Below are 115,343 nucleotides of genomic sequence, written 5' to 3' on the forward strand. Positions count from 1 at the left end.
AGTGATCATTTTTGACTTCCAAACCCACACGCAAAATTAATTTTTTCAATGCTTCTTTAGAGCCTTTCCTCTCTTTCCCCGACTCCGTATGCGCCATTTGGGAGTGCAAATATCTCCCTTTTTATTTTAAGGGCAATAGATTTCTGAGACTTTAACACTCATTTATCATAACCGGCTGATAGAGACAGAGAAAAGTTGCAACAAAATAAAAATGCCCTGACAACTCAATCATCAGGGCAATTCATCTATAGCTTTTGGCTTATTACAGCTTCTTCAAAACAATGTTTCGCCAGTAGACCTTAATTCCTCCACCGTCATGGATTTGCAGGCAAATACCGCCTTTTCCTTCTCCTATCTTGGCATCTGAGAAGTTTACCATTTCTTCTCCATTCAAATAAGAAGTGACATTATCTCCTTTGACAACGATCTTCATTTTGTTCCAATCACCAAATTTCAAATACTTATCTTTTTCCGGATCCGGCTTCACCAACCAGCCTCTACCATACGATTCATAGATCCCGCCGGTATCATGACCGGGAGGTGCTACTTCTACCTGCCAACCTGAAACTTTTGTCCCATCCACGGTAGATCGAATGAATACCCCACTATTTCCATTCGCTTCTTGCTTGAATTCAAGTGTGACTTCAAAATCATCATACTCTTCATCCGTGCCCAAATAACCATATTCTTTATCAGGACCACTTTCTGAAACTAACAAACCATCCTCTACATACCACTTTTCCGTTCCATAAACAGTCCAGCCTGAAAGGTCCTTGCCATTAAAGAGTTTGACTTTCTTCTGCGCATATGCAAAATTCACGGATGCCACCAACAGCATCATCACTATTAACTTTTTCATCTGTTTATATTTTGATTTTTAATGGTCATATAGCCTGTCCCGATTTTTCATCGGGAGAATCTCGCATGCATTGTACTCATACCTCTGTATGAAGCTTAACGTCATGCTCGATTTCATAATTTTCTAATTTTAATGTTTTTGAACCAAGTCTCTGCACCATGATCCTGTAGGGATATCAATCCTGTCTTTGAAATAGCATAATCAGGGAAGTCATTCCATTTGCCGGAATTACGTGCAGCGGTCCACTCTTCAGAGTAAGGGATGAACTCGACAGTCTTCTTACCATTCAGGTAATAGCTTGATCCTTTCTCAGAGAAGATGATCTTTGATGTATTCCATTCGCCCGCAGGCTTTACTGCTCCTTCATAATCCGGTTCTGTCATTGCATAATCCGCACCGATTGATTGCCACTTCTCCAAAGGCTCAGCAAAACCAAGCTGATCAATCATCTGATATTCCGGGCCTGTCTCATAAGGGGCCTTGTACTTTGGATCTTCTACCACATGATAGAGCACGCCACTATTTCCTCCAGGGGCTATTTTCCAAGTCCATTCCATTTCAAACTGCTCAAATTCTACCGGGGCAAACACAATATCTCCACCGATGTCCCCTCCTTTTCCAAGGGCTTTCAAAGCACCGTCTTCTACTGTCCAGCCTTCGGACGGAAAACTATCTCCGTTAAATGCTCTCCAACCATCAGTATTGACACCATCGAAAAGAAGCATCCAGCCCTCAGACTTCTCTTCCTCTGTCAATGAATTTTCCGGCACCACTACCTCCTCCACAACAGTTTCGGTCACTGAATCTTCTGCCGGTTTGGGGCCACATGACCAAGTCAAGGCGAACAAGGCCACCCAAGCATATCTTGTATTTTTCATAATGTGATAGGTTTCAAATTATTTCGATTCAAAAGTTAATTGATTTTTTTAATAAAGTCTGCCGAATAAATAAATTTTTTCATGAGCGGTATCTTCCTATACAGTTGTAGTGGATTTGTGATGCTCATAAGCTTTCAAAATACGCTTTCGCTTTAAGTAGTCTATTTCCATACCAGGAGAAAATCTCTCCATCCACCAGAATAACTTTCGCATTAGGCAAAAAAGATTGAAAATACTGTCTATGTGTTTCCTTGAAGGGAAAAGGCTCTGAGCTTAGCAAAAGATATTCAGGGTTCAGGTCTACTAACACCTCTTCCGAAATCTGAGGATAGCGTGGAGTCCGGATCAAGTTCTCGAATCCTGCAAAATCCAGCATCTTATTAATGAAGGTTTCAGCTCCAGCCACCATAATTGGGTCCTTCCAAATCAAATAGACAGATGTTCCCTTCCTGCAAAGCGGCAAAGCAAAATCTGTTTTCAACTGATTGATGATTGCTTCGGCTTTGGCTTGTACGCTTAGCATTTCTCCAAAATACCCAATCATCTCCAAACTGTCCTTCAGCGTATAGATATCACTCATCCAAACGGGATATTTCTCCATGAGCTCTTCTATGCCGGTTTGCTCATTTTCCTCCTTGTTGCCTATGATAAGGTCCGGCTTCAATGATTCAATTACATCAAATCTATAATTCTTTGTTCCTCCCACTATAGCTTTTCGCTTTTTCAAGCCTTGGGGATGAACACAAAATTTGGTTACTCCCACAATCCTTTCCTCCAAACCCAAATCTATCAATAACTCGGTCTGCGAAGGAACAAGAGAAATAATCCGCTGAGGCTGAGCAGTAACGAAGATTGTGCGATTAAGCTGATCCGTGTAGTTCATCTGAATCATAGGGTAAAGCCCATAGACCGTGGAAGCCATGGCCTATGGAATTTTGAGCTATGGACTTATTTTATATATCTAAAATCAAATGTGGGATCAAACTCCAACAGGAACTCGTACATCAAGTTAATTACCTGCTCAATATCATCTTTGCTCGCAGTCTCCACCGTAGTATGCATGTACTTCAGAGGAAGGGAAATCAAAGCCGATGGCACACCTTCATTGGAATATGCAAAAGCATCCGTATCAGTCCCCGTCACACGTGATGCGGCTGATCGCTGAAAAGGGATCTCTTTCTTCCTTGCCGTGGCGATAATCAGATCCAGCAACTTCTTGTGCACCGAAGCGCCGTAAGTCAAGACCGGCCCGTTGCCTGCTGTGAAATCTCCGCTTACCACCTTATTATATAAAGGAGCTGTAGTATCGTGGCAGACATCCGTAATTATTGCAGCATTGGGTTTGATTTTGGCAGCAATCATTTGAGCTCCGCGAAGACCAATCTCTTCTTGGACCGCATTTACTATATAGAGTCCAAACGGCAATTTCTTTTTATTCTCTTTGATTCTCCTGGCAACTTGGGCAATCATATATCCTCCGATTCTATTATCAAGCGCTCTTCCAGAGTAGAACTTCCCATTCAGTTCAGTCAATTCGTCTTTGAAAGTGATCACACATCCCACATGAATCCCCATTTCCTCTACTTCGTCCTTGGATCTGGCTCCCACATCAATGAATATATTATCCAAAGTAGGGGTATCTTCTTTACCGTCTTTTCTTACATGAATGGCCGGCCAACCAAAGACTCCCGGAATCATTCCCTTGTCCGTATGAATATTCACACGCATAGATGGCGCGATCATATGATCCGAGCCTCCATTGCGACGCACATAGATGTAACCGTCGTCTTTGATGTAGTTCACAAACCAGCTGATCTCATCGGCATGCGCTTCGATTACGACTTTATACTCGGCCTTCGGGTTGATCACTGCTACAGCAGTCCCATAATTGTCCGTGAAATAATCGTCCACAAATGGTCTAACATAATCCAGCCAAATTTGCTGACCGGAAGCCTCAAAGCCTGTTGGGGAAGCATTGTTTAGATAGTTATATAAAAAGGTATTCGAATCCATATTGAAAATTGTATTTGAAATTTAATGATTGTATTTATTTACATATGAATATCCTCTTTTTCTACTTGTAAGAAGATAAAAGCGCTATAGAATTAGCTAAGACCCTAGTTTTCATGTCGCTTCGGTCATCCGTCGTTGGTCTTCTAGCCATTAAACCAAAGAAGACAAGGCTATTAGCATCATTGCGGATAACCATATTATTTATAGCGGAATATTCCCGTGCTTTTTCCTCGGGATTTTATCCACCTTATTTTCCAGCATCTTGAAAGCTCTGATTAATTTGATACGTGTCTCGGAGGGCATGATTACTTCGTCAATAAAGCCCCGATGCGCTGCCCGATAGGGATTTGCAAATTTAGTTGTGTACTCATCCACTTTTTCTTGAAGTTTGGCGACAGGATCTTCAGCTTCAGCAATTTCCTTCTTGAAAATAATCTCTGATGCTCCCTTCGCTCCCATGACAGCAATTTCGGCTGTGGGCCAAGCAAAATTCAGATCGGCTCCTATATGTTTGGAATTCATCACATCATAGGCCCCTCCGTACGCTTTTCTGGTAATAACAGTAATCCTCGGCACGGTAGCTTCTGAAAATGCATACAGTAATTTTGCCCCATTTGTGATGATCCCATTCCATTCTTGATCCGTTCCCGGCAAAAACCCAGGGACATCAACCAATACCAACAGCGGGACATTAAAGCTATCACAAGTCCGAACAAATCTTGCTGCCTTGACAGAGGCATCATTATCCAAAACTCCTGCCATGGATTGGGGCTGGTTTCCCACTACGCCTATACTTCTACCGGCTATTCTGGCAAATCCAACTACAATATTATCGGCGAAATTTTCATGCACCTCCAAGAATGAATTCTCGTCCACAATGCCTTTCACCACATCACGGATATCATATGGATAGTTGGGATTCTCCGGTATTAAAGTGTCTAATTCTTTTCTGTTTTCATCCTCCAAAAGCTCATATGAATAAACAGGAGCAATTTCCTCACAGTTTTGAGGCAAATAGCTCAATATATTTTTTACATACTGAATACATTCCAACTCATTTGCGCAGGCAAAATGCGTAACTCCACTTTTGGTACTGTGTGCCGATGCTCCCCCCAATTCCTCCGCAGTGACATTTTCCTGAGTAACAGTTTTTACCACATTTGGCCCAGTCACAAACATATAAGAGGTATTTTCCACCATCAGTATAAAGTCTGTGATCGCAGGAGAGTAAACCGCCCCACCGGCACAAGGTCCCATAATTGCAGAAATCTGCGGAACAACTCCCGAGGCAAGTGTATTTCTATAAAATATATCGGCATAGCCTCCCAGAGAATTTACTCCTTCTTGGATTCTCGCTCCACCGGAATCGTTCAACCCAATCACAGGAGCCCCATTCTTCATGGCCATATCCATGATCTTGCATATTTTCTCAGCATGAGTTTCGGATAGCGATCCCCCGAATACTGTGAAGTCCTGAGAAAAGACATACACCAATCTCCCATTTATTTCGCCATATCCTGTGATTACGCCATCGCCAAGGTAATGTTCCTTATCCAGCCCAAAATCTTTGGCCCGATGCATCACAAACTTGTCTATCTCTTGAAATGTCCCTTCATCCATCAGCAGATCCACACGCTCACGGGCTGTGAGTTTGCCTTTCTTATGCTGTGATGCAATCCGCATTTCTCCTCCACCAAGAAGTGCTTCTGCATTTTTCTTTTTCAGCAATTCGATTTTACCCTCTTTTCCGGGCGACGTATAATTGGGTTTATCCTGATTGTCCATATGATAGTTTTTAGACTTGCCCAAATATAACAGGCTTTGTCAGCTATGGAAAAAAACCTTGATGAATGAATTTGGTATAAAAAGTGATTACACCGATCCCTTATTTATACCATTGACAAAAGCTTATCCCCTTCTTCCTCAAAAAACCGATAATAAAATAAAAGTTGAAAGACCTCATTTCAAATAACTTTCTATATTCGCCCATCCAAAAAATTGGCAGCGTATGAGTACCCGAAAGGCGGCGGTAATAGACATGGGCACCAATACATTTCATTTGTTATTGGTAGAACTAGAAGGTGTAAGTTTTAAAACAATTTACAAGGAGAAAATCCCTGTCAAATTGGGTAAAGGCGGCATCAATCAAAATACGCTTGCCCAAGATGCCAAAAAAAGAGCTTTTCATACGCTCAAACATTTCAAAAACCTGATCGATGGGGAACACATAGATCAGGTTTTTGCTTTTGCTACCAGCGCGGTACGAAATGCCGAAAATGGCTCCGATTTTGTCAAAACCGTCAAAGAAACCCTTGGAATTAATATACAAGTACTTTCCGGCGCAGAAGAAGCCCAAATGATCTATGAAGGAATCCGACTTTCAGGCTCACTGAATGGTCAAACCGAACTCATGATGGATATCGGAGGCGGTTCCGTGGAATTCATCATCGGCAATAGTCAGAAGTCAGTATGGAAGCAAAGTTTTGAAATAGGAGGCCAGCGCCTATTGGAGCTTTTTCACTATCATGATCCTATTTTGCCGGAAGAAGTTGAAAAACTTGAAGGCTATTTGGAAGAAAAACTTCAACCTTTGATTGAGGCTATTAAAACCTACCAACCGGTTGGTCTAGTGGGAGCTTCGGGAACTTTCGATACGCTGACAGATATTTATTTCGAATCCATGCTTCAGTGTAAACTCACCGGGCGACATGTATTCGAGTTACCCGTGGAAGAGTATGAGGCTATTCATCGTATGATTCTGAGCAAAAACAAGGAAGAACGTCTGCTGATTCCAGGAATGATCCCTATGCGTGTGGACATGATCGTAGTCGCCTCAAGTCTGATTGAATTTATTCTACGCTACATTGAGGTGGATTTCATCACCTGCTCACATTATGCCTTGAAGGAAGGCGCTATCGCATCCTTGCTGATTCCCGAGCAAACGGCCCTTTAAGCCTTTCAAAAAAAATCCCTTTCTTACTATTTATTTGCCTGCTTAATCCCCTATAGATATGACCTATTCCTATGAACAACTTCACTCATTTACGTTGGGTATGCTTGCTAAAATCGGCTGTCCGGATGATCAAGCCAAAACGGCGGCTGATGTGTTGGTCTCCGCTGACCTTAGAGGAGTGGATAGTCATGGTGTTGCGCGACTTTCGGGGTATGTTCGTTTATGGGAAAAAGGGAGGATCAATGCGACTCCAACTATACGGGTAGTACACGAGACGCCTTCCACTGCTGTAGTGGACGGAGATTCGGGATTAGGTTTGGTAGTAGCTCCCTTTGCAATGAAAGTTGCTATTGAGAAAGCCAAAATTGCAGGTACAGGGTGGGTTTCGGTGAAAAACTCAAATCATTACGGCATTGCCGGCTATCATGCTATGCAGGCATTGGATCATGATATGATCGGGATTTCCCTGACAAACGCAAGTCCGCTGGTAGCACCGACTTTTTCTCAGGAAAGACTTTTGGGCACCAATCCAATTGCAGTAGCAATACCGGCAAAAGATCAACCTCCTTTCGTAGCAGATTTGGCTACAACTACGGCCGCTAACGGAAAATTGGAAATTTTACAACGCAAAGGGCTGGATACGCCCACTGGCTGGGTGCAGGACAAAGATGGACTTCCAACTACATCTGCCAATGGCGTAAAAGATGGCGGAGCGTTGCTTCCGTTGGGTGGAGACAGAGAGCATGGTTCGCACAAAGGATATGCACTGGGCTCCATAGTGGATATTTTCTCTGCAGTGCTTTCAGGTGCCAATTATGGCCCATGGGTTCCTCCTTTCGTGGCATTCTTAGAACCGGATCCAAATCCTGTGGGAGAAGGAATCGGTCACTTTTTCGGAGCGATGCGTGTGGATGCATTCCGCCCTGCAGATGAATTTAAAGCCCATATGGACAATTGGATCACTCGATTCCGTGCGGCAAAACCAACTCCCGGAAATGAAAAAGTACTAATTCCGGGTGATCCGGAACGGGAATTGGAAGCTATTCGCATGAAAGAAGGCATTCCCTTACTTGATCCGGTGGTAAGGGATTTGACGGAATTGGGAGAGCGGTTTGGAGTGAAGTTTTAGGAATGTGGGATGTGGGATGTCGGGTGGCCGATGTAGCCTCGCTTCTTTATGAATAAAAGATCACGTAAAAAGAGACCTTTTGTTTGTATAAATTTTTAAATTGGCTTTATACCTTTTTACAAGATGTCTGACAGTCCTAGAAAATTCAAGCTCGACCGGTCCGCCTTCCAAGCAAGAAATGCTTCTGAGCAAGTCAATTATGGAAAAGAATACCAAAAACTCACTTGGCAAGAGCGGCTAAAAATCCATCACTACCTCAATAGCATAGCTTACGGGTATGATTTGGATAATTCGCCAAAAATGGACAGAACCATATTTAGTGCACGCTCTCAAGGAAAATGGTAATCGCTACCATGCAAAGATTTAACTCCAGCATGTTTGTGATTATTTTGATTTCAAATGTATTCCTATTCATCCCTTTTACATTTAAGCTTTTGCTGACTGGAGGTGGACCTTTTGCATTTGGGATTCTACTCCTCCCTTTTCAAATTATAGCACATCTATTTTTAATTCCTGCCTTTTTATCTCTAAATAATAAATATCAGGATAATCACACCTATATATGGATCAATGGAATAGGAGCCATTATGTCAATTCTTTGGTCAACAATTATCTTGATCAATATCGAATCCTACCGATCTCTTTTTTAGAAAATGTTTTTCTAACTTTACTTATGCCCTCTAATCCAACCAAATACCTGCTACTATTTACTATTCTCCTCTTATTTCTTCCTGCATGCCAAAGCAAAAACTCGGATTTATATGAAAGGTCAATAGATACGTTGGATGTGGAATTTTCAGATTTTAGAGCACGCCATTTATATAGAATTGAAAGGCAAAAATTGATAAAGTCTACTTTCGGAGACACGGCTACATTCATTTATTTTGACTCTTTGATGGGTGAAAAATATCGATCCTATTCACTCGTAAAATCACAAAACGGATCATATAAACTCCTAAAACATCGCCATCTTGGGTATGTCAATGAATTTATAGTATTAGATTCTATCCTGCTTTTAAAATATGAGTCCATCGATCCGCCTATGGATGGAGATGGAGCCCTGATTCTTAACCCAGAGTTTGGGGAAATTGCCAACTATAGCTACACTTGGGAAAATAGCCTTCTTTTAACAAAATATGATGGAATAAGAATACCAAATGAATTAATAGAAGAATTATTTTCTGATAGCATATCATCTCCTAGTTACTATTATCAAAATAATCAATGATTCTATGCCCCTCTCATCCCTCACTCCCCGCACATCCTTTGAAATAAACCCAAAACTGGCTAAAGCAGCTCATAATCTAAGCTCACTTTTGGATGCAGTCAGACTCAAAACGATCCCTGTAAGTACCGAGTCCCAAATCAATGAAATCATATCGGGAGTAAATAACTTTTCCGGTCCTGATCCACAACTGCTCAAACATATTTCCACTGTACAGGCTGCAATTCTCAAACTTCTGGAAAAAGAGCTTCAACTAGTCCCAAAAAACCACTACCAAAACCAATGGCTGGCTTTGGGAATGGCTGCTTTTGGGATTCCGTTAGGAGTTGTTTTTGGTGCCGCGTTAGGAAATATGGCCTATTTGGGAATTGGATTGCCTATCGGAATGGCCATAGGACTAGCTATCGGCAGCGGCAAAGACACAGAATCAGCAAAAAGCGGGAGACAACTGGATTGGACTTCTAAATAGGTTATTACATTCTATTTCCATTCAAAGCGGTCCTATTCCGCCTACTTATAACTTCTTGCCAAAGTCTGTACTTTTTGTAATTTGAAGAGCTAAAACCCTCAAACCCATAACCTATGAATCCTCTAAACAGAAGAGATTTTTTAAAAGGAAGTACTGCCCTGATGTCGCTGGCAAGTTTCGGCTTGCTTGGAATGAATTTCAAAGACCGGGAAGGTCCGCTCCAAGTTGCCCTGATCGGTACAGGCTGGTATGGTAAATCAGATCTTTTTCGACTGATTCAAGTGGCGGATGTGGAAGTAGTAGGGCTTTGTGATGTGGATAGCAAGCAGCTCGCTGAAGCGGGAGAATTAGTAGCCACTCGTCAAAAGTCGGGAAAAGTGCCTGCGCTTTATGAAGATTATAAAGAACTTTTATCGAAAGAAAAGCCTGAATATGTACTGATCGGATCACCGGATCACTGGCATGCATTGATGGTCATTGATGCAGTAAAAAGCGGTGCTCATGTATACCTTCAAAAGCCAATTTCCGTGGATGTGATCGAAGGAGAAGCGATTTTGGCGGCAACCAGAAAATACGACCGAAAAGTGCAGATCGGCACGCAGCGACGAAGTACTCCGCATCTCGTGCGGGCAAAAAAGGAAATCATAGATTCGGGAAAGCTTGGTAAAATCTCCCATTCGGAGGTTTGCTGCTATTACCATATGCGGAATAAAAGCAACCCCGAAGTAATTCCGGTTCCCGGAAATCTCAATTATGATCTCTGGGCAGGCCCTGCTCCCATGCTGCCCTATCGGGGGATACTACATCGAGGCTGGCGGGCTTTTATGGAATATGGCAATGGCATCGTAGGTGATATGTGTGTACACATGCTGGATTCTGTCAGATGGATGCTTGATTTGGGCTGGCCTGTACAAGTGACTTCTACCGGCGGAATTTATGTGGATAAAGACTCAATTTCCAATATTTCAGATACTCAAACAGCACTTTTTGAATTTGACGAACTGAATGTAATCTGGCAACACCGCACCTGGGGCAATCCTGTAGACAAGGATTATCCTTGGGCTTTTAAAATCTATGGAGAAAACGGTATGCTGGCGGGAAGTCCGATGCGCGCTGATTTCTATCCGGAAGGTAAAAATAATGGTGAGCCAATCCATTACCCGGTAGTACTGGAGAAAGAGCAGTATCCGGAAGATGTCACTGAAAAAGACATTGAGATCCATGCGGCTCCGGCGACTAGAGAACAACTGAAAGACTGGCTTCAGTCCATAGAAAAAGACACCTTGCCAGTTGCTGACGTTCTTCAGGGCCATATCTCCACGGCATCCTGCATTTTGGCAAATATGTCCATGGAGCTGGGAGGAAGACCATTAAAATATGATCCCAAAACCATGACCGTGATTGATGATGATGAAGCAACGGCCCTTTTGAGAAGACCTTATCGGGACGGTTATAAACATCCTGAGCCCGATCAAATTTGACATTTTAACTATCAACCTTCCTCTCCGTTCATCCAATTCTAATTGGTAAGGAAATAGCTTTTTGTAACTTAAGAGTAACAATAACCCTTAACCCCTTTATTTATGACTTCTTTAAATCGAAGAGATTTCCTCAAAGGCTCTTCTGCTATGGTTACCTTGGCAAGTTTTGGTCTTTTCGGAATGGATTTCAAAGATCGGGAAGGACCAATTCAAGTAGCTTTGATCGGGGCAGGCTGGTATGGTAAATCAGATCTTTTTCGCCTAATCCAAGTAGCCGATGTAGAAGTGGTGGGACTTTGTGATCCGGACCACAACATGCTAAAAGAAGCCGGAGACATGGTCGCCTCCCGCCAGAAGTCTGGAAAAGTCCCTGCATTGTATGAAGATTACAAAGAACTTTTGGCTAAAGAAAAACCTGAATTTGTACTGATAGGATCACCTGATCACTGGCATGCACTGATGTGTATCGCTGCTCTGAAAGCGGGCGCACATGTCTATGTGCAAAAGCCGATTTCTGTAGATGTAATCGAGGGAGAAGCGATGGTAGCAGCTGCCAGAAAATACAATAAAGTTGTTCAAGTAGGAACGCAGCGGAAAAGCACCCCACATCTGATCGACGCGAAAGAGCAAATAATTGACAGTGGCAAATTGGGTAAAATCTCACATGTGGAGATGTGCTGCTATTTTCATATGCGTGCCGATGGCAATCCGCCGGTGGAACCTGTACCGGAGTTTTTCAATTATGACCTCTGGACAGGTCCTGCACCACTGAGACCTTATGATGGTATTCCCCATAAACGCTGGTGGAGAACATTTATAGAATATGGAAATGGCATCACCGGAGATATGTGCGTACATATGCTGGACACTGTACGCTGGATGCTGAAGCTAGGTTGGCCCGCTCAGATCACTTCCACCGGCGGAATCTATGTGCAGAAAGATGGGAAATCCAATATTTCAGATACACAATCGGCAATTTTCGAGTATCCAGACCTGAATTTAGTTTGGCAGCACAGGACCTGGGGAAATCCGGACGATCCCGAGTATCCATGGGCCTTTAAGATTTTCGGTGATAAAGGAATGCTGGCAGGAAGTACGATGCGGGCCGATTACACACCATTAGATAAAGATGAAAAACCCATACATTTTGAATGCCTTTTCGAGCGGGAAAAATATCCGGAAGATGTAAATGAACCGGATATCGAGCTGAATGCAGCTCCGGCAACCCGTCTTCATATGCAGGATTGGTTAAAAGCGATCAAAAATAAATCATTGCCGGTCGCGGACATTGAAGAAGGACATATTTCTACAGCGTCTTGCATTCTGACTAATATTTCCATGGACTTGGGCGGTCGGGCGTTGAAATACGATCCCAAGACTATGACCGTAATTGGGGATAAAGAAGCGACTGAGAGATTGAGAAGACCTTATAGAAATGGATATGTACATCCGGAACCTGACAACGTGTAATCAACTTTCAAAAAAACTAAAGCCGAGTCCTCAAAAAATGGGACTCGGTTTCTTTTTTTAGAGACAATCGGAATAAATTGGCTTTTAAAATTCACCATTTATGATTCAGATAATTCCCGCAGCCAAAGAAGAGTTGAAAATCGTTCAAAATATTGCGTATCGAACTTGGCCCGACACTTTTGGTACAATACTTAGTCCGGAGCAAATCGATTACATGCTTAATTGGATGTATAGTTTGAGCACACTTGAGCAACAGGCAAGCGATGGATACCTATTTTATTTTGCAGAAGAAGATGGGGAAAAGCTTGGGTTTGCAGGTTTTGAATTCAATCAGGAACCGGGAAAGACTAAAATTCATAAGATTTATATTCTACCTACTGCCCAAGGAAAAGGGATTGGAAAGAAATTGATCAATGCCATCAAAGAGATTGCTCTGGAAAATGGACAAACCAGCCTCCTGCTGAATGTAAATAAATACAATCAAGGAGCGATTGAGTTCTACGAATACTTGGGCTTTATAAAGATTAAAGAGGAAATCATCGACATAGGAAATGGTTATGTGATGGATGATTATGTGTTTGAAATGAAGCTTTGAGGATATTTGCAACCTTTGAGGTGTCACCCTGAGCGAAGTCGAAGGGTCTCCTCGAAGGTTTTAAGGTTAACTCGCCTGATTTAGTCCCCCAGACCAGAGTCGAAGTGTGGCAGTCTACAGAGTCCAGCTTCTGGAGAAGCAGGACAACGATAGATTTTGAGGTGAGACCTTTGGGGTTTTGAAAACCCCAAAGGAATTCTAAGAGATCAAATCTTCAACTCAAACCTTCGAGGTCAAAAAAAAGACCTCAAAGGTTGTTCAACACCGTCTCCCAAAGCACCAAGCCATTTGCGGGAGCAGGAGGTAATTTTTCAAATTCATTCGGAGATTTAAATCGCTGAGTAATTTCTGAAAGCTCCATTTCTCCTTTGCCTATTTGCCAAAGAGCTGACATCATCATCCGAACTTGATGATGCAGAAAACCTTTTCCGGTGATTTCGAAGTAGTAGATTTCCTGCGGAAAAAACTGACCGAGAAATTCTCTTGATGTAAAAATTCCAGCCGAAAGCACCTCTCGTATGTAATCCGTCTTGTTCTCCGAAGGCTTGCAAAACGCTCGAAAGTCATGATTCCCGATAAACATTTGGCAAGCTTCCTTCATTGCTTCCCAATTCAACTCTTCGGATATATTGACTGCAAAAGCTGAAGCAAAAGGATGAAAATCTATGGAATTCGCGAAATAATAACGATACGTTTTCTGGCTGACAGACTGGATCAGATTGAAGCTGGCCAAAACTTCTTGTACAGAATTCAACTGAATATCCTGCGGAAGATGAAGGTTGAACTCGGGCAGAAGTGAGTTCATTTCTACTTTTTCCCGGAGGAAAACCTGTACATATCCGCCGATACAAGAAACTCCGGAATCTGTACGACTTGCCCCGATCAGGGAAAAATCCGCATGGCCGAGCACATGGCGAAGCACCCGTTCCAATCTCCGCTGCACAGTCTGCTGATTAGGCTGCGGTGCCCAGCCTTTATATCGGGCCCCGTAGTAGGAAATGGAAAAGAGGTAGGAGAATGGACGGGATTGCAAGGAAATGGAAATTCAGGTTGTAAACTCCAAAGTTAATATTCCGATGCAGAAAGCGAACAACTCTGTAAAGTCAATTAATTCCATAAATAAGGTACAGATTATAACAAAACAGAGCATTCACAAATAATATCCCAGCTCTATTTTGTAAATTCAAAAAGTAAAAACTCATTCTAATGAAAAATATATTGTTCTTACTATTCTCCCTTTTCATTTTTTCCTGCTCAGGTAACAATGATGAAAGAAGTAGGATTGAAAAAGAAAAAGAAAGATTAAAAATTGAATCACAGGCTAGAGAAGAACTTCAACATGAAAAAGAAATAGAGGTTCTGAATCAAGAATTACTTTATTTGACTACTAGGCTTGAAAATTTGTTTCGTGACCTTCATCAAACAGAAAACGAAACAGAAAAGCTTGAATTGAAAATTCAAATTGAGGTACTATCTGAAAGAATTTTTAAAACTGACAATTTATTTCTTTGGCTTGAAAAACCTCCTGAATTAGAGTATGAGATCATAAAATCTTTTAAAAATGAATCTAATCTAATGAATGAAACAGAAAATATTGCAAAATCAAAACTTTATCTTGAAGCCAAAAAACTCAAAGCAGATGGAATTATAAGTTTGGATTGGAAGGGCAAAAAAGTTTCTACGTTCAAGGAACATTTATTAAGAAGAAATAGGCTTGGAGTTTCCATAAATATCCATCTGGATTTCATCTATTGGAACTCTTTAGGCTTTATGGGTTTGTTCCACATTTTCAAATATCTTTTAGTTGGCTTCGCTGCATAGGTTTTTTAAATGCTTTTAATATAGTTGATCATAAAGATTTTCAGACCGGAAATAAGCCTAATGAGTCTTTTCTAAAACCTATGTTGCTTACTATGGGGGGCATACATACCCGTTTAAAGGCTTCACACTGGAGGAAATAGCCTCCAATTAAATACAGCTTCTAGTACCATTTTTGAGTGCTGGGACAAATGAAAATCTCCCCCTCAGGCTATAGAGTTCACTGGTCTCTGATAGATGAGGATATTTTAGTGAATGAATTGGTGAAGAATAATAGCTGATATGAATGATTTAAACCCTAGCAAAAGTTGGGCTTCTACACCACACCATGTAGAAGGTGTACCTCCTATTATTTACCTCATTTTTATACTTTTCTGTCTTATAGTTGGCCTCTATGTTTTCTATCAAATAAAAAAGGATAAAACGAAAAGTCACATAAATTCTCGATTGCTCAAAATCGAAGAAATTCTAAAATCATTAAAAAGACCACCCCATTCCTGAGGTGGTCTTTGGTGAAGTTCGAGATTACAAATCTCGAACAGCCAATTTTTACTGGCTTTATCTTAAGCCAAAATCTTCGCTGCCAGCCAGTCGCCAACTTCAGAAGTCTTGTAAGCTGTGCCACCGTCAGCGATATCTTCCGTTACATAACCTTCTTCAAGAGATAGATTCACTACGTCTGAAATCAACTGCGCTTCTTCTTTCAGATCAAATGCATAATCAAACATCATCGCTGCAGAAAGCACCGTAGCCAATGGATTGGCAATATCTTTTCCGGCCGCCTGAGGATATGAACCGTGAATAGGTTCGAATAACTTGATCGAAGTACCCAAAGATGCAGATGGCATCAAGCCCATAGAACCTGAAATCACAGAAGCTTCATCTGTCAAAATATCCCCAAACAAGTTCTCGGTGATCAATACATCGTAAGCTTTTGGCCACTGGATCAAGCGCATCGCTACTGCATCTACAAATTCATATTCTACTTTCACATCCGGATATTCAGGAGCAAGCTCCTGTACGGTTTCTCTCCAAAGTCTGGAAGTAGCCATTACATTCGCTTTATCCACACAGGTGAGTAATTTCCTTCTTTTCTGCGCAGCTTCGAATCCCATTCTTGCCAAGCGTACAATCTCATGCTTGCTGTACACATTGGTATCAAATGCTTTGGTTCCTTGCTCATTTCTTCCTCTAGGCTCTCCGAAGTAAATCCCTCCGGTCAATTCTCTGAAAAACACAAAGTCAACGCCATCTACACGATCCAACTTCAACGGAGACTTATGCACCAGCGAAGGGAAGGTAAAGGTGGGGCGAACATTGGCAAACAAGCCCAATTTCTGACGCATAAGCAATAATCCCTGCTCCGGACGAACTTTTGCCTTTGGATCATTATCATATTTAGGGTCACCTATGGCTCCGAAAAGAACCGCATCAGAAGCAGCTGCGATCTCGTGAGTAGAATCCGGATAAGGCTCACCGGTGGCATCAATAGCCGCAGCTCCCACTACTGCTTCTGTAAAAGTGATTTTGTGTCCGAATTTTTGGCCGATAGCTTTCACTACTTTTACAGCCTGGTCGATTACTTCAGGTCCGATGCCGTCACCCGGCAACAGCGCGATATTCATTTCCATAAAACTTGGATTCTTCTTTCGTTGGTGTTTGATTAAAAGATTCGACGATGTTCAGCATTTTCTCTGTGGCCATCATCGCAGCCACTGTTTGGTCGGGATCAAGCCCTTTTGTTTTGAATATTTTCCCATAATCCCACGTGATGACAGTCTCTACAAAAGCATCCGTTTTTCCTCCCGGGGGAATGGAAACGTGGTAATCAATCAACTTAGGGAGTTGTCTCTTACGTGACTTATAGATTTTTTTGACCGCTCGCATGAAAGAATCATACTGCCCATCTCCGGTGGCTGTAGCGTCGTAAGATTTTCCGTAGATATTCAACCTCAGTTGCACCGAAGGCTTCAAGCCTTTGGAATGCGTCATATGATAGCCTTCGATATGGATATTCTTAGAGATGGAATTGTTCTGCAATACATCTGATATGATGTAAGGCAAATCCTCCGTGGTCACACGCTCCTTTTTATCACCGAGCTCGATGATCCGCTGGGTTACTTTGGTGAGTTCATCCTTTTCCAAAGAAATCCCAAGTTCTTCGAGGTTCTTTAGAATATTGGCTTTACCGGAAGTCTTGCCAAGGGCATATTTCCGTTGGCGCCCAAAGCGCTCAGGAAGTAAATCGTTGAAGTAAAGATTCTTCTTATTATCCCCGTCAGCATGAATGCCTGCTGTTTGGGTAAAGACATTTTCACCTACCACCGGCTTATTGGCTGGAATATGCTGACCGGAAAATTGTTCTACCAATTTGCTGACACGATAGATTTTCTGCTCCTGCACATTGATTTGTAGATCAGTGAAATCCTTGATTACAGCGACAACAGACTCCAAGGGAGCATTTCCAGCCCGCTCGCCCAGTCCATTCACAGTGGTATGAATACCTGAAGCCCCGTACATAATCGCTTCCATCACATTCGCGACGGAAAGGTCATAATCATTATGCGCATGAAAATCAAAATGTGCATCCGGGAACTTTGTGGAGATCTGGATGAAAAAATCCTTAGTCTCCTCCGGAGAAAGTAACCCCAATGTATCCGGAAGCATAATTCTCTTTACCGGTAAAGTGGTTAAGAATTCAATCAGAGCAAGCGTATATTCCTGAGAATTACGCATGCCATTTGACCAATCCTCCAAATACACATTTACATCGATCCCGTTTTCCTGAGCATAGGATATACTCTTTTGAATATCTTGGAAATGTTCCTCCTGTGTTTTTTTCAGCTGATGAATCAGGTGATTGTGAGAGCCTTTAGTCAATAGATTCATTACTTTGGCACCGGCTTTCAGAAGCCAATCCACCGAAGCAGGAGTATCCACAAAACCCAAAACCTCCACCCGATCCAAGTAACCTTTTTCGGCTGCCCAATGGGTGATTTTCTTCACTCCTTCCAATTCACCGTCTGAAACTCTCGCTGAAGCCACCTCTATTCTATCCACCTTCAATTCATCCAGCAAAAGTTTGGCGATTTGCAGCTTTTCAGAAGGCAAAAAGGAAACGCTTGAGGTCTGTTCACCATCCCTCAGCGTTGTATCCATTATTTCAATGCGCTTCCCTGCGGTCATTTTCACTTATTTATTCGCTGCAAATGCATCTATTTCATCCGACATATTTAATAAATAGTCGATGTCGTCGAAGCCGTTCTGCATGTTGTCTTTCTTGTATTCGTTGATGTCAAAAGATTCAGATTCTCCGGTAGAATCCAAGGTAATCTTCTGAGAAGGAATATCCACTGTGATCGTAGTAGCAGGATTAGCTGTAATTGTCTCAAGCAATTTGTCCGCAAATTCAGGAGAAACTGTCACTGGCAACACTCCAATGTTTAAGCAGTTGTTCTTGAAGATATCTGCGAAAAAGCTAGAAACCACGCATCTAAAACCGTAATCATAAATTGCCCAAACTGCATGCTCACGGCTGGATCCTGAACCGAAATTTCTTCCTGAAACCAAGATTTTGCCACTGTAAGTAGGGTCGTTCAGGACAAAATCCTTTTTTGGATTTCCCTCCACATCGTATCTCCAGTCACGGAAAAGATTGTCTCCGAAACCTTCACGCTCGGTAGCCTTCAGGAATCGGGCGGGGATGATTTGATCTGTATCCACGTTATCCGTAGGTAAAGGAACCGCAGTGCTCGTGAGTACAGTAAATTTATCGTAAGCCATTTTTTTAATAATTGAAAGATTGGAAAATTGGAAGATTGGAAGATTACAGACTCTACTTTTTAATGTAGTTGTAAAATTCCCATGTCCATCTTTAGTTCTCGAAAACTTCTCTTGGGTCGCAGATCTCACCTCTTACGGCTACCGCTGCTACGGTCAGTGGAGAGGCGAGCATGGTGCGTGCACCTGGTCCCTGACGGCCTTCAAAGTTTCTGTTGGAAGTAGATACTGCGTATTTTCCTGATGGAATCTTATCATCGTTCATCGCCAGACATGCTGAGCATCCCGGCTGCCGAAGTTCAAATCCCGCATCCTCCAATATTTTCACCAACCCCTCTTCATGTGCCATTTTCTCTACTTCACGGGAGCCTGGTACTATCCAAGCAGTAATATTGTCTGCTTTCTTATGTCCTTTTACAAAAGCCGCCACAGAGCGAATATCCTCTATACGTCCATTGGTACAAGATCCTACGAATACATAGTCAACTTTTTTACCCTTGATTGCTTCGCCCGGCTCAAAGCCCATATAGGCCAACGATTTAAGATAAGAAGTTTTGTTACTTCCTTCCATTCCTTCGGTCGTTGGGATATTTCCCTTCACTTTGATACCCATACCAGGATTGGTACCATAAGTGATCATCGGCTCGATATCCGCAGCATCGAAGTGATATTCTTTATCAAAAACAGCACCCTCATCGGTTTTCAGTGTTTTCCAATACGCCACAGCCTTGTCCCATTCTTCGCCTTTAGGTGCATATTGTTTACCTTTTAGGTATTCGAAAGTAGTCTCATCAGGTGCTATCAAACCACCACGTGCCCCCATTTCAATAGACATGTTGCACACAGTCATTCTAGCTTCCATAGAAAGACTTTGGATGGCTGACCCTGCATATTCTACAAAGTATCCGGTAGCACCTGCTGCAGAAATCTGAGCGATAACATAAAGAATCAAATCTTTTGAAGTTACGCCCTTGCCTGCTACTCCATCGATGGTGATTCTCATTTTTTTGGCTTTGGACTGCATAATACACTGCGTTGCCAAAACCATTTCGACCTCTGAAGTACCAATACCAAAAGCAATCGCTCCAAAAGCACCATGTGTGGAAGTATGACTATCTCCACATACAATGGTCATTCCCGGCTGGGTGATGCCAAGCTCTGGGCCGATTACGTGAACGATGCCATGATGTGCAGAACCCAAATCGTGAAGCTCAATGCCATACTTGGCGCAGTTCTCACGAAGTCTTTCCACTTGCATTCTGGAAAGTTTGTCCTTGATCGTCTTGTCCTGGTCTACCGTCGGTACGTTATGATCAGGAGTAGCAACTGTACGGTAAGGATTTTTCACTCCTATTCCGCGCTTCTCCAGATTAAGGAATGCTACAGGCGAGGTCACTTCATGGATAAAATGCTTATCTATGAAGAAAACATCAGGACCGGAAGGAACTGATTTCACCACATGGGCATCCCAGATTTTATCGAATAATGTTGTCTTTTCCATAATTATGCGGTCGCATATTCTTTGACCGGGATTTTATTAAGTGCATCGACGAAAGCCTGAGCTGAAGCCAAGACGATGTCTGTATTAGAGGCAAAACCGTAGTAAGGCTTGTCTCCTTTGATTAATCTCATGTGGACTTTGGCCACATCATCGCTGCCATGGGTAATCGCTTGGATCAGAAACTCTTCCAAATCCACTGCCGGCTTGGCGATTTTATCAATTGCTTTTAATACTGCATCTACAGGGCCATTTCCATGTGCTGTAGAAGTGTGGGATTCATCACCGATTTTCAGTTCCACCTGAGCTTGGATAGTTCCATTAGAAGAATAGGTGACTTTTCCCAATTCAATGAAATTGGACTCCTCCATGTATTTCCCCACCAAACCAAGAAGATCTTTTCTTCCGATGTCTCTCTTACTATCTGCAAGAATCAAAAACGCTTCGTACACCTCGCGAAGTGCTTCTCCTTCCAATTCTACTCCCAAAGCATCCAAGTGGTGCTTCAATGCTGCACGACCGGACCGCGCTGTAAGGACAATGGTAGATTCTGCAACTCCGACATCTTTAGGGTCGATGATTTCATAATTCTCTCTATGTTTCAATACCCCATCTTGGTGGATTCCCGATGAATGTGCAAATGCATTTCTGCCTACAATAGCCTTATTGGGCTGTACAGGCATATTCATCAATTTGGAAACCAAGCGGCTCGTATTGTAAATTTTTGGAGTAACAATATCGGTATGGACTTCGATTGACTTATGGCATTTGATAGCCATCACCACTTCTTCCATGGATGTATTGCCTGCCCGTTCGCCAATGCCGTTGATGGTCACTTCCACTTGACGTGCTCCATGTTGCACACCTGCCACGGTATTGGCAGTAGCCATACCAAGGTCATTGTGACAATGGGTAGCAATGATAGCTTTGTCTATATTCGGAACGTTATTCTTCAAACTGGCGATAATGGCTCCGTATTGCTCAGGGAGACAATACCCGGTAGTATCCGGTATATTGACCACAGTAGCTCCGGCTTTGATCACTTCTTCAATGATCTTATTTAAGAAGTCAGGCTCAGCTCTACCGGCATCTTCAGCGTAAAACTCCACATCATCCACAAATCTTCTGGCAAATTTGACTGCCGCTACACCCCGGGCAATAATATCCTCGGGGGTAGAGCGCAGTTTGTATTGAATATGATAAGGAGAAACACCAATACCGGTATGGATACGGCCTTTCTTCGCGAATTTGAGGGACTGAGCCGCTACTTCGATATCTTTCTCAACAGCTCTGGAGAGGGCACAGATAATCGGGTTTGAAACTGCCTTTGAAATCTCGAGCACAGAATTGAAATCTCCCGGACTTGAAATTGGAAATCCAGCTTCGATAATATCTACACCTAGTTCTTCCAGTGCTTTTGCTACCACAATTTTCTCCTGGGTATTCAGCTGACACCCGGGTACTTGCTCCCCATCTCTCAGGGTAGTATCAAATATCCATAGCTTCTCACTCATAATTCTTGGGGGTTTTATATTAGTTATTTTCTGGTCTCAATTGACGGACGACAGCACCTGCCTGCCACATTTCAGAATCTCTCAATTCTTTCAATTCAGCTTCCAATTTCACTCTGTAATCTTCTTTAGAGTTAGAGTCAATTGACTTCTGAGCCTCTTGTCCGGTTTTTACACTGTTATACAACTCTTCGAACACCGGCTTAGTAGCATCTCTGAAAGGCTTCCACCAATCCAAAGCTCCTCTCTGAGCAGTAGTAGAGCAGTTTGCATACATCCAGTCCATTCCGTTTTCAGCTACCAATGGCATCAAAGACTGAGTCAATTCTTCCACTGTTTCGTTGAAAGCCTCAGAAGGCGTATGACCATTTGATCTCAACACTTCGTACTGGGCTGCAAATATACCTTGAATAGCACCCATCAAGGTACCTCTTTCTCCTGTCAAATCAGAAGTTACCTCACGATAGAAATCTGTCTCAAACAAATATCCTGAACCTACACCGATTCCAAGAGCTACAACACGATCCTTTGCCTTGCCGGTTCCGTCCTGATAGATTGCATAAGAAGAATTCAATCCTCTACCCTCTACAAACATTCTTCTCAAAGAAGTACCGGAACCTTTTGGAGCTACCAAAATCACGTCCACGTCAGCAGGAGGAACGATACCTGTTTTGTCTTTGTAAGTCACTCCGAAACCATGAGAGAAATACAATGCCTTGCCCGGAGTAAGGTGTTTTTTTACAGTTGGCCATAGCGCAATCTGCCCTGCATCAGAAAGAAGGAATTGAAGGATCGTGCCTTTTTCGCAAGCTTCTTCCAATTCGAAAAGTGTCTCGCCGGGAACCCAGCCATCAGCTACGGCTTTGTCCCAAGTCTTGGAGCCTTTACGCTGACCTACAATCACATTGAACCCGTTGTCTTTCAAGTTAAGTGCCTGACCAGGACCCTGAACGCCATAACCCAATACTGCGATTACTTCATCCTTGAGTACTTCTCTTGCTTTTTCCAGTGGAAATTCTTCCCTAGTTACTACGTTTTCTTCTGTTGAGCCGAATTTTAATTTCATGAGCTTTTATAATTTATTACTAGTGTTTAATAGGTTCCGGTGGAATCCTTCATTTGGTTTATTATTATTTGACAAAACTGTCAATTGTCAACATTCTTTTTGCGACAGCTACTCTTCCTGATCTCGCAAATTCCAAGAGGCCGTAGCCTTTTAGGATTTCAAGTAATTCCTGAGTCTGCTCCTTGTGCCCTGTCAATTCCAACACCACAAAATCAGGTTCCGCTGCGATGATTTTTGCATTATGCTGACGAATGACCTTCTCAAGCCCACCATCTAGACGCGATACAGGAATTTTATACAATGCAATCTCCTGATATACAACGCTTTCGTCCTCATGGTAAAATGCCTTGATCACATCGATGATTTTCTCGATCTGATTGACCAGCTGAATTACCGTGTCTTCTGAAGCGGTAACCTCTATAGTGATCCGGTGAATTCCTTCCAAGCGACTTTCGGAGGCTGTAAGTGCATCGATATTTATACCTCTCCGGGTAAAAATAATGGTGATGCGGTTAAGGATACCGATGAAATTTTCGGTAATAACGAATATAGTATATCGTTTCATAGAGTTGGTTTAGCTAAGTCTAACCTCTTCCACTGAACAGCCAGTGGCAATCATTGGGAATACATTATCTTCTTTTTCCACTACCACTTCGAGGAAATAAGGTCCATCGTGAATTAGCATATCTTCTATCGCTTCCTGTAAATCACCGCGTTCTGTGACTTTTTGAGCTTGAATACTATATGCCTCAGCTATTTTGATAAAATCAGGATTGTCTAGCTCGGTAAATGAGTAGCGCTTGTCAAAGAACATTTGCTGCCATTGTCTTACCATTCCCAAGAAATTGTTGTTCAGCAACACAATCTTCACAGGGGCTTTAGTCTGCATAATGGTCCCCAATTCCTGGATAGTCATCTGAATACCGCCATCGCCGACTACACATACCACCTGTCTGGAGAAATCATACATCTGAGCTCCAAGTGCAGCGGGAAGTGCAAAACCCATTGTACCAAGTCCCCCGGAGGTCACTTGTGTTCTTGACTTCTTATAGTTGAAATATCTCCAGGATATCATCTGATGCTGCCCTACGTCAGTTACAAGTACCGCATCGTCCGCTTTGTATTTATTAATCTGGTGGATCACTTCTCCCATGGTCAAGCCGGGTTTTGTAGGAGTCAAATCAGGTTCGATAACGGTTGCTCTTTCCTGATCAGCCAATTCCTTAAACTTAGCCATCCACTCCGGATATGAATTCTCTCTCACCGCAGCTGTCAATAATGCCAAACTATCTTTACAACTTCCCAAAACAGCAACTTCGCACTTCACATTTTTATTGATTTCGGCGGGATCCAATTCCAAATGAATCACCTTAGCCTGCTTTGCATAGCGCTTTAAATCACCTGTGACACGATCATCAAATCTCATTCCCACGGCGATTAAAACATCGCATTGATTAGTCAGCAAATTTGGGGCATAATTTCCATGCATCCCAAGTTTTCCCACATAATTAGGATGATCCTCCGACAATGCTCCCGAACCCAGCAAAGTACATGCCGCAGGAATACCGGATTTCTCCAAAAATGCCTTCAATTCCTCTTCCGCCTTTCCCAATACAACTCCTTGGCCAAATAGAACATAAGGTCTCTTGGCCATATTGATTAAGAATGAGGCTTCTTGAATAGCAGTTTTCTCTACCGGGATATGTGTTTTATAAGACCGAAAGCCCAAGCATGGCTGATAATTGAAGTGACCAAAATCCTGCTGGGCATCCTTGGTAATATCAATTAGCACCGGTCCCGGTCTCCCTGATCTAGCAATATAAAACCCCTTGGCTATTGCAGGCGCTATATCCTCCACACGTCTTACCTGGATATTCCACTTAGTAGCCGGCATTGATATACCCACTACGTCAGTTTCCTGAAATGCATCCGTCCCCAACAAGTGTGAAGCGACTTGTCCCGTAATACACACCAAAGGTGTACTATCTATTTGTGCATCTGCCATACCGGTTATCAAATTGGTCGCTCCCGGACCTGAAGTAGCCAGACAGACGCCAACTTTTCCGGACACCCTGGCATATCCTTGAGCCGCGTGAATCGCTCCCTGCTCATGGCGTGTGAGTACATGCCTTAGCTCATCATGATAATCATGCAGCGCATCGTAAACGGGCATTATTGCTCCTCCGGGATATCCGAAGATTATTTCCGCATTCTCGGCAATGAGTGACCTAACAACTATGTCAGCTCCTCTTATCATTGAATCCTTCATGGGCTTAGAATTTGTCTGTTACGCAACCTTCGGATGCGGTAGATACTAATTTGTTGTATTTCTTTAAGGTGCCCTGCAAGTCAGAAATATCCTTCTGCTTCCAGGATTTTTTTCTTTCGGCCAATTCCTCATCAGAGACCGCAACTGAAAGCTTCAATCCTTCAGCATCTATGGTGATAATATCTCCATTTTGTACTAATCCAATAGGACCACCGCTCCAAGCTTCCGGAGTGACGTGCCCCACTACAAATCCGTGGGTACCTCCTGAGAATCTTCCATCCGTGATCAATGCCACATCCGCTCCCAGTCCAGCTCCGATAATCATGGAGGTAGGTTTCAGCATTTCCGGCATTCCCGGGCCGCCCTTTGGACCTATATTTCTAATGACAAGCACTTCACCTTTTTGCACTTTGTGATCACGGATCGCATCATTTGCTTCCTGTTCCGAATCAAATACATGAGCGGGACCGGTAAACGAACTGCCTTCTTTACCCGTGATTTTAGCTACAGCTCCCTCAGGGGCTAAATTACCATCGAGAATACACAAGTGCCCCGTAGCTTTAATTGGTGTTTCCAACGGATGGATCACATTCACCATAGAAACTGTGACCGGTTCTATGTCTTTTAAGTTTTCTTCCAATGTCTTTCCTGTCACTGTCATACAGTCTCCATGTAAGAAGCCATTCATCAACATGTACTTCATAAATGCGGGAACACCGCCCTGCTCATGCAAATCTTCCATCATGAATTTACCCGACGGCTTGAAATCACCGATCATAGGAGTCTTTGCATTGATGGCTTTAAAATCTTCAATAGTAAAGTCAACACCTGCTGTTCTTGCTATTGCGATAATGTGCATTACTGCATTTGTACTCCCGCCCAAAGCAATTGCAACGGTAACCGCATTCTCTATACTTTTTCTGGTAATGATATCACTTGGTTTGATATCTTTTTCCAGCAACACTCTCATGTACTTATTTACCTCGCGGCACTCTCTGAGTTTCTCAGGAGAATTTGCAGGATAAGAAGCCGAATAAGGAAGAGACATTCCCATTGCTTCTATAGCCGAAGACATGGTATTGGCGGTATACATTCCACCACAAGCACCTTTTCCCGGACATGCATTGCGGATGACACCATCATAATCCTCATCTGAGATATTTCCATTTACCCGCTTACCAAAGGCCTCAAAAGCAGAAACTATATTCAACTTTTCACCCTTATAGTTACCCGAAGCTATCGTACCCCCATATACCAAGATACCCGGTCTATCGGTTCGGATCATCCCCATCAAAGCTCCCGGCATATTCTTGTCACATCCGGCTACTGCCACACAGCCATCGAAAGAATGTCCTATGACAAATGACTCTATGGAATCAGCGATCACTTCTCTTGAGACCAATGAATAGCGCATCCCCAATGTACCCATGGTAGTCCCATCAGAAATCCCTATGGTATTAAAAACCAAACCGGTCAGATCATACTCCTGTGAGGAGGTTTTGATCAGACCGGCAAAGTCGTTCAGGTGCATATTGCAGGGGTTACTCTCATAGCCACAACTGGCTATCCCTACAAACGGCTGTTTCATTTTCTTGTCGCTCATTCCGGTGGCATACAACATCGCCATGCCTGCCGGATGCTCAGGATTGTCGCTTATTTCCCAACTGTGTTTTTTCAGGGTCATATTCATGGGGTATAAAAAAAGTGCCTCAGGGTTAGTGAGGCACTTCAGATTTATTTTTATTTCATTATAAAGAATAGTCTAGTGCCTCACATTTAAAATCCAATGAGAATAATTACGCTTAGCAAAATGACTACTTTATACATACTGTTTTTCGAGCTTACCTTCGACGCTATGCCGAAGTACAGGACAAACTTAAAACCGAATTTTCAGACTTACAATATTTAATTTTACATTTTTCAAGTATCTCAGATAAAAAATGTATGAAAATTTTATTTTTTCAAAATATAAGTTCCCTTCACCCTCAGTTTTCCCCTGTTTTCCAGCAAATGATTTGTTTAAAATTTCGATTCTCAAAATTTTGTACTGATTTTTGATTTTCTCAATTATTAACAAAAGTTATTCTCTTTTTTTTAATAAGAAAAATGATATACCACATTTCCTTCAACAAATGCTAGATTTTTTACCGAATTATCAATGGAGGAAAACCACTATCCCCTAAAATTTATTCTAATTTTGATCAAACATCAAATTCAATGATTTCATTTCCAACTGCTAAGATCAACCTAGGTCTACATGTCACTGCTAAAAGAAAAGACGGTTACCATGATATTGAGAGCTGTATGGTACCAATACCGCTTACGGACGCCCTGGAAATGATCATCAACACCAAAAAAACGAGCTTTGAAAGCACAGGACTAGAAATCCCCGGGGAAACCAAGGACAACCTCATTCTCAAAGCTTATCAGCTGCTGAAGAAAGACTTTCCAAACTTGCCTCATGTGAGCATTCATTTACATAAAAACATCCCGATGGGTGCCGGTCTTGGAGGCGGGTCTGCAGATGCCGCATTCGCATTGAAATTGATGAATAATCTCTTTGACCTGATCTTAGACGATTTCTTCTTGGAAGAATATGCAGCACAACTTGGAAGCGACTGTCCTTTCTTTATAGAAAACACACCTAAAATTGCCAGAGGAAGAGGCGAGATATTGGAATCTATTGAATTAGACCTTGCCAGGACTCATTTAGTCTTAGTGAATCCCGGAATCCACATCGGCACCAAAGAAGCTTATGCAGGAATCACTCCCACTGCCCCAAAATCATCCCTCGAAGAAGTTCTAAAGAATAAAAGCAGATGGAAAAACGAGCTAATAAATGACTTCGAAGTCGGCATATTCCCCAACCACCCCGAAATTGCAGCTATAAAGAATAAACTCTATGAAAATGGAGCCTATTACGCTGCCATGTCAGGTTCCGGCTCTTCGGTCTTTGGACTTTTTGAGGAAAAACCACCTTCAATAGAATGGGAAGATCGCTATTTTAAGTTTGAAGGAATATTATAAAACACTGAAAGCAAGCTTGGTACTTGTTTTATTGTGTTTTATATTTGTAAAACACAAATATAAAACACAATGGCTACTTACACCAGTACTCTTCCCGATGATCTTCTTCAGCGGCTTGCAGATTACGCCAAAAAGCTTTCTCTACCAAAAAACAAATTGGTAGAAAATGCCCTCAATCTCTATCTCGACCACCTCAAGAGAGCTGAATATGTCAAATCATATAAGCAGGCGGCTCAGGACGATGACATTCTTCTGGTAGCGGAAGAAGGAATGGCGCACTACCTAAAACAAATTGAAGATGAGGCAAGGTGAGATCTGGATGTCGGACCTCAACCCGGTGATAGGATCCGAGCAGGCTGGCAGAAGGCCGGTTGTCATTCTTAGCGGGAATCTGATGAATAAATTCCTGCAGGTGGTGATTACCGCGCCTTTGACTTCCAAAGTCAAAAATTATCAGGGAAACCCAATTCTGGAACCATCTCAAAAGAATGGTTTGAAGCTGAAATCTGAACTGATGGTATTCCATATCCGGTCCTTATCCAAAGATAGACTGATCGAAAAAATAGGAGAAATTTCAAATGAGGAATTAACTATGGCTCTTGCTACGCTTAAGGACATTACTACGCTCTAGATTTTTCTCATCCCAGTGGCCGTACCGATTTCCTCCGTTTATTCAAGTAATTCAAAACGGGATAGCTCAACACCGATATCAAAATGATCCCTGTCCCCAAGTAAAACTGTGGAGTCATTTTTTCGCTTTCTCCAAAAATCAACACTGCCAATACAATCCCATAAACAGGTTCCAGATTTACCGTCAGATTAATAGAAAAGACCGACAATCTCTTCATCAATTCCACCGAGACCGAAAAAGCATACACCGTGCAAACCCCACCAAGAACAAAAAGCCAAAACCAGTCATAGCCAGCCCAGGTCAAATTCAATCCTTCCCCAGTCAGGAAACCGGAATAAATAGGCATAAATAATACAGTAAATAAGCATGCACCTGCCATCTCATAAAAAGTAATCTGATAAGGATTATGCTTATGGGCAAGCCTACCATTCAGTACAGAGAAAACTGCCGCAAAAAAAGAAGAAGCCAGTGCCATACTAAGCCCCAACCAATAGCCCGATTCGAAGCTGAAAATCACCAACAAGCCGGAAATCACCATCAGGCCAAGCCCTACTTCATACCATTTGATCTTGGTTCTATTGAACAATGGCTCCACGAAGGCTGTCCACAGCGAGGTAGTCGCCATCCCTGCCAAACAAACGGAAGCAGTGGACACTTGAGCTGACCAAAAAAACAGAATCCAGTGTACTGCAATCACAAACCCTACCCCCGTGACTTTGATCATGTCCGGAAAAGACAGGAGCAGATTTCTCTTTTTCAACAAAAACAACATGGCCACTCCCATAGCCGCAATCAAGGTTCTGTAAAAAACCAATTCTATTGCCGGCAAACTGATCAGCAATCCCAGAATAGCTGTAAATCCCCATATGAGTACAATCAAATGGAGCATTAGGTAATCCTTAATCGTGGCGTTCATTTATCGGGGAACTGTTTTATAGAGCAAAAGACCGGTTGCCGCAAAAATGATATTGGGCAGCCAAACCGCAAAAATCGGATATGAGGTGCCATTTTCAGCAAAAGTTCTGGACAGAATAAATAAGATGATGTAAACAAATGCAAGCAAAAAGCCCATCGCAATCTGGAAACCGGAACCTCCACGGGTTTTTCTTGCCGACATGATCACTCCGATAAAAGTCAAAATTATTGCCGCAAAAGGTGACATAAACCGCACATAGCGCTCAATTTTATAAAACTCGACATTATCTGCTCCACGCTCTTCCAATATCTTAATCTGCTTCCCCAAGTCAGGAAGCTTCAAAGTCTCATGGTGCTTTTCGGGCAAATCAAAATCTTCCGGCCGAATAGAAAGTGTGGTATCAAGGTCTTCGCCAACCGTATAGACTTCCCCCCATTCTTTTAGCTCCCGTAGTCTCCATTTACGAAGAGTCCAAGCCCGCTTGGCAGTATCCCATTCTATTCGATCCGCTGAGAGCTTGGCTAGTAATTCTCCATCTTTAATAGTCTCTAGAGTGAAATGATATCCCGTATTCCCCGTGGTATAAAATCTGCTTAAGTAAGCGTAAGATTCTGTTCCGACTTTGATATGCAGATTGGACTCTGAAGATGTTTTCTCCTTGTCCAGATAGGTCATTCGGAATTTGGTTACCCCCGCAGTAGCTCCGGGAAGAACCCATCCGTTCAATAAAAAACTGGCACCACCGATCATGCTTGCAGCAAAAAGAAAAGGCCTAAGCATTCTCATAAAACTTACACCACTGCTCAGTATCGCTATGATTTCCGTTCTTCCTGCCATTTTGGAAGTGATAAAAATAACAGATATGAAAACCGTGATTGGGGTCAAGAGATTGTTCAAATACAAACCATAATTGATCATGTATTTAAAGATCTCACCGGAAGGCACTTCATTTCTGATGTAAGTGTCATTCTTTTCCGTAAAATCCAAAACCAAAACTACCAGAACCAGCATGACCACTACAAAAAAGTAGGTCTTGAGAAAATCCTTGATTATCAGCTTGTCGAGTAGTTTCATGTGATCATAATTGTTTTTTAGCGGTCACATGGAATCTCGCTCGGTGAATAATCATCCCTCTGTGTGTCGCTTGCGTCATGCTCGATTTCATGTGTTTATAATTGTTTTTTAGCGGTCACCCCGAATAGTCGGGGCAGGCTATGGAATCCCTGCCTGCGGCAGGCAGGTCGCATGGCTGATAATCATCCCAGTGCCTGACGGTAGGCAGGCTCGATTTCATATCAGAGTCTGGTACTCACTTTTTTAACCATTTGATCTTTCCAAACGGCAAAATCACCTGCAAGGATATGTTCCCTAGCCTGGCCTACAAGCCAAAGGTAAAAACTCAGATTATGAATACTCGCAATTTGCGCAGCCAAAATCTCCTTACTGATCGTCAGATGCCTCAAATATGCTTTGGTATAAAAAGTGCTCACATAGCCTCCTATAGCCGGATCGATCCCGGTAAAATCATCCTTCCACTTTTCATTACGAATATTGATGAACCCCTCAGAGGTGAATAGCATGCCATTTCTGGCATTTCGCGTAGGCATCACACAGTCAAACATATCCACACCTAAGGCAATGCATTCCAAAATATTGGCAGGCGTACCCACCCCCATCAAATATCTCGGCTTATCCTGAGGCAAAATATCAGTGACTAACTCTGTCATCTCATACATCATTTCGGCCGGCTCTCCCACTGAAAGTCCGCCGATGGCATTACCTTGCTGGTTAGTCGAAGCGATGAATTCGGCACTTTGCTTGCGCAGATCCTTATACACAGATCCCTGTACAATAGGAAAAAGCGTCTGGTTGTACCCATACTTCCCTTCAGTGGCATCAAAACGTTCAATACAGCGAGTCAGCCAGCGGTGGGTCATCTCCATGGAATTCCTCGCATAGCCGTATTCGCAGGGATAGGGAGTACATTCATCAAAAGCCATAATGATATCTGCGCCTATACTCCGCTGGATATCCATGACATTTTCCGGCGTGAAATGATGCTTGGAACCATCTATGTGGGACTTGAACATCACACCATCTTCCTTGATTTTACGGGTACCCGAAAGTGAAAAAACCTGATAACCTCCGCTATCGGTTAGGATGGGCTTCTCCCATCCATTGAATTTGTGGAGTCCGCCGGCTTTTTCAAGCACATCGAGCCCGGGTCGCAAATACAGATGATAGGTGTTGCCAAGTATGATTTGAGCCTTGACGTCCTGATCCAATTCCCGCTGGTGAACCGCCTTCACAGAACCCGCAGTACCTACAGGCATGAAAATAGGAGTTTGGATATCACCATGATCGGTTTTCACTACACCTGCTCTGGCTTTACTTTTGGAATCTTGATGGGCTAAGGTAAACTTCATATCGCTAATGGGTTGCCGGAGAGACATTCTATACATTGTCTCAATCAGCCTACAAAAATATACGCTTATTCTTAAATGGTTTGCTGAATTTGATTTTATATTTGCCGAGCAAAAGCGACCTATGGGCCTATTTTTACTTTGGTTTTTCTTCGGTATTGGAATACTTATACAAGCCATTTACCTCTTGTTTATTTTTGGGAAGACGGCCTTTTACGCTGGCCACAAATCCCAATCTACTTTGAGAAATGAAGAAGGCGTGACTGTGGTCATCTGTGCGCGCAATGAATTCTCTAATCTCAAGACACTCATTCCTAAGCTTTTCGAACAAGATTATCCGACCTTCGATGTCATGATCGTGAATGACCGATCTTCAGACAGAACCAAGCGACTCTTGGAAAAAATGATAGAGACCTATCCGAAACTTCGGTCTGTCACAATCAAGTACACCCCCCCGCATGTTACAGCCAAGAAATACGCTCTCACACTGGGAATAAAAGTATCCAAACACAACATCATACTCCTGACTGATGCAGATTGCATACCTGAGACCAACCAATGGATCAGAAAAATGACCGCGCCGGTGAGAAATCAAAACAAAACTTTTGCTGTAGGGTTTTCAGGATATGAACAAAAACCGGGGTTCTTGAATAATTGGATTCAATTCGAAACTTTGCTTACGGCACTTTATTACATCTCTTTTGGGCTGTGGAATAGGCCTTTTATGGGAGTTGGCAGGAATCTATGCTACCGCAAGGATTTCTTCATGAATGTAAAAGCGTTTAAAGGAATTTGGCATATTGAAGGAGGAGATGATGATCTTTTTTTGAATCAGCATGCGAGTGGTAAAAATACCGCAATAGTTATGGACCCGGAAGCCAACACGATTTCCAAGCCAAAAGAAACCCGCAAAGAGTATCTTGTCCAGAAAAAAAGACATCTTCACGTGGGGAAGTACTACCGTGGCGAAGACAAGCGCAAAATTGGACTATACTCCTTTTCCCATGCATTATTCTGGCTTGGAGGAATAGGATTACTTATTTATGCCGGTTTAGCCCACCGCTGGGAACATTTTTCGATTGTTTTCGGTATTATCCTACTGAGGTCTATTCTTCTTACGCTTACCTTCAAAGCTGCAGAGAAAAAGATCCAAGGAACTAAACCACCAAAAAACATCTGGATACTGGATTTCTTGTATTTAGGTTATTTTTGGATTTTAGGGACAATATCCCATCAGGCAAAAGACATCCAATGGAAATAAACGAACGCGGTTTTTCTAAGAAAGCACTCGAGGACTTTGAGTTAATTGATCAGGCTGTACATCAGAAAGATCAGCAGGCATACGCCTCTTTGATGAAGCGTTATAAAAAGGCCGTTTATTACATGATCTTGAAAATGATCCGGGATGCAGATGATGCTGAAGATCTTACTATGGAGGCTTTTGCCAAAGCTTTTAAAAACCTCCACCGATTCAAAAAGGATTACACCTTTTCCACTTGGCTGTTCCGCATAGCTACCAACAATACTATTGACTTCATCCGAAAGAAGAAACTCAAAACTATGAGTCTGAATACGACCATGTCTGATGATGGAGGAAACTCAGTTACCATCGACGTGGAAGATGATGACAATAATCCACAGGATGAGTTCATCCGCACGCAGCGGATCGAAATGGTGAGGATTTTCGTGGACAAGCTTCCCGCCAAGTACAGAAAGCTGGTGCAGTTACGCTATTTTGACGAGCTCTCTTACGAGGAAATCGCGCAAGAACTTGAAAAACCATTGGGAACTGTGAAGGCACAACTTCACCGATCCAGAGAATTACTTTACGAAATTGCCGCCGGCAAACAAAAACACATTTAATGAACTCTGGCACCCAGCTTATTCATTCCTATTTTCCTGACCTTACCGAGGCTCAGCTTGCACAATTCGACCAACTTCAAGAGCTTTATGAAGATTGGAACTCCAAAATCAATGTGATCAGCCGCAAGGATATGGAGCATTTCTATGTGCATCATGTGCTACATTCTTTGGGAATAGTGAAAGTGATGCCATTTGAGCCCGGGTCGAAAATATTGGACATCGGTACGGGTGGTGGTTTCCCTGGGATTCCTTTGGCGATTATGTTTCCAGAGGCACATTTCCATTTAGTGGATTCTATTGGGAAAAAGATCACTGTGGTGAAGGATGTAGTGAAGCAATTGAAGCTTACCAACGTGGAAGCCCAGCAGGCCAGGGCTGAGCAGCTAATTCGCAAATACGACTTTGTGATCAGTCGGGCAGTCACCCGCATGGCTAATTTTTATCCTTGGGTGAAAAACAAAATCCGTAAAGAAGACATCAACGAGTACCCCAATGGCATCCTTTATCTCAAAGGCGGTGAAGTCGATGAAGAAATGGAAGAATTAGGCAAGTCCTATGTTGTTTATCATCTGGAAGACTACTTTAAAGAAGAATTTTTTGAAACCAAAAAAGTGATTTACATGCCTTGGGAGGACAAGAGATAAATTACTATACCTCTTGAGATACACAAAACCTCTCAATTTGCACCTTAGAAGATACAATAAATTAAAATATATGCATCTTCGAAAGTACAATGCAGCAACTCAACCGCAGATATCAAAACCAAAGTCCTTGGTTTTGGAGAGATAACGATGGCGACGAAGTTGACCTGCTTTTGGACAAGGGAACATCATCTGATATTTTTGAAATCAAAGCCAGTGAAACAGTCCTAACAGAAAACTTCAGGGGCTTGGCGAAGTTCGAATCGATTTCCAGCATTCCCATATCCTCAAAAGGCTTGGTGAATGCGGGTAGTCTAAACCAAAAAAGATCTTATGGAAACGTGATATCATGGAGAGATTTTCCAGAATTCTCCTAATCTTCATTTTCACCCGAAAACCAATCTACCTACTCAGAGATTAAAAGTCCCAATGTGATACCCATGACTTGTAATTCAAGCTACGTGCCAGGAAGGCAGTGGGTGAAAAGACTCGCCAAGTCCAGCTTCTAGAGATAGCAAGACAACCGTAATTAAGCTGTACCCTCTGTGCTACCCTCCGTGTACACTATGGTTAAATTCGACTCGGATAAAAAATCTCCGACAATTACCCCCACTCCACTTGTCTCCTTTCAGAGATTAGCCCTAATTTGAAGTCTCAATTCCCCAAGCTGTATGTATTTAATTTTTGACACAGAAACCACAGGTCTTCCCCGCGATTACAATGCCCCCATGTCCGATGTGGACAACTGGCCAAGGCTAGTCCAGCTCGCATGGCAACTGCATGATGGGAAGGGAAATCTGATTTCGAATCACAACTACATCATCAAGCCCGAAGGCTTTACCATTCCCTACAATGCGGAGAAAGTGCACGGGATTTCGACCAAGCGTGCTTTAGCCGAAGGCCATGACCTGAAGCAAATCCTTGGAATCTTTGAAGGAGATGTGAAGCAAGCCAACTATTTGGTGGGACACAATGTCGAGTTTGATGTCAATGTAGTGGGCTCGGAATATTACCGGGCAGAAGCTACTATGCCGCTGATGGCAAAGCAGCTGGATACAAAGGATATCTCTACGGAGTTTTGCGCACTTCCGGGCGGTCGAGGAGGCAAATTCAAATGGCCAACACTAACGGAGTTACACCAAAAACTTTTTGGCAAAGGCTTTGGCGACGCCCACGATGCGGCTTATGACGTGGATGCTACAGCCCGCTGTTTCTTTGGATTGATCACCCAAGGAGTACAAGCACCCGAGGCTGGAATTACAATCCCTGAAGTAATCTACGAAGCTCCAAAGCTGGAGGAAGCTAACTTTGCGCAAGCAAAAGATGCTCAAAAAGCCGCCGCAAAAGATGTACTGAAACAGGCAGGTAAAGCGGATATTTCTGATCTTACTGACATTCCATTTACACACCTGCATGTCCACAGCCAATATTCGGTACTTCAGGCTACTTGTGAGATCCCTGCAATGGTAGCACGGGCAAAAGAGCTCGGAATGCCTGCAATTGCGATGACGGATCATGGCAATATGATGGGCGCCTTTCACTTTGTGAAAGAAGCTATCGGTAAGGACATCAAGCCTATTTTGGGGTGCGAATTCAATCTATGTAGAGACAGAAAAAACAAATCCAACAAAGACGATGGCTACCAAACTGTCTTACTAGCAAAAAATAAAGCAGGGTATCACAACTTGGCAAAATTGGCTTCCTACGCCAATATTGAAGGGTTTTATTATTTGCCAAGAATCGATAAGGAAGTTTTGGTCCAATACAAAGGAGACCTAATTGCTACGACCGGCGGACTTTGGGGAGAGATACCATTCTTGATTTTGAATGTGGGAGAGACTCAAGCTGAGGAAGCTTTTGTGTGGTGGAAGGAGCAATTTGGTGAGGATTTTTATGTAGAGCTAAATCGGCACGGAGTTCCGGAAGAAGAAAAGGTAAATGAGGTACTCTTGGAATTTGCCAGAAAATATGATGTAAAATATTTCGCCGCAAACAATTCCTATTACAGCGAGAAATCAGATGCCAAAGCCCATGATGTACTCTTGTGTGTAAAAGATGGCGAGCTCTATGACAAGCCCAAAAAGTACATCGGAAAGCGAGGACGTGAGTTTCGCTACGGCTTCCCCAATGATGAGTTCTATATCAAGACTCCCGACGAGATGAAGAAACTCTTTGCTGATCTGCCGGAAGCAATAGAGTGTACCAATGAGATTACCGAGAAGATTGAGACCTATAAACTTGCCCGCGAAGTACTCTTGCCGGCATTTGAAATCCCGGAAGAATTCAAGCATGCAGAAGATGAAGTAGATGGAGAGAAACGTGGGGAAAACGCTTTCTTAAGGCACTTGACTTATGAAGGAGCAAAGAAGCGCTACAAGGAAATCACACCGGAAATCGAAGAACGTTTAGATTTTGAGCTCGCCACTATCCAGAACACAGGGTACCCGGGTTACTTCCTGATCGTACAGGATTTCATCGCGGAAGCAAGAAAAATGGGAGTTTCGGTCGGCCCCGGACGTGGATCTGCCGCAGGATCTGCAGTCGCCTATTGCACAGGCATCACCAACATTGACCCCATCGAATACAATCTCCTTTTCGAGAGATTCCTTAACCCGGATAGAGTTTCGCTTCCCGATATTGATATTGACTTTGACGATGAAGGCCGTCAAAGTGTGATCGACTATGTAATAAGAAAGTACGGATCCAATCAGGTAGCCCAGATCATCACTTACGGTACGATGGCTGCAAAATCAGCCATTCGGGATACAGCAAGAGTATTGAATCTTCCTCTCGCGGAAGCAGGCCGATTGGCCAATTTGGTACCGGACATCAAATTGAAAGCACTTTTTGGCTTAGCTGGTAATAGAGCTGCACTTTCGGACAAACTGAAAGGTCAGGGCGAAATGATTGCAAAAGCGGATGAATTGATCCGAATATCCAAAGGCCAAGATGAATCTGCCAAAACGATCAATCAAGCAACGATGCTGGAAGGATCTGTACGAAACCTTGGGATCCACGCATGCGGGGTAATCATTACTCCATCTGATATTACCAATTTTGTCCCGGTAGCCTTGGCCAAGGATTCTGACATGGTTTGTACACAGTTTGACAACTCTGTGGTAGAATCAGCCGGTTTGCTTAAGATGGACTTTTTGGGTCTAAAAACCCTGACTCTTATAAAAACCGCGATCAGAATCGTAAAGGAAAGACATGGCATCGAGCTAGATGCGGATCATTTCCCGATTGACGACGTGAAGACTTACGAGCTTTTCCAGCGTGGTGAGACAGTAGGTATCTTCCAGTATGAATCTGCCGGAATGCAGAAATACATGCGTGAGCTGAAGCCTACGGTTTTTGCAGATTTGATTGCCATGAACGCATTGTACCGACCGGGACCCTTGGCCTATATTCCTTCTTTCATTAAGCGTAAGCATGGAACTGAACCGATCGAGTACGATCTGGAGGACATGAAGGAATACTTGGAAGAAACCTACGGAATTACGGTTTACCAAGAGCAAGTGATGCTTTTGTCCCAAAAACTTGCAGGATTCACCAAAGGTGAGGCGGATGTGTTGCGTAAGGCAATGGGTAAAAAACAGAAGGATGTACTGGATAAGATGAAGCCAAAGTTCGTGGAGCAGGCTTCTGCCAAGGGTCATGATGCCAAGAAATTGGCGAAGATCTGGACTGACTGGGAGGCATTTGCGTCTTATGCCTTTAACAAGTCCCACTCTACCTGCTATGCGTGGATTGCTTACCAGACTGCCTATTTGAAAGCCCATTATCCGGCAGAATATCTTGCTTCAGTGCTGAGTAACAACATGAATGACATCACTCAGGTGACATTTTTCATGGAAGAATGTAAGCGGGCAGGAATTCCGGTATTGGGACCGGATGTAAACGAATCCAAAAATGGATTCACAGTAAATGCTGCGGGAGAAATCCGGTTTGGAATGGCCGCGATCAAAGGAGCAGGCTCAGCAGCTGTGGACGCAATCATAGTGGAGCGTGAGAAAAACGGCCCATATAAAAACATCTTTGATTTTGCAAAGCGGGTGAGTTCCAAAGCCCTGAATAAGAAAACAATGGAAGCGCTGGCGATGGCAGGAGGGTTTGATTGCTTCCCTCAGCATCACAGAAGGCAATATTTGGAATCTGCAGACGGGGATTTGAATTTGATCGAGAAAGCGACTAAGTATGCCCAGAAAGTACAGCAAGAAGAAGAAAGCAATCAGGTGAGCCTTTTTGGTGGAGGAGCAGGCAGTATGGAAGTTCCTCTTCCTACCATTGCTCCGATGGAACCTTTCACTCAACTGCAACAGCTTAATATTGAAAAGGAAGTGGTCGGGCTTTACATATCGGGGCATCCGCTTGATCAGTTTAGATTGGAGATCGAATCATTTACCAATGCTTCTTTGCCTGACCTAAATGACCTGGAAAGCTTAAAAAGTCGAAGTGACATCAAACTGGCGGGTTCAGTCTCCACTTTTGCCCATAGAACGACCAAAAATGGAAAACCTTTCGGTACTCTTACGCTGGAAGATTATCAGGGTGCCTTTACCTTCTTTCTGTTTGGAGATGATTACGTGAAGTTCAAAGAGTACTTTATGCCCGGTTGGTTTTTGTTTATCAGTGGATCGGTAGCGGGCAAGCGCTGGGCAGAAAATGAACTGGAATTTAAAATCGGCAACATCACCCTTCTAGATGAGATACGTGGCAAAATGGTAAAAGGTCTTCGGGTTAATATTGACTTGGATGACCTAACACTTGATCTGATGGAGAAACTACAAGCAATCACAGAGAAATATAAAGGCGATGCCAAATTGTATTTTGATGTGGTAGATCGCAAAGAGAATATCGCTCTGGAGCTTTTCTCTAAGAGATTCTCTATTGACCCAAGTGCGGAAATGATCAAGGAACTAAAGGAAATTCCTGAGGTGGCATATAAAGTAATGTAAAGGGAAGCAAAATACCTTTTTCTAAAGATCACACAAAAACAAAAAATCAGGAAATGGTTTCATAAAAGTATGCTTTCCTAATCGGTTCGAAAAGGTTTTCAATCCTGGGGCTATTTTACGGATTTAGACGAGGAGCCTGTTTTTACTGAAGTATAACGGTGTTTAAGTTTGGGTTGGTTGGTTTCATTGAAACTCTCCATCAAGTGCAGTACACGCTGCTTGCCATTAATGGATTTTTTGCTAGCTTTCGGTTCAAACGGCATTTTATATTGAGAAAAGGAGTATCCATATTGCTTTTATGTTGCTTCGCACAGTACCACTTTGGATATTATGTGGTTTACTTTTCTATGAAGTCCCAAATCGAATCTAGTTGGACTGACTGGATATACAATGAAACCAAAGGAGAATTGGAAGAAAAGACACTGAAAATCCCACTTTCCATGCCTTACGCCTCAGATCAGGAAGAGTTTCATATTACCAATATCTCCTTTGAAAAAGATGGTCAACACTTTCGGGTGATCAAGCAACGCTATCAAAGCGATACTCTATACATGGTCTATGTACCGGACATCGCTAAAGGAAACTTGAACACTACCATCAGGCAATGGATAAGTTCCCTGACCCAAGATGAGACCCCACATCAAAATGGCAATTCACTGCTTATCAAACTTTTTATCAAAGATTATACTCCGCCCCAGAATGAATTTGACTTTACTCCCTTTTTCATTAATGGAGAAGAATACTTAGGTTTTGTTTTTATGGCTTATGAAAGCCAAGAGCTCCCACTCCATACCCCTCCCCCAGAATTGGGTTGATTTCTTCCATACCTTTCAATTTTGACAATCGCCTGCAAAACAGACAGAAATCCTTTGTTTCTGCTGTCTTTGGAGTGGTCTCCCATACTAAGTGATCATCCAAAGGAGATGCCTATGGGTAAATACCAAGGCTTCCTTTTGAATGAATCACTTACTTAATGGATCAAGAAAAATTCTCAAGCAAGCGATTCTCATAAGGCCGTATGAGTTCTCTCAGTTTTTTCATGAGACCAAATGGTCAGTATTAGGCATGGGCATACTTTATATCTGTCTTTCAAAACCTACTGCACACAGCCCAGGGCCAATCCTGAGATTCACTTATTCCTACCCTCTTTTGTTCTTGCGGGCATATCCGCAAAGTCAGGAAGAGCAGCCATAAGTTTTGTCGTACATAAGACTTTCCCTGACTCTACAAGAAAAGGGCTATTCAGATTCGCAGGGTATCCAAAGAGGAAAATATGCCAAAAGCTTAAAAAAGAAAAAGCGCAATCAAACCCATTTTAAAATGAAAAAAAACATAATTACCATTACAGGCTTCCTGCTGGTTGTTCTGTTATGCAGCTCTTGTACGAGAGATCTTTCCTGCCATCAGGAAATGATCGACTTATTGGAGCAAGTAAGACAAAAAACATCTGTTGCGGAGAACATATTCAGCCCTGCTCCCAAATTGATCTACATGGACTCTATGCTTGCCCTGCCCAATAACACTCCTGAACAGATCATGTATTGCAACTACCTGAAGGCAAATATCCTTATGGAATTGGGTAGGGAAGATGAAGCCATCACATTGTATGAAAAAGTCCTACCCTCCATAAAGGATTCGCAATCAAAGCGTATCACAAGGGATCTGGCGATTGCCTACCTGCGGAAAGGTGAGCGCGACAACTGTATATTCGACCATGCCGCAGAGTCATGCATTATCCCTCTGAGAGGTCTTGGTCTCCATAGGAACAAAACCGGATCCACCAAGGCCATTGATCTCTATCTCCAATTGCTGGAAAGAGATCCGAAAGATATTGAATCCAGATGGCTTCTCAATATTGCATATATGACCCTGGGCAGTTATCCGGACCAAGTTCCGCCTGCCTATCTTATTGCGGATATGGAAGGAGATCGAACTGTTGAAGTACAGCCTTTTGAGGACATTGCAGGCGGGTTGAAACTTGACGTGAAAAACATGGCAGGGGGTAGTATTGTCGAAGATTTTGACAATGATGGATACTTGGATATCATCACGTCCAGTTTGGAGCTGACAGATCAGTTGCATTACTTCAAAAACAACGGCAATGGAACCTTCACGGATGTTTCTGAGCAATCAGGTTTAAAAAATATCAGAGGAGGGCTAAACATGATCCATGCCGATTACAACAACGATGGATACAAGGACATACTTATCTTGCGGGGAGCATGGAAAGGGAAGTACGGGAATGAACCCAACTCATTGCTGAGAAACAATGGCGACGGAACCTTCACAGACGTCACGACCATTAGCGGCATACTCTCCTTCCATCCCACACAGACAGCCACTTGGAATGATTTCAACAACGATGGCTTTCTGGATGTATTCATAGGTAATGAGACATCAGATCCCTTCGAACTCCATCCCAGTGAACTGTATCTCAACAATGGCGATGGTACTTTCCGAAACATTGCCTCCATTTCCAACAGTGATTATTCAATGTTCATTAAGGGGGTCACTTCTGGAGACTACAACAACGATGGCTGGCAAGACATTTTCATCTCCACCATGAATGGACAGCGGATGCTTCTGAAAAACAACGGATTGGACGGAGGAGAAATCAGTTTTCAAAACGTAACCTCCCAGGCAGGTCTAGACGATGACCTGGGCAATTCATTTGTAACCTGGTTTTGGGATTATGACAATGATGGCTGGCTCGACATTTTCGTATGTGATTATAGTTTTCGGGAATCGATGGCCTACTATGCTGCGGCTGAAAAACTGGACATTCTAGCAGGTAACAAGAATAAAATGCTCCTCTACCGAAATAACCGTGACGGAACATTCACCAACATGGCCAATGAACTTGGTCTCAATAAGATGGTTTTTGCGATGGGAGCCAACTTCGGGGACATTGACAACGATGGTTTTCTGGACATGTACTTAGGCACGGGCAATCCCCAATACCAATCTTTAATCCCCAATAAGATGTTCAAAAACATTGGTGGGGAAAGGTTTGAAGACGTGACCGCTTCCGCAAGGGTCGGTCACTTGCAAAAAGGGCATGGAGTTTCATTTGCAGATCTGGACAATGACGGGGATCAGGACATTTACATCCAATTAGGCGGAGCCTACCCTGGGGATGCCTACCAGAATTCCCTCTTTATGAACCCTGGGCAAAGTAACAACAACTGGATATACATCAGCTTAGAAGGTGTTGCTTCCAACAGAGATGCCATTGGATCTAGGATAAAAGTATCGTTTACGGAAAACGGTATTGCACGCAGTGTTTATCGTGATGTCAATTCAGGAGGGAGCTTCGGTGGCTCACCCTTACGTAGGGAAATAGGCATAGGCAAGGCTACCAAAATTGATCATATTGAGATCCAATGGGGAGGGAGCAATACCACCCAACGAGTCACCGATATCCAGCCCAATCAACTGATCAAAATCACTGAAGGAAGCGGTCTGGTCAAAAGCGCGGCCTTGGGTAAGATCGATTGGATATTGTTCAACGAGCTTTGCTACCCTGATATATTTGCCACAAGCCTTTAAACATTCGCTTGTATCAAGGAGCAAAGATCAGGGCTTTGGATCCTGACGCTCTAATCATGCAGATTGCGGCCAGCCTTGGGCAAGGCTTAATTCCTCCAAGCTGGCCGAATCTCTTTTGAATATGAAGTAAATAGGTGCCTGCAAGTTGTCAGGCAATCATATTGTCAGGCTGCTTTGATGTATTCAGGGGGCCAGTTGATCTAAGAATCTAAAAATAACCTGAATCCGGTAACGACTCAATTCCCCAAAACCGGCATTCTGTTAAAGTTTCATCGATGGGTCATAGACAATTTTTATAGGGCTGTCGGAACTAATTGCCTACCAATTCCCTTTCAATCCTATATTTGGGGAAAACTGAAACTTATAAACAAACATACAATGGCAAAAGCAATAGAAATTACCGACGCAAATTTTGAAGAAATCATCAAATCAGAACAACCAATTCTTGTAGATTTCTGGGCAGAATGGTGCGGTCCATGTAAAATGATCGGCCCCTTAGTAGAAGAATTGGCTGGAGATTACGATGGTAAAGCAGTAGTGGGTAAAGTAGACGTGGATGCAAATCCGGCTGTAGCTCAGGCTTTCGGTATCAGATCTATCCCAACCCTTCTTTTCTTCAAAGGCGGCGAGATCGTAGACAAGCAAGTTGGAGCAGTTCCAAAATCTGTTTTATCCCAAAAACTAGATGCTCAGCTTTAATTAGTTGACTACATTACATTCAGAGCCGCAAGGAAATCCTTGCGGCTTTTTTTATCTTCATACTTTATGGCGGAGCAGTTAATTTCCTTAGATGATTTTTGGAGTTTGCGAGATCAATATCCTTTGGTCGATGCGAGAAGTGAAGGAGAATTTGCCCAAAGTCATATTCCAGGTGCTGTCAACATCCCTATCCTTACTAATTCGGAAAGAATTGTAGTCGGTACGCTTTACAAAGAAAAAGGATCGCAAGAAGCCACTATTAAGGGTTTTGAACTGGTAGGCCCTCGTTTTCACCTAATCCTTAAAGATGTTGTAGCCCAATTTCCCAAGAAAAAAATGATTGTCTATTGCTGGCGTGGTGGAATGCGAAGTCAGATTCTATCCTGGCTTCTATCCATAGTTGGATTTGAAGTATTTCGCCTGAAAGGAGGATACAAAACTTATAGAACGTATAGTTTTGACTTGGTCAGAAAAGACTGGAACCTTATTGTTTTAGGAGGAAAAACAGGAACGGGAAAAACCCGATTATTGCAAAAACTTCAGGAAACAGGCGAGCAGTTCATTGATCTTGAGGCTTTGGCAAATCACAAAGGATCTTCCTTTGGTTCTATTGGCCAGCCTGCCCAGCCTTCAGTGGAGCAATTTGAAAACATCTTTGCCGAAGCTTTGCGTAGGCATGATCCCTTGAAAGCAGTTTGGGTAGAAAATGAGAGCAGGAAAATCGGCAGGTTAATTCTCCCTGATCGATTTTATCAGCAAATGCTGACATCTCCACTAATCGAGATTATAAAAACTGAACAAGAACGAATCGAATTAATCACCGAAGAATATGCCCGTCTGCCTACTGACGAGTTGGTTTTGGCTGTTCTACGTCTGAAAAAGCGTTTGGGTGGTTTACGGACTTCACAGGCGATACAAGCAATCATAGAAGAAAATCATGCTGACTGGATCACAAATATGCTGATCTATTACGACAAAACTTATGCGTTTGATCTGGATAAACATACCCAATCCAAAACGATCCAACTAGATCTCTCTAGGATCGATCCGGAAAAATCCATTAAAAAGCTGCTCGAAGCTAAATCCCAAATTCATGGAAAATAACCCTACACGATTGACTGAATGGAGTGAAGGCTCCGGTTGCGGATGCAAAATTGCACCTGCAATACTTGATCAAATCCTAGCGGCAAGCGGATCCTTTTCACAAAATGATCCAAATCTGCTGGTAGGCAACTCAAATAAAGATGATGCGGCTGTCTATCAGGTTTCAGAGGATTTGGCAGTGATCAATACAGTTGATTTTTTCACACCTATTGTGGACGATCCTTTTGACTTTGGGAGAATCGCTGCTGCGAATGCTCTTTCAGATGTATATGCCATGGGTGGTAAACCGATTTTTGCAAATGCCATCCTGAGTTGGCCTGTAGAAAAGCTGGCACCCGAGCTGGCCGCCAAAGTCATGGAAGGAGCAAAAACAATTTGCAAAGCTGCGGGTATAGAATTGGCCGGTGGACATTCCATTGCTGCAAAAGATCCGATTTTCGGACTTTCGGTAAATGGAATTATTCATCCCCATAAAATCAAAACTAATAATGGCGCAAAAGCAGGAGACATCATCTACCTAACCAAACCGCTTGGTGTAGGTGTGTTGGCGACTGCGCTCAAACGTCAAAAGATCTCTGATAAGGACTACCTAAGCTTGCTGGATACTGCTTGCAGATTGAATTCGGTAGGTGAAATTCTGGGGAATCATGAGGAAGTTCATGCCATGACAGATGTCACAGGTTTCGGACTGTTGGGACATTTGATAGAGATGTGCGAAGGCGCAGGACTATCTGCAGAGATAGATCTGTACAAACTTCCGATGATAGCAGGAGTGCAGGAATACATCAATCAATTTATTTTTCCTGACAATACGTACCGCAATTGGAATGCTTACAGTGCGAAAACCAAAGGTGTGGTAGGAATGGACTTGGTGAAACTATGCGATCCACAGACAAGCGGAGGATTGATGCTTGCTGTAGATCCTGAAAACCAAGCTTGGCTTGAAGAGGCTATGAAGCTGCAAAATCAGGTCATTTGGGAAATTGGTCGCTTTACAGAAAAAAAAGAGCCTGTGGTAGAAGTGATGCAATAAGTTTATTCACAGTTGCTTATCTTAAGAGAATAAGCAACATAACCCCATCATGCCTAGCATTAAAGTTCTTTTCGCAATCATCTTTTTGATTCTTTCGAGTACAGTAACTGCACAACAAGTCCCTGAGGGAACTTCCAGTGAACTGGTTATTCTCAACGTTAGCTCAGGAGAACAAAAAGCAATTTTAAAAGAAACCAGACATTTCGAAGCTCCCAATTGGTCTAGGGATGGAAAATTCTTGCTCATTAATTCAGGTGGATTTCTGGAAAAAATAGATCTTCAAGGGAATAAATTAGGTCAAATTCAGCCTGATAAAATCTCACGTGCAAACAATGATCATGGGCTAAGTTTTGACGGAAAATTATTGGTGTTTAGCAAAAATGATCAAGACCTAGGATCTCGAATTTATACAGTTCCGCTTGCTGGGGGCGAGCCAAAATTAATCACTCCAAATCATCCAAGCTATTGGCATGGCATAAGTCCTGATGGACTTACCTTGGTTTATTGCGCCATGCGGGACAACTTGTGGGATATTTATGCCATCCCTACAGCTGGAGGCACTGAGAAAAGGCTAACTGATACTGAGGGACTTGATGATGGTCCAGAATACTCCTATGACGGAAAGTGGATCTATTTCAATTCGAATCGAACTGGAAGAATGCAAGCCTATCGAATGAAACCTGACGGTACCGATACTGAACAACTCACCGATGACTCTTTGGACAATTGGTTTCCGCATCCCTCTCCTGACAATAAATCAGCGGTAATTATTTCCTATCTGGAAGATCAAAAGGGGGCTCATCCTTTTGGAAAGGATGTCAAACTACGTTTGCTTAATGTGGAGACAAAGGAAATCAGGGATTTAACAGACGTATTCTACGGAGGACAAGGCACTATCAACGTGCATAGCTGGTCACCGGATGGAGAATGGATTGCTTTTGTGAGGTACCATAAACCTTAATATGATTATCCGCAATGATGCCAGTAGCCTCATTTTCTTCGGTATAACGGCAGGAAGACCGATGACAGAAGACCGAAGTGGCCGCGGCGCTAGTGGTATCCAAATCCTATGATGCTTTAGTCTCTTTACTGTCAGAAAAGCGGATACATAAACCTTAATTAAATCAAAGGAGAAACTCCTCCCGACACCATAAATTTCATTACATCAGAGCTTTTCACACCTACTAGTGGGGTGACTTTATCTTTCGGTACCAAGAACACATTTCCGGAGACATTGTAGCTATGGGGAAAATAAACAGCCACCATGTCAGGCTCTCCTACTACAGACATATTCTCCTGAGTGACAAATCCCAAACGTATGATAGTATCGCTAAGCTGAACCTTGACTGGGGATGAAAACTTTTTTTTATCCCCCACAAAAGCCCCCATCAAATCTTTGATGCTGGTGTAAATCAGATTAACGAGCGGGATGCGGATCAGCCCACGCTCAAACCAATCAAAAATAGGTTTGGCGAAGAAAAGACTAGCCAGATATCCAACAAAGGTAATCAAAGCCAAAACCATCAAAATCCCAATTCCCGGCAAGGGTACCGGAATCAGATTATCCAGAAAAAGAATGGTTTGGTAGATAATGTAAAGTGTCACTACTACCGGAGTGACGAATAGCAGCCCTCTAAGGAAGTACGATAGGACTCGTTTGTATGTAAATGCCATGGATGTAAAATGAAAATCCTGATTATTACTCAATAATAATCAGGATTAATGCATGAAGATACTTTCTCTCTGAATTAATCAGGAAGAATTTTAACTTTTACACTTTTAAAATAAATTACTGACTTAGGATCGTGAGCCTGAAGGGCAATAGTTCCCCGATCTACTTTTTTAGTACCTAGATCCCCTTTACGGTTTTCGTCTTTGGACTGGTCATACACGTTGATTGTTTCTCCATTGACTTTTACTGTCACTACATCACCTTCTACTATAATGTGTTCAGTATACCATTCCCCGTCCTCCACATAGACTTCCTTTACGTCTTGAAAAGAATAAACGCTGCCTGTTTTTCTCCAATCACTATGGCTTTGATTCACTTGGATCTCATAGCCTACCTCCGGCCAACCTTCTTCTTGGTATTGGGTATGGATGAAAATACCTGAATTTGCCCCAGGCATGGTTTTCACTTCAGCTATCACTTCGAAATTATTAAAGTCATGATTAGCCACATCTCCGGCATAGAAAGCATGTCCACGTGGACCAGCCACTTTTATCACTCCATCTTCTACCTGAAAGGATTGAGAATTTTCAGAAATTTTCCACCCATCCAGATTTTTGCCATTGAAGAGTTCAATCCATTCGCCGTTCTGGGCTGAGACCGAAAATGTAAGTGCCAGAAAGCAAAAGCAAGTAAGTAAGGTTTTCATAAGAGTCAGGATTGTTGATTAACTAGTTTCAAGGTCAAAAGTTACAATGTAATGGACAAAAACCCATTACCGCTAAAAACAAAAGCTCTGAGATGTCATCCCAGAGCTTTTCGCTATATTCTTAAGCTTAATGTGATTATAGATCAATCCCCATAAAGGACATAAAGGCCAACCCCATTAATCCGGTCAAGAGCATAGTAATGCCCAAACCTTTCAAACCATTTGGCACATGGGAATATTTCAGTTTCTCACGGATAGCAGCAAGTGCCACAATAGCCAAAAAGAAACCTGTACCGGAGCCGAAGCCATAAACAGCAGATTCAGCAAGCGTATAATCTCTCTGTGCCATGAAAAGCGATCCACCCAGAATTGCGCAGTTCACCGCTATCAAAGGAAGAAAGATCCCCAGTGCTCCATAGAGAGCAGGGGCAAATTTCTCTACCACCATTTCCACAAGTTGCACCATGGCAGCGATAATGGCGATAAACATGATAAATCTCAAAAAGGTCAAATCAATAGTAGCAAGGCTAGCATTAACCCATGATAAACCACCTTCCTTTAGTACATATTCATTCAAAAGCCAGTTGACAGGCACCGTAACCGTCAAGACGAATATTACTGCCGCACCAAGTCCTACTGCTGTACTTACTTTTTTGGACACAGCCAAGAATGAACACATCCCTAAAAAGTAAGCAAAAACCATATTGTCGATAAAGATCGACCGAATTCCTAAATTAATTAATTCCATTTCTTCAGCTGATTTTAATGTTCAACATAGCCAGTCTTTGTACGCTGGATCCAAATAAGTAACCCAAGTACCATAAATGCTCCCACAGGGGAAACCATCAGACCATTTGTGGCCAATTTGAAGTCAGGTCCGAATAAACTTGAAATATACTCGTACACAGGAACGCCAAATACTGCTCCTGATCCCAGCAATTCTCTAAAGAAGGCTACTGTAAGTATAATCCATGAGTATCCTAAAGCTGATCCGAATCCATCAAGGATAGAATCGTAAGGTTTGTTGCCCAAGGCAAAAGCTTCAAGACGTCCCATCACAATACAGTTAGTGATAATCAAGCCAACGAATACAGAAAGCTCTTTGTACATATCATATGCAAACGCCTTCAACACTTCATTAACCAAGGTAACCAAAGTGGCGACTACAGCCAACTGCACGATGATCCGTACCCTGCTTGGGATTGTATTTCTCAGCAATGATATCAGCAAATTAGACATAACTACCACGAAAATTACTGCAATAGCCATTACCAAGGTAGGCTTCATTTGTGTAGTGACAGCTAAGGCAGAACAGATACCCAATACCTGAATGGTAATTGGATTGTCATCAATAAGAGGATCACTAACAAGTTTTTTTCTGCGTTTGGAAAGCAGCGCCTCTGCAGGCTTTTTTTCTATAGTTTCAGCACTCATATTTAAATAATTCTTGAGTTGATGTTTCGATTAAAGCACAGCTACTGCTGAAGAAGAAGATTTCTGACTCTTAATGTAAGATTCATAATAGCCCAAATAATTTCTAAGCATATTATTTACCCCTTTAGCAGTAATCGTTGCCCCAGACATGCCATCCACTTGATGAGGATTATCAGAGTAATCTTTCCCTTCACCTTTTTGCATTTCTACTGCTTTCAGTTCACCGGATTCATCATAGATAGTCTTTCCTACATACCGATCCTGTACGCCTGATTCAGTAATTCTAGCTCCCAGCCCCGGAGTTTCTCCAGCATGAGCCAAAGTGATACCGCCCACGGTATTCATGTCAGTCTCCAACGCAACATAGCCCCAGATCGCATCCCATAGACCTGCACCATATAATGGGAAAATATAGGATTGAACTTTATTCTTATCTCCTTCTTCATGATAAATAAACACAGGATAAAGTCTTTCTTCAGCCGGTTTTTTATAATTCTTTGCAATATCCACACTCTCTGCAGTGACTGTGGCTCCGTCTTTCTCAGTGATTTCCTCACCATTGACATCTACCACAATAGAAGCGATATGACTTTCATAGTACTTATTCACCTCTTCAGGCTTCATTGCATTGACTTCTTCAACAGGAATCACCGCGCCCAAAATTTGCTTTTTGGTATCCAGAGCGATGGCTTCTTTTTGCATCGGACCCAGCACTTGCGAAGTGCCCGATAGAAGTAATCCCAAAACTACCGTCAAGATGACGGAGAACGTAATAATATAAGCGTTAGACTGTTGCACGTTGTAACCTCCTTGTTTTGTTTGCCTTAACTACATAATAATCGATCAATGGAGCGAACACGTTCATAAACAACACTGCCAGCATAATCCCCTCAGGGTAAGCAGGGTTAGTCACACGAATGATCACTGTTAATATCCCGATCAAAAGACCGTAAATCCATTTCCCCGTTTCAGTTTGAGAAGCAGACACCGGATCGGTTGCCATAAAGACAATCCCAAATGCCAAGCCTCCCATTACCCAGTGATACTGAGGTGGCAGTGCCATGTATTCATTTACCGCTAAAAGGTTCATCACAAATCCCATGATATAAGCACCTGCAAATCCTGAAACGATGATTTTCCAGCTTGCTACACCGGTCGCAATAAGTATGAACGCTCCGATCAATGCCATCAAAGTGGATGTCTCTCCAATAGAACCCGGAATCCAGCCCATAAACAGATTGGCAAATTCATATAAACCTGAGCCCAATTCCACATTGTGACTTGCTAAAGCCTCTACAGCCGTTTGAGTGCCATCTACCCCCGCATTGTACACTACAGAAAGTGCCGTAGCTCCTGAGAAACCGTCAACAGGTGTTTTATCTCCTAAATATGTCCAGACCTGATCTCCTGAAATCTGAGCAGGATAAGCAAAGTACAAGAATGCTCTTGCAGTCATGGCTACGTTCAGAATATTCATCCCGGTGCCTCCAAATACTTCTTTTGCTATCACTACAGCAAACACAGTGGCCAAAGCTACTTGCCACAATGGTGTAGTAGCCGGTACCACCAATGGAATCAGCATTCCTGTCACAAGGAAACCTTCATTGATTGGGTGCTTTCGGATCACTGCAAAAACTGCTTCTACAATACCACCGGCAGCATATGCTACAATGATGATAGGTAAAACCAACTGTACTCCAAGCCAAGTTTTGTCACCGAAGTCTTCCCAAAGACCCGCTGTTCCTCCCGTGGCCAATAAATGCTGGTGCCCGGTGTTATAAATACCAAAAAGCAAACAAGGAATCATGGCGATTACCACCGTGATCATCATCCGTTTTAGATCGATAGCATCTTTTACCTGAGCTCCTTTGATACCTGTAGTATGCTTAGGGCTAAACATAAACGTCTCCCCTGCCTCAAATGCGTAATATAGACTTTCAAGCTTTCCCCCTTTTTCGAAAAGTGGCTTTTGCTTGTCCAATAAATCTCTTAGAAACTTCATATGGATTAACTGTATTGGATTAATTCAATTCCTTTTCTCACCAACTCCTGCACAGGATGTTTTGAAACATCCACAAACTCGCAAAGAGCTAAATCTTCTTCCACGATCTCATAGATCCCCAATTCTTCTATTTCGTCAAAATCCTCTGCCATGATGGCTTTCAAAAGATAAACAGGAAGAATATCCATCGGAGTTACTGATTCAAATACACCAGTCTGCACGAATGCTCTCTCTTCTCCTCGGCCGTTAGAATCCAAAACGAATTCTTTCTTTGGGGTAAGGAAGGAAAGCAATCCCAGTGCCCTGTGGTAGCTGAGTCTGGTGGTAGGCTTCGCCCATCCCATAAACTCATAATAATCTCCCTCAGGTATAACCGTGATCTGATTGTGATAATAACCCAAGTATCCTTCCAAAGCGATTTTCTCCCCTGTAAGCACATTCCCGGAAATTACCCTAACGTGGCCTGAATTAAGATTCCCCTTCACGAAAGTGGAAACACACGCTCCGCTGTAAGTTTTCACATAAGCCGCTTTTGTCAATTCGGAACCGGTCACAGCGATCACTTTGGATGTATCATAAATACCTTCCAAAATGAATTTACCGATCTGAGCTACTCCGTAAGGAGAGACTGTCCAGGCTATTTCACCTTTATTGATCGGATCAAGGTGGTGAATCTGTACACCTACGTTACCGGCAGGATGAGGTCCTGAGAATTTATTTACTTGGGCGCCTTTCAAATTAGAAAAAACTGCAGGTACGGCCTTAGAACCATCTACATTCAGGTGGACTTTGCCGCTTGTAAGTTTTGCCAAGGCTTCGATACCCGCCTGAAGATATTTCTCTTGCCCTTGTAGTGCAAAAGCAAAATCCGGAGCTAGAGGGTGCGTATCAAAAGCAGACATGAAAATACTCTTAGGAGTATCAGCAGGATTTGCAACTATACCGAAAGGTCTTTGGATGATATTGGGCCATGCACCACTAGCTGCCAATTTAGCTGCCAAAGCATCTCTATCGAGAGAAGCAATATCAACTTGACCAAACTGCTCGTGGGTGATGGTAGCATCCGCCAAAATACTGATCTCAAGCAATTTGCGACGATCACCTCTCTTCACTTCGACAATTTTGCCGGAAACAGGTGCCGCATAAATTACTTGATCCAATGCTTTGTCGATCAGGATTGGAGTACCTGCCTTTACGGTATCTCCTTCATTGACAAGAACTTTCGGACGTTGGAGCCCGATAAAGTCTGTCGGCTTAATTGCGAAGGTTTGAGCCTGGGCGAAATCAGCAAGCTCTTGCTTAGCCTTTCCCACCATATTGATGTCAAAACCTTTCTTAAGCTTCACTATTTTAGACATATCTGTTTTTGAACTATGAGCTTTTGAAAAACGCCCCAAATCTAATAAATAACCTTTTTAATTTGAGGGTATATGAACTTTAATGTTTGAACTTTCGGAAGAATGGCTTCCTGACATTTTAAATAACTCTGTTTTATACTGAAAGCACTCCTTCTTCGAGTGATTCCACATAAGATTTCACTTGCTCCATCAGCCACATTGGGGTGGAAGTAGCTCCGCAAATCCCTACTTTTTCATCTTTCTGAAACCAGTCAGACTTTATTTCACTCTCATTTTCTATAAAGTAGCTTCTTGGATTTTGCCCAAGGCAAACTTGATAAAGCGCTTTACCATTGGAGCTTTTCTTTCCTGAGACAAATAAGATCACGTCATTCTCCTGAGAAAAGCGATGCAATTGAGGTTCACGGTTAGAGACCTGACGACAAATCGAATCATTTGGGTTGAACGTCTCCCTGTTCACCTCTTGCTTGGCAGCCTGGATACGTTCTTCGATTTTCTGAGAAATTTCATAAAAGCCTTTAGTGCTTTTCGTGGTCTGACTGAAAAGCGTCACAGGTCTGGAGAAATCTATTTTATCCAAATCGGAATCCTCCATCACTACAATAGCTTTTTCAAGCGTTTGCCCGGTTAAGCCAATGACCTCTGCATGTCCTTTTTTGCCATAAATGACAATTTGCCCATCCTCACGCTCCATTTTGTCAAAAGCACTTTTCACCCGATGCTGAAGCTTCAACACTACGGGACAGGAAGCATCGATTAACTCTATATTGTTTTCAATTGCAGTTCTATACGTTTCCGGCGGTTCTCCATGGGCTCGGATCAACACTTTACAATCATGCAATTCTGACAGCTGCTCGCGATCTATGACCACCAATCCCTTTGCACTGAGACGGGAGACCTCCATATCATTGTGTACGATATCACCTAGGCAATACAGCTGATCGCTTTGCTCCATCTCATCCTCAGCCATCTTTATGGCAAATTCAACACCGAAGCAGTACCCTGAGTTTTTATCAATGGTTACCAGCATAGCTATTTTGTTTATCAATGATTTGTCTTGCCTCATGGACAATCTTCCCCACCTGCTCCGCAAAGGTACTACTACTCGTGTCTACCTCCACAGCATCAGGCATTTTCTTTAGCGGACTTTCTGATCGGGAAGAATCCACACGATCCCTTTCGGCGAGGTTGGCTTTAATATCCTCAAGATCTACCAACTCCCCCTTTTCTAAAAGTTCTGCTTGCCTTCTGACAGCTCTTGTTTCCAAATCTGCAGTCATAAACACCTTTAGATCAGCATCGGGAAAAACCACCGAACCAATATCCCGACCGTCCATGACTACTCCCTTTTTCTTCCCAAGACGTCGCTGCTGGGCTACCAGTTCCTTTCTGATAGCGGCCACCGTGGCTATTTCACTCACTTTGCTTGAAATTCGCATCGTACGGATTTCATCTTCCACATTCAATCCATTCAGATAGGTCTCTTGCTTGAGTGTATCCGAATTGAGGTGAAAAGAAATTTCAAGTGATTTCAATCCTTTTTCTACATCGTGTGGATTGGCTGGAGAAAGAAAGTGATTCAAAAAGTGTAAAGTCGCCGCCCGATACATGGCTCCGGAATCGATGTAAGTATATCCCAGATCCTTTGCAACTGCCTTAGCCGTGGAGCTCTTCCCACATCCCGAATACCCATCGATGGCGATGACGATTTTATTCATTCAAAAACCCGCTTGATTCGTTTTTTTATTACTGCGCAAATATAGTAGTTTTAATCTAAACCAGTCCCCAAACCATGGCAGTGAATCGCTTATACAGATTCTATCCAATTAATTTCCCCATACATTTTCATGCAAATCCAAGCTCAACTCGTCGATATCCCAAACCGGGAAATTTATACTGTTTCTCTTACTATTGAAGACGGTAGAATTTCCAAGCTGGAAAAAACCCTAACTGACTCCTCCTTGCCTTATTTGATGCCGGGCTTTATCGATGCTCATGTACATGTGGAATCTTCAATGTTGGTGCCTTCCGAATTTGCCCGGCTGGCAGTGGTGCATGGTACAGTAGCAACAGTATCTGATCCGCATGAAATCGCCAATGTCTGTGGGATGGAGGGAGTGGAATACATGATAGCCAACGGAAAACAGGTCCCTTTTAAATTTTATTTCGGCGCACCTTCCTGTGTACCGGCAACACCTTTCGAGACGGCAGGTGGAGAAATCAATGTAGCTGATATAGAAAACCTGATGTCACGTCCCGAAATTCATTACTTGGCAGAAATGATGAATTGGCCCGGAACGGTGAACCGGGACAAAGTGGTGATGGAGAAAATCCGAATCTCACAGAAACACGGCAAACCTATCGACGGACATGCTCCTGGGCTGAAAGGAGAACTTGCGGAGAAATATATCAGTGCCGGCCCAAGTACCGATCATGAATGCTTTACAGCAGCAGAGGCGTTAGAAAAATTAAAGCTAGGAATGAAAATCGCTATCCGTGAAGGTTCCGCAGCCAAGAACTTCGATGCTCTGATCGACCTTATCGATGATTATCCGGAGATGATCATGTTTTGCTCGGATGATAAGCATCCCGATAATCTTGCAGTTTCTCATATCAATGAACTCGCAGCTCGCGCTGTCGCTAAGGGCAAAAACATTTTCAACGTTCTCCAAGCCGCATGTATTAATCCCATCGCACACTATTCCATGAATGTGGGGCAATTAAAAGAAGGTGATCCCGCTGATTTTATTCTAGCGAAAGATTTGAAGGATTTCCAAGTCATCGGTACGTATATCAATGGGGAGAAAGTGGCTGAAAATGGCAAGACATTGATCCCTTCTATCAAAAATGAAATCATCAACAATTTCCATACTTCTCTGAAAAAGCCAGAAGACTTTCAGCTCAAAGCCAAGGGATCGAAAGTCAGAGTGATCGAAGCCTTGGACGGGCAACTGATCACTCCGGAGATCAGCGGAGAGGTTCTGATCAAAGAGGGTTTTGCCGAATCAAACCCATCCCAAGACATCCTAAAAATCATCGTGGTCAACCGCTACGAAGATGCTTCACCGGCGGTGGCCTTTATTAAAAACTTTGGATTGAAAACCGGAGCAATTGCTTCTTCAGTAGGTCACGACTCACATAATATCATAGCAGTCGGTATCGATGATAAATCCATTTGCAAAGCAGTCAATCTGATCATAGAAGCCAAAGGTGGGGTTTCTGCCGTATCAGCAACTCAGGAAGAAATCCTCCCCCTTCCTGTAGGCGGAATTATGTCCGCCTCCGATGGCTACGAAGTAGCTGCAGCATATACTAAGATCAATAAACTGGCCAAAGAAATGGGCGCCACGCTAAACTCTCCTTTTATGACGCTGAGCTTTATGGCATTGCTGGTAATTCCTGACCTAAAACTCAGTGACAAAGGTTTATTCAATGGGCAGAGATTCGAGTTTGAAAAGGTGTTTTTAAAAAACAGTCCGAAGACCGAAGACGGGTGACCGAAGTAACCTTGACCTAGAGCGAAGCTTATTCTAAGACGCTCATTTTTGTTTAAAAAGTCAGGCATTTCATTATGAAAGATACAGACATCAATATTTTATCCCATATCCAAAAAGCCCATTCCATTGGAAGCGTGGTGACTATGGTTTCATTTATCTTAAACGCATTTGCAAGTAGAATAACTGCGCTGGAATTTCTAATCGTTCCATTGATCATCATCGTTTCCCTGACGATTATCGGCTCAACTTATTTTCTTTTTCAAAGTATGAAACACAAGGAAATAATTGAGAAGCCACGTAAAAACAACGTTGCGTTCATTTTCAGGATCCTAATAAACCTAGTAATGCTGGCACTTATGCTTTTTTGAAAAACAGAAAACTCAATACTCCGAAGTAAAATGAAACTCTATCTCCGGATAGTTATCCATTACCATCTGAAGCCAGGCTTTTGACTCGGCCATAAAAACCAGCTTGCCATCCTTGTCATGGGCGATGTGACGGTTTTTGGAGCGTACAAATTCATCCAGCTGTTTTTTGTCTTTACTTGTGATCCAGCAGGCTTTGTACAGATTCATCGGGTGAAACTCCACTGTGGCGTTGTACTCGTTTTTTAATCGGAATTGGATTACTTCAAACTGGAGTTGGCCGACAGTACCCACTACTTTTCTGGAACCCATATCAAAAGTAAAAAGCTGTGCTACTCCTTCTTCCATGAGTTGTTTCAATCCTTTTTCCAGCTGCTTGGTCTTCATGGCATCCTTGTTCACCACTTCGCGGAAAATCTCAGGCGAAAAGCTCGGAATGCCTACGAACTGCATATCTTCTCCATCAGTCAGCGTATCACCGATCTTCAAATTCCCGGTATCGTACAATCCGACAATATCTCCCGGAAATGCCTCATCGATCATTTCCTTATCCTGCGCCATAAACTGGGTGACGTTCGAAAAGCGTAACGGCTTGGGGCCACGCACGTGATTATAAGGTTTATTCCGCTCAAAAGTCCCGGAGCATATTCTCAAGAAAGCAATTCTGTTTCGGTGATTTGGATCCATATTGGCGTGAATCTTAAACACAAAACCCGAGAACTTCTTTTCGTCAGGCTTCACTTCACGATCCTCCGTCCTACGACTTTTGGGTGCGGGTGCTATTTTGATAAAGGTATCCAGCATCTCATTGACCCCAAAGTTATTTACCGCTGACCCAAAGAACACCGGAGCAACTTTCCCCTCCAAATACTCTGTAGGGTCAAAATCAGGATAAACTCCCTCGATCAATTCCACATCTTCCCGAAGTTGATTGGCATAGCTCTTCCCGATTAGCTCATCCAGTTCGGGATCATTCACATCCTCAAATGATTTCCGCACATCACTTAGCTTTCGCTGAGAAGGCGTAAAAAGATTGAGTTTATGGTCAAACAAATTATAAACACCTTTAAAAGTTTTACCCATCCCTATAGGCCAGGAAAGCGGTCGACACTGAATGTTCAGCTTTTGCTCCACTTCCTCAATCAGTTCATAAGGATCTCGTCCTTCTCTATCGAGCTTATTGATAAAGCAGATCACGGGTGTATTTCTCATACGACAAACTTCCATTAGCTTCTCCGTCTGAATCTCCACCCCTTTCACGCAGTCAATCACCATGATTACAGAATCGACAGCTGTCAATGTACGGTAAGTATCCTCCGCAAAATCCTGGTGTCCCGGCGTATCAAGTAGGTTGATTTTGATGTCCTTGTATTCAAATCCCATGACAGAAGTTGCTACCGATATCCCTCTTTGCTTCTCTATCGCCATCCAGTCAGATTTTGTGGCGGTATCGATTTTATTCGATTTCACCGCGCCAGCCGTCTGTATTGCACCTCCAAAAAGCAATAGCTTCTCAGTCAACGTGGTTTTCCCTGCATCAGGGTGAGCAATAATGGCAAAGGTTCTACGCTTCTGGATTTCTTCTTTCAAACTCATGGGAGACATCAAATTAAGGGTGCAAAGGTAAGAAAAAAATGAGTGGGAAGGAGGGAATGTTAAAAGTTGGGTTTTGAATGATAATTTACGAAATACGATTTACGGGATTGCCCGTAATGGTGAGGTATTTTTACAATCCAGAACTTTCTAAAAAAATAAAACAGAAATCAATATCAACGGTTCTTAGTCTGTTAACACTTCATCATTCAGTATTCATCATTCGAAATTCATCATTAAAAAAAAGTCAATTTTGATTTACGAATTACGATTTACGAGATTCCCGATAGTACTGAGCTCACACTATGGCTCCGAGCATTTTTGAAAAAGTTAAATGGGGTTAAGATAGTAGGCAATGACTGAAGTCCTAATTGCCCTCGTAACTCGTACTTCAAACTTCATAAATCGTCAATATTCAAGAATTCCTTCCGTAATAAACTGTGAGGCTCCTTCATGACTCCCGTGAATCAAAATCCGAAAAGTAGTCCCTTTACCTACTTCAGAATTTTTGACGAAAATTCTCCCTCCATGATAGCCTTCCACGATTCTCTTAGCCAGGGTTAACCCCAACCCCCATCCTCTTTGCCTAGTCGAAAATCCGGGGTTAAAAACACGCCTGTACATCCTCTTTTCCATTCCCTTACCTGTATCGGTGATATCCACAATCACAAATTTGTCGCTGTCCTGAAGAATCTCGATATCTATTTGTCCTTTGCCACGCATGGCATCCACCGCATTTTTACAGATATTTTCTATTACCCATTCAAAAAGCGGCTTGTTCATCATGGCATCCAAATCTTTGGAATCCGCATAGATATTCAGATTCACTTTCGTAGAAATCCTAGGCCGCAAGTACGTGATTGTCTCTTCGATCACTTCATAGACATTCTCCGGCTGGATTACGGGCTTACTTCCTATGCTGCTAAACCGCTCTGTCACCATTCGCAATTTCACCACATCCTTATCCATTTCGGTGATGATCTCTTTATTCTCATCCCAAACAGGAGAATTTCTCAAGTAGTCTATCCAAGCCATGAGTGAAGCAATCGGAGTTCCCAGTTGATGGGCGGTTTCTTTGGTCAGCCCGGCCCAGACGCGGTTTTGCTCAGCGATTTTGCTTTGATTGAAAAGCGCATAAGCCAAAACCCCGAAAATCATAATAATCCCCAACTGTACATAGGGGTAGTATTTTAAATTAATCAGCAATTCGGAATTTCTATAATACACAAGGATATCAGCCTCAGGAAGTAATATAGGTTCATATTCCGCCCGCATTTCTTCTAGCTCCTTCCTCAGTATTTCCAATGAGTCTTTTGCATTTGAATTCTTCTTAAAGGGAATATTTCTGAATTCTATTGGATTTGCAGCAGCATCTACCATAATGATAGGAATAGAATAATTCTGCTGAATAATCTCCTGATTGATAAAAGTCAGATTTTCCATGGTAGTAGCTGCATATTCCAATGCACTGGAAAGCAACTCTATCTGCCGTCTTTCTCTCTCACGCAATTCCTCCACCAAGCTATTCGTATACCAAATCGAGCCAGCACCTATTATTAAAGACGCCGCAATCACCAGCCATTTGACTTGTTTTTTATTAGTATAAAAATCTAAGGAGGTAAGGTCTTGAAATCTTTTTTTCATTTATCAACTAGGGATTACTATCGTTACTAACTTCCCAATCACATAGATAGTATGACTTGGAGATAGATTTTATCAGTTGGGAAGGCATCGACCTTTGGGGTAAATTTATACTTTAATTCAAGCAGAGAAAATTAAACAACTGAAATATGAAAACGAACGACATAGGATTAGAAATCAAAGAAAGTAAGATTTTGGTAGATAAGCTTAATGGTTTACTCGCCAATTATCAGGTGTACTACCAGAATTTGAGAAATTTTCATTGGAACGTCTCCGGTCAAAATTTCTTTGAGCTTCATGCAAAATTCGAAGAACTTTACAATGCCGCTAACCTTGCTGTGGATGAAACGGCAGAAAGAATCCTGACTCTTGGAGCCAGACCGCTTTCTTCTTATCAAGAATATATTGAGACAGCCACCATAAAAGAAGCAAAAGAAATCAAAGATCCGCTAAAAATGGTGGAAACCGTGAGATCAAATATGAACACGCTTTTGCAACTGGAAAGAGAAACACTTGAAGCTGCAGGCGCATCAGGAGATGAAGGAACAGCCTCTCTTATGAGCGACTACATCACTGCTAAAGAAAAAGTAGTCTGGATGCTTTCTGCCTACCTAAAGTAAAAGAGCTCAGAAGCGCAATAAAAATCCCGATCTGAAATGGATCGGGATTTTTATTGCCAAATTATCTCCTCCGGTCCTCCTTTTTTGATTCTCACCCCTTTTTTTAGACTCTTGGTTCTTAATTCTTAATTATTCGTCTTGATCCATTTCCAAAGCGTCTTATAACTTGGCTTAGTACCATGCATCAGAATTCCAATTCTGTAGATTTTCCCTGCCACCCAGGTGGAGAACAAAAATCCTGCAATCAAAAGCCCCATAGACAGCATTAGCTCCCAGATCGGCACTCCGTAGCTTACTCTTCCCATCATCGCAATCGGCGAGGTCAGTGGAATCACTGAAAGCCAAAAAGAAGTTGTACTCGTCGGGTCATTCAGTACAAACACAAATAGCCCCATATAGGCTACAATCAATGGAATGGTAACAGGCAACATAAACTGCTGTGCGTCCGACGGTGCGTCTACTGCAGACCCTATAGCGGCAAACAAAGCTCCGTAGAGCAAATACCCTCCCAAGAAATAAAACACAAAACTCAATACTATTTGCACGTAGTTGATACCCGAGATCACCTGAAGAATATCTCCCATATCTGTGTTTTGGGACAAGCCTTGAGCCAATTCCGGATTGGCCAATTCCATAGCTTGCTGCTGAGGCATTTGCATGCCCAAAAATCCTGTCACAATCGTTGTCAGTGTTCCTATGAGTACTATCCAGATCAAAAGCTGTGTAAGCCCGACTCCTGCGATACCGATGATTTTGCCCAGCATCAGTTGAAAAGGCTTCAGGGAGGATACTAGTATCTCAACGATACGGCTTGATTTTTCCTCGATCACTCCCTGCATAATCTGATTTCCATAGATGAAAATAAACATGTAGATCAAAATGCCCGCAATAAATCCAATTGCATAATTAACAGTAGCATCGTTTACAGTTTCTATCCCTCCCTCATTCAGCTTGATAGACTTTATGGCTACTTTTGTCCGTACTTCATTGATGATTTTGGGATCAATGCCACTTTCAAAAAGCCGTTGTTCTTCTATTTTCTTCCGCAGGTTATTCTCCAAGTAGCTGATCAAGCTAATACTTGGATTTTCCTCACCGTAAAATGAAATCCCTGTAGGATCTTTTACATCAAAATTGGGAATATGCAGAAAACCGTAGCGATTACCTTCCTGCACGAGCTTTTTGGCTTCTTCTGGACTTGCTTCTGAAAATGAGAAAGCATATTGCTCTGAGCTTTCAAGGAAAAACAGTTTGTTATCATCCACTACTTCGATGATTCTTAATGCTTGATTATCCTCTTCTTGCATGGCTATCCAGACAAAAACCCCCATGATGGCCGGAAAAATCAACGGAGTCAATAAGGTGACGAGCAAAAACGATTTCTTTTTGACTCGCGACACATACTCCCGCTGGATTACTAACCAGATCTTATCCATTCTCCGTTGACTTTACCTGGTGAATAAAAATTTCTTCCATACTTGGGATCAGTTCTTGAAACCGATTCACTTGCCCATAGTGCATTAATTCATTTAACAGTTCATTAGGCTCCTTACCACTCAGCGGTAGTGTAAAACTATAGCTTCCCTCATCTTCCTTTGATATCCACTCAGTAGGTAGCTCTCTGGTAAGGTGGTCCAGCGTGATGGAATAGACTTCAGGTCTATAGATAGATTTCACCTGTTTAATCGTGCCGTCCAGAATTTTTCTTGAGCGATTGATCATAGCTACCTGATCGCAGAGTAGCTCCACAGATTCCATTCTGTGCGTACTGAGAATGACCGTGGTTCCTTTAGCTTTTAGCTCCAGTATCTCATTTTTGATAATCTCGGCATTTACAGGATCAAAACCTGAAAATGGCTCATCAAGGATCAAAAGGGGAGGATTATGAATAATGGTGGAAATAAACTGGACTTTTTGAGCCATGCCTTTGGATAGATCTTCAATTTTTTTATCCCTCCAAGTCTCCATTTCAAGCTTTTCCAACCAAAATTTGATCTTTATCTTAGCTTCATGGGGAGTAAGTCCTTTCAACCTTGCGAAATAAAGCATCTGATCCCAAACCTTCATTTTCTTATACAGTCCCCGCTCCTCGGGCAAGTAACCGATCAATCCGATATGCTTTGGAGCCAAGAGTTCTCCCGCTATATAAACCGCACCGCTATCCCCATCGATTATCTGGTTGATGATACGGATTAAAGTGGTTTTCCCTGCCCCATTGGGACCGAGAAGTCCAAAGACTACTCCTTCAGATACATTTAAATCCACATCTGTCAATGCCTTATTGGCACCGTAGGATTTATTAAGCTTTTCAATTTTCAGCATATTCAAAAAATAGGGATTATTCCACAATTAAAGACCCTACTCCGACATCAATGATCAGTTCCATCAATCTCGGATCGTTCGCATCATAGCCTTTGGTGACATAAATCCCTTTTTCTAATGTTTTTAAATATTTCGGCAAGGAAGTTTTACACATTGCCGTTGTTCTCATTTTAATTTTAATGGGAAAAGAATCCGACGGCAAATGCAAATGGAGAGACCCTGCTCCTACGGCGGCAATCACATGACTGGCATTTGGCATTCCTTCAGAAAACGACAAATCAATTTTCCCATAATTCACCTCAAAAATCATCTTTTTAGCATTTGTGAAGTTGGCCTTATCAATCTTTACTGTCCCCATATTCAAGATCACCAGCAGGGTATCCATCTGAACTTGGTTTGGAGAGTCGTTACTATAATGAATAGTCACGTCAGCACTGGCACTTTTGACTTTAAGTTGGTTGATAGTCAGGCTTGACAAGTCAAAATCAGCTTTGCCCATCCCCAAATTAAAATCAAGATGATACAGGTAATTGGTATTAAGACCCACGTCCCAACTATGGTCAAAATCATCTGAAGATCCGGAAAAAAGTTTTGAGGTGATACTTTTTCCCAAATTCTCAGACTCTACATTTTTGTGAATCAGTGAAGTCTGAAGGACACGGTTGGAAATATTTTTAGAAAAAACGGGAATAATATTCATCTTATCAAGATGACCATGAATATTGACAGGATCTGAAGATCGAGTTCTTCTCAACTGAGTTACACTTTTATAAGTAGTAAACTCAAGAGCAACCATATCAAAACCTTCTTTTTCTGCTGACCTAAATTCCTTGACTAGTTGCGCCTTACTCACAGCTACCCCTCCAATCATCATCAGAAAAAGCAGACACAATTTTCTAAGCATACGGTAAGGTTACGAGGCGGCTTTAAAAAGGTTTTTTAAAAATATAAAAAAAGCCAGAATTGCTTCCGGCTTAATTTATATTAAAAGAATTCTTTCATCTTATCGAAGAAAGATTTTTCAGTATTTCCGGGATCCGGTTTGAAATTTTCCGAATCACGAAGGCCTTCTAGAGTTTCTTTTTCCTCCCGTGATAAGTGTGTGGGTGTCCACACATTCACCATGATAAGCTGGTCTCCTTTAGAATATCCATTGATATCTTTGATCCCCTTACCTTTCAAACGCAGCATTTTGCCACTTTGAGTTCCTTGATCAATCTTGATCTTAACTTTTCCTTCAATAGTAGGCACTTCTACCGATGCTCCAAGGGCAGCATCTACAAATGAAACATACAAGTCATATATTACATTGTTTCCATCCCGTTGAAGAACCTTATCTTCGATTTCCTCTATAACAATGAGTAGATCTCCGGGAATTCCTCCCGGGATTTCGTTTCCTTTACCGGACATGCTTAACTGCATTCCTTCGGCTACTCCTCCCGGTATATTGATGGAAATAACTTCCTCTTTTACTATAAGGCCCCGTGAATCTGCATCAGCCGGCTTCTTATCAACTATCTGACCGCTCCCTCCGCAAACTCCGCATGTGCTTGCTGAAACCATTTGACCAAGCATGGTATTAACTACCTTCTTGACTTGACCAGATCCGTGGCATACAGTGCAAGATTTAAAAGTTACCCCCTCTGCAATCAAATGACGCTTCACTTTGATCTTCTTCTCCACACCATTGGCAATCTCGGCAAGAGTCAATTTCATCTTCACACGCAGATTTGTCCCTTTTTTGGTACGCCGTCCGCCGCCACCAAAGAAAGAACCAAATCCGCCGCCACCACCTCCGCCGAAAATATCGCCGAACTGGGAGAAAATATCATCCATGTTCATTCCGCCGCCGCCAAATCCTCCGGCACCGCCTACACCCTGATGACCAAATTGATCGTAACGTTGCTTTTTCTCAGGATTGCTCAGAACTTCATATGCTTCTGCCGCTTCCTTAAATTTATCTTCAGCCTCAGGATTATCAGGGTTTTTATCCGGATGATATTTAATCGCTAGTTTCCTGTACGCTTTTTTTATCTCATCAGCTGATGCTGATTTCGAAACCTCAAGTACTTCGTAATAATCTCTTTTAGCCATGATATTATGCTCCTGTCACCACTTTAGCGTAGCGTACTACTTTATCTCCCAAAATGTAACCTTTCTCAATCACGTCGACTACTCTCCCTTTAAGGTCATCACTTGGTGCCGGTATTTGTGTAATTGCCTCTTGAGTCTCTGCATCAAAAGGTTTTCCTATAAGATTATCCATTGGCTTCAGTCCCTTGGACTCAAGGATTTTGGCCAATTTTTGGAATATAAGAAGATTACCTTCCCTTACCTTAGAAGCCTCAACTTCCTTCTCGCTTGCTCTGAAAGCCCGCTCGAAATCATCAACAACCGGAATCAAATCTTTTATCACTTCCTCGGAGGCAGTCGTTATCAAGTCTAACCGCTCTTTGGCTGTTCTTTTTCTATAGTTCTCAAAATCGGAATACAGGCGAAGATACTTGTCTTTCAAATCGGCCACTTCATATTCCAATTTGTTTCCCTCCGATTCAGTTTGAGGCTCAACACTTTCAAAATCCACTTCGCCAGAAGTGTTTTCAACGGTTTCTTCATTCAAATTCTCGTCCTTAAGATTCATTTCCTGATCCACTTGTTCGTTATTATTCATAATTGAAATAGACAATAGTTGGCATAATGGCTTTATCAATATTGTTGCCATTGCACTTTCTCTGACAAACTGACACCTTACCCTTCGTGGATAGCCTGCCAGATTAAGTCTTTGAGACTGTCAAGATTGTACTGGGAGACTGAAGAAAGAAAAACATAAGGAACTCCTTGTGGCACTTCTTTCTCCATTTCTTTCATGAGTTCCTCATCCAGCATATCTGCTTTGGATATAGCCAAAAGCCTCCGTTTATCGAGAAGTTCCGGGTTATACTTTTCTAATTCACCCAATAGAATCCTGTATTGCTTTGCAATATCGGCGGCATCCGCAGGCACCATAAACAATAGTATCGAATTGCGCTCGATGTGTCTAAGGAATCTAATTCCCAAGCCTTTTCCTTCGGCGGCACCTTCGATGATTCCCGGGATATCTGCCATCACAAAGGATTGATCACCTCTATAGGCAACCACACCAAGGTTTGGAACCAAGGTAGTGAATGGATAATCTCCTATTTCCGGTCTTGCAGCCGAAATAGAAGAAAGTAACGTGGACTTACCTGCATTTGGAAAACCTACCAATCCTACATCTGCCAAAAGTTTTAATTCAAGGATAATCCATTCCTCGATCCCTTCTTCACCGGGCTGGGAGTAATGGGGAGCCTGATTCGTGGAAGTCTTGAAATGATCATTCCCCAAACCTCCTCTTCCGCCTTTTGTCAGGATTATTTCCTGCCCATCTTCAGTGATCTCGAAGCGCTTCTCTCCCGTCTCGGCATCCTTTGCGATAGTCCCCAGTGGCACTTCTAAAATAACATCTTTGCCGTCCGCTCCGGTTCTTCTCCCTCCTTCACCGCTTTTCCCAGCTTCGGCTATCACATGCTTTTTATATTTCAGATGTAGCAAAGTCCAGACCTGAGTAGTTCCTCTTATTATAATGTGTCCGCCTCTTCCTCCATCGCCACCATCAGGTCCTCCTTTTGGAACATGCTTTTCTCTTCGAAAATGTGTCGATCCAGGTCCGCCTGCACCAGATCGAGAGCAGAACTTTACGTAATCTATGAAATTTGAATCAGCCATTTTTTTTGATAAAGAAAAAAGGCTAAGCCTAAAAGCCTAGCCATCTATGAATTGCAAAATTAGGAAAATAAAGGGAATCAGTAGCTATCTATCACAGAGGAGATATCATTGAAGATCTGATCGATCTCCCCTACCCCATTGATTTCCTTAAGCTTGCCCTGAGAGGCATAGTAATCAGCCACAGGAAGGGTCTCATCCAGATACACTTTAATACGTGTATTGATTTTCTCATCATCCTGATCATCTACCCGGTTAGAGGTTTTGCCTCTCTCCTTGATTCTGGCTCTTAGCACTTCCTCCGGTACGTCAAGGGCAATCATTCCATTGATTTCAAGACTATGATGAGAAAGCATTTCATCCAGCGCTTTTGCCTGAGCAGTTGTTCGTGGAAATCCGTCAAAGATAAAACCGCCGGAATTGTCAGTTTCATTTATTTTGTCCTCGACCATCCCTATCACTACTTCATCGGGCACCAGCCGCCCCTCATTCATGTACTTCTTGGCGAGCTGCCCCAGTTCCGTCCCTTCACCAAGATGCTTTCTAAAAAGATCACCCGTGGATAAGTGTGTCAGTCCATACTTCTCAATAAGCTTTTCACTTTGAGTGCCTTTGCCTGCACCCGGAGGGCCAAATAATACTATATTATACATTCTAACGTCTATTATTTAAGGAGTACTGAGTTGATAAATATCAGGCAAATTTCTACCCAAACCATCGTAATCTAGGCCGTAACCAACCACAAATTTATTGGGAATTTCAAAACCGACATAATCCAACGTGTAATTAAACTGAAAAGCATCCGGTTTATGAAGCAATGTCACAATGGAAAGTTTAGCGGGATTTAACTCAGAAAGCGCCTTTAACAAATAATCCATGCTGATTCCGGTATCTACAATATCCTCTACGATAAGAACATTTTTTCCTTCAATTTTTTCTTCCAACCCCAAAATCGACCTGACATTTCCGGTCGATTCTGTGCCGGAGTAACTGCTGACTTTGATAAATGTGGCAGAAAGGGGTAGATTAATATAGCGACATAGATCAGCCATGAACACGAAGGAGCCATTCAAAATCCCGAGTACTACCAATTCTTTGCCCTCATAATCACGAGTGATGTCTTCCCCAAGCCGGGAATTCCGTTGATTAATTTCCTCAGCACTCAGGTAGATTTCGAATTCTTTGTCTTTAACTTTCATTCTCATTTATTAAAGTCTTTCCATTAGATATGGATAAATATTCAGCATTGCAGCCAAGTCAATTAAGGAAACTTTTTCATCGGGTGTATGGACATTTTCTTCAGCTGCACCTATAAAACACCAATCTATAGGATAAGGTGAAAATTGAACTTCTCTCCCATCGCTACCTCCGTACTCCTCTACTTCGAGTTGAAAGGGGATTCCACTCTCTTTTGCCAGATCAATGATTCTGTCGATAAACTTTTTCCTTGGAATAAACTTATCCCGGATAGATATTACCACCCCGTTGTGGAACTCTACTCCTTCCGTGATCCATGTAATATCGGCAATCAAAGCTTGCTTTATCGGAGAGGTTTCTTGTATAAATTTGATTAAAAAAGGCATACTTCCGCCACCATGCTCCTCATATGTGGTAAAAACTACCCAACCGTCAACAATAGTTTCACAAAGCTTTAATGCGGTGTATATTCCTAGTCTGTTATCCAAATAGGCTGCTTGGATGAATTCTTCATCTACTCTAATATTTTGAGCAAAGGAAAGTCGGGTCCCAGAATCAATCCCCCGGGGGAAGTCATGAGTGATCTCATTTTCATCACCATTTAATTTACAATTTATTTCACCTAAAGAGTCTCTTCCAGCTAACTTGGTTCCCTCTATAATCTCGGGGCCTCCCACGCTAATCAGCTGATTATTATACCTTGCCATGAAGCCTATCGTGTCCATATGGGCAAAAACGGCTGTTCTAGGCTCTCCAAATTTCAGTAAAATACAATCATGAAAATTTTCACCAAAATAGATTTTGGGTATAACATTCCAATAATTCTTTCGTTGGTTTATATATTGCAGCAGGAAAGTGGAGATTTCAGACTCGTCCCCCGAAACGCTATATTGTTTGAGGATTTCGAACAAAAATTTCATTTTGGCATAAATTATGTTAATATTTCATTGTTATATTTGAAAAAAGACAGGAAATAATTTTTTATCCACAATTGGGTTTTAAATTATTCATCTAGATTTGTAGTAAATTAAAAGTTTATAAATTTGTATTCACATCAATCAACACTTAAAATTTGAACAAAAATTTTTTGTTATGAAAAAACTAATACTATCATCAATTATGGCAGGCGCTCTGGTATTCGGAGCAAATGCACAAGAATTCGACAAATTCTCTTTAGAAGTTGGCGGAGGTCTCAACAAGCCGATGGCTCCAATCACTCCCGGATTCTTTTCTCCTACTTTAAACCTTGGTCACTTAGAAGTAGGTGCTAGGTACATGTTCAATGAGAAATTCGGGATAAAAGTAGATTATGGCTTTGGATCGATGAAAGAATCCGACAAGAGTGCTGGATCTTTTGACACCAAATACTACCGTTTGAACCTTCAGGGAGTTTCCAATCTCGGAAGAATCATGAATTTTGAGTCTTTTTCCAGATCATTTGGCCTTTTGGGGCACTTCGGTGCGGGTATCGGTAACGTAAGGCCTCAGGAAAATCTTTATAGTGGTGAAACTGACCAAGTTTATAATTTCATTGTGGGTATTACCCCGCAATTGAAGCTAGGTAAAAGTATTGCCTTGGTAGGCGATATTAGTACTATCATCAACGGCCGTCAATTCATTAAGTGGGATGGCAATTCTACGGTTGGTTCCGCTAATGTATACGGGGCTAATGGCAACTGGTGGACAGGATCCCTCGGACTTCAGTTTTACTTAGGTAAAAATGAAGAACATGCTGACTGGTATATCGCTGCTGACAAATACGCTACTAAAGAAGAGCTTGCTACTCAGATCAACGGCATCAAAGATATGTTGAAAGATTCTGACGGTGACGGCGTTCCTGATTACTTGGACAAAGAGCCTAACACTCCAGCTGGAGCAAGAGTTAACTCTTCAGGTATGACTTTGGATTCTGACGGTGACGGTACTCCTGATCATTTGGACAAATGTCCTTTCCTTCCTGGCCCTGCATCTACCGACGGATGTCCTGTAGAAGAAGTACAAGAGCAAGTTGATTTCTTCAAAAAAGCTATCAATGACGGTTATGTAAACGTTTATTATGCTTTCGATAGCTCTAAACCACTTGGATATTCCACCAGCGCAGCTAGCTACGTATCTAACTTCCTGAAGAAAAATCCAGGTGTAAGTGTTGAGATCAAAGGTTATGCTGATGAATTAGGTCCTGAAGATTACAACATGAAACTTTCAGAAAGACGAGCTAAGTCTGTTTATGACCTTTTAATTGCTTCTGGAGTAGATGCTTCAAGACTTTCTTACAAAGGATATGGTGAGGATACCAGCGTAGACAAATCTTCTGCTGATGCAAGACAAATGGCAAGAAGAGCTAGCTTCGAAGTGAAGTAATTAGCGCAGAAATACACATTTAAAAAGAGCTCGATTAGTAAATCGAGCTCTTTTTTTGATTTGTTTGAACTAAGAATGTAGATTTTTTTTTAAAAAGTTGCTTTCTCACTCTCAGCTTATGAGACTAGAAAACGCTTATACATAGCTCTAAAATCAAAATCCTATAGAGACAACATCTCATACTTGAAAAAAGGGAGATTCATATATAAAAATCGTCAGTGGGAAATTAGGTAAAAGAAAATGGGGAAAAACAAGATTCACTTTCGCAAAATAAATATCGATACACAACGATAATTCAAATACTTTTCAATCTACTTTTGACAGATTTTTGCGGTAACTGGCCTTAAATCAGAAATCACATTCTCTATGGTTCTTCAAAGTATCATTCTTATTGGCGGACTCCTATTATTGGTAAAAGGAGCTGATTGGCTAGTAGATGGAGCCTCTGTTTTAGCTAAAAAACACAAAGTTTCTGACCTTGCCATTGGTCTGACCATCGTGGCTTTCGGCACCTCAGCCCCTGAATTGGTAGTTAACTCGGTCGCTTCTGTAGCGGGTTATCCCGACATTGTTTTTGGCAATGTAATCGGCTCCAATAATTTCAACTTATTCATCATACTCGGTATAGCGGGGCTTATTACTCCACTTGCCGTGAAATCAAGTTCGGTTTGGAAAGAAATCCCCTTTTCACTGTTAGCTGCAGTAGTTTTACTATTTCTTGCAAACAATTATTTGAGTAAAGAAATCCCCGGACTTTCGAGGATAGATGGCTGTATTTTGATCTTGTTATTTACAGGCTTCCTATACTATGTTTTTACACAGCTCAAAGCGGATCCTAGCTTGGATGAATTGCAGATTAAAAGCTATTCTAATCCAAAAATATGGGGATTAATCCTTATTGGATTAGCAGGACTAGTGGTTGGAGGAAAAGTAGTTGTGGACATCGCTGTTTCAATGGCCCAATCACTCGGAGTAAGTGAGAAAATCATTGGTCTTACCATCGTAGCTGCAGGTACTTCTCTACCCGAACTAGCCACCTCAGTGGTAGCATCAATGAAAAGGAAGAATGATATCGCAATTGGCAACATCATCGGCTCCAACATCTTCAATATATTTTTGATTTTGGGAGTAAGCTCACTGATCAAACCTCTGAATTTCCAACCTGCCTTCAATCAGGATATCTACATTCTTATTGGAGGAACGATATTCTTATTTCTGGCCATGCTCATAGGTAAAAAGAAAACGCTCGATCGATGGGAGGCAGCACTACTTTTGATCTCCTATGTGACCTACACCGTTTTTTTAGTCACCTTAGAATTGTGATCATTCACTCCTAACATCTAATGATGCTTGGTCTCTATTTTTCCAACAATGGAAACTGATCAAAAAACACCTATGAAAAATTCCCCACAAACATCGATCTGGGCTGATTTTCGTCTCTTCCCTGCAAGGGAAAATTTGACATCCCAATAGTTGGAATAAGGTAATAGTCCTATTTTCACACCCAGCCATTCGCGTCAACCAAAAGTAGGGATAATACTTTTGAAGAATAGGACGCATCGCTCAAGGGATCAGGCAGGTAGTCCCTTCTCCGATATTTTTTCAATACGACAGGAATCCCCTTCCAAGTGTAAACTTTAATCTTTCTATCCTTCAAAATACACCTTTGATCATTTTTCTGCTGATTTTCTGACGAAATCGAAATATATTTTCATGATTTTAAATGAAAGCATGATTTGATTTGGAATCTCATTAGCCCAAACCTATACCTAATTAGACATCTAATGTCCAACTATCACCCCGGTTCATTTCGCAAAATTACAGTTGCGATTATACTAAGTATCCTCTTTTGCCATCCTGTTTTTTCGCAGCAAGAATCCAAAATCACAGGAATCGTTCTTGAAGAAGGTTCTAACAGCCCGCTTCCCTATGCTTCAATTGGCATATATAATACAGCCGATAGTCTGATTTCCGGGGGACTTTCGGATGACAAAGGAAAGTTTCGAATAGATATTTCTCTTGGGGAATTTTATGCATTTGTTGAATTCATGGGATACGAACCTTATAAAACCGGTTTATTTAAAATTACTGAGGATTCGCCTTCTCTGGATTTAGGACAAATCCGGATGAAAACTACTGCCGAAAACTTGGATGAAGTAATTGTGCAAGGCGAGAAAACCATTATGGAGCTATCACTGGATAAGCGGATTTTCAATGTGGGTAAAGACCTGGCCAATGCCGGAGGAAATGCAAGTGACATCCTGATGAATCTTCCTTCCATTGCGGTAGATCCGGAAGGAAATGTGAGGTTAAGGGGATCCGACAATGTCAGGATACTCATTGACGGAAAACCTTCCGGACTAGTCAGTTTCAAAGGTAGTGCGGGTCTACGCCAGCTGCCTGCCAATATGATCGAACGGGTGGAAGTCATTACCAATCCCTCTGCACGCTACGAGGCAGAAGGTATGGCAGGCGTGATCAATATTATTTTAAAGAAGGACAATAATCAGGGATTTAACGGTTCAGTAGAATTGGTCGGAGGCTCTCCTACCAATTTGGGTTTCACAGCAAATCTTAATTACAGACACAAACGCATCAATTGGTTTATCAATTACAGCCTTACCCATCGCAGGGCTCCAAATGTGGGAGAACTGTATCAGGAAACATATGGAGAAGACACTACTTTCATCTTAAACCAAAGGAACAAAGGCGTGGTAAAAAGCCTTAACAACAATATTCGGGGCGGTTTGGATTACTATTTTAGTGAAAGTAGTATCCTTACACTCTCCTACCTGTGGAGGAGAAGTGATGCCCACAGAATTACAGATATTCGGTACGAAGACTCGTGGAATACCTTAGGCAATCTCCAGAGCTACACGCTACGCAGACAGGATGAAACGGAAGAGGAACCCAACTCTGAAATTTCTATGAACTACAAGAAAACCTTCGAGCGCAAAGGGCATGAACTGACCGGAACACTGACTTATTTGAATTATTGGGAAAATTCCGATCAACTATTTACACAAGGCGGATATACACCTCAAGGAAGCCCAATCGCAGGCTCATCGGTACTTCAGACCTCCCTGAACGATGAGTACGAAAACCAATACCTGGCAATGCTGGATTATGTCCAACCATTTGGCAAAGAAGGAAAATTCGAAAGCGGATTCAGGGCAAGTTTTAGGGAAATGAAGAATGACTATCTCGTACAACAAGCAAATGAAAGTGGAATACTAGAGCCTATTCCCGGCTTGGACAATATTTTTCTATACGATGAAAACATTCTCGCAGCCTATGGTATCCTTGGAAATAGCACTAACAAATGGAGTTATCAAGGCGGGCTTAGAATAGAATATACAGATGTAGAAACTACATTGGAAAAAACCAACGAGGTAAATCCCCGAAAATATACAGATCTCTTTCCCAGTGCCCATCTGACCTACAATGTTTCGGAGGAAAATGCCTTTCAGATCAGTTACAGTCGTAGAGTACGACGGCCTGTTTACAATGATTTAAGCCCTTATGTGACACTTTCAGATGCACGGAATTTCTTCAGTGGAAACCCCGACTTAAATCCCGAGTACACCAATTCATTTGAGCTGGGCCACATTAAGTATTTTGACAAGGGAACTCTTTTCACCACAGTTTATTATCGGAGTACTAATGACAAAATCGAACGGCTACGTGAGGTGGACGAAGACGGAAATTCTACCACGTTACCTTTCAATCTGAATGAAGAAAATTCATTTGGGGTAGAACTCAGTAGCGATTACCAATTATTTCCTTGGTGGAAGTTGGACTTCAATGCCAATTTCTTCCATGCTGATATCGATGGTACAAATATTCAGAACGGATATGAGACCAAAACTTATTCTTGGCTTTTTCGACAGACTTCCAGATTTACATTGATACAAGGACTAGACCTGCAGCTTCGGGCAAATTACGATGCCAGACAAAAAACGGTACAGGGAGTTAGAAAGGGGATTTTCTTTATGGATTTTTCCGCAAGCAAGAATATTCTACAGGATAGAGGCACCTTAGTTTTCAATGCTACTGATATTTTCAACTCGAGAAGAAACAGGTACATCAGTGAGGGATCCAATTTCTATACCGAGGGAGACTTTCAATACCAGAGGAGGCAGTTTATTTTGACCTTAAGCTACAGAATCAAGCAATAAATCTTTATTGATTTTTTTTATCAACTTTATTTAGATTTATGAAAAAATTATCTAATATTCAGAAGACAAAACCCTAATTAACCTTACATGTATGTAGCCTCATGCGTAACCTGATTCTTTTTTTGCTATTGGGAATCGCCAATACAACGATACTTTCTGCACAGAAAATCAACAACTCCTATCGGCTACATATTCAGAAGGCTACCTCCGAAATTTTGATTGACGGAGCTTTGGATGAGCAAGCTTGGTTGGATGCCGAAGTTGCTACAGATTTCTTTATGATCACGCCTATGGACACGAGCTTTGCCCGGGTCAGAACTGATGTGAGAATGACTTACGACGATGAAAATCTATACCTGCTGGTGGAGAATTTTCATGCGGTCGAAGGCCCTTATATGGTTGAATCACTTCGACGGGATTTCAACTTTGGCAAGAATGACAACTTCCTACTCTTCATGGATCCGTTTGATGATCAGACCAATGGGTTTTCATTTGGTGCCAACGCAGCCGGTGCACAGTGGGACGGAATCATGTTCAACGGTGGAAGTGTAGATCTTAGCTGGGAGAATAAATGGAGTTCCAAAGTCATCAATTATGATGACAAGTGGGTTTTTGAAGCAAAGATCCCCTTCAAATCCATTCGCTACAAAAAAGGAATAAAAGAATGGGGGATTAACTTCTCACGTCTTGACCTGAAAACTACTGAAAAATCAGGGTGGGCACCAGTCCCACGCCAATTCCCATCAGCCTCTCTGGCTTACACAGGAATTCTTGTTTGGGATGAAGCCCCTCCACAGGCAGGGGCTAATATTTCCGTGATTCCTTACGCTTTGGGAGGATTCAGCAAGGAAGTGTCTTCAGGAGGTGAGGCAGAATACCGAAAGGGAATAGGAATGGACGCAAAGATTGGCTTGACTTCCTCGCTCAACTTGGATCTTACTGTTAATCCGGATTTCTCACAAGTAGAAGTCGATCGACAAGTAACCAACCTGGACCGGTTTGAATTGTTTTTCCCGGAACGACGCCAATTCTTTCTGGAAAATGGAGACCTGTTTGCAAGTTTTGGCTACAGCACGATCCGTCCATTTTTCTCCAGAAGAATCGGGTTAAATACTCCAATTCAATATGGTGCTAGACTGAGCGGAAAAATCAACAAAAACTGGCGGATCGGAGCGATGAGTATGCAAACTGAAAAAGTGAAGGAGGATGATTTGCCTTCCCAGAACTTCACCGTTTTGGCACTTCAGCGGCAGGTTGGAGCAAGATCCAATATATCCGGGATTTTCATTAATAAACAATCATTAAACTATAATCCGGATCCGACTGCCGAAGCCCCTATATATTCCCAATTCAACCGAAACATCGGGCTAGAATATAACCTAGCCTCTTCGAACAATCTCTGGACCGGTAAAGCAATGGTTCTACAGAGTTTTGGCCCGGACAATATTGGTAATGGCTTTGTCCATGCTGCCAATTTGATGTACACTGCGGGAAATCTCACATGGAACTGGCAACATGAATATGTATCTGAAAATTACACCGCAGAAGTGGGTTATGTGCCGAGAACGGGATTTTACAAAATCAGTCCGGAGGCAGGCTATCGTTGGTTTCCGAAAAGCGAAAAAATCTTGAGTCATGGACCCGATTTTGGCACAACGCTCTTTTTTAATAAAAAGGGAGAGCAAACAGACAACACCACATTTCTAGCATATAATCTTAAGTGGAGAAGTCAAAGCACATTTATGCTATGGACAAGTACAGATTATGTAAAGTTGCAACGCCCCTTCGATCCTACAAATTATAGTGGCGACACACTGGCAACAGGTACAGCCCATCAATGGTATGCTATGGGGGCTGAATACACCTCTAAGCCGCAAAGTGTCTTAACTTATGCTTTTTCTACCCGATTGGGGGGCTATTATGCAGATGGGGAACGCTATAATGTAAGTGCAGAATTGGGCTATAGGTTTCAACCCTATGTCAGCATCACAATGAATGCAGGCTATAATGAGATCCATCTGCCTAAACCTTGGAATACCACGAGTTTTTGGCTGGTTGGCCCACGAGTTGATGTTACCATGACAAATACCCTGTTTTTTACTGCCTTTGTCCAATATAACGAGCAAATTGAAAACATCAATCTAAATACCCGCTTCCAGTGGCGATTCAAACCCGCCTCCGACCTCTTTTTAGTTTACACCGACAATTATCTTCCCGCTCCATTTTACACCAAAAACCGCTCGCTGGTACTGAAATTTACCTATTGGTGGAATGTGTAAAGCCCAATCTCCCTCTAGATTGATGGATTAATCTCAAATATTAGCCCTTCCATCCCATTTAGGAGATATAATTTTACTTTAGCGATATAGAACACTTAATTCCATTCTCATGAATCGCTCATTCAAAAAGTCAATCCTACTCTTTTTGGCATTTTTTGTCATTGGTGAAATGTACGCCCAGGACTCCAAACTCCTCTCACTCGACAGAATATACAACAGTAGAGAATTTGCACAGGAAATACTACAGCCTATACAGTGGATTGAAAATGGAGCAGCGTATGTAACGGTAGAAAGTGGAAATGAACTTATTCGCTGGGATAGCAAAACTTTGGAGAAACGTGTTTTTGTCTCTAAAGCAGCTTTGCAAAACGCCGGGAAATCTATTGCAATAGAATCATTCACACTATCAGATGACGGATCAAAAGTCCTTATTTTCACCAATTCAAGCCGTGTTTGGAGATCAAATACAAAAGGAGATTACTGGGCTTATGACTTAGAAACAAAGCAGTTAAAACAACTGGGAAACGAGTTTGAACCTTCCTCCCTTATGTTTGCGAAATTTTCGTCAGATAATGAATCTATAGCCTATGTGCATAAATTCAACCTGTATATAGAAAACTTCAAAACCGGCAAAATCACACAGCTTACCAATGACGGTACGGACAAGATCATCAATGGAACCTTTGACTGGGCTTACGAAGAAGAGTTTGGCAAAAGAGATGGATTTGCCTGGAGTCCTGATGCCGCATACCTTACTTTTTGGCAGATTGATGCATCTAAGATTGGCACCTTTTACATGATCAATAACACGGACTCTGTGTATTCCAAACCAGTCCCACTCCAGTATCCAAAAGTAGGTGATGAACCTGCCGGAGCCAAAATCGGGCTGATCGGCATAGCTTCGCAGGAGACTAAATGGATACCGATTCCGGGAGGAGAAAAAGAGAATTATCTTCCGGGTATGCAATGGATCAATGAGGATTTACTCTTGATTCAGCAGATGAACCGTAAACAGAATAAGCTTACTGTATGGACCTACAAACCTTCCAATGAAGAGCTGAAAAAAATCTATGAAGAAACGGAAGAAACCTGGGTAGATCTTGCCTATCCTGATCTATCCCGATATGGCTGGAGCGACAATAGTTTACCTCTCGTCGATAAAGGAAAAGCTTTTCTCAGAATGACAGAGAATGATGGCTGGAGACATATTTACAAGGTTGAAATAGCTACGGGACGGAAAACGTTGATCACGCCCGGTGAATTTGATGTTGCTTCTTTTGGAGCCGTGACCGAAAAAGAAGTCTATTTTATCGCCTCTCCTGACAATGCCACTCAGCGCTATTTGTATGCCATTGATTTGGCCGGTAAGGGAAAACTCAGAAGAGTAACGCCGGAAACTTTTGAAGGAGTAAATACCTATGACATCGCTCCCAATGGTCAAATCGCCGTGCATAATCATCAAAACACCGCAGCTCCACTCACTACTCGTTTGATTTCTTTGCCAAAGCATGAAACCATAAAATCCCTGGTAGAAAATAAAGCCTATAAGCAAAAACTGGCATCACTCAAAACCCCAGAAATCAAATTCACAACAGTAACCACTTCAGAAGGAGTGACAATGGATGCGAGAGTGATCTATCCAATTGATTTTGATGAATCTAAAAAATATCCCGTGCTATTCCATGTGTATGGGGAACCTTGGAGCACTGTAGCTACGGATACTCAGGTTGGACTTTACAATATTATGCTGGCGCAAAAAGGTTATTTCATCATTGATATGGACAACCGGGGCACTCCAACTTTGAAAGGAAGCGGCTGGAGAAAAAGTATCTATAGAAAAATAGGAGTCATCAATTCCCAAGATCAAGGATTGGCTGCCAAAGAACTCCTAAAACTTCCCTATCTGGATGAAAGTCGTGTCGCAGTCTGGGGATGGAGCGGCGGAGGCTCCATGACACTGAACCTGATGTTTAAATTTCCTGAAGTTTATCAAACTGGTATGTCCATTGCCGCAGTATCAAATCAACTGATCTATGACAATATCTATCAAGAAAGATACATGGGCTTACCTCAGGAAAACATGGAGGATTTCATAAATGGATCACCAATCACTTATGCTAAAAATCTGGAAGGAAACCTATTGATTGTCCATGGCACCGGCGATGACAATGTGCACTATCAAGGAGCAGAAATGCTGATGAACGAACTGATCAAGCACAATAAGCAATTCCAGATGATGCCTTACCCTAACCGCTCCCATGGGATATACGAAGGAGCAGGAACTTCACTTCATTTATATACCTTGCTGACAAGGTATTTGATGAAGCACACGCCAGTTAATTAATTATCAAAGAATTAGGATTAATTAACTATTTTAGCTTTATTACTATTAAAATTTAGTAGAATTATGAAAAACACGTTGATTGATTCCCAAAAACGAAAACTAAGAAGATTGAACATGGGTATTTTATCCCTTTTATTTCTATTCTTAGGAGGTATAATCTTCTCTGCTACGCAACTTACTGCCACCGCAGAAACGGAACTGAAGTCTGACAAAACAGTCAAAGGACTTATCCTTTCTGCGGACAAGAAGCCAATTCCCGGAGCAGTGATTCTGGTTAAAGATACGACTACAGGAACTGTCGCTGACATAGAGGGGAATTTTTCGATGGATTTGCAGTACTTTGATGAAGCTACCGTCACGCTTATAATTTCAATGATTGACTACGAATCCAAAGAAGTGGTAGTGAAAACAAACAAATTGCCAAAAGATCTAGGCAAGATCACTTTGGAAAAAGAAGTGGAGTAGCTTAGTGTTCTATCTACTTCGCTTCGAAAGAAATGATCCCACCTTCTTTTATTTCAAGTTGAACCGCAACTGGGTTGCAGTATATTTCACAATCTTCGATGTATTCCTGAGAAGAAACAGACGGGCAATCAGCATAGATATCTCAGCTAAACAGTATGGGCGGGGGAAGAAATATTCGCGTATATTGAAATATAATCAAATTCAATTTTGCTCAAACTGACGGAATTTACATTAATTGAGTTAATCAACTGACGGAATTTACATTAATTGAGTCAATCAACTGACGGAATTTACATTAATTGAGTCAGTTTAATGATAAAATCAAATAAAAAAGCATACATTGCACTGTATTTCACCCCGATAGACAGTGCAAAATATCCCCAGAGCCCTACACTCCAATTTCCATCGCAAGCTCAAGCCAAATAAGGTATTGATGATCCTTGGCCCAAGAAGATCAGGAAAAACTGCGCTTGTCAGGCAATTTACCAAGGATCTCGATCCACAACAAAGCCTGATCCTCAATGGAGAAGACGTGTTGGATGCAGTACTTTTGCAGGAGAGGTCGGTGGCAAATTACAGTCGGTTGCTGGCCGGGAAAAACTTGCTAGTCATCGACGAGGCGCAGCATATTCCGGACATTGGACTAATCCTAAAACTAATAGTAGATAGCATTGATGGAATACAAGTGATCGCTACGGGTTCCTCTTCATTCGACATGCATCAGCAGGTGGGAGAGCCTTTGGTAGGAAGAAAAAACACCTTATTTCTCTATCCACTGGCACAGATGGAATTTGCTAAAGTAGAAGATTTCAAAACCACACTGGAAAAACGTGAAGAACGCTTGATCTTCGGAGGTTATCCGGAACTCATCCGTTACTCCGATTGGAAAGACAAGGAAGACTACCTCTACCAGATCATGAACGACTATCTGTTGAAAGATATTCTGATGGTCGATGGGGTAAAAAATTCCGACAAACTCTATTCTTTACTTCGACTGGTAGCTTTTCAAGTGGGAAAAGAGGTTTCTCTGGAAGAACTTGGCAGGCAACTGGGAATGTCAAAAAATACGGTAGAGCGCTATTTGGATCTGCTATCCAAAGTATTTGTGGTGTTCAAAATCGGTGGATACAGCAGAAATCTCCGCAAAGAAATCGTGAAGAACAGTCGCTGGTACTTCTATGATAACGGCGTCCGGAATGCCATCATCCAAAATTTCAACCGCTTGGATATGCGTGGGGACGTGGGAGACTTATGGGAAAATTACGTGGCGGTAGAACGGATGAAATTTCAGAATTATAGTCAAATGCACTGCAATAACTACTTCTGGAGAACCTACGACCAGCAGGAAATCGACTGGGTGGAAGAAGAAGGCGATTTGCTACGGGCTTTTGAATTCAAATACCAAAACAGTAAAGCGCCGAAAGTACCCGGTGCATGGGCAAAAGCTTACCCTGAAGCTAGCTATGAAATTATCCATTCAGGGAATTACCTAGACTGGATCGGGGCCTAAGCATCCAAAAAGAAACCCTTGAGGTCGTTTGACCTCAAGGGTTTTCAATAATAGAATAGACTACCACTTACAACTCTGCAGTGTCTACATTTTTGAAATAAACCTGATTATCAGCGTCCAAATCAACTAAGACAGCAGAATCATTTTTGATATAGCCAGACAATATTTGCTTGGACAACTCATTCAGTACCAATCGCTGCATGGTTCTCTTCAGCGGCCTTGCACCGAAATTAGCATCAAAACCAACTTCACCCAAGTAGTCCAACACTTCTTTAGTAGCTTCGATTTCTATACCTGATTCAGACAATCTATGCTGGATTTCCCTCCATTGAATATCCACAATCTTCCGAATATTCTGCTTATTCAATGGTTCAAACATAATCGTTTCATCTATCCTGTTTAGGAATTCCGGACGTACAGATTTTTTCAAAAGCTCGTAAACTTCCGTTTTGGTCTTTTCCAGGATCTCTTCCTTATTCCACTCCTCCATCTCAGCAAATCGCTCTTGGATCAAATGCGAGCCAATGTTGGTCGTCAGGATGATGATCGTATTCTTGAAGTTAGCCACACGCCCTTTATTGTCAGTCAATCGGCCATCATCCAATACCTGCAAGAGGATGTTGAATACATCCGGATGAGCCTTTTCGATCTCATCAAGCAAGATTACGGAATAAGGTTTCCTACGCACTGCTTCTGTCAGTTGACCACCTTCATCGTAGCCCACATAGCCCGGAGGTGCTCCCACCAATCGGCTTACCGCATGTCTTTCTTGGTATTCAGACATATCGATTCTAACCATGGAGTTCTCATCATTGAAGAGGTATTCTGCCAAAGCTTTTGCGAGCTCAGTCTTACCCACCCCAGTGGTCCCCATAAAGATAAAACTCCCTATTGGTCGCTTAGGGTCCTGTAAGCCGGCACGGCTTCTACGCACCGCATCCGAAAGTGCCGTGATCGCTTCCTGTTGCCCTGCTACTCTCTTACCAAGTTCTTCTTCCAGATGAAGTAGTTTTTCCCGCTCCGACTGAATCATTTTGTTCATCGGAATACCTGTCCATTTGGACACCACCGCAGCAATATCCTCTTGGTCTACTTCCTCTTTTAGTAATGGTGAACCAGCCTGCATCTCTGCCAACTGAGATTTGAACGACTCTAATTTCTGCTCAGCTTCACCTATTTTACCATAGCGGATTTCGGCTACCTTACCAAAATCACCGGCTCTTTCGGCTTGCTCCGCTTCAAGTTTGTAATTATCTATCCGCTCTTTCTCGCGCTGAATGCCCGTGATTACAGCCTTCTCACTTTCCCATTTCGCTTTTACACTATCCCGCTTCTCTGCAAGCTCAGCCAGTTCTTTACTTAGGACAGTTTCCTTATCCTTATTTTTTTCTCTACGAATTGCTTCCCGTTCGATCTCCAGTTGCATGATTCGACGGTTCAATTCATCCAACTCCTGCGGTAAAGAATCTATTTCCATCCTCAGCTTGGCCGCCGCCTCGTCCATCAAGTCAATCGCCTTATCCGGGAGAAATCGATCAGAAATATAGCGCTGCGAAAGCTCAACCGCTGCTATTACCGCATCATCCTTTATTCGTACACCATGGTGCAACTCGTATTTATCCTTAATTCCCCGAAGGATAGAAATCGCATCGGCTGCATCTGGCTCGTCTACGATTACAGACTGGAATCGACGCTCCAGAGCCTTATCTTTTTCAATGTATTTCTGGTATTCCTTAAGCGTGGTCGCTCCTATTGCATGGAGCTCTCCTCTAGCCAAAGCCGGCTTCAGTAAGTTGGCCGCATCCATGGCTCCTTCACCTCCTCCACCTGCACCAATAAGGGTGTGGATCTCATCGATGAAAAGAATTATCTCGCCCTCTGCATCCGTAACTTCTTTGATTACGGCCTTCAGTCGCTCTTCGAATTCCCCTTTGTATTTGGCACCCGCGACGAGCAAACCCATGTCCAAAGAAATCAATGTCTTGGATTTAAGATTTTCGGGTACGTCACCGGACACTATCCGCTGGGCAAGTCCTTCGACGATTGCAGTTTTACCCACACCCGGCTCTCCAAGTAGAATCGGATTATTTTTGGTCCTACGGGCCAAGATCTGAAGTACCCTCCTAATCTCCTCATCGCGACCTATCACAGGGTCAATCTTTCCCTTCTTGGCCATTTCATTCAGGTTTTTGGAGTATTTTTCCAATGCCTGATATTTGCTTTCTGCGTTTGGATCGGTCACTTTATTTCCTTTTCTAAGTTCTTTGATAGCTTCGATCAAAGGCTTCTCGGAAATCCCCTGATCTTTCAAAATTTTTCCTGCTGCATCCGAACTAGCTAATATCGCCAGCAGCAAATGCTCAATTGCCACATACTCATCCCCAAAGGTTGTGAGGTAATCCTTTGCTTTGGTCAGCACCTGATTGGAATAATTGGAAAGGTAGGGCTGCTGACCGCCGCTTACTGTAGGCAATTTTGCCAATTGCTCATTCAATTTCTGAGTGATCAACTGCTTACTTGTTCCGAATTTCTTAAATAAGAATTCCGTCACATTCTCATCTTCCGAAAGAATCCCTTTCAGCAAATGTGCCGGCTCAATATTCGGCTGTCCTGCCGATGTTGCCAACTCCAACGCCTTTTGGATTGCCTCCTGAGATTTTATAGTGAATTGTTTGAAGTCCATATAGTTGGGTTATTAGTGGTGTCTAAATTTACAGATTGAGGTTCTAAGATTCTCTTTAGCGCACCTTCATTTCTCACTCTGTATTATCAAACCTACTTCCAATTACTTTTTTCGGTCAAAATGGCTGAAAAACAGGGCTTTCAAAGCAGAATATGGAAAATTTGACGGGATTTTATTCGAGGTACGGTCATTTCACGACATTATGAATGTTTAAAATTCCGGATTTTCCTATATTAGATTTACACTTTTTATAATAACCACATCTATGAACTAACTTTTAAACGAAGAGCAGGTCCTCCAGCTCATCCACAAAATCCGCCAACAAAAAGTTATGCTGGATAGTGATTTGGCAGAAATGTATGTTGTGGAGACGAAGCGTCTCAATGAGCAAGTCAAAAGAAGTATTGATCGATTCCCTGAGGACTTCATGTTCCAGCTTTCTTCAGAAGAATGGAAAAACTTGAGGTCGCAATTTGCGACCTCAAGTTGGGGAGGCCGTCGTAGTTTACCGTACGTGTTTACAGAGCAAGGAGTAGCGATGCTCTCATCAGTTCTCAATAGTCCGCGTGCTATCCAAGTAAATATCTCCATTATCAGGATTTTCGTAAAGATTCGAGAATGGGCTTTAAATTATTCAGAATTGCAGAACAAAATTCAAGCATTGCAAGATGCTGAATCCAATCAAAACGAACACATTAATCACATCTATCAGATGATTGAAGAGCTTTTGAAGCCAAATCTGGGAAAGCGAAAGCAAATAGGGTTTAAAAAGTAAAACCCTGCTTCAGTCGAGAAACAGGGTTTATACCTCTGAGTTTACTTGAAATTCATTTTTGCCCCGCAGCATAATCCTCCACCGCCTTCCAAACTCTAAATACATTTTTATAACATATCTTTTCTATCTCATCTCTGGTGTATCCCCTCTTTAGAAGCTCTGCAATCAAATTTGGAAACATGGAAACATCCTTCAGCCCAGTCGGCAAAGAGTCTCCCACCCCATCAAAATCAGAGCCCAATCCTATATATTCTATCCCAACTAGATTTTTGACATGATCGATGTGGTCGGCAACCCGCTGCACCGTAGGAAAAGGATTGTTTGCAGCAGCATATTCCGCAGCATAGGCCTGAAAGGCCGAATCACGACGGCTCAGATTATTTTCAGCCATATAATTTACCAAATGCTCCCGCACTTTATCTGTACCCGCAGCGTAGGCAGAATCTATAAAGGATCCCCCGAAATTGATCATCATCACGCCTCCGTTATCAGCCATAGCCTGGATCAATTCATCGCTCATATTTCGCTCAAAACCCGGTGTAAACTTCCTAGCAGAAGAATGTGAAGCGATTACAGGCACCTTGGTGATGGCCAAAGCATCTCTGAATGTATCATCCGAAACGTGGGAAAGATCAACCATGATCCCTACCCTGTTCATCTCAGCCACTACCTGCTCACCATATTCGCTCAAGCCGTTGTATAATCTCACGGTATCATAGCTACTGTCACCGATCAGGTTGGCTTTGCCATGAGTAAGAGTGATGTAGCGAATGCCTCTTCCATGAAAATAAGCCACATTGGCAATATCATCTTCAAGTGCAGATCCGTTCTCCATCCCCATCGGCAAGGAGATTTTGCCTGCGGCAAAGTTCGTCTCTACATCAGCAGGACTATAGGCCATCGCAAACTTATCCGGAAATGTCTCTGCCAAACGCTCCGTCATCAGTATTAAAGAATCCGCTAAAGCTTTTGAGGAACCCGGGGTCTGCTGAAGACCTGCTGGAATATAAATAGACATAAATGGAGCATCCAGCCCACCTTCTTTTGCTCTTGGAAAGTCAAAATTGCCATCAGGAGTACGCACTGATACATCCAAAACTTCACGTTGAAGAGTAAATCCTCCTACTTTCATCCGGTAGGGCAAATCCACATGCCCATCCACCATTATAGTTTCACGGGCAATTTCCTTCGCAATTTCCAGACGTTCAGCATCAGAAAGCAAGGTATAGTCAACAGTTTCCTCTTGTCCTTTGGTAGTGCATGCCAACACCAAAGTGGCCAGCATTGCAACGTTGAAATATTTTCTCATTAAGTTGGTAGGTTAGAATAGCTCCTAAGATAAGTCGATTTTATATTCGAAGATAAAATAATCCATTAAAGGAGATTTTTCAGGATTTTGAACATTTGAATGTATTCTTCAAACCAATTTTTGGAATTTCGCTGTAATAATCGACTAAAATCCTCCCTATCCAATCTAACATACGAAAAAAAACCAAAATAAAACTCAACCAAAATTCCTGAATTTTGATATTGGAAGAACCAAGTCCTTTCCCATATCTTTGACACAAAAGTTCTTTTGTTGTACCTTCTACTCTTGAAGTTAAAGTACATGGACAATGCTATTAATACTGTTTTGTCTAGCAATAAATAATCAACCTTAGAAAACAACCAAATCTTAATCTTATGAACACTACGCTAAAATTCACCATTCTGGGCATATCATCAGCGTTGCTTTTCGCACAATGCAGCCCCCAAAAGACAGAGGAAATCACTGAAGAAGAGATAGTGGAGGTGGTAAAAACTCCAACTCTAACCAAAATCTGGGAAACCGACACTACACTAATCACTAATGAATCAGTGCTATACGATGCTTCCTCGGGAAAAATCTATGTATCTAATATTGAAGGTGATCCCAGAGAAAAAGACGGAAAAGGATCAATTTCCATAATTGATAAAGAAGGAAACATCGTCAATCAAGCATGGGTTACAGGGCTTAATGCACCAAAAGGAATGGGGATCACCAACGGAAAATTGTATGTAACAGATATTGATCAGCTGGTAGAAATAAATCTGGAATCAGGAAAAATCAGTAAAAAACACCCAATTAAAGGAGCTGGTTTCTTAAATGATCTTGCCACGCATGAAGGGAAAGTATATTTCACTGATATGAACACAGGTAAAGTCCACCTACTTGAAGATGGCAAAATCTCCACCGTCACGGAAGGACACGAATCTATCAATGGGATCGCCATCGCCGACAACGGAACGCTTTATGGATTGGACAAATCAGGCCTGAAGATGCTTAATGCCGATGGCAGTGCTGAAATCCTGAACAAAAATGTCACAGGCGGTGATGGTCTTGTGATTTTAGGAGATGGCAAATACATTGCTTCCCGATGGGCTGGAGAGATATATTTTGTCAATGGCGAAGAGGAAACTTTAATGCTGGACACTAAGGATGCGGAGTCAAATACAGCTGACATAGGCTTCATCCCCGAGGACAATATTGTATTGGTACCGACTTTCTTCAAAAATAAAGTAGTAGCATACAAATTGGATTATTAAATCTCCGAGTAAAAGCTTTCTTTGGGGCTTTTACACTTGGGTGAACTAAGAAGCCATAAATTTGCTTATAAATAGAGAGCAGGTGACTTAAGAAAATTCACCCCATCAAAAGACAAAAATGAGCAAATCATAAAAACAAAAAATAACACCCACTTGGTTTGCTCGGTTAATCCTTTGTATGATGGTTACTTAAGGAATTCCTAATCATTGATAGACACTTCTATCAGTAATTTGTCCATTTGTGAGTAAATTTGTCCTAATTCAAAACTGTACCGAGTTATTTTTAATTCGGACCTAAATTTATCCATGATGAAATCAGGAGAAATAAATTACGAACTAGAAAAAAACATAGAGGTTATCTCTCAATTGGATGGTCTTGTTGGTGATGCTGTAGACAATATCCTCGTTGACCCGGACAAGTGCTGGCAACCTTCAGATTTCCTGCCTGATTTTGGGAATCCTGATATTTACGATGAAATCAAATTTCTACAAAAAAGAGCAGAAGGCATTCCTGATACGGTGCTGACTTCTCTTGTCGGTAATATGATCACTGAGGAAGCACTTCCCAGTTATCAGACCTATTTCAACCTTTTAGAAGGAATCAATCCTGAGAGAAACTTACTATCACCTTCGGGCTGGGTAAGATGGTCTAAGTCATGGACAGCCGAGGAAAACCGCCATGGCGATCTTCTCAACAAATATCTGTACATGACCGGAAGAGTGGACATGAAAGCCGTAGAACAAACTATTCATAGATTGCTAATGAATGGATTTGACCCGAATTCCGGCGGAGATCCCTATCAGGCTATCGTTTATACATCATTTCAGGAGAGGGCCACTAAAGTCTCCCATGTAAACACAGGCAAACTTGCGGATATCGCAGGAGACACTGTGCTGGGAAGAATCTGCAAACAGATCGCAGGAGACGAAGCAAGGCATGAGAAGGCTTACAAAAGCTTTATGTCAGCTATTTTCGACATTGATCCCAATGGAGCAATCATCGCTTTTGAAAAGTTAATGAGAAAACAAATCGTAATGCCTGCTGTATTGATGGGAGAAGGAAGCTCCAATCCCTCATTATTTACCCAATTCTCAGCTATTACTCAGAAAGTTGGGATTTACACAGGTTGGGATTATGCGAGAATCATCGATCACTTAGTCAACCTTTGGAAGATAGAACACTTAACCGGACTAAATGATGTAGCCTCTAAAGCCCAAGATTATCTCGTGAAATTGTCTGATAGATACATGAGACTTGCAGATAGGATGAAGGCACCTGAAGAGGTAAAGCTTGCATGGCTTAAATAATCCCTCAGTATAATTATTCAAATCCTTTCCATTACGGAAAGGATTTTTTGGTTAGATGCGCTATGCTTATCTATAAAACATATCCCATAGTTAGACCAATCATCACTTCAAATTCTCTCTTTATCTTTTTTTTAAAAGATTTTAATCCGCCTATTCAATCCGAACATATGGACAACACTCAAGTAGAAAACATATCACTATCCTATCTTCAGCCCTCGGATTATAAAGATCTAAAAGCAGCTATGATCGAAGCATACAGAAGTATGCCCGGGTCACATTGGGACGAAAATCAAATAGAAACTTTAATCACTAAATTCCCTGAAGGACAGGTAGTCATCAAGATAAACGATCAATTGGCAGGCTGTGCGCTTTCTATCGTGGTAAACGATGCCGAGCTGGAGGGAGAACATACCTACAAAGACATCACCACCGACTTCACTTTCGACAATCACAACAATGCCGGCGATATGCTTTATGGAATTGATGTTTTCATCAAACCCGAATTCCGAGGCTTGAGGTTGGGCCGGAGACTATATGATTACCGGAAGGAGCTTTGCGAAAAGCTGAATCTAAAGGGAATTGTCTTTGGTGGGCGAATCCCCAACTACCACAAGTATTCGGATCAAATGGGACCAAAAGAATACTTGGAAAAAGTAAAGCTCAAGGAGATTTACGACCCTGTTTTGAATTTCCAGCTGGCCAACGATTTTCATCCTGCACGGATTATGAAAAATTATCTGGAAGGTGATTCAGCTTCGAGTGAATTTGCCGTGATGCTGGAATGGAATAATATATTCTACGAAAAACCCAACAAAAAAGCATCAACCAACAAGACCATAGTACGCCTTGGCTTGATCCAATGGCAAATGCGTCTGTATGATAATTTGGATGAACTCATGCAGCAAGCTGAGTATTTTATCGATGCCGTGTCAGGATATCGTTCCGATTTTGCCCTTTTTCCCGAGCTGTTCAATGCGCCACTGATGGCGGAATTCAATCATTTAAGCGAAGCACAGGCAGTCCGTGGATTGGCAAAATATACCGACGAAATTGTCAAGCGCTTTGCCCAATTATCTGTTTCCTACAATATCAACATCATCACCGGCTCCATGCCGAAGATCAAAAATGATAAATTGTATAATGTAGGTTACCTCTGCAAACGTGACGGATCGATTGAATCCTACGAAAAACTTCACATTACACCGCTGGAAGCTAAGGTCTGGGGGATGCAAGGAGGTACTGTCTTAAAAGCTTTTGATACGGATTGTGGCAAAATCGGGATATTGATCTGCTACGATGCCGAGTTCCCGGAATTAAGCAGAATATTAGCCGATGAAGGCATGGACATTCTATTTATCCCTTTCCTTACCGACACGCAAAATGGCTATTCCCGCGTCCGTAATTGTGCTATGGCAAGAGCTATAGAAAATGAATGCTATGTAGCCATGGCCGGAAGCGTAGGAAATCTGCCAAAGGTTCACAACATGGATATGCAATACGCGCAGTCCATGGTGATTACCCCTTGTGACTTTCCTTTCCCAAGCAACGGCATCAAAGCTGAAGCCACTCCAAACAATGAGATGACACTAATCGCGGATGTGGATCTTTCGCTCCTTAGAGAGTTGAATGAATTTGGAAGTGTACGAAACCTAAAAGATCGAAGAACCGACTTATTCGAACTTAGGCTGAAAGATGTACCAAAACAATCATGATAAATGGACGGAACAAAAGAACAATCATGTCATAGGGAAGTTTGAAAAAAGAGAAGCAGGAACCTGGTCGTACTGATCAGCTATCGATAATATCCTGGGAGATTAATCGATAGATTTCAGCAATTCCTTCATTGTAACTCAAAAATCTGTGATGGTCTTCCAGAGTTTCGTAGTCCTCGCGTATTGCAGGACCGGTTTGAGCTGCTTTTGCCCCAATCTGTAAGCTTTTGGAAATCGTCTCAATGATCAGTGGTTTCAGCATATCAAAATCCAATCCCTGCCTCCGCATCACTTCTTCAGCGATTCTTATCATATGATTGGAAAAATTACTAGCAAAAACCGCTGCAATATGCATGGCTTTCCTATCCTTGGACCGCACAGTATACGTGAGTGGAGACAGACTTTTAGCCAATTTTTTTAGTTTTTGAAGTGTCTCTTCATCATCAGATTCCAATAAAAACGGCACCTCATCAAATTCAATTTTCCGCCCTTTGGTGAAAGATTGTAAGGGATAAAAAATCCCGGTATAGGTAGCTGAGCTGTAATTCAACATATCTAATCCCACAGAACCTGAAGTATGCACCAAAATGCTATCCTCAGGCAGAATAATCTCATCTGCCAAGTCCAGAATCGCTGAATCTTTGACAGCCATAATAAAAATCTCTGCTTCACTGGCTGAGAAATCCAAATCATCTTTGGGCTCACCGGAATAGACCCGATCCGTGATTTGCTCTGCGCTTTTGATAGTTCGGGCGTAAACTTCTGTAATCACATGTCCGGCATCTTCCAATGCGGGCGCCAAGTGCCAAGCTACATTACCCGCACCCAGAATGGCAATTTTAAACTTCATAATGGAAGTAAACTATTTTTCCCCAAAAAGAAAAAAACCACCCGAATCTCTCCGAATGGTCTCTTCTATAATTCTCTTTACCAACTTAAATATGCAGTGCTCTATTGTCTGTCGCTGCAAGGCAAGCTTCTTTGAACGCTTCTGTGTAAGTCGGATGTGCATGAGACATTCTGGAAATATCCTCCGCTGATGCCCGATACTCCATAGCTACCACCGCTTCAGCGATCATATCCGCAGTTCTTGGGCCGATCATATGCACTCCTAGAATCTCATCTGTCTCAGCATCTGCCAAAACCTTCACCAATCCATCTGTATCCATAGACGCTCTCGCACGTCCGGAAGCCATGAATGGGAATTTTCCTGTTTTGTACTTAATGCCTTTTTCCTTCAGCTGCTCCTCAGTAAAACCTACAGCAGCTACTTCCGGCCATGTATACACTACTCCAGGAATCAGATTATAATTGATATGAGGTTTTTGTCCCAAGATAGTTTCAGCCACAAAAACTCCTTCCTCTTCAGCCTTATGCGCAAGCATGGCACCTTTCACCACGTCTCCGATCGCATAGATATTCGGCACATTGGTCTGCAAGTGATCATTGACTTCGATCTGACCTCTATCGGTGATCTTCACTCCGGCAGCCTCAGCATTCAAGCCATCGGTGTACGGTCTTCTGCCGATAGAAACCAGAACATAATCACCTTTTACTTCGATCGTTTCTCCCTTAGAATCTTCAGCTTTTACAGTAACTTCTTTGCCTTTGGCTTCCACTGAAGTCACTTTATGCTTTAGGAAAAATTCAAAACCGATTTTTTTCAAAGACTTTTGGAGTTCCTTGCCCATGGTACGATCCATGGTAGGGATAAGTGAATCCATAAATTCAATCACTGAAACCTTTGCTCCCATTCTCGCATAGACAGAACCCAGTTCCAAACCAATCACACCACCGCCGATCACGACTAGATGCTTTGGAATGTCTTTCAGATTCAATGCTTCTGTAGAGGTGATCACTCTGTCTTTGTCCAGCTTGATGAAAGGCAAAGATGATGGTTTCGAGCCTGTTGCAATGATGATGTTTTTCCCCTGAATATCTGAAGATGATCCGTCGTCCTTGGTGACTTTCACGGTGGTTTTATCCACGAATGAACCAACTCCCTGATGAACGTCTATTTTATTCTTTTTCATCAGGTACTGAATCCCATCTGTATTTTGCTTTACCACATCATCCTTTCTGCTGATCATCTGTTTCAGATCTACCTTCAGATTGCTCAGGTTTATCCCATGAGTTTTGAACGTATGGGCCGCATTGTGGTAATGCTCAGAGGAATCTAAAAGGGCTTTGGAAGGGATACAGCCTACATTAAGACAAGTACCTCCAAGCGTAGGATATTTTTCAACAATGGCAGTCTTCAATCCAAGCTGTGCGCAGCGAATTGCTGCAACATACCCACCCGGACCGGAACCGATTACTATAACGTCATACATGTTGTTAGATTTTAGTAGCAAGTATCGAGTATCAAGACCTCCACTTGCTTTCAATTGAAACTTTTATGCATCAAAATAGGAAAGCTTTCCAGTACACTCACCTAATAACCTCCCTAACCGATACTTTGTACTGGTTACTAGATACTTTTTAAACTCCAAACAACAATCTGGTTGGATCTTCAAGCAATTCTTTTACCCTTACAAGGAAGCTAACCGACTCACGTCCATCGATGATTCGGTGATCGTAAGAAAGCGCCACATACATCATCGGAAGAATGACCACTTCCCCATTCACAGCCATAGGGCGCTGAACGATATTGTGCATTCCCAGAATGGCTGATTGCGGAGCATTGATAATCGGGGTGGACATCATCGAGCCGAAGATTCCACCGTTAGTCAAGGTGAATGTACCACCTGTCATTTCCTCAATAGAAAGTTTGTTGTCTCTGGCTTTTCCAGCCAGTCTTACAACTTCTTTTTCTATCTGGTCGAAACTCATGGCTTCCGCATTTCTGATCACCGGCACCACCAATCCTTTCGGAGCGGACACAGCAATAGAGATATCGCAGAAATCATTGAAAACAATTTCATTTCCGTCAATTTTTGCATTCACAGAAGGCCATTCCTGAAGTGCCACGCACACCGCTTTGGTGAAGAAAGACATAAATCCAAGTCCTACCCCATGCTTTTCTTTGAATTGCTCCTTGAATTTGGATCTTAAATCCATGATTGGCTTCATGTTCACCTCATTGAATGTGGTAAGCATTGCTGTCTCATTTTTTACTGACACCAATCTTCTGGCTACAGTTTTTCTCAATGAAGACATTTTCTCCCTGCGCTCATTTCTAGATCCTGCCACAGGTGCAGGCGCTGAACTTACTGCAGGTTTGCTTTCAGCTTTTGCCGGAGCCGGGGCTGGCTTTTGAGCCGATTGGGCATCTTCTTTGGTAATTCTACCGTCTTTTCCGGTTCCTTTCACTGACTCCGGAGAAACTCCTTTTTCAGCCAAAATCTTGGAAGCCGCAGGAGAGGCATGCCCGGTAGCATAGTTAGTATTTCCTGAACCGGCCGCTTCGGAAGGCGTAGAGGAAGAAGATTCAGAAGATGCAGCCGCTGCCGGCTCGCCTTCTGTCACTTCAATCTTACAGATCATTCCACCAATCTCCAACACATCACCCTCTTGGGCTACATGGCGAAGAATTCCCGATGCCTCAGCAGGCAATTCGAAAGTCGCTTTATCAGAATCTACTTCCGCGATTATCTCATCCAACTTCACATAGTCCCCGTCGCTTTTTAGCCAATTAGCCAAGGTAACCTCAGTGATGGATTCACCTACGGTAGGCACCACCATCTCTTTTACCTCTCCGGTAGACTTAGCGCCGGAGGACTTGGGCTCTTCCTTAGTTTTGCCGGATTCCTCTGCCGGCTTAGTATCCGGTGATTTACCGGGAGTTCCTGCCTCATCGATCTCGCAGATCACAGCTCCTATTTCCAGCACATCTCCTTCTTGAGCTTTGATTCTAAGTACACCCGCAGCTTCTGCCGGCAACTCAAATGTGGCTTTGTCGGATTCCAATTCACATAGAACTTCGTCCATCTGAACCTCGTCTCCATCTTTTTTAAACCATTGGCCGATCGTCACCTCCGTGATGGATTCTCCTACAGCCGGAACTTTAATTTCTTTGCTCATAAGTTTTTCTTTTTTTCTCTTTTGTAGTCAAAAAGAGAGGAACAAAATGATATGATTATTTTGGATGTCTTTACCAGACAGCTGTGATTATTTCAATTTAAGCGCTTGAGCAACAATATTCTTCTGCTCTTCCACGTGGACCTTGTTGTAACCCGTCGCAGGGGAAGCACTGGCTTTTCGGGCAATTACTTCCATAGGCAATTCTTTGTAAAGAAGCCTAAGAATATAATTCCAATAGCCCATGTTAGACGGCTCTTCCTGAACCCAAACTATTTCAGCTTCGGGGTAACCTGCCAGCACTTCCAGCATTTGCTTTTTCGGAAGGGGATGCAGTTGCTCGATCCTAACAATTGCCACATCCTTCACTTTCTCTTTTTCTCTCGCTTCATCCAAATCATAGAAGATTTTGCCTGAGCAAAGTACCACGCGCTTAACGTCTTTTGCATTCACGGTGGTATCAGGAAGCACCTCTCTGAAGGAACCTTTGGTAAATTCAGAAAGTGGAGAAACTACTTTCGGGTGCCTCAAAAGAGACTTAGGAGACATCACGATACACGGCTTTCTGAATTCCCAAGCCAGCTGTCTTCTTAGTAAGTGAAAGAAATTCGAAGGCTCCGTTACGTTTGCTACTATTGTATTATACTCTGCCGCCAGCTGAAGGAACCTCTCGGGACGGGCATTGGAATGCTCTGGACCTTGTCCTTCATAGCCATGGGGGAGCAACATCACCAATCCATTCATTTTCTGCCATTTAGATTCCCCGGAAGTAATAAATTGGTCGATCATGGTCTGCGCGCCGTTGGCGAAGTCACCAAATTGCGCTTCCCAGATAGTTAAGGCATTTGGATTTGCCATGGCATATCCATATTCAAAACCCAATACTGCATATTCTGAAAGTAGCGAGTTATAAATGTAAAACTCACCTTTTCTATCCTTCATTTCCTTGAGGGAATTGTAGGCTTTATTGGTATTAGCATCATGAAGTACCGCATGACGGTGGGAGAATGTGCCTCGCTGCACATCTTGACCTGTCAATCGAACTGTCTTTCCTTCCAGAGTCAGGGAACCATACGCAAGTAATTCTGCAGCCGCCCAGTTCAGTGATTTGGATTGGAAGAACATTTCTTTACGCTGCTTCAATTGTGCTTCGATCTGTTTAAGTGGCTTAAACCCCTTTGGCACCACTGTCAATGCTTCAGCTACTTTTTCAATCGATTCCTCACTAATCCCTGTTTCGGGAGACTGGTCGAAATCCTCAGGTTTTGATCTTCTTAGGCTGCTCCATACCTCTTCAAAACGGGTCGCTTGGTACGGAAGTGGCTTTTCCTTCACCAGATTCAGGCGGTCCTGAAGCAATTGTCTGAATTCCTCATCCATTTGCGAAGCTAATTTAGCCTCCATATCACCACGCTCAGCCAAGCGCTTCACATAGATTTCTCTTGGATTCGGATGCTTGGAAATAATATTATAAAGTTCCGGTTGGGTGAATTTCGGTTCATCGGATTCATTATGACCATGACGTCTGTAGCAGACCATATCCACAAAAATATCACGGCTGAACTTCTGTCTAAATTCGGCAGCAAGCTTGGCTGCGAATACAACCGCCTCCGCATTATCACCATTTACGTGAATTACGGGTGCATCGATGATCTTGGCAACATCAGTGCAGTAAATGGAAGAACGGGCATCATCAAAATCAGTAGTGAAACCAACTTGATTATTAATAACAAAGTGGATAGTTCCGCCTGTATTATATCCCTTCAGTCCTTCCATCTGAGTCACTTCGTACACGATACCTTGTCCTGCAACGGCAGCATCACCATGAATCAAAATTGGAAGAGCTTTTTTGAAATCACCTTTATATTCAGAATCGATTTTTGCGCGAAGGAAACCTTCTACCACCGGATCCACCGCTTCCAAATGAGAAGGGTTAGGAGCCAGCTTTAAATGAACCTTGTTTTCGCTATGTGTCACTATATCACTGGAATAACCCATGTGGTATTTCACATCCCCATCCCCCATAGTCAAATCAGGCTTTGCGGTTCCTTCGAATTCAGAAAAAATCTGCTCATAGGTTTTGCCCATGATATTTGCCAGCACATTCAACCGACCTCTGTGAGCCATTCCTATCATTACTTCCCTCACTCCCAGCTGGGAAGAAGTGTTGATCACAGCGTCCAGAAACGGGATAGTGCTTTCTCCGCCTTCTAGGGAGAAACGCTTTTGTCCGAGGTATTTTGTATGCAAAAAGTTCTCAAAAACTACCGCTTGGTTAAGTTTTGACAGGATTCTCTTTTTCTCTTCGTGGGTAGGATTAAAAGCTAAAGCCTCTTTTTCAACTTTGGTTTTGAACCAATCCAACATCTCCGGATCACGGATATATAAGTACTCAAATCCCACTGACCCTTCGTAAATAGACTTCAAGGAATCTAATATCTTTGACAACTTAGCAGTTCCGATCCCAATTTCGTTTCCAGCTTGGAACTCCGTGTTCATATCCTCTTGCCCCAAACCAAAATCTTGAGGATCGATCAATGCCTTTCTATCTCTACGTTCTCTTACAGGGTTGGTCTTGGATCTCAGGTGAGCCCTGGATCGGTAAGCATGTATCAACGCTCTTACCTTAATTTCTTTAGGTAACTGCTCCATGTCCATAATGGTACCGGGAGTGGCCAGCGCGCCATTTTTTGCAGGAGCAACAGCCTTCCCATTCGAAGAAGAGGTATTATCTTCATCACCATAATTGGTTAGTGCAAAGTCAAAGCCATTGAAAAACTCCTTCCAGCTTGGGTCGATTGATTCTGGGTCACTCTTGTAAGAAGAGTAAAGCTCATCGATGTAGGACACGTGAGCGTTAGCGATGTAAGAAAACTTATCCATAATTGGTTCTTAAAGAAGAATTCAAAGCTAAGCCCTTAATTCAATAATAAAAAATCGCTTATTTGCCTTACCGAATACACCATTTGACCCCGTCGATAAAGTCTGTAAAAAAGCTCTAGACAATGCAATAAAACTGCAATATCCCGGTTACGCATTCCAAACAGGGATCTAAACTTCGCAAGCAGGGACTAAAGCGCAAATTAGAGCCTGCTTCCAGAGAAACCAAAACACTCAACAGTATAAAAAAACCTATCCACTCTGTGATTAAAACAGACTTTCAAAAAAAACACTGCTGCCGTTCGTGTTATCAAGCAAGGTCTTCACTAACCGTTTTCCCATGAGTGAGTGCGGCACGGAGACTTTAATGGCAAATAAGATTTTACAAAAAAAGGCAGCACCTTAAGCGCTGCCTTTTGACTCACACATAGTTATTTACACTGAATTACTCACATTCCACGTCTACAAAATATTGAAATGGAGAGTTATAAAATGGGGCTCCTGCTATGTTTCCCGAGACATTGTCTCTATTGAAAGACCTGCCGAATTTGTCCGTCAAGTTCAGGCTGAATTCAAAAACGTCATCACAGTCCAAATAATCATCAGTCAAACCAATCACCGCCAAAGCTTCGGTTGCCGTAATCACAAAGCTGGTCCGCAAGAACCGAGATTCATTATTTGGAGCAAAATCCGAAAGCTGAAGTGTTTTCACCAATACAGGAGCGGCGGCAGGAGTATACTCCAAGCCCACATCAGGAATCAATCTTCTATGCTGTACCATAACCTCAACCGTCTCCACAGTCGCACCATCCTCTATATCCACCGCCTCCAGCGTCAAAGCAAATGTGGAATTGCCAATATCTGAGAAATCAAAAGGCTTGGTTGTTCTCGAGATTGTTCTCAAATATGCTCCCGTATCAAATTCAGAATACGGAATATTCGGATCTTCAAAATCACGGCAGGAACTAAATAGCACTACAGCGCTAAGCAAGGCTCCTAAACTATATTTTAACATTTTCATATTGTATCTATTTAAGAGATTAGTAAACCCAAGCATTTCCGGCCGGATTGGTATCCCAGAATACCTGTGCTCCCAAACCGGATTTCTGAACAGCATTGTTATTTGTGACCATGTAGTTGTTCGGATACAAGAATGAGCGGGGGAACACTCCCGGATCCTGTTCAAGACCGGGCTGCATTTTTTCCGGCTGGCCGGTTCTCTTATAAAGGTTAAGAGACTCTACACCGTTACCAAATAAAGACAACCAATACTCTCGACCTACGATATACATTTTATTTGAAGCAGCATCGTACTCACTGCCTATATAGGTGAGATAAGCGGCAACATCGGCGGCAATGTCACGATTTTGACCTGCATAGAAATCCGATACGTTAGTCGCTTCCCGGGAAGCATCCGCAAAATTGGTAACAAAATCCATATGCTTCTTCACCGCAGAAAGCATGTAAGACTTCGCCGCTACAGCATCTGTATCGAGAGTCAACGCAGCCTCAGCCAGCATAAAATCAACATATGCAGCCAACATAATAGGATACAAACCTGCCCCTTGCGCCCCCAATGATGGATTGTTGACAGGAGCACCCGAGTCGTTATCAAATCTGCCACCGGCAGGATACAATCCCCACACTGTTCTCTTCAATCCATCAGGCGGCACACCATCCGGGTCTAGGTGATCCCGTCCCCAGTAACCTCTCTTACCCGGAAGACAGTAAATAAAATTCCCCACTAAATATTGAGGCGGCGCAATCTGCGTAATACACTCGATTTCATCAGGATTTGTAGAATTTACCGTTACTTGCCGATACCAATAGTACCTAGCTCTAGGATCATCAAAACCTTTAGCCTCAGTCATATGCCACATATAATAGGTAGAATGATATGTCCCCCCACCCGATGTATACGACCCTGTAAAGTTTGGATGCCTAGAATCAGGGTTAGCATTTGAGGTACCGAATCTAAAAACGAAATCATCACCTACTTTAAGCATATTGTCCTCTGCAATCAAAGCACTGATACCGGCGGTAGATCCAGCCTGATTCACCAACTTAGTATTGATGTAGTATCTCAACTTTAACGTATTCACCAGTCTAATCCATTTCGCATAATCTCTGCCATAATAATAATCATTTAGCGGAGTGGTATCCATGGAGGTAGTTGCCGTAAAATGCACAGAAGCCTCTTTCAATGCCTGAAATGCAGCTTCATAAACCGAAGCGCCGGGATCAACCTTTGGAAAATAGTTTAAAGGATCGAGGGCTTCACTTAAGGGAACATCACCATAGGAATCCACCAAATTAAAAAGCACCATTGCTTTTATTGTTTTCGCTATACCCAGATGTCTCTGGTAGTTTAGCTCCTCTGCCAATGGCACCAGAAAATTAACATCCGCAAGAATATTGGCATAGGAATTAGACCACCAAGTATTTGTCGACTGTGGCGTATAGGCACTTTCATATTGAGCACTTCCCTGATTGATAATTCGGGTCAAACTCATGCCCGAGTTACTCAATGCATTATAAAAGTCCTTATAATCCAATTGGATCCTGTTTAACAGGAAATTGGGGGATGCTATGGAGGGAGTCACTTTATTTGGATCATCCAGAAGATCGAGCTCACAGGAAGAAACCAAAAGCAACATTACTGCGCAGATGAGACTATATATATATCTTTTCATTTTAGTATCAGTTTTTGGGAATTAGAATGTAAGCGTTACAGTTCCACCAAATCTTCTGGAGCTAGGACCGGTCACGAAATCAAAGCCAAGACCATTTCCCACGCCTGTTCCTAATACATCCGTATCAAAATTCATGTTTGGAGGGAAATTAAGTGCTCTAAACCACAAGTTCGTACCACTTACCGCTACTGAAGCTCTTTTAAACGGAGTTTTTGCAATCAGGCCCTTAGGCACCTCATACCCGAAAGAAACCTCCCGGAGCCGTACAGTAGAGCCGTCAAAAAGGTTCGGCTCATTGGTTCTGCCCTGATAGCCTGAGAAAAAATAATCAGAAGCACTTATCTGGATATCATTCTTGATATAGCGGGGAGTACCGTCTTCGTTTACACCGTCTTGTCTCACACCCGGCATGATAAAGGCGAGCTCTCTATCCGCCACCGGATCCTTGGTCACACCCCTGGCCAGCGTAGATGTTACAGTAGTAGAATACACATCTCCTTTATGTCTGTACTCCATCATTGCCGTCAAAGTAAATCCTTTGAAGGAGAAGGTATTGATCCACGATCCCGTCCACTTAGGATTTGGATCTCCGATTATTTTCAACTCCGGATCCGCCTGGTAAATACCGTCGGAAAGCACTATAGGATTACCATCCGGGTCCCGGGCAAAACCGGTTCCCTTAATTACATTGAAGGGTTCGCCTGGTATGGCAAAGTTGCCTAACGCAGTAGTACCGGAAATAACAACTTCTGTAAGCCCTGCTCCCAAATCGGTAGTAATGGACCTGTACAAACTCCAATTTACAATCGAGTTCCAATTGAAACCTGAAGCCGTAGAGATAGGATTTACATTTGCCTGAAGTTCAGCCCCTCTAGTCCTGATATTCCCTATATTAATAAGCGTCGTGGTAAAACCTGTTGCGGGATCAATAGGAGAATCGGTAATCAAATTACTCGTGTTTTTCTCAAACAAAGAGATATCAAAATTTAATTTCCCGTTGAACATCGCTGCTTCCACACCAAACTCCAATTCCTTTATCAATTCAGGCTTTAAGTTTGGATTACCCAGCTGATTTGAAACAGAGTGGGTCTGGGTCACAGAACCGTCCCTAGAAAATGCTATCGCATTCTGATCCAATGTATTTCGCGTACGATATGGAGAAGGAAAACCGGCAGACGTCCCATAACCTAGTCTTAATTTCATTTCATTCAATGTGGCAGAATTCCAATTGAACGCCGAAGTCGGAATGAAAGAAACAGAAGCTCCAGGATACAAAATTCTGTGGTTCTCTTTTTCTACTGTTGAAGTCCAGTCATTTCTTGCAGAAATGTTCAGATACAAATAGTTGGAGTAATCCAATGTAACTGTTCCATACACTCCTAATCTCTGTTGCTCTTCGGTAGTATTCAGACTCCTACCCCCAAATGCCGATGGTTCTGTAGAAGCCGAGCTAGTAAAGTTATTATGTCTAAACAACCCAAATGCTAACTGTCCCTGAGAGACTATTCCGTTTTGAGAGTACGTATCATACCTGCTATTTCCTCCTATCAACGCATTGAAACCAATCTTGTCAGAAAACTCCTTCTTCCAATTTAACACAAGATCCTGATTCCAAATTGTGTTTACGATATTAATGGTCCGATAGTAACCGGATTGGACAGAAGCATCGCCGCTGCCCGCTCCCTTATTGTACATGGCTTCCTGCAATTCAGAGTAGGTATCCAAACCAATTCTATAGGTAGCCGAGAAATTGTCGTTGAAATCATACACCAGGGAAGTCGCATTGAAAAAACGCTTTACATCCGAGGTGTTTTTATAATATTTCACCAGCCAAAGCGGGTTTACGATATCATTTCCGCCTCTAAAGTAAACCGAACTATTATCAATTGGATTCTCGAATGGCAGTCCTCCAAGATCTACGGACCTAGGGGTATACAGTACGTGTGCAAACACAGAAGGCACGCCATTATCCGGACCGGAACCCCGCGCAGCATTTACAGGAGGAGTCTCAAGATCTGTAATAGCAAATGTGAACGAGGAATTGATACTCAACTTATCTGTAACAGCCGAATTAACCCCCAAACCAAAATTATACTTAACCAATTTATTGCCGGGAGTAAAGCCTTCGTCATTTGTATAACCAAAGCTTGCACTAAAGCTCGTCTTGTCAGAACCCCCACTGACCTGAACGGATGAATTGCTCACCAACCCGGTCCGAAAAAAGACCTCCGAAGGATCTGCATAAGCCTTGTATTCATACTGTATGGGAGTTCCACCCACTATGCCATCCACCCAAAATTCAGGAAATGCATTTCTGATCGCAGCAACGGAAGAGGACGCAATGGGATGATTTATAGTTAGTCCTTCATCCAACCTTGGCCCAAAGTTGGAAAAGAAGAAGCCGGGAGCCTGCTGAAAACCATTTCCATACTCAGTACCAAAAGTGGGAAGAGACGCAGCCTTATTTGAAAAAAAGGACTGATTGATGGTCACCTCAGCATTTTTGCGCTTGGAAGAACCCGATTTGGTAGTAATCAATATTACACCGTTTCTACCCTGATCACCGTACAAAACTGTAGCCGATAAGCCTTTCAATACCGACATACTCTCAATGTTGTTTGGATCTATGTCCAAGAAACGGGACGAGGTGGTTGCTCCGCCTGTAGAAAAACTATTCGTGGCGTTTGTGTTGGTATTAAACGGCACGCCATCTACTACAAACAAGGGCTGATTTGATCCTGTAGCAGTGGAATAGCCCCTTATCACCATATTTGTGCCCGACCCGGACATCCCATTGGTAGAAGTAATACTCACTCCAGGTACTTTTCCCTGTAATACACGGGCCACATCCTGCTCAGGCCTATTCTCCAGCTGCTCGCTACCAACTGAGGTCACCGCATATCCCAGCGCTTTCTTTTCTCTCTCTACTCCAATCGCCGTCACAACCACTTCATTTAGTTGTGCAGCATCGGTCATAAGAGTGACATTAATAACTGTTCTGTTCCCGATTACTTCCTCTGAGGATTTTAATCCTATAAAAGAGTACACCAGGACATTAGAACCATCAGGTACTGTGATGGAATAACCGCCGTCTATGTCGGTGGTAGTTCCCACTGTGGTACCCTTCACCATGACGGTAGAACCCGGCAAACCGAGACCGTCCTCTTCGGAAACTACCGTACCGGTAATTACCCGTTGTTGCGCCATAGCCTCAAAACAGAGGACTGAAGTCAGGAGCAAAACAACACTTAGTAAAGCTTTTCTCATAAGGTATTTATTTGGTTGATGCCTAAATAAAATCGCTTTCAACTGAATAAAAAAATATACCCCGACAGCTAGACTATATGTGTTTATTACTAAATAAACTTGTTTTGTCACAATAAATAACTGAAAAAAACTAAAAATTCATACTAAAAACAATAAACAGCAAAAAAACCGAGTTTATTTTGATTTATCGGTCATTTCATTGTTTAAACGGAGTTCTCAGGCTATTAATTTGAGAATTTTAATAAAACATCAAAAAATGTCTGCCCAGAAAAGAACAGGACAGAAAAAACAGAATTATATACTGATACAAGAAGTTCGAAAAAAAATCTAAATTTTTAAAAAAAAATGATAAAACTATTACCATAGGGTATAAATTTGATTAACTAATAAATAATTTCATTAATTTTTAATAAATCTGGTTTAAAAAAATATATAGATTTTGACATATAACGTAACTTTCCATAAATATGGTTTAAACTACATATCCAAAAGCTGATTCAAAAATTGAAATTAAATTTTGGATCATTTCGTCTTCATAGCAAAAAAAATAGAAATTAGTTGTATTTTTCATACAGAAAATTGCATCTAAAAAATAATTGGAAATTTTCAACTATTCAGCCTGCGTTTACCATGCTTCTGAGCTAAGATGATTGTAAAAAACATTCATGGATTAAGGAACACAAAGCGAGCGAAGAATACATTGAGATCAACTTTCGCCGAAGCTAAAAACAAGGAATTAACCAGTATATCATAGGAGACAAAAAAAGGAGAGCAGTTAGATCAAACACTATCAGTCATACATATTGAAGTTCAGCAGCAATTTTCTTTAGAAGGCCCAGCGTAATGCAGAAGCGTATTTCAGTCCTATCCTATAACCTCACCACCATTTCCATTTTTTAATCTTTACTTTTGCGCCCTTGTAAGCACACTAGCCATGGAAAAGGAACCAACCTCGGTAATCCCAATGAAGATCACGCCTGAACAAATCGCTCAATGCATTACTGTACTGGAGAGCCTGAATATGGATACAGATCAGATTTTTGACATTCCTAAAAAAAGTAGGCTGGCGCTGTTGAAAGCTGCGGGACAATTTTCCCGTCCTACCAAAGAGGAACTAGCTGAGCGAAAAAAAGGAGCCAAAAAAATCCATCGCAAGAAAATTGCCGACAAAGACAAAAGTGCCCGTAAAACCACCGGCATTCGCTCCGCCCGTGAAGCCTCGATTTTCATCGCTCCAAGCATGCTTTCTTTGACGGACCGAGAGACAGATGAAGCGATCCGGCTTGAGTCTCCTAGAGAGTGCTATGTATGCAAAGAGTCTTTTGATAGGCTACATCATTTCTACGACACTATGTGTACAAGTTGCGGGGATTTCAATTATGCCAAGCGCTTTCAGACTACAGACCTGAGAGATCAAGTAGCTTTGGTCACAGGTTCCAGACTGAAAATCGGTTACCACATCACCCTTATGATGCTTCGTGCCGGAGCTACAGTAATTGCCACGACAAGGTTCCCTGTGGATTCTGCACTCCGGTATGCTAAGGAGTCTGACTTCAGCGAATGGAGCGACCGACTTCACATTCATGGGTTGGACTTGAGACACATCCCAAGTGTCGAGATTTTCTGCAATTACATCGAGCAAAAATATGAGCGACTGGATGTACTAATCAACAATGCAGCCCAGACGGTTCGGAGACCAAGCGGTTTTTATCAACATTTGATGGAAAATGAAACCTTGACATGGTCAGATCTTTCTTCATCTTTGCAAAAATTGCTTGCTGACCATCATACTTGCCTACAAGAGATACGTATTCTCAGTCAGGAATTTTCCGAGGGAGAAAGCAAAAATCTCCCTGTTTCCTGGCATGGAAAACAACTCGGGATAGGACTTACCTCATCCGCCCAGCTTACACAAATCCCGTACAGCATAGACAACTCTCTAAGTTCGGAGGAAATTTTTCCGGTCGGAAAACTCGATGCAGACCTTCAGCAAGTAGATCTTCGGAAGACAAACAGCTGGAGACTGAAACTGGGAGAAATCCACACCAACGAAATGCTGGAAGTACAGTTGGTTAATTCTGTAGCTCCTTTTGTGCTCTGCAATCGCCTGGTGAACATCATGAAAAAAGATAATACAGGCAAAAAGCACATTATCAACGTCTCTGCAATGGAAGGGAAATTCCATCAGTTTCATAAGGAAGCTAGGCATCCCCATACCAATATGGCCAAGGCCGCTCTGAATATGATGACGCTGACCTCTGCAGCCGAGTTGCCCAAATTTGGGATTTACACCAATGCCGTGGATACAGGCTGGGTAACTGATGAGGATCCTGTGGAACTTGCTAAGCGAAAGCAAGAATTGCATGACTTTCAGCCACCATTAGACATTGTCGACGGAGCTGCCCGTGTATTGGACCCTCTATTTGATGGGATCAATACAGGCAAGCATTGGAATGGGAAGTTTCTAAAGGATTATAGACCTACTAGCTGGTAAAGAGTTCTCGCGGCGGCGCAACGGCACGGCGAAACAAACCTTTGAATAGGCTATTCCCCAAAAACCAAATCATGAGAATATTTATTGATAGTAGATCTCTATTCACCAATTAAAGCTGTTTGCTCTTTGGAATTTGGTGGTTTTCGTTTTTAACCACCAAGTCATAAAGTAAAAAGAGAAACTGGTCTGTGTTCCTCGAAGACCCTATGATCTCTATGCCTCTATGTGGTTAATTATTCAATCTATCTGCCTCACCACTTCCTTGATAATCTCAGCCATCACAGGCTCGGCTTTGGCAGCAGCTGCAAGTACTGCAGCGATGGTCACAGGCATGATTTTTCCTTCTACACCCAAATCAGTAATCGCAGAAATCCCAAAAACCTCTATCCCCATTTGTCTTGCCACAATTACTTCAGGCACGGTACTCATCCCCACTGCATCAGCTCCGACTCCCCGTAGATACTTGTATTCAGCCGGAGTTTCGAGATTTGGCCCCTGCACTCCTACATAAACTCCTGTATGTACTCTGAAGTCATTTTCTCGTGCAAAACCCAAGGCAATTGCCACCAAATCTGAAGAATACGCATCGCTCATGTCAGGAAATCTTGGACCAAATTCTTCGTAATGCTTTCCACGGAGCGGGCTCTCCGGAAACAAATCTATTTGATCACGGATCAACATCACATCCCCGACTTCCTGGTCTGGATTGAGCCCTCCGGAAGCATTTGAGACAAGTAAGGTTTTCACTCCGAGCTTCTTCATGACTCGGATCGGAAAAGTAACTTCCTGCATGGAATAGCCTTCGTAGTAATGAAAACGTCCCTTCATAGCGATGACTTTTTTGCCTGAAAGCTCCCCAAAAATCAATTTACCAGAGTGACTCTCTACGGTAGCTAGCGGGAAATTGGGAATATCCGCATAATCAATTTCTTTCTCAACGCTGATTTGATCGCCCAAATGACCAAGTCCTGTTCCGAGAATGATCGCGATTGACACATCACTAGTATATTGTGAACGAATAAAAGAAGCTGCTTCTGAGATTTGACTTAGGTAGTTCATAGGAATTAATTTGCCTGCCTAAAGATATAAATTACCATCCAGCTTCGAACTTTTGCCTGAGCAAGAATGTAACCCTTTCAGAAAAAAACATAAAATGATCAAGATAATCGTAGGAACCAACCGCAAGAATTCTGTTTCCAAAACTGTTGCCGAGCTCTATCGGAGTATCCTAAAAGAGAGAGGGGAGCAATCAGAAATTCTGGAATTAGAAAACTTACCAAGTGATTTCATAGAAAATGCTCTGTATGAAAATAATGGGAGGCATGAGCTTTATAACGAATTCCACGATCAATTGGTGGATGGAAAAAAGTTTGTTTTCATAGTACCGGAGTACAATGGCTCCTTTCCCGGGATACTAAAAACCTTTATCGACGGGATGACCTATCCCAATACGTTCAGGAATAAAAAATGCGCTTTGGTGGGTATTTCTTCCGGAATAGGCGGCGGTGGCATCGCAATGAGCCACCTTACCGACATCTTCCATTATCTGGGAATGCATGTCCTCGCTCTCAAGCCAAAACTGGCTAAAATAGAGCAAAATATGTCAGATAACCTGCTCACCAACAGGCGGTACATGGACTTGCTGCAAACCCAGGCAGACATGCTGCTTGATTTTTAGGACTTAGTCCACATTATCATGCAGGAATCTATTGTTTCCAAGAATCTCATTGTCATCGCTTAGATTATACTTGCTGATGCTAGGCTCTGAGCTATGCTGAGGCTCGTTTAACACTACATTTTTGCGCTGATAGGCAGGCACTTCCATTTTCTCCTTCAATTCTTCCGGAGTTGGGTTGAACGCACGGTTGCCTTTTAGTTTTTCGAAACGCTCATGCGCTCTCTGAATAGCCTTTTGCTTCATTTGCTCATAGTAATCATTGGCAAAGGCAGGAGAGGCAGGCTCTTCTTTTTGAGGCTCTTGCACGGACATTTTTTCTTCCTCTTCTTCGAAAAGATCATGTACAATTTTCTCCTGAGCAGGCTTCGGAGTTTCAGCTTTCATTTCTTCCTTAGGCTTCATGAAAGTGAATAGGCTTTCTTTCTTAGGAGCCGGTTTTGGAGCTTCTATTGCTTCTTCTCTCCTTGGAGTTTCTGCCATTGGCTTCACTTCTTGGGAAGGAGCGGGAGCTTTTGGCATGGAGAACACAAATGTGGATCCGTTAGCAACCGGCTCTTCTTTTACTTTCTCGGATTTTCCGGAATCCAAATTGATCACCGTTTTTTCTTCATCTACTTCTTGCACAGGAGTGCTAGGTGCAGGTGCAGGAATTGCCACAGCCTTTGGCGCTTCTACTTTCTTTCCTGTTCCTTCAAGTCTATCCATCTCAAAACCTGTAGCGATCACTGTCACACGGATAGCTTTGCCCAATTCCGGATCTATCCCCTGCCCGAAGATCACTTCTGCATTGTCACCCGCTTTCTCCTGAATATACTCGGTGATCTCACTCAACTCGTCCATGGACAATTCCTCGTCTTCACCGGACATGATAGAAAGCAAGATCTTCTCTGCACCTTTGATATCTACGTTGTTCAACAATGGAGAAGAGATAGCAGCACCCGCAGCACGGATTGCACGTCCTTCGCCTTCCTCAGTGGAAGAACCCATCACAGCTGCTCCTGCATCTTTCATCACTGTCTTCACATCTTCAAAATCCACATTGACATCTTGGTGAACCGTGATGATCTCAGCAATAGATCTTGCTGCAGTGGATAGAATATCATCCGCTTTGCTGAAAGCTGTCCTAATGGCAAGATTACCATAGATTTCTCTCAGTTTGTCGTTCAAAATAACCAGTACTGTATCACAGTTCTCGCGAAGAGACTCAATACCCGCCTGGGCTACATTCATCTTCTTTTTGCCCTCGAACATAAACGGAGCGGTCACGATACCTACGGTAAGGATATTAAGTTCTTTGGCAATCCTAGCTACCACAGGAGCTGCACCTGTACCGGTACCTCCACCCATTCCAGCTGTAATAAATACCATTTTGGTATTATCGGCCAATAGTTCGCGAATCTCATCCTCTGATTCTATGGCTGCGTTTCTTCCTTGCTCAGGATTGGCACCGGCGCCCAGACCTTCGGTCAGATTGGCTCCAAGCTGCAATCTAAGTGGAACGGGGCTTGATTTGAGAGCCTGGGCATCAGTATTGACTACCACAAACTCTACATCCTTAATCCCTAACCCGAACATGTGGTTCACGGCATTGGATCCGCCTCCACCTACACCGATTACTTTTATAATCGACTTGGGGTTTTTGTGTAAATCAAATCTGTAATCTTTCATGTTATCTGACATATTTATTGTTATTGGTGAAATTTTCTATGGTTGTTTTAGTGGTTATTTAAATGGGGAAACTGGCAGCAAAGCCGGCAATCTCCCCCAATCATAAGCCCTAGTAGTTAATATCGTCGCCGATATCGTCGCTGAGAATTCCTTTAAGTCTCCCGGCGATTTTATCGAAAATATCTTTTGGATTGATCTCCATTGTTTTTGGTCTTCTTATAGGTTTACCGTTGGCCGTGCGCTTTGCATACCCTTGATCTCTATCATCAAGAGCTTTGAATCCGGCAAGCACCAAGCCTACAGAGGTGGCATACATTGGGCTCTTCACTTCCTCGATCACTGACTTGCCCAAATGCTCATTAGGATAGCCTATTCTCGTGTCAAGCCCTGTCATGTATTCAAATAGCTGACTGATAAACTGTAATTGGGAGCCCCCTCCTGTCAGCACTATTCCGCCTGCCAGTTTTTTGTAATGCCCACTTTGCATGATTTCATTCTGCACGATCTCAATGATCTCTTCCATTCTTGCCTGGATGATAGAAGCTAGATTTCGGATAGAAATTTCCTTTGGCGCTCTATTTCTCAGACCGGGTATTGAGACGATTTCATTAGGATTCGCTTCTTCGGTGATCGCTTTTCCAAACTTGGTCTTCAGTAGTTCTGCCTGATTTTGCATCACCATACAGCCTTCTTTGATATCCTTGGTAATGATGTTTCCACCCAAAGGAATCACTGCCGTATGACGGATAATATTCTCGTAGAAAATAGCAATGTCCGTGGTCCCTCCTCCTATATCGATCAGGCAAACCCCTGCTTCTTTCTCGTCATCACTCAATACAGAAAGTGAACTCGCTAATGGCTCAAGAATTAACTGCTTGGAAAGTAATTCTGCGCGGCGAACACATCTGTTGATATTGTTGATAGCGGTAGTCTGAGCAGTGATGATATGGAAATCTGCTTCCAGACGTGTACCTGACATCCCTACAGGATCTTTGATGCCACCTTCATAATCCACGGTGTAATCCTGCGGCATTACGTGAATGATCGTATTTCCCGGAGGAATAAGGATATTCTCCATTTCGCTGGAAAGTCTCCTTACATCTTCTATCGTGATCTCATCATCCGTAGGCTGACGCATTATGCTGCCACTTTGGATTTTACTTTGGATATGCTGACCGGCTATCCCCACAATGACATCTACGATATCCACATTCGCCATCTCTGACGCTTCTTCCACTGCCTTTTCAATAGCGTGGACAGTCTTATCGATGTTGGTCACTACACCACGGTCTACTCCGTCCGAAACGGCCTTGCCCATGCCCAGCACCTCGAGTTTGCCATACTCGTTTTTGCGCCCCACGATGACACAGATTTTGGTTGTCCCAATATCCAGCCCTACTATTAGTTCTTTGTTTTCCATATCCAAGCTATTATTCACAGACTATTTGATCCTTAAATTTCACACTTACCCGATCGTAAGCATTCCAGCCTTTGCGGGGTAATATTTCTTTGTAAAAGACCGCTATTCGGTCAAACTTATTCGCTATATCATGTCCATCCCCAAACTCGATGACTTGCCTCCCAACTTGCTGGAAAAGACGGATATCATCCTTGGAATTCACTTCCACCTCAGTGATCTGCGCATTCCAAAACTCATCCTTAATAATAAACTCAATCAAGTCCATCAACTCCGGCATATCTGCCTTGATATCCCCTTTGTCCATCAGCATTTCTGCATAATCCCCTTCCAGAATCAATACCCGACTGGTGTATGAAGTAGACGTGGGAATCACTCTGCCCTCTGTAGTAATGTATCCATCAGCTCCCAGCGGTTGCGCAATTCTTGCGATCGGCTGATGCTGGCTAATTCTCAAATTCAATATGCCTTTCTGGCCGATCATCGCTTCCACAGATTTCACAAAAGGATGCCCAATCAGTCTAGTTTCAATTGCTTTCATCGGCACCTCTTTCAACATCACCCCCGGTTTCAAGTCAGGAAACGCCTGACTGAGGATTTTCATGATTTCAGCATCCTCCACGAAATAAACACCGCTCACTCCCTCAATATCTATTTCTGTACCTTGGAAGGTTTTATATAAGGTCTGCTTTTCAACAAATCCTATAAAGCCTACCACTACAAGACTTAGCACTATAAAAGCGAGTGTTTTCTTTACTTTTGCCTTTTTCATCTGTTTATAATTTACTTTTATAGGTCAGATGGAATCTTTGACGATTAAAATAATCATTGCCCATAGTGTGTTTTAATGATGATTTTAATCGTGTCGATTTCATAATGCGTATCGGTTTAGTCCTTCTTTCATCCAAGAAGCGATTACCGGCACCAGACGATCTATATCTCCTGCTCCCAGGGTCACCAAAACCTCCGGAGGATTCTGCTCCAAATGATTCATCAAATCCTCTCTTGCCACTAATTCCTTGTGATCTGTATTGATCCCATCAAGCAACATCGCAGCAGTTACCCCCTCTATAGGGAGTTCTCTAGCCGGATAGATGTCCAACAAAATCACAGAATCTGCAAGCGAAAGACTTTCGGAAAAGCCTTCGGCAAAATCCCTAGTCCTAGAAAACAAATGCGGCTGAAAAACCACAGTTAACTTCTTCGTAGGAAACATAGCACGCACTGAACTTAAGCAGGCCTTGATCTCTTCGGGATGATGTGCATAGTCATCTATGAAGACACGGTTACCATCATTCACATGAATCTCAAACCTTCTTTTAACTCCCTTGAAAGAGCTAATCCCTTTTCTAATTTGCTCCACAGATATATGGTGATCCAATGCTATGGCAATTGCCGCCAATGCATTTTCCACGTTATGGAAGCCGGGGATAAACAGTTCCAGACCTTTGATCTCCTGCTTCCCATCCAAATAATCAAAGAGAAAGGACCCGGGCTTCGCCTGAATATTCTCAGCACTGATTCCTGCTGATCTCAATCCATACTCCCGTGTAGGCACTTTCGGAAGTCTTCCTTCTCCAAGTCTTTGCACGGCATGTTGCTGAATGTATAATCTCCCTTTTCTATCTATCAGATGGACAAATTCCAAGAATCCATCCAAGATATGCTGCTCATCTCCGTAAATGTCCAAATGATCCGGATCCGCACTTGTGAGTACTATCTCATTGGGATGAAGCCTGAGGAAAGAGCGATCAAACTCGTCCGCTTCCACCACTACCAATGCCGGTTCTTTTGCCTTTTTGCTCCCGAGAATCAGATTACTCTGATAGTTCTGGGTAATGCCTCCAAGAAATGCCACCACAGGTTTTCCGGCGGACTTTAGCATATGGGCAATCATGGAAGATGTGGTAGTCTTCCCGTGTGTCCCCGCTACCGCGATGGTATAGTAAGAACTCGTCACCATGCCCAGCACTTCGGATCTCTTTTTGAGCTTGAAGCCATTTTCCATAAAGAAATTCAGCTGGGCACTATCCTTTGGCATCGCCGGTGTCCAAATTATCAATGCCTTATCAGCACCATTGCTAATGTGGCCAGGAATAGCTTCCAAGTGGTCGCTAAAAGAAATCTGCATCCCTTCTGCAATCAATTCATCCGTAAGCGGCGAAGGTGTACGATCATAGCCGGACACAGCATATCCTTCATGACGGAACCATCGGGCCAAAGCACTCATGCCTATGCCTCCGATACCGAGCAAATGGACGCTATTTATACCTTCGAAACTCATGCAATCAATTGTTCTAATTCCTCTACTATGGCATTGGCTGCATTCGGCTTAGCCAGATTTTTTATATTTTTCCCTAATGCTTCGGACAGCTTACTATCCTTCATTAGCTCATTTACTTTTTGCTCCAAAGCACCTACTGCTTCCGCATCCTTCAACAGCAACGCGGCATCATGACTCACATATGCCATGGCATTTTTAGTCTGATGATCTTCAGCCACATTGGGAGATGGGATGAAAATCACCGGCTTGCCCACAAGTGAAAGTTCTGAAACCGAAAGTGCTCCGGCCCTGGATACGATCACATCGGTTATGGCATAAGCCAAATCCATTTCGAGGATAAATTCTTTCAGGTGAATTGTTGTCAGGCCTGAATCGGCAAGCTTGGATTTCATTTCTTGGAAATAAAACTTGCCACATTGCCAAAGCACCTGAAACCCTTCCTCATCCAGTTTTTGCATATCTTTCAATACTGCTTGATTGAGCGTCCTGGCCCCCAGAGATCCACCCAGCACCAGCAGGGTTTTCTTAGCCGGATCCAATCCAAAATGCGTTATGGCTCTTTCCCTTTTTCCTGATAATTCCAGAATGTCCTTGCGCACAGGGTTTCCTGTATAGGCAATTCTATCAGCCGGGAAAAAGCGATCCATTTCCGGATAAGCAACACAGATTTTTTTGGCCCTTTTAGCCAAAATTTTATTAGTCAAACCGGCATAGGAATTTTGCTCCTGTACCAGCGTGGGAATACCATTTCTTTGCGCAGCATACAGCACTGGTCCGCTGGCATAGCCTCCTACTCCCACCACTGCATCCGGCTTAAAATCAGTAATGATTTTCGAAGCTTGAGACAGACTTTTTAATAGCTTGAAAGGAAATTTGAGATTTTCCAAGGATAAGCTTCTTTGCAGACCGGCAACCGGAAGTCCTTTGATCTTATACCCTGCTTCAGGGACTTTCTGCATTTCCATTTTACCCAACGCACCCACAAACAAGATCTCACTGCCGGGATGTTTTTCCATCCAGGCAGTGGCAATAGCGATAGCCGGATAGATATGCCCTCCGGTGCCTCCACCACTGATCAAAATGCGATATGTGCGCTGTGCGTTAATAATTATGCTGTTTTAAGTCTTGTTCTATTGCTAAAAGCAGAGCTAGTCTGCGATTCGTCCTGATGATCACCACGACTTACCGAGAGAATAATTCCCAAGGATATCCCCGTAAACACCAAGGATGTCCCCCCCATACTCAGAAGTGGAAGTGGCAACCCTGTAATGGGTCCCAATCCAACTGCCACTGCCATATTTACCAAGGCCTGAATCACCAATGCGAAACTCAATCCCGCAGAGAGCAATCCTCCAAATGCTTTATTCGAATTTGCCACGATCCTCATTCCTCGGTAAAGAAGTGCGAGGTAAAGGAAGAGCACGGAAAAACCTCCGATCAGCCCATATTCTTCGATGATGATGGCATAGATAAAATCCGAATAAGGATGCGGAAGCGAGTTCCTCTGCTCACTGTTTCCAGGGCCTTTCCCACTTATCCCACCTGTTGCTATCGCGATATAGGATTGTTCAGCCTGAAAAGGGATTTCGTCCTTGTTCATAAAGTCATCAACCCGTGACACAAGCGTAGCACCTCTTTGCCCTATAAATCCCGCTGCTATCAAACCCAACATACCAACCATCAGCACCATCGCCAGATACTTGACAGGCACTCGACCGATAAACATGATCAGAAGACAGGTCATCAAAAGCAGAATGGCTGTGGAGAAATTGGCCATGGCGATCAATCCACTGATCAATCCGATAGCGATAATAATTGGCACGAAGGTGCTCTTAAAGTCTTTAATGTTATTCTGCCGCTTGGCTAGCATTCCTGCAATGGATGCGATCAGGGCTAGCTTTGCCAGATCCGAAGGCTGAAATGCCTGGTTGATTACAGGTATGGTGATCCAACGATTAGCCTCATTGATGTTGGAGCCAAACAAGTATGTCACCAGCAGAAGCGGAATAGAAATAATCACTCCCAATCGGGCATAGACGGCATACTTTCTATAAGGCACCTTATGTGCAAACCACATCACGACCAGTGACACCAAAATCAACATAGAATGCCTAATCAGATAGATTTCGGTATTGCCGCCCGCATATTTATACGCCAAAGAACCCGTGGCAGAATACACCACCAGAATACTGAAAAGAGACAATAGAATGACAATGCCCCAAATAATCGGGTCGCCTTTGAAATTCCTGTCTATCCATGCTTTAAACTGATTCATGCGATGGCTTTCGGTTTTAGTTTCTCTACTGCCACACGGAATTGTGTTCCGCGATCTTCATAATTTTTAAACAAGTCAAAACTTGCACATGCCGGTGACAGCAAGACTACATCACCCGGCTCTCCAAGTTCATGGCCCCAAGCCACAGCCTCAGCGATATCCCGGGTCTCCCGGATATCGGAGATTATCGAGGTAAAAGCTTTTTTCAACTTTTCGTTGTCTTTGCCTAGGCATATCAGCGACTTCACTTTCTCACCTGCCAGGGATGAAAGCACTGAGTAATCATTTCCCTTATCCACACCTCCTGCAATCCATATCAATGGATTTTCATAACTCGCCAAAGCATATACAGTGGCCTCCACATTGGTTCCTTTGCTGTCGTTGATGAACTTCACGCCATTCACTTCTCTGATCAGTTCCATTCTGTGCGGAGCGTTTTTGAAAGTCCGGAAACCCAGCATCAAATCCACGTCTGTCACGC

Annotated in this window: 96 protein-coding genes (1 of these 96 running past the window's edge); 40 read left to right on the top strand and 56 right to left on the bottom strand. The window is 42.6% G+C overall.

Annotated elements, in window-relative coordinates; genetic code table 11:
* Positions 1 to 262: 262 nt before the first annotated feature.
* The 5 genes from J2X69_RS16555 to J2X69_RS16575 all read right to left on the bottom strand — a co-directional run bounded on the left by J2X69_RS16555 (position 263) and on the right by J2X69_RS16575 (position 5,535).
* On the bottom strand, positions 263 to 859 hold the full coding sequence (locus tag J2X69_RS16555; RefSeq protein ID WP_310105702.1) for a DUF1080 domain-containing protein: 597 nt from the start codon (positions 857 to 859) through the stop codon (positions 263 to 265).
* A 113-nt stretch (positions 860 to 972) separates the two neighbouring features.
* Positions 973 to 1,737, bottom strand: coding sequence for a DUF1080 domain-containing protein (locus tag J2X69_RS16560; protein ID WP_310105704.1), 765 nt, complete (start codon positions 1,735 to 1,737; stop codon positions 973 to 975).
* Between the two features lie 124 nt (positions 1,738 to 1,861).
* Positions 1,862 to 2,659, bottom strand: a complete 798-nt coding sequence (locus J2X69_RS16565) for a helical backbone metal receptor (RefSeq protein ID WP_310105708.1) — start codon at positions 2,657 to 2,659, stop codon at positions 1,862 to 1,864.
* 26 nt (positions 2,660 to 2,685) lie between these two features.
* Positions 2,686 to 3,750: a M42 family metallopeptidase gene (locus J2X69_RS16570; RefSeq protein ID WP_310105711.1), complete on the bottom strand. Its 1,065-nt coding sequence runs from the start codon at positions 3,748 to 3,750 to the stop codon at positions 2,686 to 2,688.
* Positions 3,751 to 3,951: 201 nt separating this feature from the next.
* Entirely contained in the window at positions 3,952 to 5,535 is a 1,584-nt protein-coding gene (locus J2X69_RS16575; protein WP_310105713.1) for an acyl-CoA carboxylase subunit beta, read from the bottom strand.
* A 223-nt stretch (positions 5,536 to 5,758) separates the two neighbouring features.
* Between J2X69_RS16575 and J2X69_RS16580 the strand changes: the two genes are divergently transcribed.
* The 8 genes from J2X69_RS16580 to J2X69_RS16615 all read left to right on the top strand — a co-directional run bounded on the left by J2X69_RS16580 (position 5,759) and on the right by J2X69_RS16615 (position 13,072).
* Positions 5,759 to 6,703, top strand: coding sequence for an exopolyphosphatase (locus J2X69_RS16580; protein WP_310105716.1), 945 nt, complete (start codon positions 5,759 to 5,761; stop codon positions 6,701 to 6,703).
* A gap of 58 nt (positions 6,704 to 6,761) precedes the next feature.
* Entirely contained in the window at positions 6,762 to 7,832 is a 1,071-nt protein-coding gene (locus J2X69_RS16585; protein ID WP_310105719.1) for an Ldh family oxidoreductase, read from the top strand.
* 123 nt (positions 7,833 to 7,955) lie between these two features.
* Positions 7,956 to 8,177 carry a hypothetical protein gene (locus J2X69_RS16590; protein WP_310105721.1) on the top strand — a complete coding sequence of 74 codons (222 nt, stop codon included), beginning with the start codon at positions 7,956 to 7,958 and terminating at the stop codon, positions 8,175 to 8,177.
* A gap of 217 nt (positions 8,178 to 8,394) precedes the next feature.
* Positions 8,395 to 9,060 carry a hypothetical protein gene (locus J2X69_RS16595; protein ID WP_310105726.1) on the top strand — a complete coding sequence of 222 codons (666 nt, stop codon included), beginning with the start codon at positions 8,395 to 8,397 and terminating at the stop codon, positions 9,058 to 9,060.
* A 4-nt stretch (positions 9,061 to 9,064) separates the two neighbouring features.
* Positions 9,065 to 9,526 (top strand): hypothetical protein, encoded by a 462-nt coding sequence (locus J2X69_RS16600; RefSeq protein ID WP_310105728.1) that lies wholly within the window; start codon positions 9,065 to 9,067, stop codon positions 9,524 to 9,526.
* Between the two features lie 113 nt (positions 9,527 to 9,639).
* Complete coding sequence (locus tag J2X69_RS16605; RefSeq protein ID WP_310105731.1) at positions 9,640 to 11,007, top strand: Gfo/Idh/MocA family oxidoreductase; 1,368 nt, start codon at positions 9,640 to 9,642, stop codon at positions 11,005 to 11,007.
* A 102-nt stretch (positions 11,008 to 11,109) separates the two neighbouring features.
* On the top strand, positions 11,110 to 12,477 hold the full coding sequence (locus J2X69_RS16610; RefSeq protein WP_310105734.1) for a Gfo/Idh/MocA family oxidoreductase: 1,368 nt from the start codon (positions 11,110 to 11,112) through the stop codon (positions 12,475 to 12,477).
* 100 nt (positions 12,478 to 12,577) lie between these two features.
* Positions 12,578 to 13,072 (top strand): GNAT family N-acetyltransferase, encoded by a 495-nt coding sequence (locus J2X69_RS16615; protein ID WP_310105738.1) that lies wholly within the window; start codon positions 12,578 to 12,580, stop codon positions 13,070 to 13,072.
* Between the two features lie 247 nt (positions 13,073 to 13,319).
* Here J2X69_RS16615 and truA read toward each other — a convergent pair whose 3' ends face one another.
* Positions 13,320 to 14,105: a tRNA pseudouridine(38-40) synthase TruA gene (truA, locus tag J2X69_RS16620; protein ID WP_310105741.1), complete on the bottom strand. Its 786-nt coding sequence runs from the start codon at positions 14,103 to 14,105 to the stop codon at positions 13,320 to 13,322.
* Between the two features lie 173 nt (positions 14,106 to 14,278).
* On the opposite strand from truA, the gene J2X69_RS16625 reads away from it, so the two are divergent.
* Positions 14,279 to 14,893: a hypothetical protein gene (locus J2X69_RS16625; RefSeq protein WP_310105743.1), complete on the top strand. Its 615-nt coding sequence runs from the start codon at positions 14,279 to 14,281 to the stop codon at positions 14,891 to 14,893.
* Between the two features lie 188 nt (positions 14,894 to 15,081).
* Entirely contained in the window at positions 15,082 to 15,171 is a 90-nt protein-coding gene (locus J2X69_RS24870; RefSeq protein WP_409014433.1) for a hypothetical protein, read from the top strand.
* Between the two features lie 282 nt (positions 15,172 to 15,453).
* Here J2X69_RS24870 and leuB read toward each other — a convergent pair whose 3' ends face one another.
* The 9 genes from leuB to ilvD all read right to left on the bottom strand — a co-directional run bounded on the left by leuB (position 15,454) and on the right by ilvD (position 26,698).
* Entirely contained in the window at positions 15,454 to 16,521 is a 1,068-nt protein-coding gene (gene leuB / locus J2X69_RS16630) for a 3-isopropylmalate dehydrogenase (protein WP_310105745.1), read from the bottom strand.
* On the bottom strand, positions 16,490 to 18,076 hold the full coding sequence (locus J2X69_RS16635; RefSeq protein ID WP_310105747.1) for an alpha-isopropylmalate synthase regulatory domain-containing protein: 1,587 nt from the start codon (positions 18,074 to 18,076) through the stop codon (positions 16,490 to 16,492). Before J2X69_RS16635 ends, leuB begins: the two co-directional genes overlap by 32 nt.
* 6 nt (positions 18,077 to 18,082) lie before the next feature.
* The gene (gene leuD, locus J2X69_RS16640; protein ID WP_310105749.1) at positions 18,083 to 18,673 is read right to left on the bottom strand and encodes a 3-isopropylmalate dehydratase small subunit; all 591 of its coding nucleotides are present in this window, start codon (positions 18,671 to 18,673) and stop codon (positions 18,083 to 18,085) included.
* A 91-nt stretch (positions 18,674 to 18,764) separates the two neighbouring features.
* Positions 18,765 to 20,171, bottom strand: a complete 1,407-nt coding sequence (leuC, locus tag J2X69_RS16645; protein WP_310105750.1) for a 3-isopropylmalate dehydratase large subunit — start codon at positions 20,169 to 20,171, stop codon at positions 18,765 to 18,767.
* Positions 20,172 to 20,173: 2 nt separating this feature from the next.
* On the bottom strand, positions 20,174 to 21,682 hold the full coding sequence (locus J2X69_RS16650) for a 2-isopropylmalate synthase (RefSeq protein WP_310105753.1): 1,509 nt from the start codon (positions 21,680 to 21,682) through the stop codon (positions 20,174 to 20,176).
* A 19-nt stretch (positions 21,683 to 21,701) separates the two neighbouring features.
* Complete coding sequence (gene ilvC / locus J2X69_RS16655; protein WP_310105755.1) at positions 21,702 to 22,745, bottom strand: ketol-acid reductoisomerase; 1,044 nt, start codon at positions 22,743 to 22,745, stop codon at positions 21,702 to 21,704.
* A 64-nt stretch (positions 22,746 to 22,809) separates the two neighbouring features.
* Positions 22,810 to 23,310 (bottom strand): acetolactate synthase small subunit, encoded by a 501-nt coding sequence (gene ilvN / locus J2X69_RS16660; RefSeq protein ID WP_310105757.1) that lies wholly within the window; start codon positions 23,308 to 23,310, stop codon positions 22,810 to 22,812.
* A gap of 9 nt (positions 23,311 to 23,319) precedes the next feature.
* Entirely contained in the window at positions 23,320 to 25,014 is a 1,695-nt protein-coding gene (ilvB, locus tag J2X69_RS16665; RefSeq protein WP_310105759.1) for a biosynthetic-type acetolactate synthase large subunit, read from the bottom strand.
* Between the two features lie 4 nt (positions 25,015 to 25,018).
* Positions 25,019 to 26,698, bottom strand: a complete 1,680-nt coding sequence (gene ilvD, locus J2X69_RS16670) for a dihydroxy-acid dehydratase (RefSeq protein WP_310105761.1) — start codon at positions 26,696 to 26,698, stop codon at positions 25,019 to 25,021.
* 533 nt (positions 26,699 to 27,231) lie between these two features.
* On the opposite strand from ilvD, the gene ispE reads away from it, so the two are divergent.
* The 3 genes from ispE (at position 27,232) to J2X69_RS16685 (ending at position 28,672) form a co-directional block, all read left to right on the top strand.
* On the top strand, positions 27,232 to 28,041 hold the full coding sequence (gene ispE / locus J2X69_RS16675; RefSeq protein WP_310105763.1) for a 4-(cytidine 5'-diphospho)-2-C-methyl-D-erythritol kinase: 810 nt from the start codon (positions 27,232 to 27,234) through the stop codon (positions 28,039 to 28,041).
* Between the two features lie 69 nt (positions 28,042 to 28,110).
* Entirely contained in the window at positions 28,111 to 28,353 is a 243-nt protein-coding gene (locus tag J2X69_RS16680; RefSeq protein ID WP_310105765.1) for a ribbon-helix-helix domain-containing protein, read from the top strand.
* Positions 28,340 to 28,672 carry a type II toxin-antitoxin system PemK/MazF family toxin gene (locus J2X69_RS16685; RefSeq protein WP_310105767.1) on the top strand — a complete coding sequence of 111 codons (333 nt, stop codon included), beginning with the start codon at positions 28,340 to 28,342 and terminating at the stop codon, positions 28,670 to 28,672. The genes J2X69_RS16680 and J2X69_RS16685 overlap by 14 nt, the downstream gene beginning before the upstream one ends.
* Before the next feature lie 7 nt (positions 28,673 to 28,679).
* On the opposite strand, the gene J2X69_RS16690 is transcribed toward J2X69_RS16685, so the two are convergent.
* The 3 genes from J2X69_RS16690 to tgt form a co-directional block, all read right to left on the bottom strand.
* Positions 28,680 to 29,588, bottom strand: a complete 909-nt coding sequence (locus tag J2X69_RS16690; protein WP_310105768.1) for a DMT family transporter — start codon at positions 29,586 to 29,588, stop codon at positions 28,680 to 28,682.
* The gene (locus J2X69_RS16695) at positions 29,589 to 30,662 is read right to left on the bottom strand and encodes an LptF/LptG family permease (protein WP_310105770.1); all 1,074 of its coding nucleotides are present in this window, start codon (positions 30,660 to 30,662) and stop codon (positions 29,589 to 29,591) included. It lies immediately after the preceding gene.
* Between the two features lie 221 nt (positions 30,663 to 30,883).
* Entirely contained in the window at positions 30,884 to 32,014 is a 1,131-nt protein-coding gene (tgt, locus tag J2X69_RS16700; RefSeq protein ID WP_310105772.1) for a tRNA guanosine(34) transglycosylase Tgt, read from the bottom strand.
* 7 nt (positions 32,015 to 32,021) lie between these two features.
* Between tgt and J2X69_RS16705 the strand changes: the two genes are divergently transcribed.
* The 11 genes from J2X69_RS16705 (at position 32,022) to J2X69_RS16755 (ending at position 46,819) form a co-directional block, all read left to right on the top strand.
* Positions 32,022 to 33,272 (top strand): glycosyltransferase, encoded by a 1,251-nt coding sequence (locus tag J2X69_RS16705; RefSeq protein WP_310105774.1) that lies wholly within the window; start codon positions 32,022 to 32,024, stop codon positions 33,270 to 33,272.
* Positions 33,263 to 33,874, top strand: coding sequence for a sigma-70 family RNA polymerase sigma factor (locus J2X69_RS16710; RefSeq protein ID WP_310105776.1), 612 nt, complete (start codon positions 33,263 to 33,265; stop codon positions 33,872 to 33,874). The genes J2X69_RS16705 and J2X69_RS16710 overlap by 10 nt, the downstream gene beginning before the upstream one ends.
* A complete protein-coding gene (rsmG, locus tag J2X69_RS16715) occupies positions 33,874 to 34,518 on the top strand; it encodes a 16S rRNA (guanine(527)-N(7))-methyltransferase RsmG (RefSeq protein ID WP_310105778.1) in 645 nt (214 codons plus the stop codon). The genes J2X69_RS16710 and rsmG overlap by 1 nt, the downstream gene beginning before the upstream one ends.
* A gap of 89 nt (positions 34,519 to 34,607) precedes the next feature.
* On the top strand, positions 34,608 to 34,892 hold the full coding sequence (locus J2X69_RS16720) for a DUF4143 domain-containing protein (RefSeq protein ID WP_310105780.1): 285 nt from the start codon (positions 34,608 to 34,610) through the stop codon (positions 34,890 to 34,892).
* Between the two features lie 294 nt (positions 34,893 to 35,186).
* Positions 35,187 to 39,473 carry a DNA polymerase III subunit alpha gene (dnaE, locus tag J2X69_RS16725; RefSeq protein WP_310105782.1) on the top strand — a complete coding sequence of 1,429 codons (4,287 nt, stop codon included), beginning with the start codon at positions 35,187 to 35,189 and terminating at the stop codon, positions 39,471 to 39,473.
* 347 nt (positions 39,474 to 39,820) lie between these two features.
* Entirely contained in the window at positions 39,821 to 40,288 is a 468-nt protein-coding gene (locus tag J2X69_RS16730; RefSeq protein WP_310105784.1) for a hypothetical protein, read from the top strand.
* Between the two features lie 505 nt (positions 40,289 to 40,793).
* Positions 40,794 to 43,022 (top strand): FG-GAP-like repeat-containing protein, encoded by a 2,229-nt coding sequence (locus tag J2X69_RS16735; RefSeq protein ID WP_310105786.1) that lies wholly within the window; start codon positions 40,794 to 40,796, stop codon positions 43,020 to 43,022.
* A gap of 378 nt (positions 43,023 to 43,400) precedes the next feature.
* Complete coding sequence (gene trxA, locus J2X69_RS16740; protein WP_310105787.1) at positions 43,401 to 43,721, top strand: thioredoxin; 321 nt, start codon at positions 43,401 to 43,403, stop codon at positions 43,719 to 43,721.
* A 66-nt stretch (positions 43,722 to 43,787) separates the two neighbouring features.
* Entirely contained in the window at positions 43,788 to 44,825 is a 1,038-nt protein-coding gene (mnmH, locus tag J2X69_RS16745; RefSeq protein WP_310105789.1) for a tRNA 2-selenouridine(34) synthase MnmH, read from the top strand.
* Positions 44,815 to 45,858, top strand: a complete 1,044-nt coding sequence (selD, locus tag J2X69_RS16750) for a selenide, water dikinase SelD (RefSeq protein WP_310105790.1) — start codon at positions 44,815 to 44,817, stop codon at positions 45,856 to 45,858. Before mnmH ends, selD begins: the two co-directional genes overlap by 11 nt.
* Before the next feature lie 49 nt (positions 45,859 to 45,907).
* Positions 45,908 to 46,819: a DUF5050 domain-containing protein gene (locus J2X69_RS16755; RefSeq protein ID WP_310105793.1), complete on the top strand. Its 912-nt coding sequence runs from the start codon at positions 45,908 to 45,910 to the stop codon at positions 46,817 to 46,819.
* Positions 46,820 to 46,977: 158 nt separating this feature from the next.
* On the opposite strand, the gene J2X69_RS16760 is transcribed toward J2X69_RS16755, so the two are convergent.
* From J2X69_RS16760 to cmk, 9 genes are all read right to left on the bottom strand, one after another.
* On the bottom strand, positions 46,978 to 47,532 hold the full coding sequence (locus J2X69_RS16760) for a DUF502 domain-containing protein (protein ID WP_310106057.1): 555 nt from the start codon (positions 47,530 to 47,532) through the stop codon (positions 46,978 to 46,980).
* A gap of 74 nt (positions 47,533 to 47,606) precedes the next feature.
* Positions 47,607 to 48,236, bottom strand: a complete 630-nt coding sequence (locus J2X69_RS16765) for a DUF1080 domain-containing protein (protein WP_310105797.1) — start codon at positions 48,234 to 48,236, stop codon at positions 47,607 to 47,609.
* 136 nt (positions 48,237 to 48,372) lie between these two features.
* Entirely contained in the window at positions 48,373 to 48,984 is a 612-nt protein-coding gene (gene nqrE / locus J2X69_RS16770) for an NADH:ubiquinone reductase (Na(+)-transporting) subunit E (RefSeq protein ID WP_310105800.1), read from the bottom strand.
* Between the two features lie 14 nt (positions 48,985 to 48,998).
* A complete protein-coding gene (locus tag J2X69_RS16775) occupies positions 48,999 to 49,670 on the bottom strand; it encodes an NADH:ubiquinone reductase (Na(+)-transporting) subunit D (protein WP_310105802.1) in 672 nt (223 codons plus the stop codon).
* A 30-nt stretch (positions 49,671 to 49,700) separates the two neighbouring features.
* Positions 49,701 to 50,468 carry an NADH:ubiquinone reductase (Na(+)-transporting) subunit C gene (nqrC, locus tag J2X69_RS16780; protein ID WP_310105804.1) on the bottom strand — a complete coding sequence of 256 codons (768 nt, stop codon included), beginning with the start codon at positions 50,466 to 50,468 and terminating at the stop codon, positions 49,701 to 49,703.
* Positions 50,455 to 51,672 (bottom strand): NADH:ubiquinone reductase (Na(+)-transporting) subunit B, encoded by a 1,218-nt coding sequence (locus J2X69_RS16785; RefSeq protein ID WP_310105806.1) that lies wholly within the window; start codon positions 51,670 to 51,672, stop codon positions 50,455 to 50,457. Before J2X69_RS16785 ends, nqrC begins: the two co-directional genes overlap by 14 nt.
* A 5-nt stretch (positions 51,673 to 51,677) precedes the next feature.
* Entirely contained in the window at positions 51,678 to 53,030 is a 1,353-nt protein-coding gene (locus J2X69_RS16790) for a Na(+)-translocating NADH-quinone reductase subunit A (RefSeq protein WP_310105808.1), read from the bottom strand.
* A 133-nt stretch (positions 53,031 to 53,163) separates the two neighbouring features.
* Entirely contained in the window at positions 53,164 to 54,060 is an 897-nt protein-coding gene (locus tag J2X69_RS16795) for a 4-hydroxy-3-methylbut-2-enyl diphosphate reductase (RefSeq protein ID WP_310105811.1), read from the bottom strand.
* Positions 54,044 to 54,748, bottom strand: coding sequence for a (d)CMP kinase (gene cmk, locus J2X69_RS16800; protein ID WP_310105815.1), 705 nt, complete (start codon positions 54,746 to 54,748; stop codon positions 54,044 to 54,046). Before cmk ends, J2X69_RS16795 begins: the two co-directional genes overlap by 17 nt.
* Positions 54,749 to 54,877: 129 nt before the next feature.
* Here cmk and ade point away from each other — a divergent pair, with 129 nt between their 5' ends.
* On the top strand, positions 54,878 to 56,527 hold the full coding sequence (gene ade, locus J2X69_RS16805; protein ID WP_310105818.1) for an adenine deaminase: 1,650 nt from the start codon (positions 54,878 to 54,880) through the stop codon (positions 56,525 to 56,527).
* A gap of 74 nt (positions 56,528 to 56,601) precedes the next feature.
* The gene (locus J2X69_RS16810; protein ID WP_310105820.1) at positions 56,602 to 56,895 is read left to right on the top strand and encodes a hypothetical protein; all 294 of its coding nucleotides are present in this window, start codon (positions 56,602 to 56,604) and stop codon (positions 56,893 to 56,895) included.
* 12 nt (positions 56,896 to 56,907) lie between these two features.
* Here J2X69_RS16810 and J2X69_RS16815 read toward each other — a convergent pair whose 3' ends face one another.
* A complete protein-coding gene (locus J2X69_RS16815) occupies positions 56,908 to 58,488 on the bottom strand; it encodes a peptide chain release factor 3 (RefSeq protein ID WP_310105823.1) in 1,581 nt (526 codons plus the stop codon).
* Between the two features lie 405 nt (positions 58,489 to 58,893).
* Complete coding sequence (locus tag J2X69_RS16820; protein ID WP_310105826.1) at positions 58,894 to 60,129, bottom strand: ATP-binding protein; 1,236 nt, start codon at positions 60,127 to 60,129, stop codon at positions 58,894 to 58,896.
* 146 nt (positions 60,130 to 60,275) lie between these two features.
* Between J2X69_RS16820 and J2X69_RS16825 the strand changes: the two genes are divergently transcribed.
* Complete coding sequence (locus J2X69_RS16825) at positions 60,276 to 60,746, top strand: DNA starvation/stationary phase protection protein (RefSeq protein WP_310105831.1); 471 nt, start codon at positions 60,276 to 60,278, stop codon at positions 60,744 to 60,746.
* Positions 60,747 to 60,871: 125 nt separating this feature from the next.
* Here the strand turns inward: J2X69_RS16825 and J2X69_RS16830 are convergent, their stop codons facing one another.
* The 9 genes from J2X69_RS16830 to J2X69_RS16870 form a co-directional block, all read right to left on the bottom strand.
* Positions 60,872 to 62,182 (bottom strand): ABC transporter permease, encoded by a 1,311-nt coding sequence (locus tag J2X69_RS16830; RefSeq protein WP_310105834.1) that lies wholly within the window; start codon positions 62,180 to 62,182, stop codon positions 60,872 to 60,874.
* Positions 62,175 to 63,074 carry an ATP-binding cassette domain-containing protein gene (locus J2X69_RS16835; RefSeq protein WP_310105836.1) on the bottom strand — a complete coding sequence of 300 codons (900 nt, stop codon included), beginning with the start codon at positions 63,072 to 63,074 and terminating at the stop codon, positions 62,175 to 62,177. The genes J2X69_RS16830 and J2X69_RS16835 overlap by 8 nt, the downstream gene beginning before the upstream one ends.
* A 10-nt stretch (positions 63,075 to 63,084) precedes the next feature.
* On the bottom strand, positions 63,085 to 63,972 hold the full coding sequence (locus J2X69_RS16840; protein ID WP_310105840.1) for a hypothetical protein: 888 nt from the start codon (positions 63,970 to 63,972) through the stop codon (positions 63,085 to 63,087).
* Positions 63,973 to 64,052: 80 nt separating this feature from the next.
* Positions 64,053 to 65,162, bottom strand: coding sequence for a molecular chaperone DnaJ (gene dnaJ / locus J2X69_RS16845; RefSeq protein WP_310105842.1), 1,110 nt, complete (start codon positions 65,160 to 65,162; stop codon positions 64,053 to 64,055).
* Positions 65,163 to 65,166: 4 nt separating this feature from the next.
* Positions 65,167 to 65,739, bottom strand: a complete 573-nt coding sequence (locus tag J2X69_RS16850; protein ID WP_310105845.1) for a nucleotide exchange factor GrpE — start codon at positions 65,737 to 65,739, stop codon at positions 65,167 to 65,169.
* Positions 65,740 to 65,816: 77 nt separating this feature from the next.
* Positions 65,817 to 66,812, bottom strand: coding sequence for a GTPase ObgE (gene obgE / locus J2X69_RS16855; protein WP_310105848.1), 996 nt, complete (start codon positions 66,810 to 66,812; stop codon positions 65,817 to 65,819).
* Between the two features lie 77 nt (positions 66,813 to 66,889).
* Entirely contained in the window at positions 66,890 to 67,462 is a 573-nt protein-coding gene (locus tag J2X69_RS16860; protein ID WP_310105850.1) for an adenylate kinase, read from the bottom strand.
* 15 nt (positions 67,463 to 67,477) lie between these two features.
* Positions 67,478 to 68,008, bottom strand: coding sequence for a hypoxanthine phosphoribosyltransferase (gene hpt, locus J2X69_RS16865; protein WP_310105853.1), 531 nt, complete (start codon positions 68,006 to 68,008; stop codon positions 67,478 to 67,480).
* Between the two features lie 9 nt (positions 68,009 to 68,017).
* Complete coding sequence (locus J2X69_RS16870) at positions 68,018 to 68,926, bottom strand: aminopeptidase (protein ID WP_310105856.1); 909 nt, start codon at positions 68,924 to 68,926, stop codon at positions 68,018 to 68,020.
* A gap of 172 nt (positions 68,927 to 69,098) precedes the next feature.
* Between J2X69_RS16870 and J2X69_RS16875 the strand changes: the two genes are divergently transcribed.
* From J2X69_RS16875 to J2X69_RS16900, 6 genes are all read left to right on the top strand, one after another.
* Complete coding sequence (locus J2X69_RS16875) at positions 69,099 to 70,367, top strand: OmpA family protein (protein WP_310105859.1); 1,269 nt, start codon at positions 69,099 to 69,101, stop codon at positions 70,365 to 70,367.
* 366 nt (positions 70,368 to 70,733) lie between these two features.
* Positions 70,734 to 71,690, top strand: a complete 957-nt coding sequence (locus J2X69_RS16880) for a calcium/sodium antiporter (RefSeq protein WP_310105863.1) — start codon at positions 70,734 to 70,736, stop codon at positions 71,688 to 71,690.
* A 461-nt stretch (positions 71,691 to 72,151) separates the two neighbouring features.
* Positions 72,152 to 74,545 (top strand): TonB-dependent receptor domain-containing protein, encoded by a 2,394-nt coding sequence (locus J2X69_RS16885; RefSeq protein ID WP_310105867.1) that lies wholly within the window; start codon positions 72,152 to 72,154, stop codon positions 74,543 to 74,545.
* A 101-nt stretch (positions 74,546 to 74,646) separates the two neighbouring features.
* Entirely contained in the window at positions 74,647 to 76,824 is a 2,178-nt protein-coding gene (locus J2X69_RS16890) for a DUF5916 domain-containing protein (RefSeq protein WP_310105870.1), read from the top strand.
* A gap of 109 nt (positions 76,825 to 76,933) precedes the next feature.
* Complete coding sequence (locus tag J2X69_RS16895) at positions 76,934 to 79,168, top strand: DPP IV N-terminal domain-containing protein (RefSeq protein ID WP_310105874.1); 2,235 nt, start codon at positions 76,934 to 76,936, stop codon at positions 79,166 to 79,168.
* Between the two features lie 63 nt (positions 79,169 to 79,231).
* On the top strand, positions 79,232 to 79,633 hold the full coding sequence (locus tag J2X69_RS16900; RefSeq protein ID WP_310105877.1) for a carboxypeptidase-like regulatory domain-containing protein: 402 nt from the start codon (positions 79,232 to 79,234) through the stop codon (positions 79,631 to 79,633).
* 13 nt (positions 79,634 to 79,646) lie between these two features.
* On the opposite strand, the gene J2X69_RS16905 is transcribed toward J2X69_RS16900, so the two are convergent.
* The gene (locus tag J2X69_RS16905) at positions 79,647 to 79,772 is read right to left on the bottom strand and encodes a CPXCG motif-containing cysteine-rich protein (protein WP_310106060.1); all 126 of its coding nucleotides are present in this window, start codon (positions 79,770 to 79,772) and stop codon (positions 79,647 to 79,649) included.
* Between the two features lie 228 nt (positions 79,773 to 80,000).
* On the opposite strand from J2X69_RS16905, the gene J2X69_RS16910 reads away from it, so the two are divergent.
* On the top strand, positions 80,001 to 81,143 hold the full coding sequence (locus J2X69_RS16910) for an ATP-binding protein (protein ID WP_310105880.1): 1,143 nt from the start codon (positions 80,001 to 80,003) through the stop codon (positions 81,141 to 81,143).
* Positions 81,144 to 81,210: 67 nt separating this feature from the next.
* Here J2X69_RS16910 and clpB read toward each other — a convergent pair whose 3' ends face one another.
* Positions 81,211 to 83,826: an ATP-dependent chaperone ClpB gene (gene clpB / locus J2X69_RS16915; protein ID WP_310105883.1), complete on the bottom strand. Its 2,616-nt coding sequence runs from the start codon at positions 83,824 to 83,826 to the stop codon at positions 81,211 to 81,213.
* A 313-nt stretch (positions 83,827 to 84,139) separates the two neighbouring features.
* Between clpB and J2X69_RS16920 the strand changes: the two genes are divergently transcribed.
* Positions 84,140 to 84,601: an ORF6N domain-containing protein gene (locus tag J2X69_RS16920; RefSeq protein ID WP_310106063.1), complete on the top strand. Its 462-nt coding sequence runs from the start codon at positions 84,140 to 84,142 to the stop codon at positions 84,599 to 84,601.
* Between the two features lie 52 nt (positions 84,602 to 84,653).
* Here the strand turns inward: J2X69_RS16920 and J2X69_RS16925 are convergent, their stop codons facing one another.
* On the bottom strand, positions 84,654 to 85,910 hold the full coding sequence (locus J2X69_RS16925) for a dipeptidase (protein WP_310105886.1): 1,257 nt from the start codon (positions 85,908 to 85,910) through the stop codon (positions 84,654 to 84,656).
* A gap of 374 nt (positions 85,911 to 86,284) precedes the next feature.
* On the opposite strand from J2X69_RS16925, the gene J2X69_RS16930 reads away from it, so the two are divergent.
* The 3 genes from J2X69_RS16930 (at position 86,285) to J2X69_RS16940 (ending at position 90,186) form a co-directional block, all read left to right on the top strand.
* Positions 86,285 to 87,166, top strand: coding sequence for an ATP-binding protein (locus J2X69_RS16930; RefSeq protein WP_310105889.1), 882 nt, complete (start codon positions 86,285 to 86,287; stop codon positions 87,164 to 87,166).
* A 306-nt stretch (positions 87,167 to 87,472) separates the two neighbouring features.
* Positions 87,473 to 88,474 (top strand): acyl-ACP desaturase, encoded by a 1,002-nt coding sequence (locus tag J2X69_RS16935; RefSeq protein ID WP_310105892.1) that lies wholly within the window; start codon positions 87,473 to 87,475, stop codon positions 88,472 to 88,474.
* A 167-nt stretch (positions 88,475 to 88,641) separates the two neighbouring features.
* Positions 88,642 to 90,186, top strand: a complete 1,545-nt coding sequence (locus J2X69_RS16940; RefSeq protein ID WP_310105895.1) for a bifunctional GNAT family N-acetyltransferase/carbon-nitrogen hydrolase family protein — start codon at positions 88,642 to 88,644, stop codon at positions 90,184 to 90,186.
* A 76-nt stretch (positions 90,187 to 90,262) separates the two neighbouring features.
* On the opposite strand, the gene J2X69_RS16945 is transcribed toward J2X69_RS16940, so the two are convergent.
* From J2X69_RS16945 to J2X69_RS16975, 7 genes are all read right to left on the bottom strand, one after another.
* Positions 90,263 to 91,036 (bottom strand): DUF2520 domain-containing protein, encoded by a 774-nt coding sequence (locus J2X69_RS16945; protein WP_310105898.1) that lies wholly within the window; start codon positions 91,034 to 91,036, stop codon positions 90,263 to 90,265.
* Between the two features lie 85 nt (positions 91,037 to 91,121).
* Entirely contained in the window at positions 91,122 to 92,519 is a 1,398-nt protein-coding gene (gene lpdA, locus J2X69_RS16950; protein WP_310105901.1) for a dihydrolipoyl dehydrogenase, read from the bottom strand.
* A 148-nt stretch (positions 92,520 to 92,667) separates the two neighbouring features.
* On the bottom strand, positions 92,668 to 94,209 hold the full coding sequence (gene odhB / locus J2X69_RS16955; protein WP_310105903.1) for a 2-oxoglutarate dehydrogenase complex dihydrolipoyllysine-residue succinyltransferase: 1,542 nt from the start codon (positions 94,207 to 94,209) through the stop codon (positions 92,668 to 92,670).
* Between the two features lie 87 nt (positions 94,210 to 94,296).
* Positions 94,297 to 97,089, bottom strand: coding sequence for a 2-oxoglutarate dehydrogenase E1 component (locus J2X69_RS16960; protein ID WP_310105906.1), 2,793 nt, complete (start codon positions 97,087 to 97,089; stop codon positions 94,297 to 94,299).
* Between the two features lie 442 nt (positions 97,090 to 97,531).
* Positions 97,532 to 98,107 (bottom strand): hypothetical protein, encoded by a 576-nt coding sequence (locus J2X69_RS16965; protein ID WP_310105909.1) that lies wholly within the window; start codon positions 98,105 to 98,107, stop codon positions 97,532 to 97,534.
* Between the two features lie 19 nt (positions 98,108 to 98,126).
* Positions 98,127 to 99,779, bottom strand: a complete 1,653-nt coding sequence (locus J2X69_RS16970) for a SusD/RagB family nutrient-binding outer membrane lipoprotein (RefSeq protein WP_310105912.1) — start codon at positions 99,777 to 99,779, stop codon at positions 98,127 to 98,129.
* 21 nt (positions 99,780 to 99,800) lie between these two features.
* Positions 99,801 to 103,046, bottom strand: a complete 3,246-nt coding sequence (locus J2X69_RS16975; protein WP_310105915.1) for a SusC/RagA family TonB-linked outer membrane protein — start codon at positions 103,044 to 103,046, stop codon at positions 99,801 to 99,803.
* Between the two features lie 934 nt (positions 103,047 to 103,980).
* On the opposite strand from J2X69_RS16975, the gene J2X69_RS16980 reads away from it, so the two are divergent.
* A complete protein-coding gene (locus tag J2X69_RS16980; RefSeq protein ID WP_310105920.1) occupies positions 103,981 to 105,540 on the top strand; it encodes an SDR family oxidoreductase in 1,560 nt (519 codons plus the stop codon).
* Between the two features lie 237 nt (positions 105,541 to 105,777).
* Here the strand turns inward: J2X69_RS16980 and J2X69_RS16985 are convergent, their stop codons facing one another.
* Positions 105,778 to 106,599, bottom strand: coding sequence for a purine-nucleoside phosphorylase (locus J2X69_RS16985; RefSeq protein WP_310105923.1), 822 nt, complete (start codon positions 106,597 to 106,599; stop codon positions 105,778 to 105,780).
* Positions 106,600 to 106,693: 94 nt separating this feature from the next.
* On the opposite strand from J2X69_RS16985, the gene J2X69_RS16990 reads away from it, so the two are divergent.
* Complete coding sequence (locus J2X69_RS16990; protein ID WP_310105927.1) at positions 106,694 to 107,218, top strand: NAD(P)H-dependent oxidoreductase; 525 nt, start codon at positions 106,694 to 106,696, stop codon at positions 107,216 to 107,218.
* A 3-nt stretch (positions 107,219 to 107,221) separates the two neighbouring features.
* Here the strand turns inward: J2X69_RS16990 and ftsZ are convergent, their stop codons facing one another.
* The 7 genes from ftsZ to murD form a co-directional block, all read right to left on the bottom strand.
* Positions 107,222 to 108,886 (bottom strand): cell division protein FtsZ, encoded by a 1,665-nt coding sequence (gene ftsZ / locus J2X69_RS16995; protein ID WP_310105930.1) that lies wholly within the window; start codon positions 108,884 to 108,886, stop codon positions 107,222 to 107,224.
* 109 nt (positions 108,887 to 108,995) lie between these two features.
* Complete coding sequence (ftsA, locus tag J2X69_RS17000; RefSeq protein ID WP_310105933.1) at positions 108,996 to 110,306, bottom strand: cell division protein FtsA; 1,311 nt, start codon at positions 110,304 to 110,306, stop codon at positions 108,996 to 108,998.
* A 10-nt stretch (positions 110,307 to 110,316) separates the two neighbouring features.
* On the bottom strand, positions 110,317 to 111,075 hold the full coding sequence (locus J2X69_RS17005) for a cell division protein (protein ID WP_310105936.1): 759 nt from the start codon (positions 111,073 to 111,075) through the stop codon (positions 110,317 to 110,319).
* 99 nt (positions 111,076 to 111,174) lie between these two features.
* Positions 111,175 to 112,587, bottom strand: coding sequence for a UDP-N-acetylmuramate--L-alanine ligase (gene murC / locus J2X69_RS17010; RefSeq protein WP_310105939.1), 1,413 nt, complete (start codon positions 112,585 to 112,587; stop codon positions 111,175 to 111,177).
* Positions 112,584 to 113,666, bottom strand: coding sequence for an undecaprenyldiphospho-muramoylpentapeptide beta-N-acetylglucosaminyltransferase (gene murG, locus J2X69_RS17015; protein ID WP_310105943.1), 1,083 nt, complete (start codon positions 113,664 to 113,666; stop codon positions 112,584 to 112,586). The genes murC and murG overlap by 4 nt, the downstream gene beginning before the upstream one ends.
* 29 nt (positions 113,667 to 113,695) lie before the next feature.
* A complete protein-coding gene (locus tag J2X69_RS17020) occupies positions 113,696 to 114,862 on the bottom strand; it encodes an FtsW/RodA/SpoVE family cell cycle protein (RefSeq protein ID WP_310105946.1) in 1,167 nt (388 codons plus the stop codon).
* Positions 114,859 to 115,343 carry the end of a UDP-N-acetylmuramoyl-L-alanine--D-glutamate ligase gene (gene murD, locus J2X69_RS17025; protein ID WP_310105949.1) on the bottom strand. It continues 868 nt past the right edge of the window, so the window shows 485 of its 1,353 coding nt (coding positions 869-1,353); its start codon lies beyond the right edge, outside the window; the stop codon is at positions 114,859 to 114,861. Before murD ends, J2X69_RS17020 begins: the two co-directional genes overlap by 4 nt.

It is taken from the genome of Algoriphagus sp. 4150 (assembly GCF_031457395.1).
Lineage (GTDB): Bacteria > Bacteroidota > Bacteroidia > Cytophagales > Cyclobacteriaceae > Algoriphagus.

What these genes read in the sequence shown, in the direction of transcription:
- J2X69_RS16555 (WP_310105702.1), bottom strand. Translation starts at nt 859, where the DNA reads ATGAAAAAGTTAATAGTGATGATGCTGTTGGTGGCATCCGTGAATTTT.
- J2X69_RS16560 (WP_310105704.1), bottom strand. Translation starts at nt 1,737, where the DNA reads ATGAAAAATACAAGATATGCTTGGGTGGCCTTGTTCGCCTTGACTTGG.
- J2X69_RS16565 (WP_310105708.1), bottom strand. Translation starts at nt 2,659, where the DNA reads ATGGCTTCCACGGTCTATGGGCTTTACCCTATGATTCAGATGAACTAC.
- J2X69_RS16570 (WP_310105711.1), bottom strand. Translation starts at nt 3,750, where the DNA reads ATGGATTCGAATACCTTTTTATATAACTATCTAAACAATGCTTCCCCA.
- J2X69_RS16575 (WP_310105713.1), bottom strand. Translation starts at nt 5,535, where the DNA reads ATGGACAATCAGGATAAACCCAATTATACGTCGCCCGGAAAAGAGGGT.
- J2X69_RS16580 (WP_310105716.1), top strand. Translation starts at nt 5,759, where the DNA reads ATGAGTACCCGAAAGGCGGCGGTAATAGACATGGGCACCAATACATTT.
- J2X69_RS16585 (WP_310105719.1), top strand. Translation starts at nt 6,762, where the DNA reads ATGACCTATTCCTATGAACAACTTCACTCATTTACGTTGGGTATGCTT.
- J2X69_RS16590 (WP_310105721.1), top strand. Translation starts at nt 7,956, where the DNA reads ATGTCTGACAGTCCTAGAAAATTCAAGCTCGACCGGTCCGCCTTCCAA.
- J2X69_RS16595 (WP_310105726.1), top strand. Translation starts at nt 8,395, where the DNA reads ATGGATCAATGGAATAGGAGCCATTATGTCAATTCTTTGGTCAACAAT.
- J2X69_RS16600 (WP_310105728.1), top strand. Translation starts at nt 9,065, where the DNA reads ATGCCCCTCTCATCCCTCACTCCCCGCACATCCTTTGAAATAAACCCA.
- J2X69_RS16605 (WP_310105731.1), top strand. Translation starts at nt 9,640, where the DNA reads ATGAATCCTCTAAACAGAAGAGATTTTTTAAAAGGAAGTACTGCCCTG.
- J2X69_RS16610 (WP_310105734.1), top strand. Translation starts at nt 11,110, where the DNA reads ATGACTTCTTTAAATCGAAGAGATTTCCTCAAAGGCTCTTCTGCTATG.
- J2X69_RS16615 (WP_310105738.1), top strand. Translation starts at nt 12,578, where the DNA reads ATGATTCAGATAATTCCCGCAGCCAAAGAAGAGTTGAAAATCGTTCAA.
- J2X69_RS16625 (WP_310105743.1), top strand. Translation starts at nt 14,279, where the DNA reads ATGAAAAATATATTGTTCTTACTATTCTCCCTTTTCATTTTTTCCTGC.
- J2X69_RS24870 (WP_409014433.1), top strand. Translation starts at nt 15,082, where the DNA reads ATGAAAATCTCCCCCTCAGGCTATAGAGTTCACTGGTCTCTGATAGAT.
- leuB (WP_310105745.1), bottom strand. Translation starts at nt 16,521, where the DNA reads ATGGAAATGAATATCGCGCTGTTGCCGGGTGACGGCATCGGACCTGAA.
- J2X69_RS16635 (WP_310105747.1), bottom strand. Translation starts at nt 18,076, where the DNA reads ATGACCGCAGGGAAGCGCATTGAAATAATGGATACAACGCTGAGGGAT.
- leuD (WP_310105749.1), bottom strand. Translation starts at nt 18,673, where the DNA reads ATGGCTTACGATAAATTTACTGTACTCACGAGCACTGCGGTTCCTTTA.
- leuC (WP_310105750.1), bottom strand. Translation starts at nt 20,171, where the DNA reads ATGGAAAAGACAACATTATTCGATAAAATCTGGGATGCCCATGTGGTG.
- J2X69_RS16650 (WP_310105753.1), bottom strand. Translation starts at nt 21,682, where the DNA reads ATGAGTGAGAAGCTATGGATATTTGATACTACCCTGAGAGATGGGGAG.
- ilvC (WP_310105755.1), bottom strand. Translation starts at nt 22,745, where the DNA reads ATGAAATTAAAATTCGGCTCAACAGAAGAAAACGTAGTAACTAGGGAA.
- ilvN (WP_310105757.1), bottom strand. Translation starts at nt 23,310, where the DNA reads ATGAAACGATATACTATATTCGTTATTACCGAAAATTTCATCGGTATC.
- ilvB (WP_310105759.1), bottom strand. Translation starts at nt 25,014, where the DNA reads ATGAAGGATTCAATGATAAGAGGAGCTGACATAGTTGTTAGGTCACTC.
- ilvD (WP_310105761.1), bottom strand. Translation starts at nt 26,698, where the DNA reads ATGACCCTGAAAAAACACAGTTGGGAAATAAGCGACAATCCTGAGCAT.
- ispE (WP_310105763.1), top strand. Translation starts at nt 27,232, where the DNA reads ATGATTTCATTTCCAACTGCTAAGATCAACCTAGGTCTACATGTCACT.
- J2X69_RS16680 (WP_310105765.1), top strand. Translation starts at nt 28,111, where the DNA reads ATGGCTACTTACACCAGTACTCTTCCCGATGATCTTCTTCAGCGGCTT.
- J2X69_RS16685 (WP_310105767.1), top strand. Translation starts at nt 28,340, where the DNA reads ATGAGGCAAGGTGAGATCTGGATGTCGGACCTCAACCCGGTGATAGGA.
- J2X69_RS16690 (WP_310105768.1), bottom strand. Translation starts at nt 29,588, where the DNA reads ATGAACGCCACGATTAAGGATTACCTAATGCTCCATTTGATTGTACTC.
- J2X69_RS16695 (WP_310105770.1), bottom strand. Translation starts at nt 30,662, where the DNA reads ATGAAACTACTCGACAAGCTGATAATCAAGGATTTTCTCAAGACCTAC.
- tgt (WP_310105772.1), bottom strand. Translation starts at nt 32,014, where the DNA reads ATGAAGTTTACCTTAGCCCATCAAGATTCCAAAAGTAAAGCCAGAGCA.
- J2X69_RS16705 (WP_310105774.1), top strand. Translation starts at nt 32,022, where the DNA reads ATGGGTTGCCGGAGAGACATTCTATACATTGTCTCAATCAGCCTACAA.
- J2X69_RS16710 (WP_310105776.1), top strand. Translation starts at nt 33,263, where the DNA reads ATGGAAATAAACGAACGCGGTTTTTCTAAGAAAGCACTCGAGGACTTT.
- rsmG (WP_310105778.1), top strand. Translation starts at nt 33,874, where the DNA reads ATGAACTCTGGCACCCAGCTTATTCATTCCTATTTTCCTGACCTTACC.
- J2X69_RS16720 (WP_310105780.1), top strand. Translation starts at nt 34,608, where the DNA reads ATGCAGCAACTCAACCGCAGATATCAAAACCAAAGTCCTTGGTTTTGG.
- dnaE (WP_310105782.1), top strand. Translation starts at nt 35,187, where the DNA reads ATGTATTTAATTTTTGACACAGAAACCACAGGTCTTCCCCGCGATTAC.
- J2X69_RS16730 (WP_310105784.1), top strand. Translation starts at nt 39,821, where the DNA reads ATGAAGTCCCAAATCGAATCTAGTTGGACTGACTGGATATACAATGAA.
- J2X69_RS16735 (WP_310105786.1), top strand. Translation starts at nt 40,794, where the DNA reads ATGAAAAAAAACATAATTACCATTACAGGCTTCCTGCTGGTTGTTCTG.
- trxA (WP_310105787.1), top strand. Translation starts at nt 43,401, where the DNA reads ATGGCAAAAGCAATAGAAATTACCGACGCAAATTTTGAAGAAATCATC.
- mnmH (WP_310105789.1), top strand. Translation starts at nt 43,788, where the DNA reads ATGGCGGAGCAGTTAATTTCCTTAGATGATTTTTGGAGTTTGCGAGAT.
- selD (WP_310105790.1), top strand. Translation starts at nt 44,815, where the DNA reads ATGGAAAATAACCCTACACGATTGACTGAATGGAGTGAAGGCTCCGGT.
- J2X69_RS16755 (WP_310105793.1), top strand. Translation starts at nt 45,908, where the DNA reads ATGCCTAGCATTAAAGTTCTTTTCGCAATCATCTTTTTGATTCTTTCG.
- J2X69_RS16760 (WP_310106057.1), bottom strand. Translation starts at nt 47,532, where the DNA reads ATGGCATTTACATACAAACGAGTCCTATCGTACTTCCTTAGAGGGCTG.
- J2X69_RS16765 (WP_310105797.1), bottom strand. Translation starts at nt 48,236, where the DNA reads ATGAAAACCTTACTTACTTGCTTTTGCTTTCTGGCACTTACATTTTCG.
- nqrE (WP_310105800.1), bottom strand. Translation starts at nt 48,984, where the DNA reads ATGGAATTAATTAATTTAGGAATTCGGTCGATCTTTATCGACAATATG.
- J2X69_RS16775 (WP_310105802.1), bottom strand. Translation starts at nt 49,670, where the DNA reads ATGAGTGCTGAAACTATAGAAAAAAAGCCTGCAGAGGCGCTGCTTTCC.
- J2X69_RS16785 (WP_310105806.1), bottom strand. Translation starts at nt 51,672, where the DNA reads ATGAAGTTTCTAAGAGATTTATTGGACAAGCAAAAGCCACTTTTCGAA.
- J2X69_RS16790 (WP_310105808.1), bottom strand. Translation starts at nt 53,030, where the DNA reads ATGTCTAAAATAGTGAAGCTTAAGAAAGGTTTTGACATCAATATGGTG.
- J2X69_RS16795 (WP_310105811.1), bottom strand. Translation starts at nt 54,060, where the DNA reads ATGCTGGTAACCATTGATAAAAACTCAGGGTACTGCTTCGGTGTTGAA.
- cmk (WP_310105815.1), bottom strand. Translation starts at nt 54,748, where the DNA reads ATGAATAAAATCGTCATCGCCATCGATGGGTATTCGGGATGTGGGAAG.
- ade (WP_310105818.1), top strand. Translation starts at nt 54,878, where the DNA reads ATGCAAATCCAAGCTCAACTCGTCGATATCCCAAACCGGGAAATTTAT.
- J2X69_RS16810 (WP_310105820.1), top strand. Translation starts at nt 56,602, where the DNA reads ATGAAAGATACAGACATCAATATTTTATCCCATATCCAAAAAGCCCAT.
- J2X69_RS16815 (WP_310105823.1), bottom strand. Translation starts at nt 58,488, where the DNA reads ATGAGTTTGAAAGAAGAAATCCAGAAGCGTAGAACCTTTGCCATTATT.
- J2X69_RS16820 (WP_310105826.1), bottom strand. Translation starts at nt 60,129, where the DNA reads ATGAAAAAAAGATTTCAAGACCTTACCTCCTTAGATTTTTATACTAAT.
- J2X69_RS16825 (WP_310105831.1), top strand. Translation starts at nt 60,276, where the DNA reads ATGAAAACGAACGACATAGGATTAGAAATCAAAGAAAGTAAGATTTTG.
- J2X69_RS16830 (WP_310105834.1), bottom strand. Translation starts at nt 62,182, where the DNA reads ATGGATAAGATCTGGTTAGTAATCCAGCGGGAGTATGTGTCGCGAGTC.
- J2X69_RS16840 (WP_310105840.1), bottom strand. Translation starts at nt 63,972, where the DNA reads ATGCTTAGAAAATTGTGTCTGCTTTTTCTGATGATGATTGGAGGGGTA.
- dnaJ (WP_310105842.1), bottom strand. Translation starts at nt 65,162, where the DNA reads ATGGCTAAAAGAGATTATTACGAAGTACTTGAGGTTTCGAAATCAGCA.
- J2X69_RS16850 (WP_310105845.1), bottom strand. Translation starts at nt 65,739, where the DNA reads ATGAATAATAACGAACAAGTGGATCAGGAAATGAATCTTAAGGACGAG.
- obgE (WP_310105848.1), bottom strand. Translation starts at nt 66,812, where the DNA reads ATGGCTGATTCAAATTTCATAGATTACGTAAAGTTCTGCTCTCGATCT.
- J2X69_RS16860 (WP_310105850.1), bottom strand. Translation starts at nt 67,462, where the DNA reads ATGTATAATATAGTATTATTTGGCCCTCCGGGTGCAGGCAAAGGCACT.
- hpt (WP_310105853.1), bottom strand. Translation starts at nt 68,008, where the DNA reads ATGAAAGTTAAAGACAAAGAATTCGAAATCTACCTGAGTGCTGAGGAA.
- J2X69_RS16870 (WP_310105856.1), bottom strand. Translation starts at nt 68,926, where the DNA reads ATGAAATTTTTGTTCGAAATCCTCAAACAATATAGCGTTTCGGGGGAC.
- J2X69_RS16875 (WP_310105859.1), top strand. Translation starts at nt 69,099, where the DNA reads ATGAAAAAACTAATACTATCATCAATTATGGCAGGCGCTCTGGTATTC.
- J2X69_RS16880 (WP_310105863.1), top strand. Translation starts at nt 70,734, where the DNA reads ATGGTTCTTCAAAGTATCATTCTTATTGGCGGACTCCTATTATTGGTA.
- J2X69_RS16885 (WP_310105867.1), top strand. Translation starts at nt 72,152, where the DNA reads ATGTCCAACTATCACCCCGGTTCATTTCGCAAAATTACAGTTGCGATT.
- J2X69_RS16890 (WP_310105870.1), top strand. Translation starts at nt 74,647, where the DNA reads ATGCGTAACCTGATTCTTTTTTTGCTATTGGGAATCGCCAATACAACG.
- J2X69_RS16895 (WP_310105874.1), top strand. Translation starts at nt 76,934, where the DNA reads ATGAATCGCTCATTCAAAAAGTCAATCCTACTCTTTTTGGCATTTTTT.
- J2X69_RS16900 (WP_310105877.1), top strand. Translation starts at nt 79,232, where the DNA reads ATGAAAAACACGTTGATTGATTCCCAAAAACGAAAACTAAGAAGATTG.
- clpB (WP_310105883.1), bottom strand. Translation starts at nt 83,826, where the DNA reads ATGGACTTCAAACAATTCACTATAAAATCTCAGGAGGCAATCCAAAAG.
- J2X69_RS16925 (WP_310105886.1), bottom strand. Translation starts at nt 85,910, where the DNA reads ATGAGAAAATATTTCAACGTTGCAATGCTGGCCACTTTGGTGTTGGCA.
- J2X69_RS16930 (WP_310105889.1), top strand. Translation starts at nt 86,285, where the DNA reads ATGAACACTACGCTAAAATTCACCATTCTGGGCATATCATCAGCGTTG.
- J2X69_RS16935 (WP_310105892.1), top strand. Translation starts at nt 87,473, where the DNA reads ATGATGAAATCAGGAGAAATAAATTACGAACTAGAAAAAAACATAGAG.
- J2X69_RS16940 (WP_310105895.1), top strand. Translation starts at nt 88,642, where the DNA reads ATGGACAACACTCAAGTAGAAAACATATCACTATCCTATCTTCAGCCC.
- J2X69_RS16945 (WP_310105898.1), bottom strand. Translation starts at nt 91,036, where the DNA reads ATGAAGTTTAAAATTGCCATTCTGGGTGCGGGTAATGTAGCTTGGCAC.
- lpdA (WP_310105901.1), bottom strand. Translation starts at nt 92,519, where the DNA reads ATGTATGACGTTATAGTAATCGGTTCCGGTCCGGGTGGGTATGTTGCA.
- odhB (WP_310105903.1), bottom strand. Translation starts at nt 94,209, where the DNA reads ATGAGCAAAGAAATTAAAGTTCCGGCTGTAGGAGAATCCATCACGGAG.
- J2X69_RS16960 (WP_310105906.1), bottom strand. Translation starts at nt 97,089, where the DNA reads ATGGATAAGTTTTCTTACATCGCTAACGCTCACGTGTCCTACATCGAT.
- J2X69_RS16965 (WP_310105909.1), bottom strand. Translation starts at nt 98,107, where the DNA reads ATGAAAATGTTAAAATATAGTTTAGGAGCCTTGCTTAGCGCTGTAGTG.
- J2X69_RS16970 (WP_310105912.1), bottom strand. Translation starts at nt 99,779, where the DNA reads ATGAAAAGATATATATATAGTCTCATCTGCGCAGTAATGTTGCTTTTG.
- J2X69_RS16975 (WP_310105915.1), bottom strand. Translation starts at nt 103,046, where the DNA reads ATGAGAAAAGCTTTACTAAGTGTTGTTTTGCTCCTGACTTCAGTCCTC.
- J2X69_RS16980 (WP_310105920.1), top strand. Translation starts at nt 103,981, where the DNA reads ATGGAAAAGGAACCAACCTCGGTAATCCCAATGAAGATCACGCCTGAA.
- J2X69_RS16985 (WP_310105923.1), bottom strand. Translation starts at nt 106,599, where the DNA reads ATGAACTACCTAAGTCAAATCTCAGAAGCAGCTTCTTTTATTCGTTCA.
- J2X69_RS16990 (WP_310105927.1), top strand. Translation starts at nt 106,694, where the DNA reads ATGATCAAGATAATCGTAGGAACCAACCGCAAGAATTCTGTTTCCAAA.
- ftsZ (WP_310105930.1), bottom strand. Translation starts at nt 108,886, where the DNA reads ATGAAAGATTACAGATTTGATTTACACAAAAACCCCAAGTCGATTATA.
- ftsA (WP_310105933.1), bottom strand. Translation starts at nt 110,306, where the DNA reads ATGGAAAACAAAGAACTAATAGTAGGGCTGGATATTGGGACAACCAAA.
- J2X69_RS17005 (WP_310105936.1), bottom strand. Translation starts at nt 111,075, where the DNA reads ATGAAAAAGGCAAAAGTAAAGAAAACACTCGCTTTTATAGTGCTAAGT.
- murC (WP_310105939.1), bottom strand. Translation starts at nt 112,587, where the DNA reads ATGAGTTTCGAAGGTATAAATAGCGTCCATTTGCTCGGTATCGGAGGC.
- J2X69_RS17020 (WP_310105946.1), bottom strand. Translation starts at nt 114,862, where the DNA reads ATGAATCAGTTTAAAGCATGGATAGACAGGAATTTCAAAGGCGACCCG.